The sequence below is a fragment of the Streptomyces sp. NPDC002926 genome, assembly GCF_053591755.1.
The window spans coordinates 425,852-537,833 of sequence record NZ_JBSFUK010000002.1; the positions used below are offsets into that span (position 1 = coordinate 425,852).

A 111,982-nucleotide genomic window follows, 5' to 3' on the forward strand; every position below is an offset into this window, starting at 1 on the left:
AGCACGGAGAAGGACCCGGCCGACTGCAGTACCTGATGCACTTCGGCCTGGCCCACCAGAGCTGTGGTGAGCCCGGCGTCCCTGACCAGGCCGAGGGCCGGAGCGATCGAAGGGCGGCGCAGGTCGCAGTCGATCAGGCATACCCTTGCCCCCTCTTCGGCCAGTGTGGCGGCCAGGTTGACCGACACGCTGCTCTTGCCCTCACGGGGCAGCGGGCTGGTCACGGCGATCACCTTCGGCCGCTGGAGCACCTCCGCGAACTGCAGATTGACCCGAAGCTTCCGGAAGCCCTCCGCGCGAGGACCGTGTTTGTCGTCGCGCAGGGAGATCGGCGCCCGTACCGCTCGCGGGTCCTGCACGATGCTGGAGAGCACGGGAGGTCCCCCAGCCGCTGCGAGGCACTCGGCAAGGGCTTTGGGATCACGCATCGAGGTGTCCACCGTCTCCAGTGCGACACCCAGCCCCACCCCGAGAACCAGGCCCAGCGCCAGACCGAGCGCGACATTGAGAGTGGTGTTCGGGGACGAGGGCGCGGACGGCACGGTGGCAGGCTGGGTGACGGTGAGTCGTACCGGGGACGGGGACTTGCTCTTCTCCGGACGTTCCAGCGCCCTGATCACCTGCGCGAAGCGAGCGGCTACCGCGTTGCTCATCCGGGCGGCTCGTAGCGCCTGGGTGTCGGTGACGGTCAGACGGACCAGCACCGTGTTGAGGGGTGCCTCGGCCGTGATCCGCTCAGCCAGCTGGGTCGGCGTGATATCGAGCCGCAGGGACTTCACAACCGGCCCGGTCACCTCCGGGCTGCCCGCCACGTCGGCGTAGGACTGGACTCTGGCCTGGGTGAATGAGTTCCCCTGGATGAGCTGGGACGTGTCGGCACCGCTCTGGAGGGAAGCGAACAGCGTGGTCGTTGCGCGGTACTCAGGAGTGGCGACGGAACTTGTCAGGATGCCTGTCCCCGTCCCCAGCAGAGCCACAACGGCGATGACACGCCAACGGCGGGAAAGGACTCGTAGGTAGTCGCGCAAATCCAAGGCCATCCCCGATCGGAGCGAGTGAATGAACAGTTACGCTAGGACCCCGCCGAGGGAATTGCGGCACATGGCATGCACGCCCGCCTTTTCTTACCCCCAACGGAGTGCAGTGGCGCCCTTCAGAGGCGCTCAACGGTCTCCGAACGGCAGCGATTGCAGGCGTCGAACACGTAGTCGGCCGTGCGTTCCACCATTGCGTAATCGAAGACGTCATGGTCGGTGGCGATGACCACGGCATCGGCTGCCGCGACTTGTTCCTCCGTGAGTTCGACGCACAGGATGTCCTGGGGCAGCCGAAGTGAGTCCACATGCGGTTCCACCGCGAGGACATGAGCGCCCAGTTGCCGGAGTCCGAGAGCGACGGCCACGGAAGGGGACTCCCGGATGTCACCGGTATTCCGCTTGTAGGCGAGCCCGAGGACCAGGACCTGGCTGCCATTGACGGGCTTGCGGCGGCCGTTGAGTCCTCTGGCAACGCGCAGCACCACATGGTCGGGCATATGGCTGTTGATGTCGTTGGCCAGTGTCACGAAGCGGAAGTCGTGCCGAAGCGTCTGCTTGACCTGCCACGACAGATAGGAGGGATCAATGGGCAGGCAGTGTCCTCCGACACCGGGCCCGGGCAGAAAGCGCATGAAGCCGAAGGGCTTGGTCGCCGCCGCGTCGATTACTTCCCAGATGTCGATGCCCAGTGGTTTGCAGAACATCGCAAGCTCGTTGACGAGGGCGATGTTGACATGGCGGAACGTGTTCTCCAGGAGCTTGGTCAGTTCGGCCGTGCGTGGCGAACTCACCGGGACAGTACGCTCCACGATGTCGTCGTAGAACTGCTCGACATGCCGCAGGGAGACGTCGTTCAAACCGGAGATCACTTTCGGGGTGTTCTCCAGCCGCCAGGTCGGATTTCCCGGGTCAATTCGTTCCGGGCTGTATCCCAGGAAGAAGTCCTCGCCCGCCCGGAGCCCGCTGCCCGCCTCCAGGATCGGGGATACCACGTGCTCGGTCGTGCATGGATACGTGGTGGACTCGAGGATCACCGTGGCGTTCGGCCTCAGGTGCTGGGCGACTGCCTGTGCGGCGTTCTCCACGAAACTCAGGTCGGGGACGCCGTCCTTCAGGGGAGTGGGCACCGTGATGACGCAGACATCGAAGTCCACCGCATCGGCGTAATCGGTGCTCAGGGAATAGCGGCCCGAGTTCAGGGCTGCCAGTAGGCGAAGGGACGTCACGTCCTCGGCGAACGACTCGCCGGCGGCGAGTCGCTTGACGCGCATCTCGTCCACATCGAGACCCACGACATTGTGCCCGGCTTCCGCCACACGAATGGCGAGGGGAAGGCCGACGTACCCCTGGCCGACCACTACTACCTTCTTTGTTGCCACCGACACGGTGGGACTCCTCTCTGCTTGCCAAGCAGAATGTTTCGGAGGAATATGCCTGACACTCGCTCGACGCGGCTTCCCGTCCATCTCTTGAGTGACACTCGTCGGGCGAATGGAGTCATGTCGGCCGTCTAGGGGGCACGAATGGGCTAATTGCGGGATTCCATTCATTCTATTTGCGTTATCCCCGGTTATCGTGGCCATGCGTCGCCGGTGCACATGCCTCCGGCAATGCCCCACCCGCAAACATGGAGTGACGGCGTGATGGAACATCCGAAGTACCTGGTCACCGGAGGAGCCGGCTTCATCGGCTCCCATCTCGTCGATGCACTGCTGGCACGTGGTGAGCCGGTCGTCGTACTCGATGACCTCAGCACAGGACGCCCGGAGAACCTTGCGCGGGCGCGCGGGCAGGATAACTTCCAATTCGTCCAGGGCTCCGTACTGGATGCGTCGCTCGTCGACGATTTGGTGCGGGACTGTGATTGCGTGGTGCACCTGGCGGCGGCCGTAGGTGTGAAACTCATCGTCGAACAGCCGCTGAATTCCTTCACCATCAACACCAAAGGCACCGAGACGGTCATCGGGTCCGCTCACCGCTATGACCGGAGAGTAATCCTTGCCAGTACATCGGAGATCTACGGCAAGAACTCCTCCGGACCGCTGAGCGAGACCTCCGACCGCATCCTGGGCAGTCCTTCTGTTCCACGGTGGTCCTACTCCACCGCCAAGGCGGTGGACGAGATCCTCGCCGAGCTGTACCGCCGGGAGTACGGACTGCGTTCCACCATCGTGCGGTTCTTCAACACCGTCGGTCCTCGGCAGAGCCCCGCCTACGGCATGGTCATCCCGAGGTTCGCCCGTCAGGCAGTCCGCGGAGAACCCCTCACCGTCTACGGCACCGGGCAGCAGAGCCGCTGCTTCCTCCATGTCGCGGATGTGGTCGAAGCGCTTCTGTCGCTGATCGACCTGCCGGATTCCGTGGGTGAGACCTTCAACATCGGTAGCGACGAGGAGACCAGCATCCTCGATCTGGCGGAGCGGATCATCGCCCGCGCCAAGAGCAGTTCGTCCGTGCGGCGTCTCTCGTACAGCGAGGCCTACGGACCGGAGTTCGAGGACATGGAGCGTCGCGTCCCCGACACCACGAAGCTGCGGGCCTTCACCCGCTGGCAGCCGCAACGGAACCTCGACGACGTGCTCGCGGACGCCGTCGAGGATGCCCGAAGCGAGGTGAAGCGGCAGGTGCTCGGGCTTGTCGCCGACGGTCAGTCCAAGGGGGACACGGGCAATTCCACCGGTCAGGCCGTGCTGGCGGGTCCATGTCCGGTCTGAGCCCGTGGCTGGTGTCGGCGATCGCGGGGCTGGGAGCTCTCTTCATCGCGGCCCTGCTGACCGAGCCACTGCGGCGCCTGGCCCTGCGACGCGGATACACCGACCAGCCGGACGCACGCAGAGTCCATGTCCGGCCCACGCCCTATCTCGGCGGCATCGCGGTCGCGTTCGCCACCGTGGGCGCCGCGGGTGCGGCGACACTCGCCGTGAATGAGCATGACGCCACGGTCGGCGTCGTGCTCACCTGCGCTGCGCTCATCGCCGTTCTGGGCCTCACCGACGACCTGCGTCAGCTCAGCATCCGTTCTCGTGTCTGTGTCGAGGCGGCGGCAGCCCTGGTGGTGGTGGTGTGGTGCGGCCACCCGGTGCTCTTCGGTACATGGCTCGACGTGGTGATCTCGGTCGCCTGGATCCTCTTCACCACCAACGCGTTCAACCTGCTCGACAACATGGACGGGGTGGTGTCCACGGTGACCGTGGTCACCGCGGGATTCCTCTGCTGCGCCGCTCTCTCCGGCGGCCTGGTGGGCACCGCCTCGGTCATGGCCGCCCTGGCAGGGGCCTGCGCGGGATTCCTCTTCCACAACTGGCACCCGGCGCGGATCTTCCTCGGTGACGCCGGCTCGCTTTTCGTGGGTTTTCTGGTGTCGTCCGCCACGGTGACCCTGCACCGGGACAACTCCGCTCTTTCCGGATACACCAGTCTGTTCCTCATCACCTTGGTCGTCACCGCGGACACCGGCCTGGTCATGGTCGCGCGGCGCAGGGAAGGCAGGCCCGTGCTGCAGGGCGGCCGGGATCACATCGCACACCGGCTCCGGCGCCTCGGTCTGACTGTTCGTCAAGTCGCCGTTGTCATCGGGAGTTTCGCGGCCATGACGTGCCTGACAGCAGTACTCGTCATGTTCAAGGTCCTCCCGCAGAACGCCGTGCTGTTCACGGTGGTCACGGTGACCCTCGTGGCCTGGGGCCTGCTTCTGAGAGTCCCTGTTTACGCGGTAAGAGGGGAAGGACAGAGCTGAGGGGAGCCACGGCGCGTCGCCGTGGCTCCCCTCAGCTCTGTCGTCAGCCCACTTCCACCGTGAGCGGCTTGGCCGGTGGCAGCGCCGCGTACTCGGGCAGGGTACGGAACCAGCGCACGGTCTCGGCCAGTCCGCGGGGCAGCGGCACTTGGGCGACATCGGGGAAGAGCCCGCGCAGCAGACCATCGGCCGCCTGGGAATGGCGGACGTCTCCCACCCTCGCCGCCTCGTGCCGGATGTCGGCAGGCGACCCGACGATTTCCGCGAGCTGCTGGGCGAGATCGATGAGGGGCACCCGCGTACCGAAGGCCAGGTTCACAGGATCGGGGTACGCGACCTTGCGCAGTACGGCGTCGGCCAGCACCCGGACGACGGTTCCGACATAGGTGAAGTCCCGCGTCTGCAGTCCGTCGCCGAAGACCCTCATGGGAGTGCCGCGCAGCAAGGCGTCGATGAAAGCCGGGATCACGGCGGCATAGGCATGGCCGGCCGACTGCAGCGGCCCGTAGACGTTGAAGAACCGGAACGCCAGGGCCCGGAGGTCGAATGAGGCGCCGTAGGCGAGGACATAGGCCTCGGTGGCGAGCTTGCTCGCGGCGTAGGGGCTCATCGGCCGGGTAGGCAGCGCCTCGTGTTTCGGAAGCACGGGAACGGAACCGTAGACCGAGGAGGACGAGGCGGCGACCACCGGGATGCGTGCGCGTCGGCAGGCCTCGAGGACGTACACCGTCCCGGTCGCGTTGACGTGATGACTGGCGACCGGGTCCGCCAGGGAGCGCGGCACGGACGGACGGGCCGCGAGGTGGACGACGGCGTCCATGTCGGCTACGACGCTCTCGAGGATGTCAGGGTCGAGGATGCTGCCCTCGATCAGTTCCGCGTCGACTCCCGCCAGGTTGGCCGCGGAACCTGTGCTCAGGTCGTCCAGAGCGATGACCTTGCCCGCATCCGGACGCGACGCGAGCTCTCGGCAAAGGTTGGCGCCGATGAAGCCTGCGCCTCCGGTAACTAGGACGTTCAACAGTGCTCACCTTTCGAACGGGGTGCGGGCCACCAGCCGCGGGCGACGGCGATGGAGGTGTAGAGAGCCTGCGTGTCGGCCACCAGTCGTTCCTCGCCGAAGCGCTGGGTGGTGAACGTCCGCGCTTGTGTTCCCATCTCGCGGCGCAGTTCGGCGTCGCGCAGAAGGGTCACGGTGTGGCGGGCGAGTTCGCCGGACGACAGTCCTGCCAGGAGCCCCGTCGTTCCGTCCTGTACGACCTCCGCGACGCTGCCGACGTTCGTGGCCACCGCCGGCAGCCCAGCCAGACCGGCCTCGATCAGACTGACCGGCATGCCTTCGTTGTCCGAGGTCAGCAACACCAGGTCGGCCGCCGCGTACACAGTCTCCACGTCTGCGCGCCAGCCGAGCAGATGGAGCGAGTCGCCGAGTTCGGCGACCGCTTCCGGATCCGGCTGGAAGTCGCCCGATCCACACACGACGAAATGCACCCCGGGCACTGCATGGCGGACTTCGCGTGCCACGGCGAGAAATCGGTCGGGTCGCTTGATTCCGGTAATGCGCCCCACATAGGCGACCACGGGACAGTCCTGTGGAAGTCCGAGCAGTCGCCGGGCATCCGCGGGCTCCGGTGCGGTCGCAAGCCTGGTTCCGGGAGGCACGACCGTGAATTGGTTCGCCTTTCCGATGCCGGCGGCGACAAGGTCGTCCCGCACCCGGCTGCCCACGGCGACCAACTTGTCGGAGAGGGCTGCCAGTCCGCGCTCGGCCTGCACGACGACGCGGGTCTTCGCGGGGGAGAAATAGCCGTGCAGGAGATGGCCGTGAAAGGTGTGCACCCTTGAGGGGACACGCGCCAGTACGGCGGCCGCCCGCCCCAGCGCGCCGGCCTTCGCCGTGTGCGTGTGGACGATGTGTGGCCGGAACCGGCGCATGGCTGCCGCCAGTTCGAGCAGGCAGCGCACATCATCCGTGGGCCGCACCGACCGTCCCAGGCCGTCCAGCCGCTGGACCGGCAGGTCGGGTGCCCGCTGATCCAGATAGTCCGCCTCACCCGCACCCACAAGTCCGGCAATCAGACGGTGGTCGAATCGCTCGCTGTCCAGACCTCGCATGAGGGCCGAGACCTGGACGGCCGGACCACCGATATTCATTCGCGTGATGACTCTCATCACGCGCAGGCGTGGGATGCCGAAACCCGTGCTTTGGTACGTAGCGGTCGACATGTGCCAGATATTAAGCCGAACACACTCCGGCATCCGGCAAGGGCGCGAAGTATGTGCCCGCTGCTTTGGGCAACCCGTCCGGAAATATTCCCAGCGGTCGCGCGAGGGCCGCCGGAAGCCGGTATTGGGTCGATTCTCGTATCCCCCGTCGCAGCGTCGAAGCTGTTCTCCCCCGGGTTCTGATATACCGCGTCAGTACGTATGTTTTCTTGCCGGGTTGAGCACGGGGCCGGCTTCTGCAGTGAATGCTCCCAGGAGGAAGGAGACCATGAGGTGATCGACTGCTCCAGCGAGGTAGAGCAGGGCAAGCGTTTCGCCTTCGGCCGCAACTGGCAGGAGTTCAGCCAGCTGGTCGACGAGGACCGTATCGCCGGCGCCCGGGAGTCCATCGTGGCGGCCCTGGGGACCCGCGATCTTGCAGGGCGCTCGTTCCTGGACATCGGCTGCGGCAGCGGGCTGTTCTCGCTCGCCGCACTTCAACTCGGCGCGAGGGTGCACTCCTTCGACTACGATCCCGACGCCGTGGCGACCACCGGGCGGCTGCGCGAGCGTTACGCGCCCGACAGTGACTGGCGGGTGGAGCAGGGTTCGGTGCTGGACTCCTCCCTGATTTCCCGCCTCGGACAGTTCGACATCGTCTACTCCTGGGGAGTGCTGCACCACACGGGCGCCCTCTGGGATGCCCTGGACGCCGCCTGCCGACTGGTAGCCCCCGGTGGGCTGCTGTATGTGTCGATCTACAACGACCAGGGTCTGCGCAGCCGCGCGTGGACACACGTCAAGCGCACGTACAACTCCTCCGGCCCGGCGGCGCGGCGCTTGCTGGTGGCCGGCAGCCGGATGTATCTGCGGGCACCTGGACGCGTGGCCGCCCTGCTGAAGCTGGCCGGGTCGGGACGGCGTCCCGCCGGCGGGCAGGCCCGGCGCGCTCGCGGCATGTCGGCCGAATACGACCTCATCGACTGGGTGGGGGGCTATCCCTTCGAAGTCGCCGCTCCGGAAGAGGTGTTCCGTGTGGGCCGGCGCCATGGGATGGAACTGCGTCATCTCAAGACCTGCGGAGGGGGCCTGGGCTGCAACGAGTACGTCTTCGTCTCGTGTGCCGACCAGGACACGGCGCGGACGTCGTCGGCGGTCCGCAGTGCGACGGCGGTGGCCTGACCGTCCTTCCCGACCGCCGGCCTTCGCGGAAGACCGGCGGCCGTCCGTCCCGGCACCGCCGTCGGTGCCGGGACGGCTGTTCCCCCGCTCTCACCTCGCGGATCTGCGCGCCAGCAGTTCGCGGTACAGGCCGATGTGCCGCTCCACCATGGTGTCCGCGCTCAAGTGCTCAAGGGCCCACTGCCGGGCAGCGTTCCCGAGTCGTGCGGCGGCGGCGCCGTCGGTGAGCATCCAGTCCAGACCTTGCGCCAGGGCCTCGGTGTCTGCCGGGGGCACCAGCACACCTCGGTCCCCCAGCAACTCCGGTGTTCCGCCGACGGCGGTGGCAACTACGGGCCGGCCGACCGCCATGGCCTCCATGACCGCGTTGCTCAGGCCCTCCTCCAACGAGGGCAGCACGACGACGTCCGCCCGGGCGAGGAAGGCGGGCACATCCGTGCGATGGCTCAGAAAGCGCACGTCGATGCCCAGCCGGTCGGCCTGCTGTTGCAGAGGGATCCGCTCGGGTCCTTCACCGATCAGCACGAGGGTGCAGAGCTGCCCCCGCTGCCGCAGCCGGCCCACGGCGTCGAGCAGATACTGGTGGCCCTTGTACTTGCGCAGGTTGGCCACGCACAGCACGACCGGCAGGTCCGATGTCACCTCAGCCGGGGCGACCGTCCGAAAATCCCGCTCTTCCATCCCGTTGTGAATGACGCCGATCCTGTCCTGTGACAGGCCCTCCTGCCGCCGGGCGTCCTCGGCCACGGCGTGTGCATTGGCCACGACGAAGTCGGTCATCCCGGTGGCGACCCGCTCCACGGCCAGCATTCCACGGCGTCCCTCCTTGAACGTGCCCAGACTGCGCCGCCCCGCCACGCACACCGGGACCCGTGCGATGCGAGCTGCGGGAGCCGCCGCGATGTAGCAGTGGAACAAGTAGGCGTGCAGGACCTGCGGCCGCGTGCGCCGCAGATGTGCCACGAGCCTGGCGTACGCCTTCACGTCCGCCACGGTCCCTTCCACGGCGCCCCGGAGATCGACCCATGGCCGGGCGATTCCGCGGCATCCCAGGCCGAGCACCTTCACCCCGGAACCGGACAGCTCTGCCATGCGCGGGCCACGTTCGGACAGCAGCAGCAGTGAGGTCTCGATGCCTCGGTCGGCCAGACCCCGCGCCAGCATCACGATCTGTTTCTCCGCACCACCCAGCCCCAATTGCCCGATCATCAGACAGACTCGGGAAAGCTTGGTATCGGCGGCGGCATCGCCGGCGTCCGGTACGGCTCTGGCGTCGCGGCATCCAGTCACCGATATCAGCTCCATCCAGCCGGCGGTTCAGGCACGACACGGCGTGCTTTCTTTCTTGTCCAGGCTCTCAGCACTCTTTGCGTCGCTGTCAACCGCGACGCGCGTCGGACGGGTGATGGCACGGCAACCGGGCCGGGGTGGCTATCCGGGCGGCACGGAGGCCACAGCCGGCTTGCCCGGCACGCACCGGCGCACGGCGGCGAGGAGCACGAGCAGATCCGCGGCCGCGGGGAGCAGACTCCTGGCGCGGATGCCCGTCACCCTGGTGAACAGCCGCGTCTGAAGAGCGCCCAGCAGTACGTATGCCAGCGAGGAGGCCACGGCACAGCCGGCCGCGCCCCACACGGGAATCAGCATCAGGTTCAGTGCGATGTTGACCGACAGGGCGATCACGGACGGGACGACAACCAGCTTCGCGCGGCGCAACCGCAGCAAGTAGGTGCTCGGCAGCCGGCTCGCCCCCAGAGCCATGACGCCGGGAGCCAGCAGCATCACGAGCGGCACCGCATCCGTGTACGCCGCGCCGTACACGGCGAGAACCAGCACCGGCGCGGCGAGCGTCAGCACCAGCGCCGCGGCCAGCCCCAGCAGGACCGCGTACCGGGTGATCCGCACCGTGATGTCGGCCGACTCGGTGTCGCTGGAGTTGAACTGGCGTTTCAGCATCACCTGGGACACGACATCCGCCAGCATGCGGCTGTACCCGGCGAGGCCGACCGCCAGCGAATAGATGCCCACCTCGCGTGCGCCCGCGAAGGCGCCGAGCAAGTAGATGTCCGCGTTCATCAGAAGGAACACCGAGGCAGGTCCCAGGTGGTACCGGGCACCGGTGGCCACCGTCGTACGCGCCAGTTCCACATCCCGGCGGCGTCCCGCGATCGCGCCCGCCGCGCTGAACACCACCAGCGGGACACTCCCGGCGGCGATCCAGACGGCCAGCGCCGCCACGACGCTGAACCGCTCAACGGCCACCAGGGCGACGACAGCGGCGCATTGGACGACCGCGGCGGTCAGCATCGACCAGTTCGCCACCTGCACCCGCCCCCGCAGCAGGGCCACGTTGCCCGCGTAGTTCGACGCGATGCCGAGCGGAACGCTCAGGCAGGCCACGATGACCAGGTAGAGCCCCGGCAGGTGCAGGGTTTCGGGGCCGATCACGGCCACCACGGCCACCCCCGCAAGCCCGCTGAGCGTCCCGAGCGCGAGCCCGAGCGGCACACAGTTACCGGCGAGCGCATCCCGCCGCCCGGCGTCCGTCCACAGCGCGCTCTGCGCCTGCTCGCCCGACAGATGCCCCAGCATGGTGGCGGTGGTGGCCACGGTGACCGCCATGTAGTAGATCCCGCGGCCCTCCGGCTGCAGCGACCGGGCGATGACAGCACTGGTGAGCACGGACATCACCAGGCACGCGGCCCGGCTGCCCAGTATGCCGAGCACCTGCCGCGCGGTGTCAGCCACAGTGCCCCTGGGCGGGTTGGGAAACAGCGCACGCGGTGTCCCAGGACTGTTCGGCGCATGTGCGTTGCCACAGCTCGAACTGCAGCAGGGACCACAGCAGATTGGAACGGTCGCGTCCCTCGGAATGGTCCTGCAGCAGTCCTCGGACGACATCGGGCCGGAACAGGCCGCGGGCGCGAGCGGTGTGGTCGGTCAGCAGATCGTGGGCCAGCGGCCGCAGTTCGCAGCGAAGCCAGTCCGCCAGCGGCACCCCGAAGCCGGCCTTGGGCCGGTGGAGGAGCTCGGACGGCAGCCACGGCACCATGGCCTTCTTCAGCAGCGCCTTGGTCACCTGGCCGTCGACCTTCCACCCGCCCGGCAGGCCCGCGGCCCACTCCATCAGATGATGGTCCAGGAACGGGGAACGGGCCTCCAGCGAGTGAGCCATGGTGGTGATGTCCACCTTCACGAGCAAGTCCCCCGGCAAGTACGTGTTGACGTCGACGTCCATCAACCGGTTGACGTCCTCGTCGGCAGCAGAAGTGTCGAACACGTGCCTGATCAGGTCGTTGCTGTCGATACCGGCGACCTGCTCGTGCTGCGCATCGGTATACAGGGCGTTCTTGCCCTCGCCGGAGAAGTGGGACATGAGGCTGGCGTAGCGGTGCTGAGGCGTCTCACCCAGCAGCCGGATCCCTCGGCCGACTCTGCGCAGCCGGGGGGTGGTGTCCGCCTGCGCCAGCGCGGAACCGATACGGTCCAGCACGCCGCGCAGCCGCTTCGGGGGCTGCATCCGCCCCACTCTCTTCATGAACGCGTAGCGCCGGTAGCCCCCGAAGCATTCGTCCCCTCCGTCGCCGTTGAGCACGACCGTCACATGCCGACGGCTCAGCTCGGCCACGAAGAAGGAGGGAATGGCGGACGAGTCGGCGAACGGCTCGTCGAAATGCCGGGCCACGGTGGGCAGCACTTCCAGCGCGGACGACCCGACGACCACGAACTCGTGGTGGTCGGTTCCATAGCGCCGAGCCACGGATGCCGCGTAGGACCGCTCGTCGTACCGCTGATCGTCGAATCCGATGCAGAAGGTCTTCACCGGCCGGTCACTGAGCCGGGCCATCGCGGCCACGACCGCGGAGGAGTCGATGCCGCCGGACAGAAACGCCCCCAGTGGACGCTCACTGACCATGCGGACCCGTGTGGCATCCAGCAGCAACTGCCGCGCTCGCTCGGCCGCCTCCCGCTCGCTGCCCATCGGTCGCGGCGTGAAGTCCAGCTTCCAGTAGCGCCGCAGGCGGGCCTCGCCGTCCTGCCACACCAGCAGGTGACCCGGTGGCAGCTTGCGGATGCCGCGGTAGATCGACCACGGAGCCGGTACGTACTGGTAGGTCAGATAGTGATGCAGGGCCACCGGGTCCAGCTCCCGGGACACCGACGGATCGGCCACCAGAGCCTTGAGCTCCGATGCGAACGCCAGTGAGGCCCCGGCCTGCCGGTAGTACAGCGGCTTCTTGCCCACCCGGTCCCGTGCAAGGAGCAGCCGTCGTCGTGCCGCGTCCCAGATGGCGAAGGCGAACATGCCGCGCAGGTGCTCGACCAGGTCCTCGCCGTGGTCCTCGTAGAGGTGGACCAGTACTTCGGTGTCGCTGCCGGTGGTGAAGCGGTGCCCGCGCGCGACCAACCGGTCCCGCAGCTCAACGAAGTTGTAGATCTCGCCGTTGAAGACCGCCGCGACGGTGCCGTCCTCGTTGTAGACCGGCTGGTCGCCGCCGGCCACATCGATGATGGCGAGCCGGCGCATTCCCAGCGCGGCGTGGGCGTCGACGTGGTATCCCTCTCCGTCGGGTCCCCGATGGGCGATGAGGCGGCACATCTCCTTTACGTGGCCGGGGTCGGGCGGGCTGGTCGACACGATTCCGGCTACTCCGCACATAAGAACTCCCAGTGTGATGCACCGTCAGATGACCGGTCCGCCAACATCGCCACCCTCTTCTTGCCGGTGCACTGCTTCGCGGGCTGACCGCCAAAGTCTGATGCATACCACATAGATATGGACATTTCGCCTAGCCTCGCTCACTCGTGGAACGCCCCTCCCTTCGGGAATCAGCACCGTGTGCTCTGATCCGGTGACCCGTTCCCTTTGTCGCCGCCGGCAGCGTGGCCCCGCCCGGACGGCGGGCTGTCGTCATGCCGGTGACACGGCTCGTGTCCGTATGTCCGCGAGTTCGCTGCCATGGCTCCCGCACCCCGAACTCCCTGGGGTGGCGCAGTGCCGCTGGAACACGCGGGATACCGAAGAACGGCACAAGCGGAATCAACCACGCGGCAAAGCCGGTGATTTCTCGAAGCTCGGGCCGCACTCCCGCGGCCGAATTCACGGAGCAATTTCGTGAGGGCGACACGGGACGTCAGCGGGGACCTCGGAACTTCTCGCTGTAATCTCATGGCCTGTGGCCGACTCGCCCTGCCGGGGATTTACCGCTCGGGTCGTGCACGCACGCAATGGGGTGGGACAGAGTCCCCAGGTGCCGGTATGCGCCACGCGGGCAGATCGAAAGAGGCCGCTTGACCATGCGCGCATCGACTGTGCTCAGGACACGTGCAGTTGCTCCTTCCTCGACCCCCGACGGTCCGCGCAGTCCGCTCTGGGGCGCCCTCGCGGTATTCGCACCGGCGGCGATTCTCCACGTCGGTGTTGTGCTGGTCGTTCACGCGCAGACCAACGGTGACGCGCTCTTTCCCGATGCGCGGGGCTACGAGTCGGCCAGCGACGCGATTGCCGCGGCCTGGCGCAATGGCAGCCCCTTGGAGACGCGCGGTCTGTCAGGGCTGGTCGGTTCCACGGTGTGGGGCTACCCGGCGGTCATGGCCGTGTGCAGGCTCATGACCGGTGGCGGGTGGCTTGCTGCCAAGACGGTTCTGGCTCTTCTCGCGGCCACCGGCGCGGTCGCCGCCTACGGGCTGGCCCTCAGCTCCCGGCGGGGCCGTAAGCGCGCCGCCGCCGTCGGACTGATGGTGGGCGCGAGTCCGTCACTCCTGCTGTGGGACGCCTGGGGCCTGAAGGACGGGCTGATCACCAGCATCGTCCTGTGGTCCCTGCTCGTACAGACCCGGGCGCGCTTCTCGTTCGCCTGCGTCAGCACGATGCTGGGCATCTACGCATGTCTCTACCTGAGACCCGCGGCAGCGCTGTTTCTCGCGGTCGCCCTGGTTGCCCGGGTGAGATTCCGTCGCGAGTACCTGGCCGGTTCCCTGATTGTCGCAGGGGCTGCCGCCCTCTTCATTCTTCCTCGACTGATGACGCTCATCGGTCTCCTGGACAGTCTGGAGATCCACGACGGGACCCGTCTCGCCTTCGCCGGGGGATACGGCTCCCAGAACCTGCTGAGTCATCCGCAGTACCTGGTGACCCTGCTGCTCGGGCCGTTCCCCTGGGAATTCGGGCCGGAGACCGCGGTCCCGGAACGCTGGCTCTATCTCGGCACCATCATCTGGATCGGCTCCCTTTTCCTTGCCCCCGCCGCGTTGCGCAGGGCATGGGCGGACACCACGGGGGTCGGCCGTACCGCTGTCCTGGGGGCGTCCGCATACGTCGTCGCCTATCTCGCCACTTTCGGCGGAGCTTTTTACCGGCAGCGTTCCCTGCTCGAATGCACGCTGCTCATTCTGGTCGTGCTCTACCTCCCCCTCTCTCCGGCCAGGGCCATGATGCGGGTCCATGTGTGGCTTGCCGTCATCGCCGCCGTGGCCGTTGTGCACAGCCCACACCTCACGCCCACGATGTGGAGCAAGTGGCTGGCTGTTTGCGTCATGGGTCTGGTTGTTGCTCTGGCATTGATGTACGGCCTCCGGCAGGGTGCGGCACGTCGATTTCGTGAACGCCGTACGTAGACACGCTCCCGAAAGGATCGCTCGGTGCTGGATTCCTGTCCGAATCCCCGCCCTCTCCGCGGTTCGCCATCCGCGAGTGCGCTCGCTCAACCGCCGGGGGGTGAGGCGGTGATCCACCGCTCACCCGTGCGTGAGCCGTTCCGTGTGCTCGTCGTCTGCACCGGGAATCTGCACCGCTCGCCACTGGCAGAACGTCTGCTGGCCTTCCGACTGGCGCCGGCCCGTGGCAAGTTCCAGGTGTCGAGCGCGGGAACCGCCGCGGTGAACGGCACACCGATGGACCCGGCCGCGGCCTCCCTGCTCACTGAGATGGGCGCCGATCCGACCGGAGCCGCCGCCCGACGGCTCACGGCGGGCGTCGTGGGTGACGCGGGGCTGGTTCTGGGCGCCGCGACGGAGCACCGTGAGGCAGCGGTACGACTCCGCCCGGTGCACGGCCTCGGACGCGCCTTTACGCTGCGGGAGTTCGCCCGGCTGCTTCACGAGGATGACGCGGCCGGTCTGACCGACCCTGCCGAGCGGGCCGCGGCCCTGACCAGAGGGGCCGCGGTCCGGCGGGGAGCGAGCGGCGGCCGATCGTGGGACGACGACCTGGTCGACCCGTACGGTGCTCCCGAACCAGAGGCAAGAGCCTGCGCCGCTCGTATCAAAGAAGCCGTGGAACGGATCGCGGCAGTGGTGCTGGGCTGACCGGCAGGGTCCCCGCTCAGTCTCCTTGGCAGCCCGAGGACGGGCGCACCGTGGCCCGCAGCGGGCGCGGCAGGCGTTGGTGCAGCACGGTGGGCGCCCGGTCGGCGGGGGGCTCCAGCAGGTGCAGCACCACCGTGCGGCTGCTGCCCGCGGGTAGCTCGACGTCGAACGTGTACACCGGATGTCCGCGCTCGACGCCCGGCGACATAAAAGCCGTCTGCCCGTCAATGGTCGCCCTCTTCAGACTCGCCCCGGCGGTCGCGTAGTAGGAGACCAGCAGGCGATTGTCACCCGCATGCGTCGCGTAGGAGGGCTTGTCCATACGGGTGGTGACGTATGTGGGAAGTCCGGAGGGCGGTGCGTGGTTGGCGAGGACCGCTTTGACGGTGACCTCGCGGCCCTCGGCGGTACAGCGGCCGGGGTACCACTCCAGAGTGCGGTCGAGGTAGTAGTCCAGCTTGGTGCCCGCGCCGTTGTTGACCACCAGCCCGGCGTAGGGCTCCGGGCTCTGCGGCAAGGAGCCGCCGACCGGACGGGATTCGAGCTCCCGCTGCTCATTCGGGTGGGCGCTCCAGACGGTCATCTGCCCGTTGCCCAGCACGTCGTAGAGGCCGAGGAGCAGCGCGGGCCGCAGTTGGGGATCGTCGGCGGCGGTCAGCAGGCGCCCGGCGGCGGCGCGGGCCACGTCCAGCAGGAAAGCCTTGCGCTTGAGCGGGTCCGCGTACGACATGTAGTTGGTGCGCTCACTGATGTCCACCACGTTGTCCGCGGAGACGACTGTGCCGTCGGTCGTGCGCGCCTGCCCGGAAGCTGCGAGCAGCCGGGCCAGCGCGCCCGGATCCAGTGCGAGTACGCCATCGACACGCTCACCGCTCTTGTCGAGCCAGGCGGCCGACCAGATGCGCGCGGCGTACGGGAAGTGCGGGCTCAGATTGGAGTTGGGCCACGTGTTCACCGCGTCGTTGCGTCCGTACATGGTGGTGAACTCGGCACCGAGGTCCACCTTGGGGCGAGCGCTCACCATCGCGCCGTCGTGCCCGAACTCCGTCAGCGTGAGCTTGCCCCTGTCGGCGGTCATCGTGGCGTAGGCACCGGGCATTCCACCGGTGCCACGTGCTTCCGCGGGGTTCTGGAACACCACGAAGTAACGCCGCGGACCGTCCGCACCCAGCATCTGCGGCAGGAGTCGGGCGCCGGTGGCGGCGTCCTCCACGGCGGGCCCGATCCGGTCCAGCCGGCTGAGGAGTTGGTCTCGGACCCGGTCCACGGCGGGCAGCCAGGTGCGGCTGGGCAGGCCGCGCGTCTCCGTACGAGCCGCGGCCGTCTGCCGTGAGGCCTGTTCGAGAGCCGGGGCGGCTTTGCTCAGTTCGGCGAGGTTCAGGTGGCCGCCACCGGCGCCCGCGATGTTGGCGAGGTTGCCGGCGGCGCTCACCAGGGCAGGCAGTACCTGGCCGGTCAGCCGGTCGACGGCCTTGGCCGTGCCGCGGACGGTCTCGAGAGGGCCTCCGGCGAGGGGCACATGCGCGGCCACGGACCAGGCGGGTCCGCCGGTGAGCCGGTGCGCCCGAGCAGCGTGCGCCGCAGCGGAACGGGCCGCCGCGTCGGTGCGTGCCCTGCGGTCCGTGGCGCCCCCCGCCGCCGAGGCCGGCGAGGCGGGAGCCGTCACGGTGTTCCGCAGTGTCTCCAGGTCGTTCCGGGCCGCGAGCAGCTCGCTACGGGCGTACAGGCCCGTGACGAGCACCCAGCATGAACCGGCGAGGAGGAAACCTGCCGCCACCCACATCACCGGCCTGGTGCGACGGTGGCTCCGTCGCACCAGGCCGGTGAAGCGGGACAGAACGGAGCTGTCCGAGAGTGTGTGGATGATCCACGGCATCGTTGGTCTCTCAGCCGCGCTCAGCGTCAGTACGCCGACGCCTGGCGATCACCAGCGACCCTCCACCGAGAAGCACCAGGCCACCTGCCGCGCTGAGCAGCGCCAGCGTTGCATCCGAGGAACCGGTGTCCGCGAGGCCCGAGGATTCGTTGTCGTGACCGGAGGAACCGTTGCCATATCCGGAGTCGGAGGAGTGTCCATCCTCGTTCCCGTGTCCGGGTCGTCCGTTCCCGTTCCCGTCGCCGTCGCCGTCGCCGTCGCCGTGGCCGTTCCCGTTCCCGTGGCCGTTCCCGTCGCCGTGACCGTCGCCGTCGCCGTCGCCGTCGCCGGGTCGGCCTCCGTCACCGTCACCGTCACCGTCGCCGGGTCGTCCGGGACCGTCGCTGGGCGATTGGGTCGCGTTACCGTCACCGGGGTCACAGGAAACGGTCACCTGAGCGGACAGCGTAAGTCCGGATGTCTGGCCGACGAGTTGGTACTGGTAGCTGCCCGCTCGGACGCCTGCGGGGATGGTGATCCGTCCCGTCACAGTCCCGTTGGCGTCGGCGGTGAAGGTGCCGAGCACCACGATGCCCCCGCTTCCCTCACTTTCGCAGTCTCCCCCGTCGTGGTGGCCCTTGGGTGTGGCGGTCGCGGTCGTGGTCGCGGACGCCGACGCGGACGCCGACGCGGACTCAGTGGGCTTTGGATACTTGGGCATTGACCTCAGCGCGGTGGTGGCCGCGGCTCCACCGGCGGCGGCAGCACCGGTGTTGGGGACAAGGCGGACGACAACCTGCTCGCCCGGCTGGAAGCCGGTCCCCGTGTGGTTGATCGCATCACCGGAGGACACGGTGTTGTCGTCGATAACAAGACCGGGAGCTGGTGGGTACTGTGCGAACGCCGGTTCGGCGGCCACCAGTGGAGCAGCGGCAATCAGGCATGCGGTGGCGACGGCCATGGCGACACGCCGTCCAGAACGTCTGGGCATCGGTTCGGGCTCCTTCGGAAGGCGCTTGATGAGTGATCGTTCGTTGTTGTCGGGACGGGAGATTCGAGCGATCGGTGCCGGAGAGGCCGTGGGGGGTGTTTCAGGCCGTGGCTCCGTGGCCGGCTATGCGGCCACAGCGTGGGGTGTGGCGGCCCGACGACCGCGCCGTACTCGTCGCGATCTTGTTGGTAGCGGCCGCCTCCGAAAGTGCCTGGCGGCAACTCCCGCCGGTCTTCGGCGCTTTTTGGCGGCCCCGGTGCGAAATCGAATCGGTCCGTGTTCGCGCACTCCAAGGGCGCACAATGGCGTGGGTGAACAGTTCCGCCTTCTTCACCACCTCTTCCAACATCGCGCTGATCACTCCTTGCCTCAATCGGCACTGCCACCGGTCTCTGCCACCACCGAATGCACGACTCGGACGACTTCCGGGCCAGGACTCATCGGCCGGCAAGGCCATTGACCGAAATCAAGCAACAGGATCCATAGACGTGGGTGGCTCCGGCAAAACAGGCTCACCATGTGCTCCACAGGACGGCGCAGTGGTTGCACTCATGTGGCCCTCAGCGTTCGCGGCCGCGGCCTGATTCTGGTGCGGCATTGTCGCGAAGCGAGAGACCTTGGGCGGGCGGCAGAATTACCTGCTCCGCGGCGCACTCGAATTCCTGTCCACGGGTCGCGGGTGCCCGTGTGCGGGTTCCAGCGGTGGACGGCCACCTCGACGACGCGCTCGGCAGGCCGTCGACCGCCCCGCTGCGGCTGCTGACCACCGCTCAACATGCCCGCACTGCTTTCCTCGTGGGTACGCCGACCCGCGGGCGGTCGTATCGGCCGCCGGAAGCGGCACTCCTCCCGGCCGCCGGAAGCGGCTCCCTTCCCGGCAGCCGGAGGACGGGCAACACACCGACGCCATGAGCCAGGCGCCCGGCTTGTCCGGGACACCTGGCTCGGGCCACTGCTCCGGCGCGGCTCCCTGATGCCGCCGGGATCAGCCCTCGGCGATCTCGCGGACCTCGGAGGTGACCGTCCAGTGCTCCGGGTGGATCCGCAGGAACCGCTTGGTCCACTCGATGGCCTCGGCCTTGTCCTTGGCCTGCAGGATGGCGTATCCGCCGATGACTTCCTTGCTCTCGGTGAAGGGCCCGTCGGTGTAGCGGAACGTGCCGCCGGACCAGGTGACCCTGGTGCCCTCGGAGGTCGGGGTGAGCCCGGCCGTGTCCAGCATGACCCCAGCCTTGGTGATCTCCTCGAACAGCGCGCCCATGCGCTCCGCGAACTCGGGGCCGGGGTCGTCGGCGGGGGCATTCTGCTCGTCGATACGGATCATCGTCAGGAAACGCGGCATGGTGACTCCTCGGTCGGGAGGACGGGGGCTTTCCCTGCCTCTCGCCCCTGTGTCGAACGGGAATCGGCGGGATCGACAGCTCTCCGGGAAATCTTCTGAGAATTCTCCGTCACGGCCACCGCAGCGGTCCGGTTCGCGGGCCTCGTACCGCCTGAAGCCGCGGTGGAGCCCACCTCGGGGCCGGGGCCGGTGCCTGACCCGGGCGTCCCTGTCGCGCTCAGGAGCGGGTTTCGGGCCCGCGCGCTCAGTAGCCGTTGCTGTTCTGCGGGGTCTTGTTCACAGGCGCGCTGCTTCCACCCACGGTGATCTTCGTCTTCATGCCCAGGTCCTTGTGCCCGTCCACGGGGCAGTAGATCTCGTAGGTGCCGGACTTCAAGGTCACCTTGACCGTCCCGGAGGCTCCGGGGGCGAGGGTCTTGGTGCGGTGCTCCCCGGCGGGGCCTTCGATTTCCAGGGCGTGGTCGTGGTGGCCGTTGTTCGTCGCGACGAAGGTGTAGGAGCCCGGCTTGAACGTCTTCTGCGACAGTGCGATGTGGAAGTCGGTGAGGTCGGCGTTCACCTGCGTCACTCCCGGTTCGACGCTCTTCTTCGGGGGCGTGGAAGTCGTCGAGCCGCCTCCGTTCCCACCTCCGCAGCCCGCGAGCACGCCCGCCAGCGCTCCGGCTGCCAGCCCCAGCACCACGCGGTTTCGGGTGAGTGTCCTTGTCATGGCTCAGCCCTCGGTAGAAGCTCCGTTGTGCAGTGCTTACGGATGAACCGCGCCGAGGGATTGGCCGGTTTGGCTGTGGGCGCCGTCGGCGAGCGGCGGGTGGAAAATAGGAGAGTGACTTCCCGTGGAGACGGAGCAATCCCTTCGGGGAGGCCGACCGTATTCACTGATATGCAGAGAATGGGCCTCCCTCTCGGACGCGCATCGGACGAGGCACTGCTGTCCGGACTGGCTACAGGCGATCCGGAGATCGCCGTTGCGTTCGTGCGCCGCTTTCAGCGTGTGGTTTTCGGCGTCGCCATCGCGGTTATCGGCGATTCCCAGCTCGCTGAGGACATCGCGCAGCAGACTTTCGAGCGGGCGTGGCGGCACGCCCAGATCTACGATTCCCGCCGCGGGTCCGTGAAGACCTGGCTGACGACCATCGCGCACAACCTGGCGATCGACGCGGTGCGGGCGCGCAGAAGCCGTCCTGTCGCGCCGGAAGACCTGGACGCGCTTCTCGACATCGTGACCGACACCCCCGAGCAGCATGCGATCGCCGATGAGACGTCGGTCCGGATACGGACCGCGGTGGCGGATCTGCCACGGGACCAGGCCCGCGCCCTGGTGATGGCGGGAATCTATGGGATGACCGGCCAGCAGATTGCCGAATTCGAGCGGATTCCGCTGGGCACGGCGAAGAGCCGGATCAGGTCTGCGATGGGCAAGCTGCGGGCGGCCCTGGAGGCCGAGGAGCGTCAGCCATGAGCTACCTGACCTGCGATCGGCTGAAGGAGCTCGCCGCCGAGCTGGCGCTGGGCGTTCTCCCGGCCCAGGACCGCGCCCAGGCGGTCGCCCACCTGGACCGTTGTCCCGGCTGCCGGGAACACGTCGAGCAGCTGACCCTGGTGGGAGACGGCCTGCTCGGTCTCCTTCCGGGCTCCGAGCCGCCGGTCGGCTTCGAGACCCGCGTCGCGAGCCGGCTGAGCCCGTCCTGGCCGGCTCCGCGTCGGCGCCTGCGATTGCGTCCGCGCATCGCGGCGGCCGCCGGCGCCCTGGCGATCGCCTTCGGCTCCGGTTTCGGCGGCTGGGCCGTCGGTACGGCCGTCGACCACGCTCCCGCCATCTCCGCGAAAGCGGCCCAGGAGAACCACGCTCTCCTGCGGGCGCCCCTTGTCGCCGGCGGCCACCACGAAGTGGGCCGGATATTCGCCTATCCGGGTTCGCCGGGCTGGGTGTACATGTCCGTCGACCTCGAGGGGTCCGATCGAACGGTCCACTGCCGGCTCGTACGCTCCGACGGCACCATGGTTCCCATCGGCTCGTTCTCCCTCAAGGGCGGCTACGGCTACTGGGGCGCCCCGGTCGCCGTGGACCCCGCGACGGCGTCCGGCGCCCGGCTGCTGGCCTCCGACGGTTCCGTCCTCGCCACCGCACACTTCCCGCCGCAGAACCGCTAGGTCACGGGGAACGACGCCACTCGGGCCCGGTCCCGGCCGTTCCTGCGCCGGAGCCGAGACGGGCTCAGCCGTTCCGAAGCGGTCCAGCACCTGATGGGAAAGCTCCACCTCACGCGCGGTGTACGCACCGACGGCTGCCGAGTGTGTGAGCAACTCGGCCATACCGTAGGGCGCTTCGCCACGAGGCCCACGACTGCCACCCGGAGCCCGGCACCCCACGCGCGGGGCCGCGCACCGAGGTGAACCGCGTCATCGATTACCCGGAGCAGCCCCACCACGGCCGCAGTTGACGCCACCGTCCGCGCTTGCCATGCGTGGGAGCTGAACAGCGTTACCAGGGAGCCTGTCTGACGGTCAGTCAGCGTTGTTCGTGGCGCCCTCGGGGGCCGCTTTACCGGCGTGCCCTTCCGGCGTGAACGAGGGCCGAATGTTTGAAGAATCCACTTATGCGTGTCCTTTTTGGGCTATGCATGACAGGGACATGACGTCACGCTTGAGCCGCCTCGTGAGAGCCCACGGGGTGCACGGCCCCCCACCCACGGAGGTCACGCATGCGTCGTCGTTTCGTCTTACCCGTCGGTGCCGCCGTTCTGACGGTGCCCATCGCCCTGATCCCGGCCGCGTCCGCCTCGGCAGCCCCCGCGGACAAGCCCCAGGTCCTCAGCTCCTGGACCCAGACGAGCGCCTCGAGCTACAACGCCTGGAACGCCGCCCGCCGGAACCAGGGCGCCTGGGCCGCATACGGCTTCGACTGGTCGACGGACTACTGCAGCTCCTCACCCGACAACCCGTTCGGCTTCCCCTTCCAAACGGCCTGCGCCCGCCACGACTTCGGCTACCGCAACTACAAGGCGGCCGGCACCTTCTCCGCCAACAAGGCCCGTGTCGACTCCGCGTTCTACGAGGACCTCAAGCGCGTCTGCGCCAACTACTCGGGCGCCACCCGCTCGGCGTGCAACAGCACTGCCTGGACGTACTACCACGCGGTCGACATCTTCGGTTATTCGGCGGCCGAGGCAGGCGCCGACAAGCTGGAGCAGGCCGCCTGATGGGCCCCTTCTCCCGAGCCTGACAACTGATGCCGCGTCACCGGGTCCGGGCGCCGGTGCGCCCGGACCCGGTGTGCCGGTGGCCGGACCCGGCTCGCACCGATCAGCCGGTGACCACCGTCGCCACCCCGACCGTGCTCACCGCACGGACGCCCCATGAGCGGGATCCGTCGACAGGGGCGAGAGTGGCAATGGCGTACTCCCGCGGATCGGAGGCTTCCATGAGCGGCCGGGACACGCAGAGCCCGCACTGTCTGGTGACAGGCGCCACGGGGTACATCGGAGGCCGGCTGGTGCCCGAACTGCTGGACGCCGGATACCGCGTACGGTGCATGGCCCGGTCTCCCGACAAGCTGCGCGACCACCCCTGGGCAGGACGGGCCGAGGTGGTACGCGGGGATGTGAGCGATCCGGATTCGGTCGGTGACGCTCTGCGCGGTATCGATGTCGCCTACTACCTCGTGCACGCCCTGCGGGCCGGGGACGACTTCGAGGAAGCCGACCGGAAGGCCGCCCGGCTGTTCGCCGAGCGGGCCCGGGCCGCGGGCGTACGCCGCATCGTCTACCTGGGCGGGCTGACCCCCGCCGATGTGCCGGAACGCGACCTGTCACCCCATCTGCGGTCCCGCGCCGAGGTCGGTGAGACCTTCCTCCGCGCGGCTGTGCCGACGACCGTGCTCCGCGCCGCGGTCATCATCGGATCGGGTTCGGCGTCCTTCGAGATGCTGCGCTACCTCACCGAACGGCTACCTGCCATGGTCACCCCGAGATGGGTCGGTACCCGCATCCAGCCGATCGCCGTCCGGGACGTGCTGCGCTATCTGGTGGGCAGTGCGGCGATGCCCGACGAGGTGAACCGCGCGTTCGACATCGGCGGGCCCGACGTCGTGACCTACGAGCAGATGATGCGGCGGTACGCGGTGGTTGCCCGCCTGCCCCACCGTCTCATCCTGCGCGTACCGATGCTCACACCCCGTCTCTCCGGCCTGTGGATCGGCCTGATCACTCCCGTTCCCGCCTCCCTCGCCCGGCCGCTGGCCGAGTCGCTGCGCCACGAGGTCGTCTGCCGCGAGCACGAGATCGCCGAGTACGTACCGGACCCGCCCGGTGCACCGATCGGCTTCGACCAGGCCCTGACCCTGGCCCTTCAGCGCGTACGCGACGCTCAGGTCACCACCCGCTGGTCCTCCGCCTCGCTGCCCGGCGCCCCGAGCGATCCCCTGCCCTCGGACCCGGACTGGGCCGGGGGCAGCCTCTACACCGACCGGCGCGTACTCGCCGTCGACGCCTCACCGAAGGCACTGTGGCAGGTCATCGAGGGGATCGGCGGTGACAACGGCTGGTACTCCTTCCCGCTCGCCTGGGCGGTACGGGGCTGGCTCGACCGGCTGGTCGGAGGCGCCGGACTCCGCCGCGGCCGCCGGGACGCCGCGCGGCTGCGGGTGGGCGACTCGCTGGACTTCTGGCGCGTGGAGGAGATCGAACAGGGCCGGCTGCTGCGGCTGCGTGCCGAGATGCGCCTGCCGGGGCTCGCCTGGCTGGAGATGCGCTCCGACCGGGACGAGCGGGGCCGGACCCGCTATCGGCAGCGGGCGCTGTTCCACCCGCACGGTCTGCTCGGGCATGTCTACTGGTGGAGCGTGTCGCCGTTCCATGCGGTCGTGTTCGGCGGCATGGCCCGCAACATCGTGAAGGCCGCACTCCGGGCGGACGCCGCCCATGACGGCCAGGGCGCGAATCCGGGCTGACGCCGTCCGTCAAGACCCGGAGGGATTCGGCAGCTTGGCGGAGACGGGGTGCACGGCGGACGGGGGCAGGTCATCCGGCCGGGGTCCCGCCGGGCTCTCCGGCGCCACCTCCCTCCGCACCGGCCTCGTCCGACCGGGCGGCCCCCTCAGTGCCCCGGCTGACGACGGGCAGCGCCCGCACCAGGTCGGGGGGAAGAGCGAGGCCCTTCTCGGTGGACGGGTCGACCGCCAGCCACAGGTCGTCCGCCGGCCAATTCGCGGCCAGCTCGACGACGGGGATGCGGAGCGCGGTACCGGGGTCCACCCCGGCCGCGAGCAGCGCGTCCTCGGTCGTGAAGACCGGGATGTATCGAGTGCCGTCCTGTTCGATCACCGGCAGGGCGATGGAACCCTCGGGACGCTCGTCCTCGCCCTCGGCAGGCGGTGCCTGTGGCAGCAGGGCCACGCTGTTCGCCAGATCGACCAGGGCGGCACGGGTGTCCGCGGCCTCCGCCGCGGACTGGGCTCCGTCGGTGGACGGTGCCTCGGTCGGGGGCGCGTGTTCGTCGGGGCTCGAGGTGCCCATGACGTGTCCTCTCGTCGGCGTTGCTACTGGCCACCCGCTCGAACGGGTGGGCACGCGTTGCCGCAGTCGCCGCCGGATGCCGCCCAGCGGCACGGGGCCGGGGCAAGCGTGGCAATCCCATCAAGGCTATGCCGCCCGGCGTTCTGTGCCACCTTCTCGATCACGGCATGGGTGGTGATCGAGGCCGGTCCTCTTGTACGCCCCTCGCGGGCGGACGGACCGGCGAGTCGTGCGGTACGGCGCGTCGGAGCCGGGTCCGGCCCGTCGTAGGGCGACGATCGTCGAGATGTCATCCGTACAGCAGGAGGGATTCGTCGTGGCCACCACGCGCAACGCTCACACCGAGTGGGAAGGCGACCTGCTCAAGGGCTTGGGAGAGGTCACACTCGACTCCTCGGGAGTCGGCCACTTCCCGGTGACCTGGGCTTCTCGCGCCGAGGAACCCCAAGGGAAGACCAGCCCCGAGGAACTGATCGCCGCCGCCCACTCCAGCTGCTTCTCCATGGCTCTGTCGAACACCCTCACCAAGGCCGGAACACCACCGACGCAGCTCACGACCAAGGCCGCGGTCACCTTCGAGCCGGGCACCGGCATCACCGGAATCCACCTCACGGTGCAGGGCCAGGTGCCGGGTGTCGACGAGGCCGCCTTCAAGGCGGCGGCCGAGGACGCGAAGGTCAACTGCCCGGTGAGCAAAGCCCTCACGGGCACGACGATCACGCTTACCGCCGACCTGTCCTGACACCGCGGGCGCGTGGCGCCGTCGGCCGCCGGTCCGGGCGGCGGCGACATCGCCGAGGGCATTGAACGCGCCCGTGTCGGTCAGCCGCGGTCGCCGTGGCTGCTGCACGGTGCGGTACAGGTTGCCCGGGCCGCACGAAACGTCGAAGTGACCGTCCCTGACTCCGGCGCGGGGATCAGCCGACGCACACCACGACCAGGCACAGCTGCGTCGGCGACGTCGGATCCCCCGCCGACGTTGTCGGCAGAACGTTCACATTCGATGTGCTCGCACTGGGGCGTTCGGTGGAAGCGGCAGCGGGCGGGGTGGTCGCGGCGGGTGGGGCCGGGGCGTCGGCGCTGCCGACGTGCGTCCCCGTGGCCGGCTCGGGTGCGGTGTGCAGCCTTGTGCTCGGGGCGGCGGTGGGCCGGGACGTGGCAGCGGTCTTCGGCTGTCCGCCCGTCGTCGCGGTGGGAGGCAGGGCGACGGTGGCGCTCCGCTGTCGGCCGGTTGCCGGTGGGCGGGTGCTGGAATGCCGGGGAGCCACGGTGTCGGGCTGCTCCGATACCGAGTCGGTCGCCGAGTCCGTGGCCCGCGTCCCGGGCATGGCCGTGGTCACCGGCTCCGGGGGTGAGGCTGCCTGGCTGGTGGAAGACTTGGTGGTCGGCAGCGCGGCAACCGTCAGACCGCCGCCGACAAGGGCAACGGCCGTCGCGGCCACGGCCCGACGGCGGTTCTTCTTCCAACGTGCCAGCTGGCGGCGCCGAGCGGCCCGGCCCGTGCCCGCCGCATCCGTCGTCGCGCTCTCGGATGCTGAGCTGCCGACCGGTGCGGCATCGGAGTGATGGGTGCCGGCGTAGGACCCAGGAGCGGGGACCTCCTCGCGCCATGCCTGTCTCGCCGGTGGGGTGGAGGCGACCGTGCTGTGTAGGCGATGGGCCGGCGGCGGGGCTATGTCGGGAGCGTATGCGCCGCACCCTGGACACACGAGCGCCCCATTGAGATTCCGGCGGCACGAGGAGCAGTAGTCCATCTGCGATCTTTCTGTGCTGACTGCGCCGCCAGGGACGCCGGCGACCTGCTTCGAGTTCGCACGCGGGATCGAGTGGGCTGTAACGCTACTGGCACCGGCCGAAGGTGATGCGCAGCCCTTGTGACGCTGCTGCAAAGATCTGTCGGCGGCGGCACCGCGCACTCACGGACATGTCGCCATGAATGCGGGGATGCGAGCCCGGACTCCGCGGCGCGCCCTTCGTGCGGTGCTCCGGCGGGATCACCGCAAGGCTCGTGCGCCGCGTGCCCTAGCCCCGCGGGCGCGAAGGGCGCACAGCGTCCGGTGTGCAGCCCGCGCAGTCCATGGGCCTCTAGGCGCTCTTCGGTTTCCTGCCGGTGGCCTTCTTGGCGGGCGCCTTCTTGGACGCGGTCTTCTTGGCGGCCGCCGTGCTCTTCTTGGCCGCTGTCTTCTTCGCGGCGCCCTTCTTGGGCATGTCGTGGACGGTGGCGTGTTCGCCGCTCTCGCCGCGGGATTCCTTTGCTGCCGCGACGGAGGCGTTCAGGGCGGACATCAGGTCGACGACCTGACCCGCGGGCTCCTGCCCGCTCTCCGCCTGGGGCGGGGTCCTGCCCGCGGCCTTGGCGACGATGACTTCTTCGAGGGCTTCGCGGTAGTGGTCCGTGTAGCCGGAGATGTCGTCGGCAGCCATGGATTCCATGAGCTGGATCGCGGCGTCGATCTCGGAGTCGTCCAGGTCGACCGGCTTGGGTGTGAGCTCGGCCGGGTCGCGGATCTCGTCGGGCCACCTCATGGAGTGCAGGACGATCGCGTTCTCCTTGATGCGCAGGAGTCCGAGGCGCTCCCGGTTGTGCCATGCGAACTTGGCGACGGCGACCTTCGCGCTGCGCTCCAGGGCCTTGCGCAGCAGCACGTAGGGCTTGGCGGCGACGGCCCCGTCGGCAGCGAGGTAGTAGGAGTCGCCGATGCGCACCGGGTCGATGCTGTCGGCGGGCACGAACGCGACGATCTCGATGGCCTTCGCGGTGGGCAGCGGGATGCTGTCGAGGTCTTCATCGGTGACCTGGACGATGGTGTCCTTGGAGACCTCGTAGCCCTTGCCGATCTCGTCGCTCCGCAGTTGCTTGCCGTCGATCTCGCACACCTTGCGGGTGCGGATCCGGCCCTCGTCCTCCAGGTGGTACTGGTGAAAGCTGATCGAGCGGTTCTCGGTGGCCGGCAGCACCTTGACAGGGATTGTGACCAGGCCGAACGAGATCGCACCACTCCACACGGGCCTCGGCATGAGGCACCTCCTCCACCGCCGGAGTGCCAGCCTAGAACGCCCCAAAAGCTTCAGCATGTCCAAGGGGGCCGCCCGTCCCGGCTGCGCGCCAAATCGAACACATGATTGAATTATGGGCATGGCCCACACCTCTTTCCCGTCCGACCTGGTGCAGGCACAGCGCGACTGGAACCGCACCTACGCGGAGCTTGCCGAAGGCCAGGGCCCCTATACGGAGCTGCGCCGCCGACTGCTGCGGTTGTCCTCCGCGCTCTTCTGGCACCCGTTCTGGGACACCGAGCGGGGCGGACCGCCGGCGGCCCGGGTGGAGCTGCGCCGCCAGGTGCGCTCACAGGAGGAGGGGGAGAGTCATGGTCGATCACCTCGCCGAGCGGTAGCCGGGCACTCCCGCGGTGCGTCAGCGACGGGATAGCCGAGTACGGGAGGGGCGCGGGGAGGAGCCCACCATCCGCGGGACAGGTCGGAGCGCCGGCCTGTCGAGCACCTCCCGGTGGGGTGCCGGCTCCGCCCGAATGGAACAGGCGGGAGTGTCATCACCCGGACCGGCCGAGGCCGGCGCTCCCGCCACCTCGGCTGGACGTCGTGTGTGCCCCGGGCAGGTCAGGCTGCCCGGGGCGCACGGTTCATGAGGGGGTGGGTCGTCCGGTGCCGGCGGGCGGACGGCCCTGGGCGGCTGGGTCAGTGGTGGTGGCCGCGGCCCCAGGACTCGGTGTCGATGACGCGGCCGCGGGCGTCGCGCAGGGTCGCGGTGTCGGAGCGGTTGCCCCACACGTAGTCGCGGCGGCCCTGGTAGAGGTCGGTGCGGGTGTCGCGGCCGAAGCCGGTGTGGATGCGGACGGTGGCGCGGCCGGCGAGGCGGACGTCGTCGAAGCGGTAGCGGTTGCCGTCCGAGTCGCGCAGGGTCCAGCCGTCCAGGTCCACGCCGCGGCGGCTGTTGTTGGTGATCTCGACCCACTCGGCGTTGAGGGAGCGGTTGGTGCCGTTGTCGTGTCCGGGGCTGTCGGCCTGTACGTCGCTGATCTCGACCCGGGACTGCTGCTGGTGGTGGTCGCGGTCGTGGGCCGCGGCGGGCAGGGCGACGGCGGAGAGGACGGCGCCGGCCGCGAGGGCGGTGGCGGCGATACGGCGGGCGGTGCGGGAAGCGGACATGGGTGACGTCTCCTCAAGAACGGTGCGCCACCTGCCGATAAGAGCTGGTGGTGCGGTGGGTTCCCGGTCCGTGCTGGGCCGAGGACCCACACTCTGGGGCGCTGCCGGGGCCGGCGGCAGCCCAATCGGTGTGCGTTACCGTTTACGGACATTTCCGTAACAGGCGTCTGTATCGGTCACGCATGTGCGGCGAGCGTGGCCCTGACATTCACTGACTGCTACACCGATCCGTTCAATGATCAACAGCAAGCCCTTGCGTGCTCCGGCGCACCACCGGTCGCGCCGCCCGGCGCATCATCCGGACGGCGGACAGGGTTTCGGTAACGGCCTTTCTGCACGTTTCTTCGCACACACGGTGCAGTGCCGTACAGGTGGGCGAGCGAAGAAGGGGCCCCGCCCGGAGCGGGGACGCACGGCGGGACCCGCACCGGCCCGCCGCCCGCCGCCGCGGCCGTCAACCTCCGCACACAACAGGCGGACGCCGCGTTCACCCGTCCAGGTGGTACGCCCCGCGGAACTCCGCGCGATCGATGACGGCGCCCCGGGCACGGAACCCGACACCCGGGGCCGAGAGGTCGACCGTGCCTTCGGTGGGCACCCGGTGCGCCCGACCTCTTGCATGTTCTATGCCATGCCCCATAAGTTACCGACCGGTAGTCCAGGTCTGAACGCTCGGCTCGCCGACATGAGGAGGCACACCGGCATGGTCGACGGCTCAATCGCCGCCGGCGCGGCCATACGCCCGGCAGCCTCCGAGGCGGCGGGCGCATGAGCCCGCGGAAGAGCGACAGTCGTGAGCGGATGGTTGTCAGTGCCGCCGAGCTGCTGCGCCACAACGGGGCCGGTGCCACAAGCATCGACCGCGTGCTCGCGCACAGCGGTGCCCCCCGTGGCTCGGTCTACCACCACTTTCCTGGCGGGCGGTCGCAGCTGATCGACGAGGCGGTGGCGCTCGCCGGTGACTTCATCGCCGGTCTGATCGAGACCGCCGCTCAGGCCGATGACCCCCTGAAGGCGACCGACGCCTTCTTCGCGCTGTGGCGCGACTTGCTCGTCGACAGCGACTTCCGGGCCGGCTGCCCCATCGTGGCGGTGGCCGTGGAGACCAACGACGACGCCCCGCAGCTCGCCCGCTCCGCAGCCGCCGTCTTCGCCCGCTGGAAGGGGGCACTGGCTGCCCTGTTCATCCGGCACGGCCTGCCGGAGGAGCGGAGCATGAGGCTGGCCGCCTTCATCATCGCCGCGGTCGAAGGCGCGGTGATCATGTGCCGGGCCGAGCGGAGCGCCGCTCCGCTGGAAGCGGCCGCCGGCGAAATCCACGACCTGCTGGTCCACGCCCTGCGCGACCGGCCCGATACCGGTCACGAGCCACGGCCTTGACCTGTCACCACCCCGAACCCCGCCCAGCTTGAGGGAGTCACCGTGCCGATACTCGACCGCCAGGACAATGTCTTCATCCTCGACCTCGGGGACGACGAGAACCGCTTCCACCCCGACTGGATCGCCTCCGTCAACGCAGCCCTGGACGAGGTGGAGAAGGCGGAGGGGCCCCGCGCCCTGGTGACCGCCGCGACGGGGAAGTTCTTCTCCAACGGCCTTGACCTCGACTGGCTGTTCGCCCACGCCGACCAGCACCAGGACTACGTCATCTCCGTCCACGAGCTCCTGGCACGGATGCTGTCCCTGCCGGTGGTCACCGTGGCCGCCCTGCAGGGCCACACCTTCGCCGCGGGCGCCATGCTCTCCCTGGCCCACGACTTCCGGGTGATGCGCGCCGACCGCGGCTACTGGTGCCTGCCCGAAGCAGACATCAACATCCCCTTCACCCCGGGCATGTCCGCCCTGATCCAGGGCCGGCTGACCCCGCAGACAGCACACGAGGCCATGACCACCGCCCGCCGCTTCGGCGGCAACGACGCCCTGGCCGCCGCCGTCGTCGACCGTGCGGTGGAGGAGGACGCCGTGCGCCGGACCGCGGTGGAGATCGCCCGCGCCCAGGTGGGCAAGGCCGGCCCCACCCTCGGCACCATCAAGGCCCGCATGTACGCGCCCGCTCTGGACGTCCTGCGCGACAGGACCAACCCCCTCGGCTGACGCCGATGGTGTGCCCGGCCGACGGGCCTGTGCCGTGGACCTGCTCCATCGCGGCCGGCCGAGCCCCGCCCGCTCCGGTGCTCGGCAGGTGTCGCGTACCGGAGCGGGCCCCAACCAGTAGGCGCAGGGCTGCCGACGAGGAGGAAGTGACCGGCGAGGGCTGGGCCGACGCCCATCCGATCGGCGGTCACGTCACCGGCGACTTCGCGCACCCGAGTTGCCCGGCCCGCACCCGTTCCGTCGGAACAGGGGATCGACTTCGTCCGGCAGACGGGCGATGCCGACCCCAAGGACGGGCCCGTGTTCGTGCGGCACGACGCGGGTGACCGGGAGCGTTTCGACTTCGGCTCCGGTGAGTTCGTCCATGCGCATGCCGATGGACGCGCAATTCGGATTTCCAATGAGCGGCACTGCCGCCCACTTCTTCCTGAGTTGCGACCTGCCTTGGCCAAGTCCCACATGCCTGACTCGGCGCGCAATAGGCTGCCAAGAACACGACACGCTGATCCTCGCCCGCTAAAAGCGAACGATCGGTTAGCGTGTCCTGCATGCACAGGAGATTGGCTGACGGCCTCGCGGAGAAGAACCGAGACTGTTGCTGGTTCGAGACGCTTCGTTGTCCGAACTGCCGTGCGCGGCTTCACGGAAAGAGCACGCTGACCTGCGAAAGGTGCAGACGGAGCTATCCGGTGCGTGACGGGATCCCGCGGTTCGTTCCCGAGGACAATTACGGGAATTCGTTCGGGTATCAATGGAATTTGCATCGGCTTACCCAGCTCGACTCGTATGTGGGGCTCCCCGTATCCAGGGACCGCCTGCTCCGTGAGAGCGGCTGGACCGCCGATGAGCTTCGGGGCCGCGAGGTTCTCGAGTGCGGAAGCGGCGCCGGACGCTTCACCGAGGTCCTCTGCCAGACCGGCGCTGCCGTAACCTCCTTCGACATCTCCAGCGCGGTGGACGCCAACGCCGCATCCAACGGCCGATTCGCCAACCTGAGGCTCCTTCAGGCCAGCATTTACGACCTGCCCCTGGTGGATGAGTCGTTCGACCACCTTGTCTGCCTCGGGGTCATCCAGCACACGCCTGACGTGGAGCGGACCTTCAAGACGATCTTTCGCTACCTGCGGCCCGGTGGGAAATTCTGCATCGACGTGTACGCGGCGATCGTCGCCTATCCGCATCTCCGGCAACTCCTGCGGCCCGTCACCAAGCGCATTCCTCCCAACAAGCTCTATAGCGTTGTCCAATCCATCACGCCGCGATTGCTGCCGGTTTCCATGCTCCTCGGCTCAGTCCCACGGGTGGGCAACTATCTGACCCGGCTGGTCCCGGTCGCCAATCACCGCCACATCGGGCTGACCGACAAGGAAACCTTGCGGACCTGGTCGGTACTGGACACCTTCGACTGGCTCTCGCCTCAATTCGAGCGACCCCAGCCGCGGCACCGGCTCGAGCGCTGGTGCAGGGACCTCGGCCTGAGCGAATTCACGGTCGAGCGCATTCGCGGGCTGTATGTCGTCCGCGGAACCAAATAGCACGCCGGGCAGGGCATCGGCCCACCTGGGATTTACCGGTCTCCGCAATGACCGGCGGCTGCCCGCGGGACTACCGGCCGACCGGTAGCGGCGGGTCCGGTCGGTACCGGACGGTCGCACTCGACCAGCGGCTCCTGCCGTGCGGGGGTGTCCGAAGCGACAGAAGATGGTTGCGTCTCACGTCTCCATGCCTGTCCGCGAAAGGCGGGTGCCATGACCGACCCCTTCGGCGAAGCGTCAGGAGGCGCCCTCGGCGCCCTCGCCAAGGCTGCCTGGCAGGTCCTTCTCACCGCCGGAATTGCCGCGATCGCTCTGGGCGTCTGCGTACTCGTCTGGCCGGGCGCGACGCTGACGGTGGTCGGCGTCCTGTTCGGTATCTACCTGCTGGCCAACGGCGTCTTCCAGTTGGCGGGCGCCTTCGGCTCGCACGTGCCCGGCGGCATGAGAGTGCTGCATTTCGTCACCGGAGCGCTGAGCGTGCTGCTCGGGCTGATCTGCTTCCGCGGAGCGACGCAGTCGTTGTTTCTGCTGGCCCTGTGGATCGGATTCGGCTGGCTGCTGCGCGGGATCATGCTGGTGGCCGTGGCGGCTTCCACCGAAGGGCTGCCCGCCAGAGGATGGCAGCTGTTCTTCGGCGCCATCACCATCTTGGCGGGCATCGTGCTGATCGTCTCCCCGTTCGGCTCGCTCGCCGCTCTCACCCTGGTCGCCGGCCTGTGGCTGATCATCCTCGGCGTGGTCGAGGTGGTCCACGCCTTCCGCGTGAGATCCCTGGCGGACCAGACCGCCTGACGTGTGCGGCGTCAGCAGAGCCGGTACCGATCGGGTGCATGACCTTGCATCCGCTGCGTATCAGCTGCGCGAACCGGCTCGCGCCCGTCCGGTGCCTGAGTCGGAAGGCTGCGGCACGCCGCGCACTACTCGAAGGCGGGGCACCTACGCCCACGCGCACCGCTACCTGCCGTCGGCTGAGTTCGTCCGAGCGGTTCTCGACGCAGTTCGCTGACAGAGGTCAGCGGGGGCGGGCCTCGGCGCAGCGCACGCAGGTGCTCGCCGCCGGGCGCACCTCCAGGCGTTCCGCCGGGATCCACTCGCCGCACCCCTCGCACCGCCCGTATGCGCCTCGCTCCAGCCGTTCCAGCGCTCGATCCAGATCTGCCAGGTGGCCGCGTGCCTGTGCCAGCAATGAGGCGACATGGGCCCGCTCGAAGGCGGTGCTCGACCCCTCCGGGTCGTGCTCGTCGTCGACCGCCACCAGGGCATTCGCCTCGACGATCCCGTCGAAGTCGCGGCTCAACGCCGCGATCTGCGCGTTCGTGCCGGCACGTTCGGCCGCCAGCCGCTCGCGGACGGACTCCCGATCGAGCGGGTGGAACACGGCGTCAGAGGACGAATCGCTCACCAACACGACAACCTCAGCACTCGGGTTCGCATTCCGCGCAACCCGCGCCCTGGGTACGGAAAACGCTGTCCACGGGCCTCGGCATCATCCGCACCGCTGAGCGGGACCGCCCCCGGGGCCTGGCCCGGCTGCTGATGCCACTGGCGATCACCATGGCGTGGACCTGGTTTCCGGAACGCCGCCGAGATCTCCCCGGAGGAGAAAGCCCGCCGCGGCGGCACCGCCTGCCGGCGCATCCTGGACGCTTTCCAGGTCTGCCGGTTCTAGGTCTGCCGGGCGGTCTCGGACCGGGTGCGTTCGTATTCGGCCCGGTCCAGGATCTTCCAGGCTGCCTGGCCGATGGCGAGGACGCCGCGGGCCGGCAAGGGCACGTCACCGATCCGCGGATTGTCCTGCAGCTGGACGGGGAGTCCGAGATCGACGCCGTCGAGCGTGGCTCGTGAGTCGTTGACGAAGTACATCTGCTGGGGCATGAGCGTTCCGGTGTGGCCGCTCGGCATCACGCCGTACAGCTGCAGATGCCCCATCCCCAGCGCGCGGGCCAATCGCTCCCGAGTCCGAACCAGAGAACGAGGGCGCCAGGTGGCGAGCGGCAGCGCCGCGCTGATGCTGTTGAGGATGGTGAGGAGCCGGGTCGAGGAGGCGGTGAGGGTCCAGTCCAGAGGCGGAGAATCCATCGTGACCCGCAGGGAGGCCGGGCCCGTCCAGGTGAGCCTGATGTGGGTGTATCCCGTGCGGTCGCAGGCCGCGCCGTAGTACCTGGGGCACGCTGTGTCGAGCCGCGCACCGTCGACGTGGATCGACCAGCTGCCGCTCGGGTCGCGATGCCACAGAGTGCGGTAGGGGCCGAAGGAGTTCTCCGGGAAGACGCGCAGCGCGAGTACGTGTCCGGAGTCGAAGGGGAGCCCGAACACACCCCAACCCTTGACGTATTCATGATGGGGCCAAGGTGACCGACCCCGTATCGCCGGGACGTCCGACAACTTGGCAGACAGGTCGAGCATCTCCATCACTCCCGCGGTGCCGGCCACCCCTTCACCCTCATGGTTGAAGCCTAGATCGGATACGAGCAGAACGGCATGTGGTCGTGATCAGACCACCCGGAGGCGGCCGGCGATGTGCCTGCCCGGCCCGGGGCCGGGCCTGATCAGGGAGCCGCACGCCGGCCCGCAGCTCAGGCAGCGTCGGGCAGGCAACGGGGACAGGGTGACCGCTCCATCGGGCAACGATCGGGCAGTTGTGGTCCTTCACCCGGACGCAGGCGCAGCGGCCGGGACGTGCCCTTGGCGCACAGCTGACCCACAGGTCCCGGGCTCGCACAATTTCCGTCCTGTCGTGGGTCGTTCGCCGGTCGGCAGGAGTCTTTGCTGTGCCTTGAGGGAATCTTGTGGCGATTGAGGCAAGGGGTTTCCCGAGTGCAGTGCCGGCGTCGGTTACGGTGCGATCCGCTCCCGGCGCCGGGGGCCGAGCACGCGGTCGTCGCTGTGCCGGATGTGCGCCGAATCAAGGGCTATGACGGGGTCCGGTTCATCTTTGCTCAGCACGTCCCGGTGCTCGTATGTCATGAATGGGGTGGGATGTCCAGACATCGGATGTCTAAGAGGCGCCGTTATATCGCCTGGGCGGTAGCGGGCGCCGCCGTGGTCGCCGGGGGCGGGATCGCGGCGCAGACCTCCATGGCGGCCACGGCGTGGCCCGCCCAGAAGACGTTCACCGGCAACGCCTTCGACACCTGCACCGCGCCTTCGCTGTCCGCGATGAAGGCCTGGAACACCGGTTTCTACGGCGCGGCCGCCGTCTACGTCGGCGGCAAGAACCGCGGCTGCGGCCAGCCCAACCTCACGGCCTCCTGGGTGAAGTCGGTCAGCAACATGGGCTGGAGGCTCGTCCCGCTGTACGTGGGCGCCCAGCCGCCGTGCCAGACGAGCTCCAACCCCGAGAAGCTGACCACCTCCACCGCCGCCTCGCTCGGCGCCGCCGACGCCGCTGACGCGGTGGCCAAGGCTTCGGCCCTGGGCATGAAGGCGGGCAGCCCGATCTACCTGGACATGGAGTCGTACGACATCACCAACAAGTCCTGCAACGACGCGGTGCTGACCTACGTACGCGCCTTCGACAAGACGCTGCACGCCAAGACGTACCGGGCCGGGTACTACGGCTTCCGGAGCTCCAGCGCGACGGCGATCGCCGACGCGACCGACCGTACGGACCTGCCCGGCAACCTCTGGTACGCGCTGTGGGACAAGCAGAACACCACGACCGCCGACTGGCCCTTCGCCGCCGATCGCTGGACCAACCACAGCCGCGCCCACCAGTACATGGTCAACAGCAAGGAGACGCGGGGCGGCTACACGATCACGGTGGACCGCGACGCGTGGGACGCGCCGGTCGCCATCACCGGCTGAGACGCCTGGCTCCCGCTCATCGCCGAGGTCGACGAGACACCCGACTGGCGAGCCCCGGCTCGTTGCGGTCCAGGGTGTGCTCGTCGGCCAGGCAGGACTGAGCGGAAGCAAGGTGAGTTCGCTTCCGGTGCCGGCTCGCTCGGAGTCTCGGCGGTGATCGGTCATCTCGGAACTGTCGCCGATGGCCGGCGGCCGGTCGCGCGGCTTTGAGCGGGCGTCCGCCGCAGCGGATGCCCTCCGGCTTCGGATGCGGGCGCGTTCTCGGTGTTGGGCGGCCAGGACGTCGAGGTGGCGGGCGTTGGTGTTACGCCACCGTTGAGCCTCTGTCCGGTGATCGACTTGTCACGGACTCTCGGTGAAGCGGACGGACCAGGCGTAGCCGCTCAGGCTGTCGTGCGGGACCCGCACGACTTCTGTGACCTGGCAACCGTCGTGGGCGTACTTGCGGGCGAACCGGTCAAGGCGCTGTGCGTCGGTGAGATCTTCCATGGACAGAGGTGCTCCGACGACGAGGTCTTGGTGAAGGACTGTGTCCCGCGCGGTGCCGTCAGAGCACGCCGAGCAAAGATGCGTTTTGGGTAGGGCCATACGTCCAGTGTCCTCCTAACCTGGATGCCCCGACGTTCACCGAGCAAATGGCCGCGCTGCAGAGTCCCTGTCGTCGACCAGATCGAGAGCCGGGCCCCGGTCGGCCGGCGCGAACCTTGGTGCCGACGGCGTCCTCGAGTGAGAGCACCAGGCCGTGCTCCGACTGCACCGGCGCGTCTCGTGGCCCAGCAGGCGCTTTGCCGTTCCCGGGGCCGACAGCGCGCGGTGGGTCCCGGCCGGCTGATGCGGCCGGGACCCGGTGCGGTCAGCTGCGGACGAGTTCGGCCGGTGGAGCGTCGGTGGCCTCCGGTGCGTGAGTGACGAGCCGCGCACCCTCGATGTCCACATCGGGCAGCACCCGGTCGATCCACCGGGGCAGCCACCAGGCGCTGCGGCCGAGCAGGGCGAGCAGGGCGGGTATGACGGCCATCCGGACGACGAAGGCGTCCAGGGCCACTCCGACCGCCAGGGCGAAGCCCATCATCTTGATCATGGGGTCGGTCGACGGGACGAACCCCGCGAACACGCTGATCATGATGATCGCGGCGGCGGTCACGACCCGGGCACCATGGCCGACCCCGGCGACGACTGCCTCGGTGGGCGAGGCCCCGTGGACGAACTCCTCGCGGACCCGGGTCGCGAGGAAGACCTGGTAGTCCATGGCGAGACCGAAGAGGACCCCGACCAGGAAGACCGGCATCACGCTGACGATGGGTCCGGTCGTCTGAACCCCTAGCGCGGTGCTCAGCCAGCCCCACTGGAAGACCGCGACGACGGCTCCGAAGGTGGCCCCGAGGGTGAGCAGAAAGCCCAGGGCCGCTTTGAGGGGGACCAGGATCGAGCGGAAGGCGAGAACGAGCAGGAGAAACGCGAGGCCGACGATCAGCGCGAGATAGGGGACGAGCGCCCTGCCGAGCTTGGTCGACATGTCGAGGTTGATGGCCGTACGGCCGGTGACGGAGACCGTGGCTCCCGCGGGGGGCGAGAGGTCGCGGATGGCGGAGACGAGCCTGCCGGTGGCCGTGCTGTCCGGGGCGCTGCTGGGGATCACGGTCAGCAGGGCTGTGTCCGCGGCCTTGTTGAGGACGGCGGGAGTCACTGCGGCGACGCCGTTCAGCGGGGTGAGTCGTTCGGCGGTCCGCCGGGCCGGGCCCTCGGCGCTCCCGTTCCCCTTGGTGTCGACGACGATGAGCAGCGGCCCGTTGTGACCGGGGCCGAATCCCTTGGTGACGAGGTCGTAGGCCTTGCGCTGGGTGGTGGCGGGGGCGGCGCTGCCGTCGTCGGGCATGCCGAGACGCAGGTCAAGGGCGGGGACGGCGAGTGCGGCCAGCGCAACGGTGGCTGTCAGCAGGACGGTGAGAGGTCGGCGGGTTACCAGACGGGCCCAGCGGCGGCCGGCAGAGACGTCGAGGCTGTCGGCACGCCGTCGGGGTCGGAGCCGCTGCCCGGCGAAGCCGAGAAACGCGGGCAGCAGGGTGAGGGCGATCAGAACGGCGAGAGCGACGGTGGCCGCGGCGGCGAACCCCATCTGGGTGAGGATCGGCAGGCCGGCGACGGAGAGTCCGGCGAGTGCGATCACCACGGTCAGCCCGGCGAAGACGACCGCCGATCCGGCGGTGCCGACCGCCAGCCCTGCCGCCTCCTGGGCAGGGCGGCCGGCCGCGAGTTCCTCGCGGTGGCGGGAGACGATCAGCAACGCGTAGTCGATGGCGACGGCCAGGCCCAGCATCGTGGCCAGTACCGAGGTGTTGGAGCTCAGGTCGACGAAACCGGTGGTGGCCGTAATGGCGGACACGCCGATTCCGACGCCTATCAGGGCGGTCACCAGCGGAAGTCCGGCCGCGAGGACCGAACCGAAGGTGATGACGAGTACGAGGGCGGCCACCGCGAGGCCGATGATCTCGCCGGAGCCGGACGCGGCCGGCTCCTGGAGGGCGTCGCCGCCGCTCTCCACGATGAGGCCTGCGGAGCGGCCTATCGAGGCGGCGGATTCCAGGGTCGCTCGGGCGCCCTTGGGGATGTCTCCCATCGGCACCTTGTAGGTGACCTGTGCCAGCGCGTAGCGGCCGTCCGGGGATACGGCCATCGCGTCGAAGGGGTCGAGGACGTCGGCGACCTCGGCGTCGCGGCGCAGCCGGTCGAGCGACTGGCGTACGGCGGCGGTGGCGCCGGGTTCGGCCAGCTTGTGGCCATCGGGTGCGGCGAACACGACCACGGCGGTGGCGCCGCCCGCGTGGGTGTCCGGGAAGCGCTGCTTCATCAGGTCCATGGCCTTCTGGGCCTGGGTGCCCGGGATGGTGAACGAGTTGGAGGTCGGCCCGGACAGGGCCGCGCCGCCTACGCCGACGGCGATCAGCAGTGCGACCCAGAGGGCGGTGATCGTCCACCGTCGGCGGAAGCAGAACCGGCCGAGCCGGTAGAGGAATGCGGCCATGGTGGGTGGCTCCTGTCAGAGAGGGTTCAACAAGGCGAACGTTATAATAACGAACGTGATGTTAATTGCGGGGGGTAGATCCAGGCCCCGCGACCCTTTGGAGGAGCTCATGACGCTCGCCCCACCGTCCGTCGAAACGGCTCCCGCCACGCGTCCGCACCCCCGCCGCTGGGCGGGGCTGGCGGTGCTCTCCGCGAGCCTGCTGCTGGTGCTCATGGACATGACGATTCTCAATATCGCGCTGCCCGCGATCTCCGCGGACCTGCGGCCCGACTCGGTCCAGCTGTTGTGGATGGTCGACGTCTACGCCTTGGTGCTGGCCGGACTGCTCGTCACCGTCAGCGCCATCGGCGACCGCTGGGGCCGTAAAAAGACCCTGCTCAGCGGCTTCGCGGTGTTCGGTCTCGCCTCCACGTCCGCGATCTGGGCGGACAGCGCCGGCGAGGTGATCACGGTGCGGGCCCTGCTCGGCGTCGGCGGCGCGATGATCATGCCGGCCACACTGTCGATGATCCGAGCCCTCTTCACCGACCCGAGGGAGCGAGCCACCGCACTCGGTATCTGGGCCGCGATGGCCGCGCTCGGCGGAGCGCTCGGGCCGATCCTCGGCGGCTTCCTGCTGGCGCACTTCAGCTGGCACGCCGCGTTCCTGGTCAACGTGCCCGTGATGGCCGTCGCGATCACCGCCGGGCTGCTGTTGCTGCCGGAGTCGCGCAACCCCCGTCCCGGTCGCTGGGACCTGCTTGCCGCGCTGCTCTCCATGGTCGGCATGGTCGCGTTCGTCCACAGCGTCAAACACTTCGCCAAGGAGGGCCTCACCGACGCCGGCGCGCTCGCGACCTTCGCGCTGGCCGTCCTCGCGTTGGGCTGGTTCGTACGGCGCTGCCTCAACCGGCAGGACCCGCTGCTGGAGATTCGGCTGTTCCGCAGCCGGCCCTTCACTGCCGGCGCCATCGTGGCTGTCACCACCGCGATGGCGATGGCCGGGATGATGCTCCTGATCGCGCAGTGGATGCAGCTGGTCGAAGGCTTCTCGCCGCTCCAGGCCGGCTTGCGGCTGCTGCCCGCCGCGCTCGGCGCCGGCGTGATCTCGCCTCTTGCTCCACAGCTGGCCGCGCGTTGGGGGGCCCGCCCGGTGCTGGCCGGCGGCCTGGCTGTCTCCGGCGGGGGGTTCCTGCTGATCGCGCTCGCCCCGACGACCTACCTGTGGGTGGCGCTGTCCCTGCTGCTGATCGGAACGGGCATGGGATCGCTGGCGATCGCCTCCGCGGTCATCATGGCCGGCGCGCCGCCGGAGAAGTCCGGAAGTGCCGCCGCGATCGAGGAGACCGGCTATGAGCTGGGCAGCGTGCTGGGGGTGGCCGTGCTCGGGAGCATCGCAGCCGCCACCTACCGGGGCGGCCTGTCGCTCACCGACCTGGCCGCCGACGGGGTCACCGGCGCGGCGGCGCAGACGGTGCGCGAGTCACTCGCCGGGGCGCTCGCCTTCGCCCAGCACGCCGGTCCGGCCGCCGGGGCGCTCGCCCACCGCGCTCAGCAGTCCTTCACCGACTCGCTCGACGTGGTCGGCCTCAGCGGCGCGGGCCTGATGCTCCTTGCCGCACTCGCCGTATGGGCGCTCACCCCGAAACACCTCGACGTCTGCGAAGGTCACCAATGACCGCAGCCGTGGTCAGCGCGGCACAGCCGGTACCCCCACCTGATCCGCGATCAGGTGGGCCGCCGCGCGGGTGCGCTCGTGATCCCCCGTAGCGAGCAGGTCCAGAGCCAGCCCGGCCAGCGCCGCAGCCGCAACAGAGGCGCGTACGCGGGCCGTGCCCGGGTCCTCGCCGCGCTCCGTCAGAGCTTCCGCCAGCGCTTCCACCCACGCGGTGACCAGGCCCGAGCGGACCGCGGCCGGGATCGGCTGGCTCGCTGCGGGCAGCGCGGTGACTTCCAGCACCAGCCGCACCTGGGCGAGGTTCTGGGGCTCCTCCAGCCATGTCCAGTACTCGCGCACCGCCTGCGCCGGATCGCCGGTGAACCAGGCCGTGGTCAGCCGGTGCTGCTCGGCCTCGATGTGCTGGACCACCTCGCTGATCAGCTGCTCCCGGGAGCCGAAGTGGTAGGTGAGGGTGTAGGTGCTGACGCCGAGCGCGGTGGCCAGCGGACGGAGCGACAGATCGCCTACGCCTGTGCGGACGAGCTGCTGCACGATTTCCGCCAGCAGCTCGGGCTTACGGTCAGGATTCGGCTTACGGCCCATGAGCCGTCACTTTACTGAGTCGGCAAGGATGCTTCGCCGTCGATCCGTTGCCGGAGCCCTCTGTCGTCGCAGGGCAGCCCGACCCCGCGCAGATCCCGCAAGGGTCCGAGCGCGACTCGCCCTCCAATTTTTACATAACGAATGTTATTCTTAAGCCCATGGCCGACACTCACGTGCACGTTCCGACTGCCCCTGCCCGTAGGGGAACCCAAGCCCTGCTCGACGCCATCGCCGCTGTGGCGCGGTTACCGCTCGCCCGGGCGACGGCCTTGCCGCCCGAGGCGTACTGGTCGCCGGAGCTCTACGAACTGGAAGTCGAACGCATCTTCCGCAGGGAGTGGATGTGCGTCGCCCGCGAAGAGCAGGTCCCCGAGGCCGGTGACTGGCTCGCCGTCGATCTGGTCGGTGAAGCCCTGGTCATCACCCGTGACGAGCAGGGGCGGCTGAACGCCCTCTCCAGGGTGTGCAGGCACCGCTCGATGGATCTCCTGAACGACGCCGAATCCCGGTGCGGGACCACCAAACGCCTCATGTGCCCCTATCACCTGTGGACTTACCGGCTCGACGGGGAACTGGCGGGCGCACCTCTGATGCACGAGGCAGAGGGCTTCGACAAGAAAGACGTGTCACTGCCGCGGTTCCGGATCGAGACCTGGCACGGCTTCGTCTTCGTCAACCTCGACCCCCGGGCGGAGCCCCTGGCGCCGCGGATGGGCGCGGTGCAAGCCGCCCTCGCGCCGCTCGACCTCGGCACCTGGCGGCTGGCCGCTTCTCTCCCCTGGGGGCAGCAGCCCGTGAACTGGAAGATCGCCGTGGAGAACGGCTCGGAGGCGTACCACCACATGGGCACGCACCGGGACACCCTCCAGCCGCTGTGGCCCACGTCGACGATCGTTCCTGACGGGGCGCACGAGGACGACTGGTTCAGCTACCCGATGGTGATCAGCAAGGAAGCCGCGGCGGGGGTCGGCCCCGACGGGCAGCCCATCATGCCGACCCTCTTCCCGGTTCCCGAAGGGGCGACCAGGCTGCAGCGCTCGTCCAGTCTCGTCACCGGCGTCTTCCCGATGTTCTTCTTCTCCGCCTCGCCCGACATGGCCACATGGTTCGACTGGCGCCCCACCGGGCCGGAGAGCCACGAACTCGATGTGCACATTCTGGTGCCGCCGGAGGCGTTCGAACTGGCCGACTTCCAGGACAGGGTCGAGCTCCTCACCGGGGTACTCAATGCCGTACAGGCCGAGGACGCCCACGCCAACAAGGGCGTCATGCGGGGTCTGCGCTCCGCGCAAGCCACCCCCGGACGGCTGTCCCACCTCGAACGCCCGCTGTGGCAGTTCCACCGATACGTTGCCGACCGGCTCGGACTGCTCGAATCGCCTTGAACTCCGTACTCGGGCAGGGCGGCGAGCTTGCGCCCTCCCGGTGCTCCGTCCGAGGGCTGGGAGGGTGCGAACGGCCATTCGCCGGCGGTGAGCCGGCCTGCACAACAAAGAAGCTCCGGGCCGCCGGCCCGGGGCTTGTGCCCGGAGCGGGTGACGGGAATCGAACCGCGCTCCGAGCTCGGGAATCACCCGGGCGCCGCATGGATGCGCGGGTTGTGTGATCAAGCTGCCGCTGTCCGGACCGACGCAGGCCGACCTCTTCGTACCCCACCAATGGCAATGAGGTTCGGGGACCGGTCGGCGCCCTGTGAGCTGCGGCGATGGGCCCGTGAAAGTCCGTGGATTTCGGACCGGCTCCCCCGAGGCCGTCGAATGACTCGCCTTCGCTCGCAAGCCCGGTGAGCGCTTGCACTCATTGCGAGAGCAAGGATCGCAGATCCATTCCCTGCCTGTTTTCGAGGGATGGCGCGCGCACGTTTACTCCGACCGATGGGCGGACACGCTCATGAGCAGCCGCTACGCTCAGCCTGGCCAGTTATCCCGGACAGGGGTGGATCGCTGCTGAGGGGGGCAAATGCCGGAGTACGACGGCGCCAATTCGCTTCTGATTGTCACGCTGGACAGTTGCAGGTACGACAGTGCATTGCATGCCGACACCCCATTTCTTGATGCCCTGACCGTCCTCGAACCGGCGCTCGCGCATGCAACCTTCACCCTGCCCGCACATACGGCTATGTTCTCGGGCTACTTTCCGCTGGCGGACCGTATACGCGGTCTTGAGTCACCCATCGCGTTACGGCAATTACCAACGGCTCGGAGACCTGGTCTGTTGAAGAGCCGCGGACGTGGCTTCTCGGCGGGCGTGAACATGATCGACGGCCTCCGCCGCCGTGGCTATCGTACGGTTGGCGCGGGCGGCGTGCGCTGGTTCACAGGCCCTCAATTACGTGAGGGATTTGATGAGTTCCTCTACTGGGGGCCCACCTATTGTCCGGATGATGTCGACCTGCCGGCCTGGGAAGCGCCGCATTTTGCACTCTCTCATCCGCAGGAAATCGCGGCGGTCCTGCCCGGACAGCCGGAGCCATGGCTGCTCTTTGTCAATGCGGCGGAGACGCACGCCCCATACTCGGCTCCTGATTCGATTCTGCAGCAGCAGCGCCTCTACGCGCATGCCAGAAACGCCAAGGAACCGATTCGGCAGGACACCCGGTTCGAGCGGCTCATGGCCCAACTGGCGGAGTGTCAGGAAGACGCTGTAGCCCTCGTGGATGCCAAGCTGCGCGTTCTGTTCGGGCTGCTTCCGGGGCCGTTCGACTTCATAGTCACCGCCGACCACGGAGAGTCCTTCGGGGAGCAGGGGCTCTGGGGGCACGTGCACTCTGCTCCCGAAGTGTTCAGTGTTCCTTTGTGGCAGGGTCGATACAGTGGGACGAAATGAGCGAAATTGCCATCTCCTCGCTCCTTGCTGTCGTCACCGGCATTGCATCGTCGTACCTGTTCTGGATCTGGCTCACCAAGGGCCTGGCGCCGAAGGTTGTCTGGTCCTCGGCCATAAGCAAAGCGCGGCTTCCTGGAGGACCGGTTAAATACCGCGTGAAGATCATGAATACGGGTCGTCGCGCTGCCGTGGATTTCAGTGCGGTGTGCATGTTGAAATTGCCCGATGCGGGTTCCAACGGGAACACCAAACTGGCCACCCTCAGAACGCTGGATGTGCCACTGCCGAGACTGGCTCCCGGAAGATCTCGCGTGATCACCATCAAAACGGATGGTATCGATCCGCTCCAGGTGCGCGGCCTGCCTGACGCTGTCCGCGAGTGTCTGAACCAGGATCCGCCGATCCCTCTCGAGCAACTGCTGGCCCGATTTCCGGGTGCCCATCTCGTGCTGCACCTTTCGGCGTACGACGAGAAATCCGGTACCAGGTGCCACTTCACCTCGCAGGACTACACGACGCGATCCATCACGGACCGGCCGTTTTCGAGTGACAGTGTCGACATACAAAGCCGGGGGCTGACCTAGTGGACCGGAGCGATCTCGAGATGATCGGGCAGTGCCTGAAAGGCCTGGCCGCGGCTTTGGGGTCAGGCAGCGGCATCACTCACGTCATGGTGCCGGTCGAATCTCCGCCCATCCGTTCCGGGGACGACATCCTCGCGCCGGACGTCGTGGCCGAGGTGGCGGCCGGCGAGGACGGTGACATCGTCGTGGTGGCGTCAAAGGTCGTCTCCCTGGAGCAGCGGCGGGTTGTGCGGTTGGCTGCGGCGCCCGATCTCGGGACCGCAGCACGGCGCGAAGAACTCCGTGCGACCTTGTGCACGCAGTTTCCTGACGCCGGCGTGCGGGACGTCGTCATGCTGGATCGCGGAGCGGCGGATTCCGAGTACATCCTCGGGCCGGCCGATCCCAACCGTGCCGCAAGCGAGCTCGCCGCGAGGCTGTCCGAGAGGGTCGGCATCCGTGTCGATGTGGTGATCAGTGACAGCGCGGCAGGTGTCTCCAAGGGGGAGGCCCTCATAGGCTGCCCGACATTTCTTGCCACACCCATCGGAGCCACGGCCGGTCTTTCCCTGTTGCATGCTCAACGCTGTGCGTCCGGGGCGGAGATCGTTCGCAACGCTCGCCCCCGACACCCTTTCACGATCGTCCGACCCGAGTCGCTGAGAAGCCGTCGCAGAGCGCGCATCGGTGAATTCCGGTACGGGGGATTCCTCGATGCCGCGCGGGAGAGCCGGTTACTTCTCGACGGATGATGAACGGTGGCAGGCCGGACTGAAAGGGCTTCTGCAGGTCAGGAGTTGCGGTGCCTGCTCAGACTGCGTGTGGGTGGCGGCGAGAGGAGCTCGCTGCTCGAGCAGGGTCTCCTGGCGGGAGGCGTGGACCAATGGGCCGATAGCACCGACCTCCTCAACCGCCCCAGCGCCGTTCGCGTGGCAACGCATGCGCTCGGATGGATGTCTTAGGTCCCGACCACAGTCGGCGGTCCCTGAGATGAGACGCGCCAGAGTGGGGCTGCGTATTGCTCTGGACGGCTGTTGATCAGGAGAGCTCTCAGGTCCTGGCGCTGTTTGCCGTTGAGGCCGAGGGCCTCGGTGACGCGGCGGAACGTTGTGTGGGTGATGCCGCGGGTGCGTGCTTCGGCCTCAAACCGGTCGAGTTGGCTCAGCGCGGCGTCAGGGTCGAGCTTCTGTTCTTGCTGGGTTCCGAGCCGAGTGGCTTTGTTGCGCTCGTAGTCGATCTCCGAGTAGCCGCAGATTTCGCGACTGTGCTGCTCGGCCTCGTCGAGGGTTTCGGTCTCGAGGATGGCGCGGGCGAGTTGGTTGCGGTTGAGGGCGTTGTCCAGGTCGGCTTCGTGGACGGTGGGGCCCTCGTCGGTGAGCGGGACCGGCAGGCCGGTGTCCCTGACTTCGCACAGGCCGCGGACTCCTCGGGCGGTGGCCGCGAGCATGGCTGTGGCTTCGGACGGGTGCCATTCCAGAACAGAACTGACCGGCTCGACGTGCTCGGCCTTGAGTGTGAGGACGGATGGGCCCATACGGTCGCGCAGGTCGTCCGCCGATAGCTCTCCGTCCAGGCCGGGACCGGCGACCAGGAGCCTTACGGGGGCGTTGACTTGGCAGCATGCTGCGAGCGTGAGGGCGTCGGCGAGCGGGCTGCGAAGGGTTGGTTCGTCCCCCTTGGCGAGGATGTCGCCTCCGACGTCCAGGAGGTCGATTGACTCGGGGGCCAGGTGGTCGGTGAGTTCTTCGAGCTGGCGGATGATGCCCTCGGCGCCGTGGTGCGGGTCGATCAGCGCGAAAGTATGGGGGAGCTCGGCAGCGAGCCGGGGGAGTGTGGACCCTGCGGGGGCTACCGGCTTCGCGTCGGCGGGGACAGCCTGAACGCTTCTGGTGAGTGGGCGGAGACCGGCGAAGTTGGCCGGCCCCCGTGGGCCCGGTACAGGGTCGATCAAGAGGCGGTCCCACGCATACGTGAGGATCACCGCCGGACTCCGGCCGCCGTAGAGGACGGCATCGAGCATTGCGGCGGCGACTGCGTCGCCTCCTCCTCCTGCTGCCACGATGAGGCGCGTCACCTTCCCACCGTACGGGCTGCAGGGCCGGCCCATCTCGCCCACATTCGATTCTGGGTGCGTCAGGACCACGCGAGGGACCCCCTGACCAGGGGCGGCATAACATGGCAAAAACGGATGAAAAGGTCACCTTCATGCCCCGAGCGATCTGGCGCGACGCCATCAGCTCCGGCTTGGTCACCATCCCCGTGCCAGGTCGTCGCAGCCGCCGAATCCCACGACATCACCCTGCACCGCGTCCACGCGAAGTACGGGGCTGAGCGACGAAAGGAAGACCGGGATGACCACCTCGTACGAAACCATCAGGACCAGGCTGGACGGCAACGTCCTGTCCGCCACGTTCAACGCGCCGCCGATGAACCTCATCGGTCCCGAGGTCGTGCGGGACATGGTCGCACTGCTCGAGGAACTGTCCCACCCGACCGCCCCACGCGTGGTGATCTTCGACAGTGCGGACGCCGACTTCTTCTTCCCGCACGTCGACATGACGAAAGTCCCCGAGTACACCGCTGAGGCCGCGAAGGCCGGAGGCCCCGGCGATGCCTCCCTGGGAATGCTGTTTCGCAAGCTGAGCCGGCTCCCGGCCGTCACCATCGCCAAGCTGCGTGGCCGCGCCCGGGGAGCGGGCAGTGAGTTTCTCCTTGCCTGCGACATGCGCTTCGCCTCCCGGGAGAACGCCATCCTGGGTCAGCCCGAAGTGGGAATCGGAGCTCCCCCCGGCGCGGGCGCGATCCAGCATCTCACCCGTCTGCTGGGCCGCGGCCGAGCACTCGAAGCCGTACTGACGTCGTCGGACTTCGACGCCGACCTCGCCGAACGCTACGGATGGGTCAACCGTGCCGTCCCTGACGCCGAACTGGACGAGTTCGTAGCAGGCATCGCCGCGCGCATGAGCGGCTTCCCCCGCGATGCGCTGATCGCAGCCAAGTCGGCCATCAACGCCATCAGCCTGCCGACTCCTGCCGAAGTACGCGCGGACGCCGCACTGTTCCAGCAACTCGTCCGGGGCGAGGGAGTACAGCAACGCACGGCTGAGCTGTTCAAGCAGGGCTTCCAGACCCGTGGTGCCACCGAACTGGGCCTCGGAGACGCCTTGGGCGACTTGAAGGCCGTCGACTGATGAAGAAGAACACTGCGTCCATCGACACCGGGCGCCACCGCGCCATGCCGCCACTTCGTCCCGAAGCAACGTGGCCGGGCGCTCGACCTGGGGCTGGTATGCGTCTCACCTGCTGCGACGGCCCGCATATGAGCGGTTGTCCGCCGCTGTACGGCGGCGTTGTCACGCAGCTGGACACTCAGCTGCCGCTCTTGGGATTCGGCACGGCTCGAGAGTCGGGCCAGGCAGTGTCCGGGACCCGAGAAGTACAGGAGAAGCAGCCAGTGAGTCGGTGCTCAGGCTCGGAGCTCGGAACGCAGAGCGCTGGTAGGCATGCCACCAGCCGCCGATTGGCCCTCGCCCCGGAACGGCGCGCCAGGGAGACTGCAGAGCTGATGCCGTACTTGAAGGAGTTGTGATGCAGGTAGCAGTGGTCACCTTCGACGGGTTCAACGAGCTCGACAGCTTCATCGCTTCCGCGCTGATCAACCGATGCTGTAAGGACGGCTTGGAAGCCTTCATTACGACGCCGACGCCGGTGGTCACGTCGATGAACGGCGTCGAGGTGACAGGGCAGCGCCCCATGGAGTTCGTCGCCGAAGCCGAGGTCGTGCTGATCGGTAGTGGCGTGAAGGCGCGAGAAGTGGTCGCCGACGACCGGCTGATTTCCAGACTGCGGCTCGACCCTTCGCGACAGCTGATCGGTGCCCAGTGCTCCGGTGCGCTGGTGCTCGCCCGGCTGGGATTGCTGGATGGCGTGCCGGCTTGCACGGATATGAAGTCCCGGCCCTTTGTGGAAGCCTGCGACGTCACCGTGCTGGACGCACCGTTCCACGCCGAGGGGAACATCGCTACGGCGGGCGGTTGCCTGGCGTCCCAGTACCTTGCCACGTGGGTGATCACCCGAATGCTCGGGGAGGATGCCGCGCGCGACGTCATCGGCTACGTGGCTCCGGTCGGCGAGAACCAGGAGACTGTCGAGCGCGCCATGCGTGCCGTCCACGCGGGCGAGGTTGCACTGCACTGACGCCCCCGTGATCAGCCTTTTGGGGCCGCGGCCCGGCCAATATTCCCGGCAGGGACCTTCGCCGTGTCCATAGAATCCCGCCTCGATGAAGAGACGCGTGCAGTTCACCGAGCAGGTCGTGCGGTTCCGTGACTACATGCCGACCGCGGATCGGGAGAAGTTCCTGCGTCTTGTCGACAGAATCGCAGCTGAGCCTGAAGGCGCCGACAGTCACCTTGCCTTCACGAACGACGCTGTGACGCGCGCAGCCTGGGAAGATCGCGTAATGGTCCACTACGTCGTGACGAGCTTCTTCGTGGTCGTCATCGAGACCGACATCTACGACGCGTCGCGTGGCTTCAACGAGGTGTAGTCGGCCACGAGAGAGCCCGGACCATCGGTCGGGGCCTCTCGTCGGCGCGGGTACTGCGCGGGCGATCCACCGGCCTCAGCACATCACCAGTGGGCACGTTCATCTGTACGTTGGCGGTCTCAGATCCAAGATCTGAAGGTGAGAAGTGAATCCACCCTGAGTGACCAGGTGTTGCAGTCGTCCGGTACTCGTTCATCGGCGGGGTAAAGCAGATGCGATGAGCATCCGACGCTGTCAGGCTGCGCGCCATGGACCGCGAAATGATCTCTCGGCTGTCACGCTCTGATCACCCCATCAACAGCCCTCTTGACGATGCGTCGGTGCGCCGACTGCTCCATCGAACCGTGGACCGGGGCGATGAACGCGTACTCGACCTCGGCTGCGGTGAGGCGGCTTGGCTCCTGCGGACCCTGGCCGCTCATCCGGATGTGACCGCCGAGGGCGTCGACAACTCGTCCCAGCTCCTGGCCAAGGCTCGGAAGGAGGCGGCCGATCTGGGAGTCGAAGACCGACTCGTACTTCACCAGCAGGACGCCACGGAGTTCGCGTCTCCCCACCCCTTCGACGCAGTGCTCAGCGTCGGTGCCACCCATGCCTTCGGCGGTCTCCTGTCCACCCTCGATGCTGCCCACAGGCACCTCGTCCCCGGCGGCCGCGTCCTGGTCGGCGATGCCTATTGGGAGTGCGAGCCCACCACCGAAGCCCGCGAGATGCTGGGCGAGTACGAGGACCTGGCGACCACCATGGACCGCGTCGTCGCCCACGGCTGGACCCCTGTCTTCGGGCACATCAGCACACGCCAGGAACTCGACGACTTCGAATGGTGCTGGACAGGATCCCTGGCGACGTGGGCGCTTGACCACCCCGAGGACCCCGACAGCGCCGAGGTTCTCGCCGTTGCCTCCGCCCACCGCTCGGAATGGCTGCACAGCTATCGCGACAGCTTCGGCTTCGTCACCCTCGTACTTCGCCGAACCTCCGAGTGACCACTGCGGGTGGCGGGCCAGGGCCCGTGCCCCGCTCCTGCAGAGCATTGCCCCGGATGAGGGGATGGCACCGTGGGCTGCTCTCGGCCCCGTCGTTGGTTTGCCGACCGATCGGGCACAGGTCTGGCACGGCCGTTTGCGTCCGCGGAAACTGTGATGCGGTTGGGAGGTCACCCCTGGCACATCGGGCGACATGGATGAGGCGACCGGCCCGCGCAACCCGGCTGGCATCCGCGTGGGAGACGTGTACGAGGTCCAGGAGGTAGGGCTTCCCGGCGGCCCCCGAAGTGTCTGGGGGCGCAGATCTCACCGAGACCTGCAATCCGGCTGCCGTGGGATGAGTAGCGGTTGATCGCCCACCAGTACGATCCCTTGTCCATCAGCTTTGGGGGAGGACGTATGACCGCCGACGTATCCGTGCAGTTCACGTACACGGTGACACTGCGGGAGATAGCCGACGGGTTGAGACTTCAGATGCGGCACAGTCCGGTTGGCCGGTGGGGTTGTCGCGTCCTGTGGGCAGTGGGCATCTTCCTCGGTCTGGTGGTCGCGATCAACGTTGCGGCCAAGGGCATCGATTCCCCTGCTCTGGGGGTATTGCGGTTCACTGTGACCGTCATCGTCATCATGATCGCGTCCCGCTGGCTGATGGCTCTGGGCTTGCTCGGATACGCCAGGCACCTGGGCGAACATCGCGTCACGGTCGATCAATCAGGGATCGGCACTGTGTCCGAGCGTCATACGAACCACACAGGTTGGGAGTTCTACGGGCGCTGCGTCGAGGGGCGCCGGGTCTTCGTGCTACTCACCCCGGATGTATGGGGCGCCGGAGTGCTGATACTGCCCAAGCGTGGCTTGAGCACGCCGCAGGACACGGAACGCATGCGGGAGTTGATCGCCGCCGCGCTGATCGACCAGCACTCAGTCCGGGCCGCGAGGAAGAAGGGCTCTGACCAGCGGGAAGAGGGCCCAAGTGGCGCGGAAGTGGTGCGCGACGCCTGAATCGGTCTAGACAACACAAAGGCCCGGGTTGGGGATCATGTCCCTGACCTGGGCCTCATCTATTGGAGCGGGTGACGGGAATCGAACCCGCGCTCTGAGCTTGGGAAGCTCATGTTCTACCATTAAACTACACCCGCGCGACGGACCGTCGACCGGCACCGCATCGTCGCACACTGTACCCCATTGCTGGCCCCCGGTGTATTTCGCCGCGGGGCCTTCGTGCTGTCCAGGGAGCGGATGCGGTCGATGACGCCGCCCCGGATCCGGTTGATGTCACTGACCCGGATGCGGCTGCGGCGCACGGGAGTTGAGGCGTACCGTTGCGTGCGGAGTGCCGTCGGAGCGCCGGATGCGGGTGCGTCCCGTTCATCCCCTAATGTGGTCGTTCGTCCGCATTTTGTTGGGGAAGGGACCCGATGGACTTGATGGAGCGCACCGTCGTCCGCTGTGCCGAGGGGCACGTCTTCAGTACCGCTTCGTTCCCGATGCAGCAGCTCGGCGCCGATCGGATCGGGCCCGGGCGGCTCATCCGGTGTCCGCGTTGTGCGCGGCTTCGCAGCGTCGTCCCTGTGGAGTCGGAGCGGTCGGCCAACCGGTAGCCGGCAGCCGCGGGGAAGCGGCGGTCGGAGTGGGCGCGGGCTGTCCCGATTGGGGTGGGCCCGCGCACTCTGCGTATCCTCGGGGCGTGCTTCTCTCTGACAAGGACATCCGGGCCGAGATCGACGCCGGACGGGTGCGCATCGACCCGTACGACGAATCCATGGTGCAGCCCTCGAGCATCGATGTGCGGCTCGACCGCTACTTCCGGGTGTTCGAGAACCACCGCTATCCGCATATTGATCCAGCTGTCGAGCAGACGGATCTGACCAGGAAGGTCGAGCCGGAGGGGGACGAGGCATTCATCCTCCACCCCGGTGAGTTCGTCCTTGCCTCGACCTACGAGGTCATCTCGCTGCCGGACGACCTCGCCTCGCGGCTGGAGGGGAAGTCCAGTCTCGGCCGGCTGGGGCTGGTCACGCACTCGACCGCCGGGTTCATCGACCCCGGATTCTCCGGGCACGTCACGCTCGAGCTGTCGAATCTCGCGACGCTGCCCATCAAGCTCTGGCCCGGCATGAAGATCGGTCAGCTCTGCATGTTCCGGCTGAGTTCGCCGGCCGAATTCCCGTACGGGAGCGAGCGGTACGGGTCCCGCTACCAGGGGCAGCGGGGGCCCACGGCGTCCCGGTCGTACATGAACTTCCACCGGACACAGGTGTGAGCGATGAGTGATGTACGGGAGAACCTGTCGTACGAGAAGTTCGGCGGCGCGATCCGCGAACTGGCGCAGACCGTCGCCGACGACGGGTACGAGCCCGACATCGTGCTCAGCATCGCCAGGGGCGGCGTGTTCGTCGCCGGGGGACTGGCGTACGCGCTCGACTGCAAGAACATCCACCTGGTGAACGTCGAGTTCTATACGGGGGTGGGGACCACTCTCGCGATGCCGGTCATGCTCGCGCCCATCCCGAACGCCATTGATTTCTCGGACAAGAAGATCCTTATCGCCGACGACGTCGCCGACACCGGCAAGACGCTGAAGCTCGTGCGCGACTTCTGCGTCGACCATGTTGCCGAGGTGCGCAGCGCCGTCATCTACGAGAAGTCGCATTCGCTGGTGAAGTGCGAGTACGTCTGGAAGCGCACCGACGAGTGGATCAACTTCCCCTGGAGTGTCTTGCCTGTAGTACGTAAGTCTGGCGAGCCGATCACTCCGTCGAGAGAAGCCCTCTGACCTGGTCGTTCGTGCCGCTGTTGGTGTCAGGCACTGATGTCAGCGAGAGCCGCTGTGCTTGCCCCCAGCCACGTGTTGTAGTTCGCCGCCCAGGCGAGTCACGCCCGACAGGGCCCTTGGAGAAGGGGCCCGCCGACTGGCTATGTCTAGACCGCGAGCAGCGCGGCAAGAATCAAAGCCGCCATCGCAGAGAACACCCGCGGCTTTCTCCAGCCCGGTCCCGAAGCCTGGCGGGTCAGCTCCCAGGAGCCCACCAGACCGCCACCTAGACCCAGCGCGTCCCGCAGCAGGAAAACGGTGGTCTGCACAGGGAGCCTCCAGGTGCCTTCGAACGGAGGGGAAGGCTATCCCTGGTGTGACATGCGTGCCGCACCCTGCTGAAGTATGGGCGAGTCGAAGGCGTGGAGCAGTCCGACGCCGGCCGGGCGTGCGGACCGCTGTTCCTCACCGACCGCAAGGCGCCCGCCGGGATAGCGCCCCCGGACCGGCCTCCGGGCAGTGACGGGTACCGCGACAGCCAGCGGGGACCTGGACCGCTACGGGATGAGAGTGACCATGGTGGTCCGCCATCCGGCACGGACGCCGGGCAGGGAGGACGGTGGTCGACAGCGGGAGCAGCGTGCACGCCCCTCTCACTCGCACTCGACCTTGAGGGTTTGGGCGACTGAGTCAGGATCGTCCTTGTCGATCGCATGCTGGACCCACGCGAGTAGGGGGCCTCGATCAGTGAGGAGGATGCACAGTTCCTTATGGTCCTCGTGTCCATTGTGGTGACCTTTGGCCACGACCTCGTCCAAGATTCGGTTGATCTCTCGAGTGCAGCCTGCGAGAGCCTCATCATGGAAGCTGGTCAGCTCTCGGGGGGTGAGGAATGCGTCTCTTCTGCCCCGGCTATTCCTGTCGATGACAAAGCAGTCGTAGTTCTCGCTCTTGAAGCACACGACTGTGCCGTTCTTTGTCGACGTCCACTCGCGCTTCGTTGGCCTGGCCATCCGTCAATTCCTTCAAGTAGTTGTTATCGTGAACCACATGCTCCGCGTGCTTGGATATTGCGGCTGCCCCTAAGAACCCCGTGAATCTTGCAGACGGACTTCGCCTTATGCGAGAGGCCGAAAGCAGGGCTGTGGCCGACAGCAGGAGGAGCTGTCCCCTCTGCCTCACTCGTATTCGATCTTGAGGGCTCGGGCGACTGAGTCAGGATCGTCCTTGTCAATCGTCGGCTGGGCCCACGCGAGTAGGGGTCCTTGATCAGTGAGGAGGATGCGCAGTTCCTTATGGTCCTCGTGTCCATTGTGGTGACCTTTGGCCACGACCTCGTCCAAGATTCGGTTGATCTCTCGAGTGCAGCCTGCGAGAGCCTCATCATGGAAGCTGGTCAGCTCTCGGGGGGTGAGGAATGCGTCTCTTCTGCCCCGGCTATTCCTGTCGACAACAACGCAGTCATAGTTCTCACTCTTGAAGCAGACGATAACGCCGTCCTTCGTCATGTAATATTCACGCTTTGTTGGCCTGGCCATCTGTCAACTCCTCCAACTGCTGGTGTCGTGAACCCCATGCTCCGTGTGCTTCGACATTGCTGCTGCCCCTCGTCAGCCGCAATTCGAGATCGGCCATCCGACGGATTCTGCAACCGATCTGACCTGCAGCGGCCATCTGGTCGGTGGAGTCTCAATGACGGAGTCAAGGCGCCGCGGCGGCTGCCGGTGTGGCTGTCGTGAAGCGGCGGTTGTCTCGGAGCAGGGCACCATAGGACGGCGACGCGTCGGCGGGGAAGGCTACGACGGCCGGGACGCGCTTGCAGCCCTCGGGTCGTGCCGATCGGCCACCGCTTTATGAGTGCGATCAGCCGTCCCCAACGATGGTTCCGTGTGGGGCCCATGGCGCTGCCCTCGACCGCTGAGAACTGCCGAAGTCTGCCGTCGTTTGATGTCAGCCATGGATGTCAGGCGGCCCCGAGCAACTCACTCACGGACGGCGGTAGGCAGACCGGTCAACGCCAGGAGCGGGCTCAGTGGTCAGCGTCACGTAGCGGGGGTGGAGGGGGTCGCCAACTTCCATGAGAGTGAACAGATCGACGTCGTGCCGGGCGAAGCGGTGAAGGTACTGCAGGAATAACTCCAGCTCCTCGCTGGACAGCGACTCGTCGTGTCTCTCGTTGCGCGCGGGCTCACGATACGACGGGCCGGCGGATTACTGGCCTCCTCGATGCGAACTACGGCCGGGGCGGTCGCTGAGCTCTGCCGGGCTGACGGCTCAGCTCCGCAGGTGTGCTGTCAGTCGGCTGCGGCCACTGTGGTTGCTGTACTCCGCTGCTGTACAGCACGGCCCTTTTTGAAACACCGCCTTAGCTTGTTCCTTATCGCCGGGCTTGATCGCGTTCGATCAGCGTCTCCGGGCGTTTGACGGTCTTGCCCACGTCGTAGCGGGTGGCGGGGTGGCGGTTCTTTGAGCCGGGTGGCCGTCCAGGTCCGGGCCGGGTGGGTTTCGGAACCCTGGCCGGGTTTGCGAGGTGGGGCCGGATGTTCCGGAATGCTCGACGAACACGCGTCGGGGTCCTGGCGGTGCCGGCGTGGGTGGTCTTCTCCCAGGGCTTGCGCTGGTCGGCGGTGGCTGGGGCGGCGAGGCGGAGCTGAGTGTGGGCGACGATCACGAGCCAGGTCCAGCGGTCGGCTGCCTGTGGGTTGCGCAGGCGCGGGCGGGTCCAGCCGAGGTCCTGTTTGAAGTAGCGGAAGGTGTGCTCCAGGTCGAAGCGGCGCAGGTAGCAGGACCAGGCCTGGTCCACGTCGGTGGTGGTGGCGCCGGTTTTCGAGGACCACAGCCACAGGGGCGGTGCGTCGCGATCGCCGGGCAGGCGCTGGACCTTGAGCCGGATCAGGGTGCCCTCGACCAGGGGGAGTTCGCCGTCGTGGTCGACCCACGAGGAGCGGTGGGTCAGCCGGGGGTGGACCCGGTCCCAGGCCTGGGTGTGGGCCTTGCCGTAGCGGTCGGTGTCGTTGACCGTCACCAGCGCGGGCTCAGGCCAGGTCTCCGGCTTGGCCAGCCGGAGTTCCAGGCCGTGCTTCCGCGGGCGTCCCAGGGGTTGGTAGGTGAAGGACAACGGCCGTGGCGGAACCCTCAACACCCGGTCGGAGCGCAGGCGGCCGACCAGTTCGACGGGCAGATCCCGCAGCACCCACGCCAGGCGAGTCACGTCGTAGCCGGCGTCCATCACGACCAGCATCTTCTGGTCGCCGGTCCGCCACTGGTCGGCGCGGACCAGGCGCTCGACCACGGCGCGCAGCTGGGTGGCGGTGACAGCGGTGGCGTCGTCCTCGGGGCCCAGGCGGACCGCGTCCAGGACCGCAGTCCACGACGATGAGCCTGGGGACAGGGCGGCTACCACGGAGTACGGCCAGCCCGGGATGATCTGAGCGGCCGCCCGAGACCGGCCGTGAACGTGGCAGAACAGCCGCTCCGGCGAGCACGCCGCATCCGATCGGAGCCACGGCGAGACGTCCACGGACAGCACGATCCGCCCCTCGAGGCGCGGCAGCGGCACCGAGACCAGCAGGTCACGCAGACGCTCGACATCGAGTCGACCGTGGTTGAGCGCCGCATACAGGGAGCCGTAGCCGCGGCGGTGCTCAGCGGTCAGCGACAACTCCACCGGCGTCTTCACCGGCCCGTCCGCGCACAGAAGCGCGTCGGTGAGTTCGAAGAACGCGTCCGCCCGCGCCGACAAGCACCCGTAGAAGTCGGTCCGGAAGTGTGACAGTTCCTCGAATGCGTCCCGCTCGCCGACCCGTTCCAGCACACTTATCACCGCGGCCTTCTTCGTGAACTTACTGATCTCCTCGCAGAGTTCAGGATCACGAGAAGGCCGCCCCCACGTCCGGCGATCACCCGAACGAGTGCCCTGGCGGACGCTGATGATCAAGCCGGAGGTTAAGGAACAAGCTTAGGAGCGAGGTGGGGCGAGTTGGTGCCTGACCTGCGGCATGTCGACTTCGACAGGTGCGGCCTGAGCACCCTGTCGGCGACCGCAGTTCCCCGTGGCTCCCCGCCCGATCTGGCGCGGTTGTGGCACGGGGAGCCGGATCGACCGGGAGTACGCGCAGCCGCTGGACGTCGAGGCGCTCGCCCGCGGGCGTGAACATGTCGCAAGAGGCCCACCGGATCTCTCCGACGGGCCTCTCAACGCTGTGCACTCAGCAGGACTTGAACCTGTGATCCGGTCGCAGTAGTGGTGCTACTGCTTCCATCCCTTGTTCAATTGCCCAGGTTTGACACTGAGGTGCTTGAATAATATACCCAGTGGTCCTTGCTGTCCTGATAGTCAAAGAAGATGTTGACCCTTTCGGCTCCACCCGGCTTCGGCGCGGGAACGGTGAAGTTGAAGTCTCTGCTGCTCCCTGGCCCCCGACCGCAAGCTGTGCGCGTCTGACGGTCAATTGCGTCGACCTGGTTCGCGTAGAACACGAAGAACGTCACCTGCGCGCAGTGGATGTTGTTGGACTTGACCGTGCCTTGGATCTGGACGGATTGGTTGGTGAAGTTGATCCCACCGTGGGTGTAGCCCACATCCGTACCCCCCTCTCCGGGCTGGTTCCCCAACTCGAAGGTCGCCTGCCAGACGCCGGCCGAAGCCGGGCCGGTCGACACAGCAGTGAAGAGCCCTGCAGAGGCAGCGACGACCGCCGCTGCCCTCATGATCCGCCTCATCGAGTCCCCCTCAGTCAAACAAATCGAACAAACTGTCGCATGATCATAGCGCGGGGCGGCGGCAGACGCGGCGGTCGGCCGAGCCGCGCGAGGCGTGCGACTCGGCCGCTGTGCCTCGCTGCTGTACGGGCAACGCAAGAGGCCTTCCGGATCTCTCAGAAGGGCCTCTCAACGGTGTGCACTCGGCAGGGTTCGAACCTGTGATGAGGATCTCTGAAAATGGGTCTGGGCGGAATTTCGGGACGGTCACGATCGCGTAGTCCTTGGCCAGTGCGTTTGGCAGCGGGAATGCCCTGGTCATGTGGGATCTGCTCGCGTTGAAGGACGTGCTGTTCCCGGATGCCGTGGGGATGGTGCTGGACCGGTTGGCCGAGGTGGACGGGGTGGTTGTGGCCGAAGCCCACAGCGCTGTAACGGAGTTGAGGTGCCCAGACTGCGCGACTGCCTCGCGCCGGGTGCACAGCCGCTACGGGCGGCGGCTCGCCGAGTATCCAGTCGGCGGGCGGCGCGTGGTAGAGAGGCTGGAAGTCCGGTGGTCACCATGATCATTAGCCTCAAAATTGGAGAACAACCGTAGCCGTACTCCTATCCTGGAGTTCTTGCTAGTGCTCAGGCGACATGCCGCTCGGGACACCTACCTGGACAGCGAGGTTCCCGGGCCTCATGCGAAGAGAGGCGAGGCTGTACGGATGTCGAACCCCGAGTGCACGGGACAGATACTCATCGTGGCCCTGCCTGCGAAACTGATCGGTGACTGCTCACACCCGTGGAAGTCCGGCCCGCTTCCCCTGAGCCATGGCGGTTTGCGTGCTGAAGTCGGCATGCGGAAGTTCTACTTCCTACCTGCTGTAGCCGAAGTGCTGTATGGAACACCAACTGAGCCACGACGCTGGCACATTCAGGTAAACATGAACCACGACGGAATGACGCTTGTGGCCGTTGAGGTGCAGCGGATCGATTCGGCAACCGAGCGACAAAACGGGCTGGTTGTACTGCACTTAAGGGTCGAACAGTCGGCCGTTCTTGATGTCGCGCGGTACTTCGCAGGACGCCCCACCGCTCCGGCATATGCCTTGCCTGGGGAAGATCTGCTCCGGGATGTAGCCAGCATCGAATGGCAGGGCCGCACCGCTTACCCATTTGCTCACCTACAGTCCCAGGACGCGCCGTACACCTTAGCTCTCGTCACACCTTGGCGAATGCCGCTTCCCAAGGTCTATCCGGAGTTGGCCAATCTGAACTGGAGCACTGTAGACGAATGGCTGTTCACGTTGGCGTCACGTACCTCTCTAGATGACTACCCTCCGCATCCCGAAAGCCGCGAAGAACTGGTGGGTAATGCCTTGTGTATCTCCGCCTCCTGGAAGGCGCTGGTGCTCAGCAGGGGGGCGGCGTTCGTCGGGCTCCGCCCAGACGACCCCTTCCACCTGGTCGCTGAACTCTACGTCAGGACCGTCTACCTGGACTCGCTGCTGTTCGGCATCATCCAGCGTGACCGCTTAGTCGAGTTGGCACACGACGCCGCCAGCGCGCTGGGATCTGCAAATGTGGGCATGAATCTGGCTTCGCTGGAGTTACGGCTGGCCACGTTTCGAAGCTCGTACTGGAAACAGGTCCTGACCACGGACCATCGTGCCAACGATCTTTTCTCTGCCTTCCAGCGGCAGCATCGGATGCTCGAACGCTATGACCGGGTCGTCACCGAGATCAACGAACTCAACCGTCTCGTCCAGACCCAGGAGAGTCGCCAGATCGGGGCAGCCCTTGGCATCCTCACCATCCTGGGTCTCCCCCTCGGTACAGCACTCGGGATCCTGCAAGTCCTTGGACTCAGGTCAGTTATAAGCCTTGCGACGGCTTTCGGCAGTGCACTTTTTACAGCTGGCGCAATGCTCCTTACGCCCTATGGGCGCACGGTACTGCGTTCCTTCCGGACAATCGTGCCTAGCGGGAGACGCCGCGTTTGAGTATCGGTACCCAGCCTTGCTTTCATGACACGTAGGCCGTCCGCGAGGTGTGGTGTCAGCAGTTACCAGTCCCGGTACCTGCCTCACTGGCGACCACGTCGAAGGTTGATGGCACTCTCCGGTTTTAGACCCGGTCGGAATTTCTTCACAGTCACGATCGCAGCAGGACGCGGGTGCGGAGGAGCCGGAAGGAGCCTCGGCCGTACATCTGCCGCTTGATCGTCTTAAACGGTTGATGTGCCCTTCGACCCGTACGCGGCGACCGAAGCCGCAGAACGGGGGAACGTGGAGTAGGAGGGAGCCAAGGTTTCCGGCAAACGGGGCTGGCTCCGCGCACTGGCTTGCCTACACGGTTCAGGGGCTTTTGGTAATCGCGATCATGGCTGCGTCATCGCCCAGATTTCCGCCGGCATAGCGGAGCAAGTCGTGGTGGAGGTGCCGTACGAGGGAATCTGGGTCGGTCGCGTTGCAGGAGGCGACGCGGTCGACCAGAGGGTAGAAGGTGCCGCTGTGGTCCCGGGTTTCGATGACACCGTCGGTGTAGAGCAACAGCAGCTCGCCGGGCTCGAACGTGAACGTCTCCACCTTGTAGTCGCTCGCCGACGGGGCGGTGAGGCCCAAGGGGAGTGCGGGCTCGTCAGCTTCCAGAGACCGGACCTTGCCGTCCCGTAGCAGGAGAGGCGGGGGATGCCCGCAGTTCACCACGCTGATGAAGGGGCCGTCGTCGTTGATGTCCAGTACCAGCGCGGTCGCGAACGACTCCTCGGCGTCCGGATTACCGTCGGCGAGGTGAGTCTTGGTCCAGTACGCGGCGTTTCCCAGGTGTGCTGCGATGCCGGGCAGAGAAAGCTTCCGATAGGCGGAGCCCCGGAAGGCCCCGAGGATCGACGCGGCTTCATCGATGGCAGGCAGGCCCCTGCCGCGGACGTCGCCAATGACCAGGCGGGTCGCGCCGGGGGTGGGCACCGCCGCGTACAGGTCGCCGCCGATCTGGGCCTCGGCCTCGGCTGCGATGTACATGGATGCGATCCGCAACCGCCCGATCCGGCTGGGCAGCGGCCGCACCAGAACCCGCTGTGCCATGGCGGCCACGGCACGTACCTCTTCCAGCTTCCGCTCACGCCGATCGCGCACGTAGCAGAAGGTCATCACCAATACGGAGATCACGAACAGAGCGGCGATCTGAGCCAGGTGGTTCGCTGTCATCAGACCGCCATGCAGCTGACCTATGAGGGCCTGGGCCCCCACAGCGAGAGCTCCGATGGCACCGGTGACACTTGGCCCGGCGAAAGAAGCGGTGATCGCGGGCGCCGCGACCAGGAACGGGCCAAGGTGGACGGTCGTCGGGATGTTGATGTCGATCACCGTGACCGCCGCGATGATCGCGAGCGGAATGGCGATCAGCCCGGAGCTCGGCTGCCAGGATCTGCCGAGGGGGGAAAGAACATGCCGGACGCGCATATCTCCTGCTTACACCCGTGCCGCTCGCCGTGCCCCCCGGCGGCGATCGCTCGGTGAGGCTCATTGGTAGATGCCCTACTCACGGCGCGACCAGCTAGGTGTCGGTCGCCTGGACGGGCCGACCGAAACACGCTCTGAACCCAGGTCGGGCAGCGAGCGCAGCAGCCTTGACACGTGAGGGCGGTGTAGCGGGTTTGGCCGGTGTCCTGCCCGGTTTGGGGTCGTGCATGATCAGGGGGCCGTACGCTTGCCGGCTACTCGGGCAGGTTTCACCCCTGCCCGCAATGTGTCCGAGTGGCCCCCTGGTCCTGCTCGACGCGGGTCCCGGATCGGGGAGTGTGGGTAAAGCCGTGGAGCCGTCCGTCCCCACCCCCGGCCTGGTTCTTTTCGCCCCCTTGTGGGCGCGGGCGGGCGACGACGTGCGGCCCCGGTGGCGTAGACATGGAGGGGCAAGCGCGTCGGCGTCCGGCCGGCGCCGCCGCACTCCGTGCGGCACCTCTGACCTCGTGTCAGACAGCATCGCTGTTCAGGAGGCCGGGAAAGCAGACGCCCCAAGCGTCAACTGTGGTGTTCTCCGAGCTTTCCGCCGCTTCCGAATGTGCCGGTGCCCTGGCGTCTTTGAAGCCTTCTGGGGCCACTCAGGCTCATGGCGAGCGTGGGATGGAGCCGGGCTCGTGGTGGCTGGGCTGCGGTGGCGGCTGGGGTGCAGTGATCCGGGTCGCTGCCCGAACCCCGGTCGGGCAGCGAGCGAAGCGAGCACTTGATGATGTAGGGAAAGTTTGTCCGCGCTGCCTCTGATTGCTCGCGCTGCTGGTCAGTCGGTGGGTGCGACGAAGCAGAGAGCGGATGTCTGTTGGCCTTCGCCGTAGGTGTGAATGGTGCTTCCGATGATCTGGCAGCCGAGCCGCTCGTAGAGGCGGATCGCCGCAGCGTCCTTGGTCATGACATCGCCGACGAGAGCGAGGTTGCGGCTTCGGGCGTACGAGGCGGCTTCCCTGGCGAGACCTTCACCGACAGCCTTCCCTCGCGCCTGTGGCAATACGAAGAGCCTTGCAAGGACGCCGACTTGATCCTCTGATACCTGCGCTTGCTTCAGGTAGAGCGAGACGGCTTCTTCGCCCTGCGGCTGGCTGACCGCGACATGGCCTACGACCTGTCCCGCCATCTCGGCTACCCACGCTTCGAGCAGCCCCGGCGGACTCAGCCATCCCTGGGGGTCCTCCACACCCTCTACGGGGTAACCGTCGGCGGCATGGACTGTTACGAGCCCGGCGGCAGCGGCTGGGAGATCCTCGTCAGTGCGAGTCCGGATGATCACGTTCGGCTCGGTTGTTGCGTCAGCATTCACGGTGAACTCCTAGCTCTGACTTCTCATTCGACCGGGACGTTGTAACTGAGTCCGTTCATGTCGGCACGCATCACGAACCTGGTCACCTCGTAGGGTTCGCCGTCCTGGTCGATGCTGGTGTGCATCACCTCGATGACGGGCACGCCGGGAGACAGGTTTAGGTATCCGACTTCGTCCGGTGTGGGCATGCGTGCCGTGATCTCATCGCTGATACGGGCCATCGCGTGGCCCTTGTCTTCGAAGACTCCGTGAATTCCGTACTGGTGAGGGACCTCCGCTTGAAGGAGGCCCGTTCCCTGCGCGATGCGCCATGGGATCCACGTCGTCACGCGATAGACGGGGTCTGTATCCGCGTAGAACACATTCTCTCGACGCACTACGGACTTGGTCTTGTCGGAGACCTTGAGCTGGTCCGCTAGGGCGTTGTCCGGCCTGATGCGCTCGATGCCAAGGACTTCGAACCTTCCGACCTTGCCCTGCTTCGCGCATTCCACAAGGAACGGCGACAGTCCTGATTCGCGGTACTTCGGTGAGTATCTATCGCTGCCCAGGCGAATGAGGGGCTGCTTCACGCGAACGAACACGCCCCGACCATGCTCAGCGACCACCAGCCCTTCTTGGGCGAGGATCTTCAGGGCTTCGTCGACTGTGTTGCGGACGGCCCCGAACCGCTCCGCAAGCTTGCGCTGGGACGGGAGCTTCGCTCCGGGCGCATGCTGCCCGCTTTCGATCTCTTTGCGGAGTTGATCCGCGATCCGTCGACTCAGCGGCCTTCGATCTTCGGCCTGGTCAGTCATCACTACCTCTCCTACTGGCTGGCGCCAGTTTACGGCCTGGCTTGAGCCAGTTCCAAGCGGGGGGTTGACGCAACTGGCTTGAGCCAGTTCTACTGGTGCAAGCCAGTTCAACTGGCGTGCGCCACTTGCCAGTTGGATCAACCCTCCGAGCAAGGAGTAAGACTCATGCGGAAGATCCCCGTGAAAACCGAGGCCATGACGGTGATGCTCATCCAGGTCCCGGAGAAGAAGGTCAGGAACCGGGAGACCGGTGAGGTCGCGATCGACAAGCAGTCCGGCAAGGTTCTGTACAACGTGAACGTGGCCGTGATCGTGGACGGTCGCCCCGACGCTGAGACCGTCGTGGTCGCCGAGGACGGCATTCAGCCGGACCTGTTCCCTGGTTCCCCGGTGGCTCTGCCCGGTCTGGTGGCCACCCCGTGGGAGAACGAATACGGGCACGGCATCAGCTACCGCGCCACTGCCGTGATGGCCGCAGAGGTTCCGGCCGCCTCCAACGGCAAGGCCTGATCGCCATGAGTGGAGGAACGCTCTTAGCGCTGGCGGTGATAGGTACCGCCCTGCTCCTGGTGGCCCGCGTCAAGGCCCCGGCCGTGTACTGGACCCTGGTCGGTCTCCCGGCCGCCCTGTACCGGGTCTTCTCCTCCTACCGCCGCACGATGGAAGCTTGTGAGCTGACCGTCACCCCTCCCTGGTGGCGGGTCTTCGCCCACAAGCTGTCCGCCGGCGACACCGTGTCCCGCCCCGGCATCCCGAAGGTGCGCGGGATACGCCCCACCACCACCGGACTCCGCCTGCGCCTGCGGCTCGCCGCGGGGCTTGCGCCGGAAGACGTGGTCAAGTCGGCCGAACGGCTGCGGCACGCCTGGGGCATCTACTCCGTCCACGTCGCCGAACTCAAACCGGGCGTGGTCGACCTGCGGCTGACCGGCTTCGACATCCTCGACCATGTGCGGATGCCCCGCCGCCTGCCCACCGGGCCGCTGTCGGTCACCGTGGCGCTGCGGGAAGACGGTCTGCCGTTCGTCCGTGACTACCGGGATATCCCGCACGGCCTCACCCTGGGCGCGAACAAGTCGGGCAAGTCGATGTACCAACGCTGCCTGATCAAGGGCCTCGCGCCGCTGGATGTCGCCATCGTGGGCATCGACTGCAAACGCGGCGTGGAACAGAGTCCGTTCGCCCCGCGCCTGACCGCACTCGCCATCACCCCTGATCAGGCCGACGGGCTGCTGGATGCCCTGGTGGCAGAGATGGAGGACCGGTTCGATCTGCTGTGCCTGCACCAGGGCATCGGCCCCGGCACCCAGTTGGAAGACATCACCTCGGACATCTGGGGCCTGCCCAAGCACCTGCGCCCGGTCCCGATCGTGGTCCTGATCGACGAGATCGCCGAACTGTTCCTCATCACCTCCAAGACGGACACAGCGCGCCGGGATCGCATGGTCACGCAGCTGGTGCGCCTTGCGCAGCTGGCCCGTGCGGTGGGGATCTATCTGGAGGTGTGCGGGCAGCGCTTCGGCTCCGAACTCGGCAAGGGTGCAACGGCCCTGCGTGCCCAGCTCACCGGCCGTGTGGTGCACCGCTGCAACGACAAGCAGACCGCCGACATGGGCCTGGGCGACATCAACGAACTCGCCGTCGTGGCCGCTACCGCCATCGCTGCCGAACGGGCCGGTACTGCCATCGCGGGTGATTCCTCGGGTGGCTGGTCCCGCATCCGCACTCCGAGGACGACGCTGGGTGAAGTCGCTGCGGTGTGCCGCGAGTTCGCGCACCTCACCCCGAACGTTCCGGCACTGGAGCCGTTCCGTCCCGAGCTCAGCATCCCCGCCGCGTGCCCGGCGCCGGCTGCCGCAACGGTGACGGTCCCCGAGTCCTGGTAGCACCCCCCTTCCCCCGGTCGGCGTGACCGCCTTCGCGCCATGTCCCTACCCCTCCCATGCCTGAAAGGAGAAGCCCCGTGCCCGCAGCCAAGCGTCCCGCCCGCCGAACGGCCAAGCCCAAGCCGACACCGTGTCCGGACTGCACCACCGGCCAGGTCTCCGAGTCCTTCAAGGTCGGCGCCCGCAGCAAGCGCGAGAGCAGCGACCGGCAGGAAGCCCTGTGTCTGACCTGCTTCGGCACCGGCCAGGCCCCGACCGACTGATCCCCGCCAGGTGCCGGGCGGCAGGACCTGTGAGCCCCGCCCGGCCCCGGCCCCCAACCCCTTGTGAAGGAGGTGAAGACCCGTGACCCGCTCGACCCGTTCCGTGCGGCCCGATGCCGTACTCGTTCAGGCCGTGATCGCCGGTGCGCTGTCCTTCGCCCACCTGCACGACATCGCCGCCGCTGCCGGACAGGACGGCTGGAAGGCCTGGGCCTACCCCATCAGCGTCGACCTGCTGCTGGTCGCTGCCTGGCGCCGTCTGCGCATCCTCCGCAGTACCGGAGGGCCGATCCGTGCCGCGTGGACCTGGTTCGCCGTCGCTCTCGTGGCCTCTCTCGGCGCGAACGTGGCGACCGCGGGACTGCTCGACCTGACCGACGTGCCCGCCTGGCTCCGGATCCTGGTGGCCGGCTGGCCCGCACTCGCGTTCCTCGGCGGCACCCTCCTCGTCCACACCCCGACGCACTCGCATTCTGAGATGCCGAAGACGGCTCCGGCTGCCGAACCAGTCCCGGACATCGCCGTGAGCCGCGAAGCACCCGCTGAGGTGCCGGTACCGGTCCCCGAGGCTGCTCCGGTTCCGGCTCTGCCGCCCGCCATCCCTGTGCCTGCCGCGCTGCTGGCGCATGCCCGCAAGGTCGCCGACGCGCACCGCACCACCACCGGCAGCCCGATCGACACCGCAACGCTGCGCACCCGCCTCGGCGTCGCCCCGCAGCTCGCGGACGCCATCGCCCACCAGATCACTGAAGGGACTGAACCCTCGTGACCGTCGAACTGCCCCTGGTCCTCGTGGTCGCCATCTTCGGCTACTTCGGAATCAAGATGCTGCGCCCACCGACGTGGCTGATCGTCGTGCTCCTCCTCGGCGGCTTCCTCCTCGCCGACACCTTCCTCGCCCCGGCCATCGAGTCCGGCACCAAGACCGGTGTCGACATCGTCAACGGCACCACCAAGTGACCTGATCCGAAAGGAAGATCCGTCATGTTCAAGCCCAAGTACCCGGCTCCGGACGTCTACACCCCGCCCACTCACGCCACGGCCCCGGCCGCCCGACAGGAGTCCGCTCCGGTCCCCCGGCCGGCCGCCGCCCCGGCGACTCACACCAGCGCGGTCCTGGACCTGGTCAAGAGCAAGCCGCTCGCCGTCGTGGCCGGTGTGCTGGTCGGCGGCGCGGTGCTCACCTCGATGTTCCTCGCCATCGCCATCACCGCGGGATCGCTCGCGCTGCTGGCCGTGGTGATCCGCTCGCTCATGAACAACCAGCGCTGACCGGCCCTCCGGGCGGCCTCGATACCGCCAAGCATCCGCCGCCCGGACGGCCCAAGCCCCTACCCGATCTCTCAACCGGAAGGAATCTCCATCATGCCTGACCGTCCCGCGCTCGCTTCCCGTATCTGCCCCGACTGCGACGGCTTCCCCATCGTCGCCATCACCACCGGCACCCGTCACGCCGACGGCTCCCGCCACGTCATCCCCGTCGTCTGCCCGGCCTGCCACGGCACCGGCCACGCCCCCCTCTGGCTCGTCACCACCAGCCGCCCCACCGTGAACCCCCACCGGCTGGCCGTGACCTTCTCCGGGCGGGAGGCAGGCCGGTGACGCGCCGATCCGCTACCTCACGGCCGACCTCCATCCATCTGTTCTGCGGTGCCGGTGGGGACTCCGACGGGTTCCGCCGCGCCGGCTTCGACGTGGTCCTCGGCGCCAACCACTGGGACCGCGCCGTCGAGACGCACGCGGCGAACTTCCCCGAGGCCGAACACCTCTGCGTGGACCTGGACCACTACGACATGCGGCGTCTGCCCAAAGCCCGTGTCCTGGTCGGTTCCCCGATCTGCACCGAGGGCAGCCCCGCCGACGGCATCAGCCGCCCCAAGCCCCCGCCCACCCCCGGCCAACTCGATCTGCTGGAAGAAGGACCGATCCAGGACGCCGCGTGGGAGCGCACCAGGGCCACCGCCTACGACATCCTGCGCGCCGCCGAGGTCCACAACTTCGACGCCGTCGTGTGTGAGAACGTCCCCCGCTTCGCTACCGCCTGGCCGCTGTTCTCCTGGTGGCTGCACGCCTGGGAGATCCTCGGCTTCCGCCACCAGATCGTGTCGGTCACCGCGGCCCACATCGGCGCGGACGACAATCCGCACGCCCCGCAGTGGCGGGACCGTATCTTCATCGTCTTCACCCGACGGGAGCTGCGGGCGCCGAACCTTGATGTCCGCCCGCCCGCCTGGTGCTCGGTCTGCGAACAGGACGTGGCGGCCGTGCAGTCCTGGCGCAACGGGCGGAAGATCGGCAAGTACCGGCAGCAGTACGACTTCGGCTACCCCAACCCCGGCTGCCGCCATCGGATCGTCGAACCGTACGTGCGCCCCGCAGCGGGTGCGATCAACTGGTCAGACCCCGGGATCCGGATCGGCGACCGGCCCACCAAGGGCATGAAGCCCCTCGCCGCCTCCACCCTGCGCAAGATCCGCCTCGGACTGGCAAAGCACCGCGTGCCGTCCGTGGTCACCGTCAACCACAGCGACCAGGGCGACGGCCGCGCCTTCCCCGCTCTCGCCGCACCCTTACCCACCCGCACCGTACGGATCGGCGACGGCATCGCCATCCCGCCCCTGCTCGTCCCCGTCGGCGGCAGCTGGAACACCGACGCCGCCGCCGTCACCGTGCCCATGCGCACCCGCACCACCCGCGAGAGCGAAGCCCTGCTGCTGCCCGCCCCGTTCATCACCGAGCACCGCGGCGGCGGCTCCACCACCCGCGGAGTCGGCGACCCGCTGGCCGCGATCACCGCCGGGGGCAACCACCACGGCCTGGTCATTCCCTACCGCAGGGGCGGACCGACCACGACCGGAACACCGCTGCACACCATCGCCACCCGCGAGTCGGCCGGCGTGGTCCTCGGCGCCGACCACGCCCCCGCCCAAATTGACGTGGAGGACTGCTACTTCCGCATGCTGTCCGCCCGCGAGCACCTTCGCGCCCAGCGCTTCACCGACGACTACACCGTCATGGGCCACGGGGGAGAGCAGACCAAGCAGGCCGGAAACGCCGTGCCCGCCAACGTCGCCCAGTGGATCGCCTCCGCCCTCCTGGAGGTGCTCTGATGCCCAGCCTCGACACCGCGCCTGTCCTGGCGCTGACGCTGTGGCAGCCCTGGGCGAGTGCGATCGCCTACGGCACCAAGCGGATCGAGAACCGCACCTGGCCGACTGATCACCGGGGCCTGGTCCTCATCCACGCCGGACGCACCGTCGACCCGAACGCCAAAGACATGCCGCTGGGCCGCCCGTTCCTGCGCCGCCCGTTCCCCCGGGGCGCGGTCGTCGCCGTCGCCCGCCTGGACGACTGCCACGAGGACGACGGCTGGTGCACCCTGTGGTCAGCTCGCGGTCGGTGGCACTGGCGACTGACCGATGTGACCCCGCTCGCCCGGCCGTTGCCCTGGCCCGGCGCCCGTGGTCTGTGGACCCCGTCGCCCGGCCTGCTGGCCTCCCCGCTCCTCGTCGATGCGCTGGGGGCTGCCCGTGCCTGACACGCTCGATCCGACCACCCTGGGCGACCTGCTCAGGGTGGCTTCGGCCCCCGACTTTGACCGCTGGCAAGACCAGATCCGCAAGACCGGCGGCTGCGCCCAACCCGTCCACCTCACCGGCTGGACCCTCACCCGCGACAAGAGCACCGGGCAGGTCCTGCACACCTACTCCACGCAGGATGAGCCCGGCGGCCGGCTGCGCATCGCCTGCGGCAACCGCCGCGCCTCCCGCTGCCAGCCCTGCGCCTACCTCTACGCGGGAGATGCGTACCGCCTCGTACGGGCGGGTCTGTCCGGCGACGACGCCATGAACATCCCGACCGCGGTACGCGAGCGCCCTCGGGTCTTCACGACGCTGACCGCTCCGTCCTTCGGCCGCGTGCACAACATCCCCGACACCGGCCGCTGCCGCTGCGGCACCCGCCACACCAACGAGGATCCCGCCCTCGGCACGGCGCTCGACCCGACCACGTACGACTACGCGGGCGCGGTCCTGTTCAACAACCACGCAGGCGAGTTGTGGCACCGGTTCATCAACCGGCTCCGCCGCGAACTCGCCGCCGCCGCAGGACTCACACAGACGGCGTTCAAGGAGACGGCACGGCTGTCGTTCAACAAGGTCGCGGAATTCCAAAAGCGCGGTGCGATCCACTTCCACGCCGTCATCCGCATCGACGGACCGAGCGGACCCGACAGCACGCCCCCGCGATGGGCCACGCTCGACCTGCTCACCAACGCGATCCGCGCAGCCAGGAAGCATCCGTACACCACAGTGACGGTGCCCGCTGCCGACGCGCAGCCCGCCCGCACCCTGTCCTGGGGCAAGAAGCTCGACGTCCAGCCCATCCAGGCCTTCAACGACGGTGACGACATCAGCGAACAGAAGGTCGCCGCCTACGTAGCCAAGTACGCCACCAAAGCAGCCGAGACCACCGGCGCACTCGACCGCCGCATCGGCGAACTCGCCGAACTCGACCAACACCACGTACCCGACCACGCCCGCCGGCTCATCCGCGCCTGCTGGAACCTCGACCCCCTCTACCCGGACCGGAAGCTGTGGGCCTGGGCTCACATGCTCGGCTTCCGCGGCCACTTCCTCACCAAGAGTCGCCACTACTCCTCCACCTTCGCCGAACGCCGACAGGTCCGTGCCGACTACCGCGCCACCGAACAACGCCAAGCCCTCGGCCTCCCCGAGCCCGACACCACGCTCGTCCTCGCCGACTGGCGCTACGCCGGCCACGGACACACCCCCGGCGAATCCGCCCTCGCCGCATCCATCGCCGAAGACATCCGCATCAACCGAGAAACCGCCCGCGAAGCACTGGCCGACATGGAGTGGAGGGGAGTGCGTTGAAGCGAGCTGGTGAGCAGAAGTCCCCCAAGCCCGTGATGACCAGAGACGAGTGGATCGCGAAGCATCTTCGCCGCGCCCCGGCGCGGGACGAAGAGTGGGTGCGCCGTCTCCTCGTTCTCCACGGTCGGGTTTAGCCGTGGCTCCCAAGGTCGCTGTCTACACACGGATCTCAAGGGATGACGAGGGTGATGGTCTGGGCGTTGCCCGCCAGCGTGAGGACTGTGAGCGCTTGGCGGAGCTGCGCGGCTGGGACATCGCCAAGGTGTACGAGGACAACGACGTATCGGCGTTCAAACGGAACGTGAGGCGACCGGAGTTCGAGTTGGTGCTCAGTGACCTTGAGGATGGGCTGATTGACGGAGTCGTCGCGTACGACCTGGACCGGCTTGCCCGTCAGCCGAGGGACCTTGAGCGTCTGATCGACCTCTATGGCGAGCGCAAGCGACGTGTGTTCGCCACGGTTACCAACGACGTAAACCTGTCCACGGCCGACGGGCGCACGATGGCACGAGTGATGGTGGCCTTCGCCAACAAGTCGTCTCATGACGCCTCGCGCCGGATTCAACGCAAGCACCTCGAATTGGCACGACAAGGCAAGTCGAGTGGTGGTCCAGCGCCGTACGGCTGGCTGAAGGGCGGAAAGCAGGTCGACCCCGAAGCCGCCCAGCACATTCGTGCGGCACAGAAACAGCTCCTGGCAGGCGTACGCATAGGAACCATTCGCTCGGACTGGCAGCGACGAGGGGTGGCGCATCCGCGCAATGGGACGACTCGACTCCCTCATCACCTCGTCGAGCACATGCTGACGAATCCGCGACTCTGCGGCTACCGCACCTACCGTGGAGAGATCCTTCTCGAAGATGACGGCCGGCCCGTCACCGGGGAATGGGAGACCATCAACACCGTCGAAGAGTGGGAAGCGGTGTGCGCCGTCGTCGCTGAGCGCAAGCGGAAAGACCCTGGTCGGTCGCTCGCCCGCAAGTATCTCCTGTCTGGCATTGCCCGCTGCGGGCTGTGTCACGCCAAGATCCGAGGGCAGGCCAACAAGCGGTGGAAGCCTGGTTCCAAGGCAAAGAGGTACAGCTACCAATGCTCGGTGGTGAACGGTGGGTGCGGGCAGGTCGCCCGTGCTGGCGAACCTGTCGACGAGCTGATCATCAGCCTGGTTCTCGCCGAGCAACGAAACACGGCGGCTGACAGCCGTGCTCAGTCGGCTGGCCAGTGGCAAGGGACCTCAGAGCTGGCCGCGGTAGAGGGTGACATTGCAGAGCTGACACAGGCGGCGAAGACGAAGAAGATCACGGTCTCGACGCTCCTTCAGCTCCTGCCTGATCTGGAGCGGCTCAGGGATGAGCTGAAGCTGGAGCGAGCACGCTTCAACAAGGAGCGGCACCAGGCCGGCTCACTCAGCGCGGATGTGGGGGAGGACTTTCACGCTCTCCCGATCGAGCGACAGCAAGTGTTGATCATGCACAGCTTGTCCGCTGTGCTCATCCATCCGGCAGGTCGGGGACAGAGGAAGTTCGACCCGAGTCTTATCGAGCCCGTATGGCGCTGACCAGGCGCGATGGATCGTCCTTGACGACAGTCATTAGGTCAACAAAGCCTGGAGTGTCCTGCCTCCCGTACGTAAGTCGGGCGAGCCCATCACGCCCTCCAAAGAGGCTCTGTAGACCCGGGCGCCCACGCGTCCCTCCGGGTAGCTGTCGGGAGTCGTCAGCACCCGTCACGCACAGTGCGGCGGCCCGCCCTGTTGGTCGGACTCCTGTGCGATCATTGCGGCATATTTGTCATGTGCCGCACCAGACCCACGCGCGGCCATGTCCTGACCGTCCCGGGGGGAACGGAATGTCACGCCATCCGCGTGCGACGAGCGCCAGACCTGCGCCGCGCACCGCACTCCTGCTCACGCTGCCCGTCTTGCTGTCCGTCCTGCTGTCCACGCTTCTTCCGGCGGGAGCAGCGTGGGCGCGGGACATCACGCCCACCGCCGCGGACGCCGCCGGAGCCGGCTGTGCCGCGCTGCCGCTCACCTCTTTCGGGGACCCGGCCGGCGCGGCCGGCAAGGCGACGGTCGTCGGCCACGGCGGCAGCGTCTGCTTCGGTTTCACCGCTGAGAAGGCCGGACTGCACCGCGTCGTGCTCGGCAAGGTCCACGCCGAGACCTACTCCCAGGTCTTCGACGGCGCCACCCAACTGAACTGCGACCACACCGACCGGAGCGACGCGGGCTGGTGCGATCTGCCCCGCGCCGGCGCCTACACCCTGAAGGTGGTCAATCAGGGGTGGCAGAACCTGATCGACACTCCTGTCGCCGTCGTGCCGCTGAACACCGCCGACCACTGTGCCCCGGAGGCCGGGACGGCATGGGACAACCCCGTCGTGAAGGGCTCCGCCCCCGGCCCGGTGGCGATCATGTGCCAGCCCTTCACCGGGAAGGCCGGTGAGCGCATCACGGTCGACCTCCGCACCGACAAGCCCTCCGGCGACAGCCAGTACTGGATCACCGACGCGTCCGGTGCCCGGATCTGCCCGCGCTCGAACAACGACAGCAGCGAAGGCTGCGTCCTGCCCGGCGACGGCCCCTACCGGGTCCTCGCCCGCATCGGCGACGTGGAGGGCGGCTTCCCCGCCGCGTACACCCTGAAGATCCGCCGCCTCTCCGACCCGGCCGGCTGCGTGCACGTCCCGCTCAACGCGTACGGCGCGGCGCCCACCACCGTGGATCCGGCCTCCGGCTGCAAGGTCTTCACCGCGCCCGCCGCCGGACGCTACGACGTGTACGGGGTCCACGACGGGAGCCGCTCCCGGCTGAAGGCGTACGACCGCACGGGCAGGACCGTCTGCGCCTCGGACGGCGTGTGCACCCTGCCCGCCGCGGGTGACTACACCGTGCTCACCGACGACGCCACCCTGATCCTCGACCGGTCCGCCACCACCGGGTGCCAGGCCGTCGAACTCGGCACCCACCAGGGCACTCTGACCAACAGCGGCGAGGTGGACTGTCTGGCCCTGCCGCTGCCCAAGGGTTCCGGTATGGCCGCGCTGAAGAGCGTGAGCGGCCAGATCCCGCGGATCGACGTCACCGTCGCCGACGCCACCGGCGCCGAGCAGTGCGACGCGACCACCCTCAACTGGGGCACCTGCGGGCTGAACGGCACCGCTCCGTTCCGTGTCCTGGTATCCGCCGCCGACCAGAAGACGCCGACCGGCTCCTACCGCCTCGCCCTGTACCGCACGGGCGCGCAGAACGACTGCCCGGTGCTCCCGGCGGGCGACTTCACCAGCGACAGCGCCCACGCACGCTTCAGCACCGGCGACGGGGTGTTCTCGCACTGCCTGACCATTCCCGCCGGTGACCACAGCGCGGTGGAGAGCCTCCAGCTCCAGGCCGCCCCGGGTACGACGGCCAGGACGTACCTCTCGGTCGTGGACAAGAACAGCGGGCAGGTCTGCCGGGGCCCCGCTCTGCAGGGCATCCGGCTCACCTGCAACCTCGTGCCGGGCGTCGCGCACACCGTCCTGGTCAATGGAAGCGACACAACCGGCACCTACACCCTGACCCGCCGGGACGTCACCTCCACCGCGAAGGGCTGCACCGCCAATCCCGCGACCCCGGTCGGCGGACCGTCCACGGGCGGCACCTTCGCCGGGGCGAACACACTGCTCTGCCGCCAGGTCACCACTGCCGACGCCAAGGACACCCTGCACCTCGACGTCCGCGACGCGCTCGGCACCGCGAGCCTCCTGGCTTACGGCGAGGACGGCAAGGTCGCCTGCAGCACCTACCCCGACAAGGCCTGCGCGGTCACCGGCTCCACCCACTACCAGGTCCTTGTCACCGTGCCGACGAGCCAGAAGGACGACGACTCCTACCACCTCGACGCCCTGCGCATCGCCACCGCCGCCGGGCCGGCCCGGGAGTGCACGGCCGTCCCCGACGTCAGCTATGGGTACGGTCCGATCACCGGCACCCTGGACGAGCAGCACACCGCCGTCTGCGCGGTACTGCCGACCGCTGTCGGCGACCGCTTCGACATGGCGATCGGTGACACCACGGGGACCACCGGCACCGCCGTGCCCGCGCTGTACGACAAGAGCCTCGACAACGGCTGCACGCTGACGGTGCCCACCGGCTACGGATGCTCGGTCGACGAACCGGACACCAGGGGTGCCTCCCCCAGCATCATGGTTCTGAGCCTGCCCAAGAAGGCCTCACACACCTCCTACCGGGCGGAACTCATCTGCTCATCCGTCATCTGCGGCACGCAGCGGGTCAGCGTCGATGGGGTGACCCCGACCACCGCCGAGAGCGGCACGAAGGCCACCGTGCGTGTGACGGGTACCGCCCTGCACAAGGACGACAAGGTGGTGCTCGGCCGGGCCGGCGGCAAGGTGGAATCGACCACCGTGTCGGTGTCGGCCAACCGCAGGACCCTTACGGCCGTGCTGGACCTGACCGGGGCCGTCCCGGGCGACTGGAACCTCGGCGTCATCACCCACAATGCGGGGGAGTACGCACTCGGCACCTTCACCGTCACCCCGCCCACGCTGACCAACACCGCGGCTCCCGCCATCGGGGGCACGGCCCAGGTCGGCGCCACCGTCACCGCGAACCCGGGCAGTTGGACGCCCACTCCGGCGTCGTACGGCTACCAGTGGCAGGCTGACGGCGAGGCGATCTCCGGGGCGACGGCGTCCACGTACACCGTGCCCGCCTCGCTGCTCGGCAAGAAGCTGACCGTCGCCGTCACCGCCCGCCTCCTCGGTGGAGGGACCGCCGTCACCTCGGCGGCCGTCACGGTCGCCAAGGGCGCCGCCCCCATGGCGACCACGGCTCCGAAGATCAGCGGCGCGGCGACGGTCGGCGCCAGGCTCGGCCTCACGCAGGGCACCTGGACTCCGGCCGCCACGTCGTACGGCTACCAGTGGAAGGCCGACGGCAAGGCGATCCCCGGGGCGACGGCGTCCACGTACACCGTGCCCGCCTCGCTGCTCGGCAAGAAGCTGACCGTCGCCGTCACCGCCCACCGCGCGGGCCATGCCGACGGCACGGCCACGACCGCCGCGGCCACGGTCGCCAAGGGCAGCGCCCCGAAGGCCACCAAGGCGCCCACGATCTCGGGCACCGCCAAGGTCGGCCGCATGCTCAAGGCCGCCCCGGGCACCTGGACGCCCACCCCGTCCTCGTACACCTACCAGTGGTACGCGGACGGCAGGGCGATCAAGGGCGCCACCGGGTCCTCGCTGAAACCGGCCGCCGCCGAGCGCGGTAAGAAGATCACGGTGAAGGTGACCGCCCGCCGCACCGGGCACAGCGACGGCACCGCCACCAGCAGGCCGACGGCGACAGTCGCTCGCTGAGCACGCCTCAGGGGGTGGGCGCCGCCGGTCATCCGGCGGGGCCCACCCCTTTCGCGTGCCGCGGCTTCGCCAACGGTGACGAACAGCCCCTACGAACAGCCCCTCAGACGAACAGCCCCTCAGCACGGACATGGAGGAGGCCCCCGGATCGTTCCGGGGGCCTCCTCGCGTCCTGGGTGCTGGGCAGTCCTAGATCGTGCCCAGCTTGATGATCGACAGCAGCGCGATCAGCTGGATCGCCGACGCGCCCAGCGCCTTCGGCCACGGCAGATCGTGTGACTTGCTCACCATCGACGTGAACAGCGCTCCCGCAGCCAGCCACGTCGCCCAGCCCAGCCCCTGGACCAGGGAGTTCTCGCCGCCCAGGAAGAGGGCGAAGATCAGGCGCGGGGCGTCCGTGATCGACATGATCAGCATGGAGAGGCCGACCGTCGGCTGCCAGGCGCCGTCGCCGCCGAGCTGACGGGCCAGGGTGTGGGTCACCGCGCCCAGGATCAGGCCGCCGATGACGAACGCGACCGCCGTCGTCAGTACGTACGGGATGGCCGAGGAGATCGTCGCGTTGATCGTCTCCTCGCGGGCCTTGTCGAAGCCGAAGATCGCGAGCATTCCGTAGAGAAACGTCACGATCAGCGCGGGGCCCCACACCGGGTAGTCGCGCATCTGCCAGAACGTCGGTCCCGGGCGCAGCACGATGCCGCTCAGCAGCTGCTTCCAGTGCAGACGCGGGCCGGCCGGGGCGGCAGCGGCCGCGCCCGCGCGGTAGGTCGCGCCGTCGCCGTACGGGTCCTCGTTGACGCTGAACGCCTGGGTGTGGCCAGGGTTGTTGGCGTACGGGTCACCGTGCGGGGGCTGCTGGTACGGGTCGCCGAAGTACTCCGGTTCGCCGTACGGGCCCTGAGGCCGCTGCTGAGGGTGACCGCCGCCGGCCCGGGGCCACTGCGGGGGTTGCTGCTGCTGCGCATACGGCGGCGCCGCACGGCCGCCTCCGCCCCGGTAGGGCGGCGGCGGTGCCTGCTGCGGTTGCTGCTGCGAGGTGCGGTTGTCCCGGCCGCGTCCGATCCTGAATCCAGCCACGTATTCGAACGTACCTGGTCCCGGAGAGTGAGGTACTCCACCCAGGGGAACAAGCGGCCCTTTGCTGCGGAGCTGTGACATCCCCTAGGGGAAAGTCCGGGGGTCGGCCGGAGTGCCCTCAGCTGGGCATTCGAAGGGCATTCGATGGGGCGATGGGCGTACGGCGGGCGTACGCACGGCGGGCACTGGGCCGGCAGTGCGACAGGCGGGTTGCAGGTGGTCAGGGCAGGAAGAGCGACGTACTGAAGGTCAGCAGCGCGCGCGTCCGCTCCGCCGCCGGAAACAGGGCCACGACGTCCGCGTGCTCACCGCGGTGCGTACGTGTCACCACGTCAGGCCGCTTGTCGCCGTCGAAGTCCGCATACACGAGGACGTCGGTCGCGGGGCTCGACTCGCCGGACGCAAGCGCGGGGCCGGGCGGGAGCCGTACCGGCTCGCTGCGGTAGCTGCCGCCCGCGCGACCGGGGCCGTCGGGGCTGCCGAGCAGCAGCTTGCCCTTGGCCGCCGCGCCCGGCCCCGGGACGCGGGCCGAGACCACCAGGTCGTCGTAGCCGTCGTCGTTGGTGTCCGCCTCGGGTGCCGGAGCCGAGAGCGCAGGGCCGCCGCCCGGGACAGGCGCAGTGGCGGCGCGCGGGGCGCCGGCGCGGGTGAAGGGGCCGCGCAGGAAGCTGACGCGGCCCGCCGAGGCGGTGACCGCCAGGTCGGTGCTGCCGTCGCCGTCGAAGTCGCCGCAGACGGGGTGGTCGGGCCAGTCGTTTCCGTATCTCGCCCTGTCGGGGATGCGGAGGACGGCAGCCTTGCCGCCGAGGCCGGTGGGGGATCCGAAGAGGAGCTGGAGCGGTACGGGCGGTCGGCCGATGCCGTTGTACGGCGGGTCCGTGGCGACGATCAGGTCCGCGAAGCCGTCCTTGTCGAGGTCGCAGGAGGCCTCGGCGTCGAAGGCGGCCGGGAGGGTGCCGTCGACGGGTGCGGCGTTGGCGCGCGGGGTGAGGATCTGGCGGCGGGCGGGGTCCAGGCGGCGCACGGCGGCGGTGCCGTAGACGACACCGATGCCCGCGTCGTCGCCGTGGCTGTCGTCGGGGGCCTTCACCAGGTCGTTCAGCACGAGATCGCGATGGCCGTCGCCGTTGAAGTCCTCGGGGACGCTGCTGCCGGAGCCGCGGGGGACGGGGAGGCGCGGGGTGGCTCCCCGGCCGGCGAGCGGGGCGGTGTCGCCGTTCTTGGCGGCGGCGGGCCGGTCGGGCTCGGGGCTGCTCGTGCAGCCCGTCAGCAGCAGTGCGCAGAAGCAGGCGGCGCTCATTGCCGCTGCTGCCGCCGTTTGTATCCGCACGACCCACCCCGTCCGTCTCTTCTGTGCTCAGTCGCCCCACGATGCTCGTTCGGCTGTCGCGGCAGGGCAATGGATCCGTCGTGATCGCAGGCCGATGGTTATACGGTGCGTAGTGGGGCGGGTGTGGAATGCAGTCCCTTGTGGAAATTGAGTGGGTTCACCGGAGCGTGCTCTGCCTGAATGCCAGGGTTGTTACATTCCCGGTGGATGGTGCAAACATCCCATCCGTAATGTCATGGACGTCGTCGTGGCAAAGAGCGACAGACACGATAAACCAGACAGCGGATCACCCTGGGAGAGCACCACACGCCGGACGACATTCAGATCCGCCGATCCCCGCCGGGGGAGTCCGTACAGACGGGAGCGGCCGGATCTGCCGAGGCAGATCCGGCCGCTCCCGTGTTGCGTACGGACTACTTCACCGGCCCTACTTCACGGGCTCGGGCTCCGGCGCGTCCTTGGACTCCTCGGAGGCGGCCGGGTCGGCCGGAGGCGTGCGCACCGAGTCGAGCAGCAGCTGCGCCACGTCCACGACCTGGAGCGATTCCTTCGCCTTGCCTTCGTTCTTCTTGCCGTTCACCGAGTCCGTGAGCATGACCAGGCAGAACGGGCAGGCGGTGGAGACGATGTCCGGGTTCAGCGAAAGGGCCTCATCGACACGCTCGGTGTTGATGCGCTTGCCGATCCGCTCCTCCATCCACATCCGGGCACCACCGGCGCCGCAGCAGAAGCCGCGCTCCTTGTGGCGGTGCATCTCCTGCTGGCGCAGGCCGGGGACGGCGGACATGATCTCGCGCGGCGGCGTGTAGACCTTGTTGTGACGGCCCAGGTAGCAGGGGTCGTGGTAGGTGATCAGACCCTCGACCGGCGTCACCGGAATCAGCTTGCCCTCGTCGATGAGGTGCTGGAGCAGCTGCGTGTGGTGGATGACCTCGAACTCGCCGCCCAGCTGCGGGTACTCGTTCGCGATCGTGTTGAAGCAGTGCGGGCAGGTGGCGACGATCTTCTTCGACGACTTGGGCTTCTTCGTCGAGGGGTCCTCGTCGTCCTCGCCGTACGCCATGTTCAGCATGGCCACGTTCTCCTGGCCGAGCTGCTGGAACAGCGGCTCGTTGCCCAGGCGCCGGGCCGAGTCACCCGTGCACTTCTCGTCGCCGCCCATGATCGCGAACTTCACGCCCGCGATGTGCAGGAGCTCGGCGAAGGCCTTGGTGGTCTTCTTCGCCCGGTCCTCCAGGGCGCCCGCGCAGCCGACCCAGTACAGATAGTCGACTTCGGACAGGTCCTCGACGTCCTTGCCGACGATCGGGACCTCGAAGTCGACCTCCTTGGTCCACTCGACGCGCTGCTTCTTGGCAAGACCCCAGGGGTTGCCCTTTTTCTCCAGGTTCTTGAGCATCGTGCCCGCCTCGGACGGGAACGCGGACTCGATCATCACCTGGTAGCGGCGCATGTCGACGATGTGGTCGATGTGCTCGATGTCGACCGGGCACTGCTCCACGCACGCACCGCAGGTGGTGCAGGACCAGAGCACGTCCGGGTCGATGACGCCGTTCTCCTCGAGCGTCCCGATCAGCGGACGCTCGGCCTCGGCGAGGGCCGCCGCCGGCACATCCTTGAGTGCCTCGGCCGAAGCCTTCTCCTCGCCCTCCATCGTCTTGCCGCCGCCGGCCAGCAGATACGGGGCCTTGGCGTGCGCGTGGTCGCGCAGCGACATGATCAGGAGCTTCGGCGAGAGGGGCTTTCCGGTGTTCCAGGCGGGGCACTGCGACTGGCAGCGGCCGCACTCGGTACACGTGGAGAAGTCGAGGATGCCCTTCCAGGAGAACTGCTCCACCTGGGATACGCCGAAGACGTCGTCCTCGCCCGGGTCCTCGAAGTCGATCTCCTTGCCGCCGCTCGTCATCGGCAGGAGCGCGCCGAGCGCGGTCGAGCCGTCGGCGTTCCGCTTGAACCAGATGTTCGGGAAGCCGAGGAAGCGGTGCCAGGCGACACCCATGTTGGTGTTGAGCGAGACCGTGATCATCCAGATCAGCGAGGTGCCGATCTTGATCATCGCGGTGAAGTAGATGAGGTTCTGGAGCGTCCCGAGGCTGAGCCCCTTGAAGACGAGGACCAGCGGATACGAGACGAAGTAAGCGGCCTCGTAGCCCTCGACATGGTGGATCGCGCCCTCGAGCCCGCGCAGGGCGAGGATCGCGAGACCGATGGTGAGGATGACGTACTCGACGAAGTACGCCTGCCAGGCCTTGGAGCCGGCGAAGCGCGACTTGCGGCCCGCCCGGGAGGGCAGGTTCAGCAGCCGGATCGCCATCAGCACGACGATGCCGACGACGGTCATCAGGCCGATGAACTCGATGTACATCTCGAACGGCAGGAAGCCGCCGATGACCGGCAGCGTCCAGTCCGCCTGGAAGAGCTGTCCGTATGCCTGCGCCAGCGTCGGCGGCAGGGTGAGGAAGCCGATCGCGACAAACCAGTGGGCGAAGCCCACGATCCCCCACCGGTTCATCCGGGTGTGGCCGAGGAACTCCTTGACCAGGGTGATCGTGCGCTGCTTGGGATTGTCGGTACGGCTGCCCGCGGGCACGGCCTGGCCGAGCCTGACGAACCGGTAGATCTGCGCGACGGCTCGGGCGATGAGCGCAACGCCGACCACGGTCAGGACCAGCGACACGATGATCGCGGCGAGTTGCATTTGGGGGCTCCTCGGGCCTGCGAGGGTGGGATTCGGCGACTTCTACTAAGCGGTAACTTATTCAGTCCGTTGCTGAGAGTACCCACTTATTGCGCCGCACTGTAGCCGCGCACGCGGTGATCTGTGTCGCTCAGGCAAGCCTGACCGGGCGGGCCCGGCGAGGACGGACCGGAGCGGGCCCGGTGAAGGCGGCCGGAAGGGTCCGGACCAGGATCAGCAGGTCCAGTCCCAGCCAATACTCCTCCATGTAGTGCAGATCGAGCACGGCCATCTCCTCCCAGGGGAGTTCGGAGCGTCCGCTGGTCTGCCAGAGGCCGGTGATGCCGGGGCGTACGCCGAGACGGGCGCGGCCGGCTGCCGTGGCGGGCCCGGAGTTCCCCGGCGGCAGCGGCCGGGGGCCGACCAGCGACATCTCGCCGCGCGCCACATTGATCAGCTGGGGCAGCTTGTCGAGGAAATGGTCGCGCAGTGCCCGTCCGACGGGTGTGCTGCAGCGGGTGCCGGCCCGTCGGGTGCGGAACGTCAGCATTGCAAAGGTGCGGCCGCCGAGACCGGCCCGGTCCTGGCGGGTCAGTACGGGCCCCGGAGAGGTGAGCGCGACCGCCGCGGTGACGGCGAGCAGTGCCGGGGACAGGAGCATCAGCAGGATCAGACTGCCCGTCAGATCGACGGCTCGCTTGGCAGGCATGGGTACACGCCTTTCATCACGATTGGAAGTTATTAACCGATTTTTCGGCTTTGACTCTCGCAGATGAACGCTTTGCGCAACCGTGCGCCACGCGCGTGGGCCCCTTGGCTGCGGGGCAGGCGCAGGAGTCGGCAAGGGTGCACGTAAGTGCCGGATAAAACTTGAGTGGGGCCGACTCATGTCTGTTGACTCGTAGGACCCGGTCATGCATCCTTGAGCCAGATCCACTCAAGTCAGCTGGAGGAATTGAAATGGCACGTGCGGTCGGCATCGACCTGGGCACGACTAACTCCGTCGTCAGCGTTCTGGAGGGCGGAGAGCCCACCGTCATCACCAACGCCGAGGGTGCCAGGACCACGCCGTCCGTCGTCGCCTTCGCGAAGAACGGTGAGGTGCTGGTCGGCGAGGTTGCGAAGCGTCAGGCAGTCACGAACGTCGACAGGACCATCCGGTCGGTCAAGCGCCACATGGGCACCGACTGGAAGATCGAGCTCGACGGGAAGCACTTCAACCCGCAGCAGATGAGTGCCTTCATCCTGCAGAAGCTGAAGCGCGACGCGGAGTCCTACCTCGGCGAGAAGGTCACCGACGCGGTCATCACCGTACCGGCGTACTTCAACGACTCCGAGCGTCAGGCGACCAAGGAGGCCGGTGAGATCGCGGGCCTGAACGTCCTGCGTATCGTCAACGAGCCGACCGCGGCCGCGCTGGCCTACGGCCTCGACAAGGACGACCAGACCATCCTGGTCTTCGACCTCGGTGGCGGCACCTTCGACGTCTCGCTGCTGGAGATCGGCGACGGAGTCGTCGAGGTGAAGGCGACCAACGGTGACAACCACCTCGGTGGTGACGACTGGGACCAGCGCGTCGTCGACTACCTGGTGAAGCAGTTCGCCAACGGTCACGGCGTCGACCTGGGCAAGGACAAGATGGCTCTCCAGCGTCTCCGCGAGGCCGCGGAGAAGGCGAAGATCGAGCTGTCGTCCTCGACCGAGACGAACATCAACCTCCCGTACATCACGGCCTCCGCCGAGGGCCCGCTGCACCTGGACGAGAAGCTCACCAGGGCTCAGTTCCAGCAGCTCACCGCGGACCTGCTCGAGCGCTGCAAGACCCCGTTCCACAACGTCATCAAGGACGCCGGCATCCAGCTGTCCGAGATCGACCACGTGGTCCTGGTCGGCGGCTCGACCCGGATGCCCGCCGTCGCCGAGCTCGTCAAGGAGCTCACCGGCGGCCAGGACGCCAACAAGGGTGTGAACCCGGACGAGGTCGTCGCCATCGGCGCCGCGCTCCAGGCCGGTGTCCTCAAGGGTGAGGTCAAGGATGTCCTGCTCCTCGACGTGACCCCGCTGTCCCTCGGTATCGAGACCAAGGGCGGCATCATGACCAAGCTCATCGAGCGCAACACCACGATCCCGACCAAGCGGTCCGAGATCTTCACGACGGCCGAGGACAACCAGCCGTCCGTGCAGATCCAGGTCTACCAGGGCGAGCGCGAGATCGCGGCGTACAACAAGAAGCTCGGGATGTTCGAGCTGACCGGTCTGCCGCCGGCCCCGCGCGGGGTCCCGCAGATCGAGGTCGCCTTCGACATCGACGCCAACGGCATCATGCACGTGACCGCGAAGGACCTGGGCACGGGCAAGGAGCAGAAGATGACCGTCACCGGCGGCTCCTCGCTGCCGAAGGACGAGGTCGACCGGATGCGCCAGGAGGCCGAGCAGTACGCGGACGAGGACCACCGTCGCCGCGAGGCCGCCGAGAGCCGTAACCAGGGCGAGCAGCTCGTCTACCAGACCGAGAAGTTCCTCAAGGACAACGAGGACAAGGTTCCCGGCGATGTGAAGACCGAGGTCGAGACCGCGCTCACCGAGCTGAAGGAGAAGCTCAAGGGCGAGGACACGGCCGAGATCCGTACGGCAACCGAAAAGGTCGCCGCGGTCAGCCAGAAGCTCGGCCAGGCGATGTACGCCAACGCCGCGCCCGAGGGCGGCGCTCCCGGCGCCGACGCGCCCGCCGGTGAGCAGGCCAAGGCCGAGGACGATGTCGTGGACGCCGAGATCGTGGACGACGAGAAGGACGCCAAGGGTGGTGCGGCGTGACCGAGGAGACTCCGGGCTTCGACGAGAAGCCTGACGTCCCCTCCGGCGCCACACCTGACGACGCCGCCGAATCCGCCGAGTCCTCCGAGAAGGAGGGCCCGGCGGCCCCGGCAGGGGACGCAGCAATGATCGTCGGCCTGACGGCACAGCTGGACCAGGTCCGCACGGCGCTCAACGAGCGCACGGCAGACCTCCAGCGGCTCCAGGCCGAGTACCAGAACTACCGCCGTCGCGTGGAGCGCGACAGGATCACGGTCAAGGAGATCGCCACGGCGTCCCTTCTGACCGAGCTCCTGCCCGTACTCGACGACATCGGTCGCGCCCGTGATCACGGGGAGCTGGTGGGCGGGTTCAAGTCGGTTGCCGAGTCTCTCGAGACGGCCGCCGCCAAGATGGGCCTGCAGCAGTTCGGCAAGGAGGGCGAGCCCTTCGACCCGACGATCCACGAAGCCCTGATGCACTCGTACGCACCGGATGTCGCGGAGACCACGTGCGTCGCGGTCCTGCAGCCGGGGTATCGCATCGGCGAGCGGACCATCCGCCCCGCGCGGGTCGCGGTGGCCGAGCCCCAGCCGGGCGCGGCCCCGAAGGACGAGACGGCGACCGACGAGGAGAGCGGTGGCCCGGAAGAGGGCTGACGCAATGATCATCCGAGAGGAGGGACGTCGATGAGCACGAAGGACTTCGTCGAGAAGGACTACTACAAGGTTCTCGGCGTCCCGAAGGATGCCACCGAGGCCGAGATCAAGAAGGCGTACCGGAAGCTCGCGCGCGAGTTCCACCCGGACGCCAACAAGGGCGACGCCAAGGCCGAGGGTCGCTTCAAGGAGATCTCCGAGGCCAACGACATCCTCGGCGATCCCAAGCGGCGCAAGGAGTACGACGAGGCGCGCGCCCTCTTCGGCAACGGTGGCTTCCGGCCGGGTCCCGGCGGCCCCGGCGGCACTTTCAACTTCGACCTGGGCGACCTCTTCGGAGGCGCCCAGGGCGGGACGCAGAGTGGCGCCGGAGGCTTCGGCGGCGGTCTCGGCGATGTGTTCGGCGGCCTGTTCAACCGTGGCGCCGCCGGCACGGGTACGCGTACCCAGCCGCGCCGTGGCCAGGACATCGAGTCCGAGGTGACGCTCAGCTTCACCGAGGCGGTGGACGGGGCCACGGTCCCGCTGCGGATGTCCAGTTCGGCGGCGTGCAAGGCGTGTTCGGGCACCGGCGACAGAAACGGTACGCCTCGGGTGTGCCCGACCTGTGTCGGCACCGGCCAGGTCTCGCGCGGCGGCAGCGGCTCCTTCTCGCTCACCGACCCGTGCGTGGACTGCAAGGGCCGCGGTCTGATCGCACAGGACCCCTGCGACGTCTGCAAGGGCAGCGGGCGCGCCCGCTCCTCGCGCACCATGCAGGTCCGTATCCCCGCGGGCGTCTCCGACGGCCAGCGGATCCGGCTGCGCGGCAAGGGCGCACCGGGCGAACGAGGCGGCCCGGCCGGCGACCTGTATGTCGTCGTACATGTCGGTGCCCACTCCGTCTTCGGCCGAAAGGGCGACAACCTCACGGTCACGGTGCCCGTCAGCTACGTGGAGGCGGCGCTCGGCGGCGAGGTGAAGGTGCCGACCCTCGGCGGTCCCCCGGTCACGCTGAAACTGCCCGCCGGGACGCCCAACGGCCGTACGATGCGTGCCCGCGGCAAGGGTGCGGTCCGCAAGGACGGCACCCGCGGCGACCTGCTGGTCACCGTCGAGGTCGCGGTCCCCCAGGAGCTGAGCGACAAGGCGAGGGAAGCGCTGGAGGCCTACCGCGAAGCCACCGCGGAGGAGGACCCGCGGGCCGAGCTGTTCCAGGCCGCGAAGGGAGCATGAGGCAATGGACGGACGTCGCCGACAGTATTCAGCTGTCAGCAGGGCTTACGAACTGACCGACGAGTCGCCGGTGTACGTGATCTCGGTGGCGGCGCAGCTCTCGGGTCTGCATCCGCAGACCCTGCGGCAGTACGACCGGTTGGGTCTGGTCTCGCCGGACCGTACGGCAGGCCGGGGCCGGCGCTACTCCGCCCGCGACATCGAACTGCTGCGCACCGTCCAGCAGTTGTCGCAGAACGAGGGCATCAACCTGGCCGGGATCAAGCGCATCATCGAACTGGAGAACCAGGTGGCGGCCCTCCAGCAGCGGGTGGTCGAGCTGTCGGCGGCCGTGGACGGCGCGGCGGCGGCGATGCAGCAGCGCGAGGCGCAGGTGCATGCCTCCTACCGGCGCGATCTGGTGCCGTACCAGGATGTGCAGCAGGCGAGCGCGCTGGTGGTCTGGCGGCCCAAGCGTCCCGAGTAGCGCCGGAGTCGTGTCCCGAGCAGAACCGCAGTTGTGCGGCTGAGGGGCCGGAGAGCGAGTCGCTCTCCGGCCCCTCAGCCGTGTGAAACATGTGACGGGACGCCAGCTTCTTACGTTCCCTTCTCGCTGCGGCGTTCCCAATGCAAACGGTCCCGCCGGCCGCCCCGCTGTCCCGGGCCTCAGCCCTCGTGCTCCAGAATCCCCGACTGCGCGATGAGATAGCCGAGTTGGGTCCGGCTGCCGCTGCCCAGCGCGGAGCCCAGCTTGGCGATATGGGCACGGCAGGTACGGACGTTCATGCCGAGCCGCCGGGCGATGGCCTCGTCCACATGGCCCTCGACCAGCAGCTTGGCGATCGAGCGCTGGACGCCTGTGATGCCGTCCAGCGGTGGGCCGTAGGAGACCTGCTCCTCCCACGGGATGCCGTGCAGCCAGAACTGCTCGAAGACGCCGACGAGATACTCGACGATTCCCTTGTGCCGTAGCTCAAGTGCCGAGAGTCTGTCGCTACTTGCCGGTATGAACGCCACTTTCCGGTCGACAATGATCAGCCGGTCGATGATCTCCTCGAGCGTGCGCACCTCCACGCCGGACGGGCCGACCTGCTCCATGTAGGAGAGTGTGGCCGGGTGGTGGCGGGCCGTGTGCTGGTAGAGCGTCCGCATCCGTACGCCGCGGTCGATCAGCGGCTCCACGCGGCGCAGAGCCTTCTCCAGGATGTGCGGCTGCCGCCCGCTGCCGGGCTGCACCGTGAGGAGCTCCTCCGAACACTCTGCGGTGACCTGGTCAAGGGTTGTGTTGATGCGGTTGAGACCCTCGAGGACGGTGATCCCTTGTGGGACGGTGGAGTTCTGAGCACTGAACGCCATGAATGGCTCAAGTGCGTCGGTCAGAGCGACAGTTCGACGTCGGCGCTCTTGGATCTCCCGCTCGATGGGGTGTATCAGCTGTGTCAGCGCAGTGGTCGGTGGAACCGGACGGAGCCACTGAGCGTCGTCGGGATCCGGATGCAGCAGGGCGAGATCGAAGAGGCAGGGTGTGGGTTCCGCCTCTGACCGGGCTATTCGCCCGGTCCGCAGAGCGGTGATGTAGAGAACCTTCCCCGCTTCGCACAGCTCGCCGTCTGCGTGAGGGTGTCCCGTTTCGCCCTCCTTCGATGACATATGCACCCCCTCAGGCTCCTGCATTACAGGAACATGATGCCTGCCGTCGCTGGTGCAAGCGTTCGGAGTGAGACATCGTCTTATGCGCGGGGGAGGAGGAATGATCAAAAGAGGTGGAGATCACCCATGTCTAGGACGCTTCGTGCTCTTTGTGCTCTTGCCATAGCGGCGGCCGCGCTCGGTGCGGTGGCTTCCGGCGAGCCCTCCTGGGGTAGCTCTCCCGCCGGCGCGGTGACGGCAGCCCCTGGCGAACCTTCGTGGGGCTTCGCTCCCGCGGACGCTGTGGCAGCAACGCCCGGTGAGCCCTCCTGGGGTGTCGTCGCGGCAGACGCGGTGCGTACTCCTGGTGAGCCTTCCTGGGGTGTGGCGCCGGCAGATGCCGCGGTTACTCCTGGTGAGCCTTCCTGGGGTGTCGCTCCGGCCCGCACGGACGCATGACCGTTCCACCGGACGACCGGGTCTTCCGGCGTGAAATGGCTACGGCCTACCGATCGGGGTGGCATTTCATCGACCTCGTCACGGCAATCCCCCACCGTGGCGACTCGTTGATGGTCACCCTCTTCGGAGAGCCGATAGTCGTGGCGCGCGAGGAGGACGAGGACGTCCGCGCGTATCGGTGCCTTCGCAGGCCCCGTGGAGCTCCACAGCCCGTCCGCTGTGCCATCCGGTACGGCATGATTTTCGTCAATCTCGATCAGCGGGATCACCAGCTGGTCGAGCCCGACACCACCACCGCCACCCCCCGCAGTGCCTGAGCGGTTCCCCCGTCGTTGTAAATCGCTCAGGTGCTTCCCCCACACAGCGGCGCCATCGTGGACCTGAAACACGATGGCGCCGCTGTGCATTTCCCGCACGGAGCTGTGTCCCGCGCGGAGGCGGGACGGCCGGCTTCGGCCGCGTCCGTCAGCCGCGTCCCATCGCCCGGTCCAGGGCGATTTCGATGAGCACCCGGTCCGGGTTGGGCGCCGGGATGCGCTCGTAGCGCTCCGCGTAGCGCCGTACCGCGTCCTCGATGAGCTCCGGCTCCGTGCGTACGGTCGCCAGCCCCTCCAGCGTCGCCCAGCGCCCCCGGTGGACCTGGCAGACGGCCACGCGCGCCCCGCCCTGGCGGTCCGCGGCCAGGATGTTGGCCACCTTCGTGCTGCTCTTGTTGGTGATGATGCGGGCGAGCCCGGCCCCGGGGTCGTATGTCACGCCCACCGGCACGACGTGCGGGCTGCCGTCCGGACGCTGTGTGGTGAGCGTGCACAGATGGTATTCACGCCAGAACGCGAGGTATTCGGGACCTGGGTTGCGTACGTCGATGGCCATGCTCTGCAGGGTAATTGTGACGGCAACCGGTCGCGTCGGCATCGCCTGCTCCCTGCTTGAGTGAAGTAGACTCAACTTTGTGCAGGATGAATGAGTCAGTGTTGACGGAAGAGCCCTTGAGCGAGGAGGAGAGACCGCAGTGGACGCCGAGCTGACCAACAAGAGCCGGGATGCGATCAACGCCGCCACCACCCGGGCCGTGTCCGAGGGGCACCCCGATCTGACCCCCACGCATCTGCTGCTCGCGCTGCTCGCGGGCCAGGACAACGAGAACATCACCGATCTGCTGGCCGCGGCCGAGGCCGACCAGGCAGCCGTGCGGTCCGGGGCGGAGCGGCTGCTGGCCGCGCAGCCCAGCGTGACCGGGTCCACCGTCGCGCCGCCGCAGCCCAACAGGGAGCTGCTCGCCGTCATCGCCGACGCCGCACAGCGGGCCAAGGAGCTCGGGGACGACTACATCTCCACCGAGCACCTCCTCATCGGTATCGCCGCCAAGGGCGGCCAGACCGGGGAGGTGCTGGACCAGCAGGGGGCCACGGCGAAGAAGCTGCTGGCCGCGTTCGAGACGGCGAGGGGAGGGCGCAGGGTGACCACAGCCGACCCCGAGGGGCAGTACAAGGCGCTGGAGAAGTTCGGTACGGACTTCACCGCCGCGGCCCGTGAGGGCAAGCTCGACCCGGTCATCGGCCGGGACCAGGAGATCCGCCGCGTGGTGCAGGTGCTCTCGCGGCGTACGAAGAACAACCCCGTCCTCATCGGTGAGCCCGGCGTCGGCAAGACCGCCGTCGTCGAAGGTCTCGCGCAGCGGATCGTGAAGGGCGATGTGCCCGAGTCGCTCAGGAACAAGCGGCTGGTCTCGCTCGACCTCAGCGCGATGGTTGCCGGCGCGAAGTACCGCGGTGAGTTCGAGGAGCGGCTGAAGACCGTCCTCTCCGAGATCAAGCAGAGCGACGGCCAGATCATCACCTTCATCGACGAACTGCACACCGTCGTGGGCGCCGGCGCGGGCGGCGACTCCTCCATGGACGCGGGCAACATGCTCAAACCGATGCTGGCGCGCGGAGAGTTGCGCATGGTCGGCGCGACGACGCTCGACGAGTACCGGGAGCGGATCGAGAAGGACCCCGCGCTGGAGCGGCGTTTCCAGCAGGTGCTGGTCGCCGAGCCGTCCGTGGAGGACACGATCGCGATCCTGCGAGGGCTCAAGGGCCGGTACGAGGCGCACCACAAGGTGCAGATCGCGGACTCGGCACTGGTTGCCGCCGCGACGCTCTCGGACCGGTACATCACCTCGCGTTTCCTGCCGGACAAGGCCATCGACCTGGTCGACGAAGCCGCCTCCCGGCTCCGTATGGAGATCGACTCCTCGCCCGTCGAGATCGATGAACTCCAGCGCTCGGTCGACCGGTTGAAGATGGAGGAGCTCGCTCTCAAGAACGAGACCGACCCGGGCTCCAGGCAGCGCCTGGAGAAGCTGCGCCGCGACCTCGCCGACAAGGAGGAGGAACTGCGCGGCCTCACCGCGCGCTGGGAGAAGGAGAAGGAGGGCCTCAACCGCGTCGGTGGGCTGAAGGAGAGGCTCGACGACCTGCGCGGTCAGGCCGAGCGGGCCCAGCGTGACGGCGACTTCGACACCGCGTCCAAGCTGCTGTACGGGGAAATCCCGGGCGTGGAACGAGAGTTGGAGGAGGCGGCGGAGGCCGAGCAGGAAGCGGCCAAGGACACCATGGTCAAGGAGGAGGTCGGCCCGGACGACATCGCGGATGTGGTCGGCTCCTGGACCGGGATCCCGGCCGGGCGGCTGCTCGAGGGCGAGACGCAGAAGCTGCTGCGCATGGAGCAGGAGCTGGGCAGGCGGCTGATCGGTCAGACCGAGGCGGTGCGGGCGGTCTCCGACGCGGTCCGGCGTACCCGGGCCGGGATCGCCGACCCGGACCGGCCGACCGGCTCGTTCCTCTTCCTCGGCCCCACCGGCGTCGGCAAGACCGAGCTGGCGAAGGCCCTCGCGGACTTCCTGTTCGACGACGAGCGGGCGATGGTCCGCATCGACATGAGCGAGTACGGGGAGAAGCACTCCGTGGCCCGGCTGGTCGGTGCGCCTCCGGGGTACGTCGGCTACGAGGAGGGCGGCCAGCTCACCGAGGCCGTGCGGCGGCGTCCGTACTCCGTCGTGCTGCTCGACGAGGTGGAGAAGGCGCATCCCGAGGTGTTCGACATCCTGCTCCAGGTCCTCGACGACGGCCGGCTGACGGACGGACAGGGCCGCACGGTGGATTTCCGCAACACGATCCTGGTCCTGACGTCGAACCTCGGCAGCCAGTACCTGGTCGAGCCGCTCACCTCGGAGGAGGAGAAGCGGGAGCAGGTCCTGGAGGTGGTCCGGGTCTCCTTCAAGCCGGAGTTCCTGAACCGGCTGGACGACCTGGTGGTCTTCTCGGCGCTGTCCCGCGATGAGCTCGCGCACATCGCGAAGCTCCAGATCGACCGCCTCGCGCAGCGCCTCGCCGAGCGCAGGCTCACGCTGGAGGTCACCCCGGCGGCGCTCGACTGGCTGGCGGACGAGGGCAACGACCCGGCGTATGGGGCGCGCCCGCTGCGACGTCTGGTGCAGACGGCGATCGGTGACCGCCTCGCGAAGGAGATCCTCGCGGGCGAGGTCACGGACGGCGACACGGTCCGGGTGGACCGCTTCGAGAACGGGCTGATCGTGGGAAAGGCGGGAGCGGCCTGATCGCGGGCAGCGTAGGAGCGGCCTGATCGTGGGCGGGGCGGGAGCGGCCTGATCGCGTGCAGTATGGGGCTGACGCGGTGCGGGGTTCGTCTCCCCGCCTCGCTCTTCCCCCATGGGGTACAGCCGCCCCCGGCCCCGCCGTGGGGCCCGGGGGTCTGCGACCCCACGCCACCACGTATCCCCTCATCGGGGGCACGGGAAGGCGCAGGCAGGGGAAAGGCCCGGCCGGAAATGTCAGCCCGCAGCGGATCGGGCGAGTCGGGGGTTGCCATGCCCCGCCAGGCATGGGAGAGGATGGCGGGAACCGTACGAAGGGAAATACACGGTGACCATCGATCCGTCCTCGATTCCTAATTTCGGGGGCCAGCCCCAGCCGCAGGCCGCAGGACCGGCGGGCCCCGTCGTTCCCGATCAGGACCTGGTCAAGCAGCTCCTCGATCAGATGGAGCTCAAGTACGTCGTCGACGACGAGGGCGACCTCGCCGCGCCGTGGGAGGAATTCCGCACGTACTTCATGTTCCGTGGCGAGGAGGACCAGCAGGTCTTCTCGGTGCGGACCTTCTACGACCGTCCGCACGCCCTTGAGGACAAGCCCAAGCTCCTCGATGCGATCGACGACTGGAACCGTCGCACCCTGTGGCCGAAGGTCTACACGCACATCCACGACGAGGAGGAGGACGCCCCCAGCACGGTCCGCCTCATCGGCGAGACGCAGATGCTGATCGGCATGGGCGTCAGCCTGGAGCACTTCGTGTCGTCGACGGTCAGCTGGGTCCGGGCCTCGATCGAGTTCGACAAGTGGCTCGTGGAGCAGCTCGGCCTGGAGCCGGCGGACGAGAAGGCAGCCGACGAGAAGCCCGCCGACGAGAAGCCCGCCGACGAGGCCTGAGCGGCCCCGGCACACCGGCTACGGCGCCAACGGGGACAGTGTCACCAGATACGTCCCGTAGGCGAACGACAGCCCGGCCAGCGCGACGGTCACCACGACCGCCGCCCTCGGCCGGGCTTTTGTCATGGCGCGGGCCACCGGCAGCAGCAGCGGAAAGGCCGGCAGCAGAAAACGCGGCTTGGACTCGAAGAAGCCGGAGCCGCCGACCGTGATCAGCACCAGCACGAGGGCGTAGACGAATACGGCCAACGGCGGCCGCTCCAGCGCGAAGAGCACGAACAGCAGCACCGCCGCCGCGACGACCAGCAGCGACAGCACGGGAGGGAACATCGCCGGGCGCAGCACGATGTCGCGCACCACCTTCAGCGCTCCGATCCCGAAGTCGAAGCGGGAGTTCCAGCCGCGCTGCACGGCGAAGTACCCGCGCAGCGGGTCGCCCGTACGGAAACCGACGAAGAGCACATAGCCGCACCAGCCGAGCGGCGCCACGGCCGCGCCCGTCCAGATCCGCCACCCCGGGCGCCCGCCCCGCCGGTACGCCTTGGACACCTCGTACACCGCCACCGCGAGCACCGCCGCGGCCACCGCGATCCCGTTGGGCCTGGAGAGCCCGGCGAGTGTCGCCAGCGTGCCCGCCCACACCCAGCGGCGGGTGAGCAGCGCGTACAGCGACCAGGCGGCGAAGGCGGTGAGCACCGGCTCCGTGTACGCCATGGAGAGCACGATCGAGTGCGGAAGCAGGCCCCAGAGCAGGACCGCCGTGGTCGCGACGCGCCGTCCGTGCAGCCGCTCGACGACCGCGTAGATGCCCAGGGCGGCCGCCGCGGCAGCGGACCAGGAGAGCAGCAGCCCGGCGGTGCCGCTGGTCACGGGCAGCACGGTCGTCACCGCGCGCAGCAGCCCCGGGTAGAGCGGGAAGAACGCCAGATCGCTCTGGACCGAGCCGTCCGGCCAGCTCAGGATGCGGCCGTAGCCGTGCTCGGCGATCAGCATGTACCAGTCGGAGTCCCAGGTACGAGCCAGCAGCATCCGGGGCGAGCGCCCGATGTGCCAGGCCCAGCCGGCCATCACCAGCAGCCCGGCCAGCCGCGCCACCGCGAACAGCCCCAGCGCGGGGACTGCCCTCAGCAGCGCGGCGCGCCGGCGGGAAACGGGCCTGGCACCCGCCGCCGCTGTGCTGTCGAGAGTCTCGGCGGACAGGGTGCACCTCCGGGCGCGCACAGGGGGTCGGTCAAACCGACCTTGTGCCGCCCGGGGCGCGCGCGCGAGTGCTGCGCAGCAGACGGAGCCGGTTCCTACCCGGTCGGCTGAAGGTGCGCGTGTCACCCGTGACAGCGGGCCGCTCAGCCGCTAGCGAGCCCCTTGAGGCGGGTCACCGCCTCCTGGAGCACCGACTCCCGCTTGCAGAACGCGAATCGGACGGTCGGCGCGCCCTGGTCGCGGTGGTCGTGGAAGACGGCGTTCGGGATGGCGACGACCCCGCACCGCTCCGGCAGCGACCTGCAGAAGGCGAAGCCGTCGTCCTCGCCCAGGGACCGGATGCCGGTAGTGACGAAGTACGTGCCCGCCGGGCGGTAGACCTCGAAACCGGCATCCACCAGACCCGCGCTCAGCAGATCCCGCTTGGCCCGCAGGCCGTCCCGCAGCTCCTCGGAGTACGCGTCCGGCAGCCGCAGCGCCTCGGCCACCGCGTACTGGAACGGCCCCGCCGACACGTACGTCGGGAACTGCTTCGCCGAGCGGACCGCGGTGACCAGCTCGGGAGGCGCCGTGTGCCAGGTCGATCCTTGTTCATACACATCGGAGTTTCGCTGGTCAGACGCTCCGGTGAAGGCTTGAACATGCTCACCGATAGGCCGGTGCTGCGCGTCGTGCCTATCGTGAGGGCCGAATCTCCTAGGTTGATGGACTCGGGAAAGCGGGATCGCATGAACACGGCGGGGACGGCTGACACGCGCGGCGTAGTGGGCTCGGCAGGGTGGAGCCCTGCGGCTCGGGTGCACGGAATGGGCACGTCGATCTTCACGGAGATGACGGAGCTGGCGCGGAGCACCGGGGCCGTGAACCTTGGGCAAGGGGTGCCTGAGCTGGACAGCCCGCCCGCACTGCTCAAGGACGTGGCGGATGCCGTGCTCGCGGGCAGCAACCAGTACCCGCCGGCTCATGGGTTCCCAGCACTCCGAGAGGCTGTCGCCGCTCACCAGCTGCGCCGGTACGGCCTCGAATACCAGCCTCAGGGCGAGGTGCTGGTCACCACGGGCGCGACGGAAGCCCTCGCCGCGGCCCTCCTGGCGCTCTGCGACCCGGGTGACGAGGTCATTGCCTTCGACCCCTGCTACGACGCGTACGCGGCGGATACCCGGCTCGCCGGGGCCCGCCTGGTCGCCGTCCCTCTGGTCCTCGACGGCGACGGTTTCGCCCTCGACGCTGACGCGTTGCGTGCGGCCGTATCCCCGCGTACCCGGGTACTGATCCTGAACACGCCGCACAACCCCACGGGCATGGTCTTCAAGGCCGCGGAGTTGGAAGCCATCGCAGATGTGTGCCGTGAGCACTCGCTGACGGTCATCACGGATGAGGTCTACGAACACCTCGTCTACAACGATGGCGCGCGCCATCTGCCCATCGCTGCTCTGCCGGAGATGCAGGAACGGACGGTGGTCATCTCCTCGGCGGGCAAGACCTTCAACACAACGGGCTGGAAGGTTGGTTGGGTCTGTGGACCCGCTCCGCTCGTCGCCGCGGTGGGCGCGGCGAAGCAGTTCCTGACGTACGCCTCGGGGACTCCGTACCAGGAAGCGCTGGCGCACGCGCTCGACTCGGTGGAGGAGTGGGCGGCGGGTCTTCGGGACACTCTGCGCCGGAACCGGGACCTGTTGAGCGCCGGCCTGGCAGAAGCTGGACTGCGGCCCTTCCGTGCGGATGCCGGCTACTTCGTGCAGGCGGATGTGCGGCCGTGGGGCTACTCGGACGGCGTCCGGTTCTGCCGGGACCTGCCGGAGCGCGCTGGTGTGGTGGCCATCCCCACATCGGCGTTCTACCTCAACGTGAACGCTCCGGCCTGGCTGGTCCGCTTCTCGTTCTGCAAGCGCGAGGAGTCGATCCGTAAAGCAGTTGTACAGCTGGCCGGCACGCGCTGACCGTGGCCGGTGCTTGGATTCGTGGTCAGAACTTCCCGGCATCCGAGCGTGATGGCCGCCGACTGTTGAAGCGTTCCCGACTCATCGTCGTCGGGCAGGTTGGTGTGCGGCGGTCAAGGGCTGCAGCACCGTCGCCACCGATGCGCATCACTGGTGCGGGGCCGTCCCAGTGGTCGGCTGCGAGGTGGATCAGGCGTCTTCGGGATCCAGCTCGAACGTGAAATAGATGCTCAGGCAGTAGGGCTGGTCCTCGTCGTGGAAGAAGTCCCACGACACGTCCGACAGTCGGATTCTGTGTTCCCGCACCCACTCATGGGCTTTCCTGAAGGCTTCCGCGGCAGTTGTGGCGGGGAACAGCTTCCTGGCGATGGGGTGCACCCCAGTCTCAGCGTCCGAATCGTCGAATCCCTCCGGAACGTCCAGGCAGAAGTTGGGATCCAGCACCATGGAGTGCGCCCTCTCCAGTCGGTCTACTAGTACGAGTCGACAGAGGCTGATCCTCTGAGCCCGACGCTCGGTAGGACCGCCGCACACCCGGACAGGTTGCTTCTGTCGACCACGCGGCGGTGCCGCAGCCGGTGGAACGGCCCCGTGATGATCCCAACGACACGGCCCAGCGGTCCGAGCGGTGGCCGCCGTTGGTCAACCCGTCAGGCGTCGAAGCGGTGGCGGGAGGCCTCGATGTGACCGAGGTACCGGTGGGTCCAGTCGCACAGTCCGTCGATCGTCACCCGCAGGGCCTGGCCCGGCTCGGTGAGGGTGTACTCGACCCGCGGCGGCACGACGGGGTGCACCGTCCGCTCGACCAGGCCGTTGCGCTCCAGCATGCGCAGGTTCTGGGTGAGCATCTTGTGGCTGACGCCCCCGATCTCGTTCCGCAGCTCGCCGAAGCGCAGGGTGCGTTCACCGAGAGACTCGATGATCAGGAGCGCCCACTTGTTGGCGACGTCCGAGAAGATCTCCCGCGCCAGAGAGTCCGCCCGCCTCAGGTCCGCTTCGTCGGGCGAGCCCGTGAACTGCTTGGTCACCATATGGTTCCCCAGTCACTGAAAAGTGCGTTCTTCCATGTCAGCGGCCACTCTCCTACGGTTTCTGAGTAACCACAAGAGAGCACCTGCGTCGTGGCTGGGTGGAAGCGAGCCCGCGCGCTCTCATGACAAGGAGGCACGCAGCATGACCATCACCCTGGTGAACCCCAACGGATTGCCGGAGATCGACGCCTACCGGCAGGTGTCGATCGCGACCGGGTCGAAGCTGGTCTTCATCGCCGGGCAGGTCGCCTGGGGCGTCGACGGTGTCACGGTCGGAGAAGGCGACCTCGCCGCCCAGGTCGAGCAGTGCTACCTCAACATCGCCACCGCCCTGGCGGGGATCGGCGGCTCCTTCGACGACGTGGCGAAACTGACCGTCTACGTCGTCGACTGGACCCCCGGCAAGATGCCCCTGCTCCTGGACGGGATCACCCGGGCGACCGCGAAGCTCGGCGTCACGCCGGTACCGCCGGCCACGCTGCTCGGCGTCGCGGCACTGGATGTACCCGAGCACCTGGTCGAGATCGAAGCCACCGCCGTCATCAACTGAACAGGCGCTCGTCGCCCGGCCGGGAGACTCCCACCATGGACACCACACCCGAGCAAATGAGCTCCCGGACAGTGGCCGGATGGACCATCGCGGTCGCGGGCCCCGGAGCACTCGCAGGCTTCGCCTGGGGAGGGCCGTTCCTCGCCGTCACCTGCGCCCTTTCCCTGGGAGGCGGCGCAGTCCTGGCCATGGTCCTGTCCCGCCGTCAAATGATCGCAACCATTCGGGAAGGACGGGGAAAGGCCGCCGCGCTCGGGTACGCCGATGGAATCGCGGACATGATGGTGCTGGAGATATCCGCGTACAGGGCTTCCGTCTTTCCGCTGTCCGGCGCCGGCGCGGTAGACACCGCCGAGCGCAGGGCGCGCCGCAAAGCCGCCTACCAACTCACGGCCGCCGATGGGCTGCCCCACCACATTCGTGAGGCAGCGGCCGCCGCTCTCGAAGCGATCGACGACGCGCGTGACCGCGAAACACAGACCGCCATGGAGGACCTCATGAAGACCGTCCAAGAGCAGCGCCGCGGCATGTGACGCAGCCGGAGCGGGCGCCCGTACGCACTGCACAATCGCTCATGTGCCCTGGGACGTCGATCTCCGGGACCCGGCGGGTACTGGTGGCCGCGGCCGTCGCGCAGCGCCCGTAACGCCGCCTCCCTGATCTCCTTCCGGCCGTCCGTGTCGGGGAAGCCCTGGCCGAGGCTGATCGAACCCGGTCCGTACGGCCGGCGCCGGCATCTCCGCGTAGTTCGTCGTGCCGAAGCTCTGGAGTTGCTCAAGTCTGCTTTGGGTTCTCACAGCCGGGGGCATCCCCGTCTCACACAAGAAGCGGTCACGCAAAGACGCGGGGGGCTCGCTTCGGGGGATGGAAGGACGGTGAGAGCAGTGGCAGCTTTCTTCGGGATTCTGATGGTCGTCTTCGTGTTCGCCGTGGTCGTCGCCGGCAGGGCGAAGGCGAAGAAAGCCAACCGGGGCAGGACGGGCAAGGGCCGTCGGCGCAGCGGGGCCGGGGGCAGCGGTGGCAGCTGGTGGGCGGGTGGCGCTGACGGGGGCTCTTCGTCCTGCGGCGGCTCTTCGTCCTGTGGCGGTTCCTCGTCGTGCGGCGGTTCCTCGTCCTGCGGCGGTGGCGGATGCGGTGGCGGAGGCAGCTGACACGGGGCAGCCGGTCCGCGACCACTGAAGGCACCCGGCGGGTGAACTCCCGTCGGGTGCCTTCTTGTTGACTGCTCAGTCGGCCGCCGCGCGGGTCGTTTTGCGGATCGCCGCGTCGGCCATGTCGACCTTTTTTGTTGAACAGTTGAACTGTAGGGCCCCCGAGGGGATGGAAACCCAACCAAGTTGGGTAAAAGCGCTGTGGGTGCCGCGCAGTTCATGATTCCCTCGCTGTTGGAACCTATTGGAACCATCCAGCCCTCGGACCTCATGTGGACCCGAGCAGGCGTTCCCCCACTTTCTGACCTTCCCCCCTCCGGGGCGCCCCCGGTCCACGTGTCCACCTGTCGAAGCGTGTTTGCGGAGCCGACCCATGCTCACGACCCTCAAGACCGCCTATTCCGATACCAGTGCCGACGACCTCGCCTGGGCGTTGGGACGCGAGCCGCTCCCTGCCCTGGCCGTCCTCGACCTCGAACTCTCAGGAGCGAAACTGCAGTTGAGACTGCTGGGCGCCTCCCATCAAGTGCTGCTCGAGGAGGAGCGGGGCAGCTGCTCCGAGACCGTCGCCTGTATGCGCGGCAGCAGCACTCCGCTGCCGCTCGGGGTGGCCAAACGGCTCGGCGACTGGGAGTACGAGTTCGCGGCCCACGTCGAAACGCTCACGGAGGGGTCGTTCGCGGGTCGTGCGCAGGAGCTGCTCGCGCTGGTCGCCGACCACCCGAACGGACTGGCCGGCACCTTTCCCGGGTCGCCGCACGCGTTCACCGCGATGCTGGCGCAGCGGATCGAGGGCCAGGTGCGGTGGCGCACCTGGCACGCCTATCCGCAGGAGGGTCGTCTCGTTGTCACCCGTACGCGCGTTGGCGTCCGTATGCCGGCCGCGCTGTAGTTACACTCTTGTGGGTGACACAGCGCACGTGCGCCGCGACGTAGCGTTACGAACATGATCGACCAGCAGCCGACCTCAGTGCCCCAGAGCGTGCTGCGGCTGCCCGTCCGCCCGGACGCCGGACGGTATCTGGTGCTGGTCGCGGTCTTCGTCTGCGCCGCCTGCGGACTGGTCTACGAGCTCGAACTGGTCGCCCTCGCCTCGTACTTGATCGGCGATTCCGTCACCCAGGCGTCCGTCGTCCTTTCGGTGATGGTCTTCGCGATGGGTGTCGGCTCGCTGCTCGCCAAGCGACTGCGCTGCCGGGCCGCGGTCGGCTTCGGTCTGCTGGAGGCCGCGCTGGCCATGATCGGCGGCTGTTCGGCCATGGTGCTGTACGCCTTCTTCGCCTGGATCGGCGAGTCCCGGTTCGTGCTGGTCCTGTTCTCCCTGGCCATCGGTGTGCTGATCGGCGCCGAGATCCCGCTGCTGATGTCCCTGATCCAGCGCATCTCCAGGCGCGACGCGGAGGGCACGGTGGCCGATCTGTTCGCCGCCGACTATGTGGGCGCCCTCGTCGGCGGGCTCGCCTTCCCGTTTCTGCTGCTGCCCTGGCTTGGGCAGCTCATGGGCGCGCTGTTGACGGGAGCCGTCAACGCGGTGGCAGGCGGACTGCTCGTGCTGTGGCTCTTCCGCCGCGATCTGACGGCCCGTTCCCGATGGTGGCTGCTGGTCGCCAATGTGACGGTGCTGGCGGTGCTTGCGACCGCGGCGGTCCTGGTCGACGACTTCGAGCGCGCCGCGCGCAGCGCGGTCTACGGGCATCAGGTGCGGGTCGCCGTCCACACCGACGTACAGGAAGTCGTGCTCACCGGCGGCCGGTCGGGGCCGCCGGACCTCTTCCTGGACGGCCGGCTGCGGGTAAGCGGGCGCGACGAGTACCGGTACCACGAGGCGCTGGTCCACCCGGCGATGCGCGGGCCGCACGCGCGCGTACTGATCCTGGGCGGCGGCGACGGGCTGGCGGCGCGTGAGGCGCTGCGCTATCCGGATGTCCGGTCGGTGACCGTCGTCGAACTGGATGCCGGCGTCGTCCGGCTGGCGCGCACGGACCCGGCGCTCTCCACGCTGAACGCCCACGCCTATCAGGATCCGCGGGTGCGGGTCGTCACCGCGGACGCCTTCTCCTGGCTGCGCGCACCCCGGGGGACGTACGACGTGGTGATCTCGGACCTCCCCGACCCGGGCATCACTCCCAGCACCAAGCTGTACTCCCAGGAGTTCTACGGGCTCGCCGCACGGGTCCTCGCGGACGGTGGGCGGCTGGTCGTCCATGCGGGGCCGCCGGCCTCCCGTCCGCACACCTTCTGGACGATCGACGCGACGCTGCGCGCGGCCGGGTTCGGCACCCGGCCGTACAGCGCGGGCGGCCGGTTCTCGGGCTTCGCCGCGGGCCCGGACCGGGCGACGGGCACTGCCGCCGCGCCGCACGACTGGGGGTTCCTGCTCGCCGCCGCGGGCCGGGTCCCGCGGCTCGGACTCGACACCGGAGTACCGCGGCTGCGGGCGCTCGGCCCGTCCGCGCTCGCGGCGGGGGTGCGTGCCGCCGAGCGGACCAGGCTGCCTGCCCTACCGCCGTCGACGTTGGTGCACCCGCGGTACACAGACTGAGTACGGACTGCGCGGTACACGGACCGAAACGCTGACGTGGCGCTCCCGCCTGGGTAGGCTCGGCTTCCATGGAGCATGAGGTGTTCGTTCCGCTTCCGGCAGAGACCCTCCGACAGGCGCTGCGGGACCCCGCGCGGGTCGCCCGCTGCGTCCCCGGGCTCCAGCAGGCCGCGGCCGACTCGGCAGGCCCGCTCTCCGGGCGGCTGAAGATCCGGATCGGCGGGCACACGATCACTTACCGCGGCACCCTGCGCATCGTCGAGCAGGGCGACACCTTCGCGGTCGAGGGCGAGGGCGTGGAGGCACGCGGCACCGGTTCGGCCAAGGTGACCCTGACGATCCGCACCGAACCCACCGACGGCGGTACGAGGCTCAGCTTCACCGGTACGTCCAGCGCAGAGGGACGGCTGGCGGAGCTGGCCGACTCGGCGACGGCATCGGCCGCGCACCGGCTGCTGGACCGGTTCGCCGACCGGATCGCACTGACGGCGGAGCCGACACCGGAAGAGCTGGAACAGCCGGTCGACGGCGGCGAAGCCCCCGCGGAGACCGAAGCCCCCGCGGACGCCAGGAAGCCGTCCGTGTTCGACGCACCGGTGCCGCCGCCGTCGCTCGACCCGGTAGCCGAGGAGCAGTTCGGCGCAACGGACGCGCCTGACGTGCCCGATGTGCCAGAGGTCTCCGATGTGCCGGAGGCACCTGACGTATCGGAGGTGGCGGGCGTATCGGAGGTGCCGGGCGCATCCGGAGCACCGGAGCGGCAGGAGGTCTCCGCCGTCCCCGACGAACCGCCCGCCGAAGCCGCGCACGCCCGCCGCACCATGATCGGGCGCAGCGCCGAAGAGGTCGACCACGCCCCGCCGCGCGGCCGCTACGCACCTACGCCGGCGCCCGACGCGGGCACCGCCGGTGCCACCCTTCGCTGGCTCGCTCCCGCCGCGGCCCTCGCGCTCGCCTCCGCGGTCGTTGTCGGACGAGTGCTGCGGCGCCGCAAGTAGCCGTCGGTCGCCAGTACTGTCGTCGTGTGAGTAGCAGCGAAGAGAACATCCGGCTGGCCGCCGGAGACGTCGAGTTGACCGTGCATCCGCAGAACGGCTGCCGCGTCGCGAGCCTGCGCATCGGCGGCACCGAGGTGCTGCGCCAGGGTGAGCGGTACGGCTCGTTCCCGATGGTCCCCTGGTGCGGCCGTGTCGGGAACGGCCGGTTCAGCAATGGAGACGTACGCCATCAACTGCCGCTCAACTCACCGCCGCACGCCATCCACGGCACGGGCCGCGACACCGCCTGGCACACCGCCCGCGCGGACAAGAGCACGGCTGCCTTCACCTACGACCTCGCCGACCCCTGGCCGTACACCGGACGCGTCACTCAGGCCTTCGAGCTGGCCGGGGACTCGCTGACACTCACCATGGGCGTCGAGACGTACGGGACGTCCTTCCCGGCCCAGGCCGGCTGGCACCCGTGGTTCCTGCGCAACCTCGGCACCGGTGAGGACGCGCGGATCGACTTCACGCCCGGGTGGCAGGAGGAGCGTGGCTCCGACCATCTGCCGACCGGTCGGCGCATCGCGCCGCTGCCCGGCCCGTGGGACGACTGCTTCGGGATGCCCGACGGTGTCTCGGTCACGCTCACCTGGCCGGAGCAGCTGGAGCTCACGGTCACCAGTCGCGCCGAGTGGGTCGTCGTCTACGACGAGCAGGACGAGGCCATCTGTGTGGAACCGCAGTCGGGCCCGCCGAACGGTCTCAACACCCACCCGCAGCTGGTCACCCCGATCGAACCGCTGGAGATCGCGACCACCTGGACCTGGCACCGCCTTTAAGCTCATGGGCATGACTGACGTACGTGCTGAGCTGCTCCAGCAGATCAAGGACAAGGCCGTGGTGCACGGCAAAGTGACCCTCTCCTCGGGTCTTGAGGCCGACTGGTACATCGACCTGCGCCGCATCACGCTGGACGGCGAGGCCGCGCCGCTGGTCGGCCAGGTGATGCTCGATGCCACCGCCGAGCTGGACTACGACTGCGTGGGCGGTCTGACGCTCGGCGCCGACCCGGTGGCGACGTCGATGCTGCATGCATCGGCGGCGCGCGGGCAGCGGCTCGACGCATTTGTCGTACGCAAGACGGGCAAGGCGCACGGTATGCAGCGCCGGATCGAGGGCACTGACGTCAAGGGCCGTCGCTGCCTGGTCGTCGAGGATGTCTCGACCACCGGCGGTTCCCCGCTGACCGCCGTCGAGGCGGTACGGGAGGCCGGCGGCGAGGTCGTCGCGGTCGCCGTCATCGTGGAGCGCGGCGCGGCTCCGGCCATCGCCGCGGCAGGCCTTCCCTATGTCAATGCGTACTCGCTCGACGAACTCGGTCTCGCCTGACCTCCTTCGCCGACTCGTGACCTAGGTCCCGAGAAAGGCTCTGACCTGCGATGACGTCGAGGCGCGTGCTGTTTCACGTGAAACGGGGCGCGCCTCGCGCAGGTCGGTGACCCACGCAGGGTGGAGCTGCGCCCAGAGTCTGGAAAGATGGGCGCCGACGATGACGTCGCCCCCAGGTCAGGGCCAAGCACCACATACCCGCACATCACAAGGAGCGGACATATGCCCATCGCGACTCCCGAGGTCTACAACGAGATGCTCGACCGGGCGAAGGCAGGCAAGTTCGCCTACCCGGCCATCAACGTGACCTCGTCCCAGACCCTGCACGCTGCACTGCGCGGCTTCGCGGAGGCCGAGAGCGACGGCATCGTCCAGATCTCCACCGGTGGGGCCGAGTTCCTGGGCGGCCAGTACAAGAAGGACATGGTCACCGGCGCGGTCGCGCTGGCCGAGTTCGCGCACATCGTCGCCGAGAAGTACGACATCAACGTCGCTCTGCACACCGACCACTGCCCGAAGGACAAGCTGGACGGCTATGTCCGTCCGCTGCTGGCGATCTCCGCCGAGCGCGTCAAGGCCGGCGGCAACCCGCTGTTCCAGTCCCACATGTGGGACGGCTCGGCCGAGACCCTCGCCGACAACCTGGCCATCGCCCAGGAACTGCTCGTACAGGCTGCCGCCGCCAAGATCATCCTCGAGGTCGAGATCACCCCGACCGGCGGTGAGGAGGACGGCGTCACCCACGAGATCAACGACGAGCTGTACACCACGGTCGAGGACGCGCTGCGCACCGCGGAGGCGCTCGGTCTGGCCGAGAAGGGCCGCTACCTGCTTGCCGCCTCGTTCGGCAACGTCCACGGCGTCTACAAGCCGGGCAACGTCGTCCTGCGCCCCGAGCTGCTGAAGGACCTGCAGCAGGGTGTCAGCGAGAAGTACGGCCTGAAGCCCGGAAGCCAGCCGTTCGACTTCGTCTTCCACGGCGGCTCCGGCTCGACGGCCGAGGAGATCGCCACCGCGCTGGAGAACGGCGTCGTGAAGATGAACCTCGACACCGACACCCAGTACGCCTTCACCCGCCCCGTCGCGGACCACATGTTCAAGAACTACGACGGTGTGCTGAAGGTCGACGGCGAGGTCGGCTCCAAGAAGACCTACGACCCGCGCACCTGGGGCAAGGCGGCCGAGGCCGGTATGGCCAAGCGTGTCGGCGAGGCCTGTGCCGCCCTGCGCTCCGCGGGCAGCAAGCTCAAGTAAACGGCTCGGGCGAGCGGCCACGGCCGACAGCCCGAAAAGCGCCATCCGTACGCCGGGCCCGGCACCCCTTCCCGGGGTGCCGGGCCTGCGGCATGTCCGGGGAGGACTCACCGTGAGCTATGACTTCGACACCCCCGTCGACCGGCACGGCACCTGGTCCGTGCAGTGGGACGGCGTCGCGGACCGGTTCGGCAGGGACGGGCTGTTGCCCTTCACCATCTCCGACATGGACTTCGCGTCCCCGCCCGAGGTGCTCGACGCGCTGAAGCGGCGTATCGAGCACGGGATCTTCGGCTACACCGACTGGCGTCACGAGGATTTCCTGTCCGCGATACGTGACTGGTTCGCCGGCCGCTACGGCACCGACATCGACACCGACCGGATCGTGTACGGGCCCTCCGTGCTCAACCAGCTCTCGCAACTGCTGCGGATGTGGACCGGACCGGGCGACGGCGTGGTCGTCCACACCCCGACCTACGACGGTTTCCTGAAGGCGATATCGGGCCTCGGGCGGGAGCTGCGCGGTGCGCCGCTCGGCGACCCGGTGGCCCTGGAGCGGCAGCTCGCGCGCCCGGACAGCAAGGTGCTGGTGCTCTGCTCGCCCCACAACCCGACCGGCACGGTGTGGACGGAGGCCGAGCTGAAGGAGTTCGCGCGGCTCGCGGAGGCGTACGACGTCGCGGTCATCAGCGACGAGATCCATGCCGACTTCGTACACACCGACTTTGTGCCCGAAGGGCGGCGGCATCTGCCGTGGACGCGGTTCGGGACGGGCCGCTGGGCGCTGATCACCTCAGCCACCAAGGCCTTCAACTTCCCGGCGCTCAGTGGTTCGTACGGGATCATCGGCGACCCGGACGACCATGCGGCGTTCCTGCGCCGGATGCAGACGGGTGAGGGGCTCGCCTCGCCCGCCGTACTGTCGCTGACCGCGCACATCGCCGCGTACCGGAACGGCGGGCCGTGGCTGGACCGGCTCAACGCCTATGTGGCGGGGAATCTCCGCCTCGTCGCCGAGCGGCTCGACTCCGCGTTTCCGGAACTTCGCTGGCAGCCGCCGCAGGCGGGCTATCTGGCCTGGATCGATCTGCGGCCGCTCGGGGTCGACGACGCGGCGCTGCAGCGGGAGCTGATCGAGCGCGAGAGGGTCGCGATCATGCCGGGCACGACGTACGGCTCCGACGGTTTCCTGCGGTTCAACGTCGGCTGTCCCCGTGCCAAGGCGGAGCAGGGCGTGGACGCTCTGATCCGTGCCCTCCACCGGCTGGCCTGAGGCGCCGGGCCCGGGGATGATCCGGGTATGGACAACAGGCCGGGGGAGTCAAGTCCGGGAGAGAAGAACTCGGGGCAGAAGGGCCCGGCGGGGATGGGCCCGGGGAAGCAGAGCCCGGAAGGGACGGGCCCGGGGATGAAGGCTCCGGGCCTGATCAGGCTGTCCACGGCCACCGGCCGCTGGGTGGTTCTGACGACGGTGCTGGGCTCCAGCATGGCCCTGCTGGACTCAACCGTCGTCAATGTCGCACTGCCTCGCATCGGGGAGGACCTCAACGCCGACATGGCGGTCCTCCAGTGGACGATCAACGCCTACATGCTCACGCTGGCCGGGCTGATCCTGCTCGGCGGTGCGCTCGGCGACCGCTTCGGGCGGCGGAAGATCTTCGTGTTCGGCGTGGTCTGGTTCGCGGCCGGCTCGCTGCTCTGCGGCCTCGCGCCCAATGACCTTGTGCTGGTGGGTGCCCGCGCTCTGCAGGGCGTCGGCGCGGCGCTGCTCACGCCGGGGTCGCTGTCCCTGATCCAGGCGAGCTTCCACCCGGACGACCGGGCCCGCGCGGTGGGGCTGTGGTCGGGGTTCGGTGGCGTCGGCGCGGCGGTCGGGCCGTTTCTCGGCGGCTGGCTGGTCGACGGGCCCGGCTGGCGCTGGGTGTTCCTGATCAATGTGCCGCTGGCCGCGCTGTGTGTGCCGGTCGCGCTGAAGCACGTACCGGAATCGCGCGACCCGCAGGCCCACGGCCGCTTCGATGTGCTGGGCGCGGTGATCGGAGCCGCGGCACTGGCGCTGGTGACGTACGCGCTCATCGCGCCGGCGGTGTGGGTGGGCCTCGCGGGCATTCTGGTCGGGGTGGCCTTCGTACTCGTCGAGCGGCGGCGGCCCGCTCCGATGCTGCCACTGTCGATCTTCGCGAACCGGCAGTTCACCGCGGTCAATATCGTCACGCTCTGCGTGTACGCAGCCTTCAGCGGGTTCTTCTTCCTCACCGCCCTGCAACTCCAGGTGGTGGCCGGCTATTCGGCACTCGGCGCCGGTCTGGCACTGCTGCCCACCACGGTGCTGATGCTGCTGCTTTCGGCGAAATCAGGGGAGCTGGCGGAGCGGATCGGCCCGCGCATCCCGCTCACCGTCGGCCCGCTGCTCTGCGCGACGGGCATGATGCTGATGCTGCGCGTCGGCGAGAACGCTTCGTTCGTACGTGATGTGCTGCCCGCGATGGTGGTGATGGGCATGGGCATGGTGACCCTGGTCGCGCCGCTGACCGCGACCGTCCTGGCCTCCGTCGAGACCGCGCGGGCGGGGCTCGCGAGCGGCATCAACAACGCGGCGGCCCGCGCGGCCGGTCTGCTCGCGGTGGCCGCGCTGCCGCTGCTGGCCGGGATGGGTCCGGAGGCGTACCGCTCGGCGGCGGAGTTCGGTGCGACGTTCCGGCGGGCGATGCCGATGTGTGCCGGGGTACTGGTCGTGGGCTCGCTGATCGCCTGGTGGACAGTACGGAAGCCGCTGGCCGAGGCGGCGCCTGCCCGCCCCGAGTGCAGGATGAACTGCGGGGTGTCGGCGCCGCCGCTGGAGGCGGCTGCCGTGGTCAGTACTGAGCCGGGTCGATCTGGTTGAGGATCACGATGAGCTCAGGGTCGGTCTGGTAGTGGAAGACCAGGGTCTGCTTCCTCCCGTACGCATTGATCCTGGTGAGGAACTCGCTCGCGCTGATCGCCCCGCGCTGCCCGGCGGCCACGAATGGCGTGGTGACGGTGATGTGCGCGTTCTCGTTCAGCGGGAACGGGCGTGCCGTCCCGCCGGAGGTGGTCCAGGTCGCCCTGTCCCTGCCGTGGCAGGTGAAATGCCCCTCGCGGATGACGAGCCTGCCGGTCCGACCCGTCCCGGACCCGCTGTGGACCTGGACGTACGGGCCGTGGTGGCCCCCACAGAGGTCGCCGTCGTACGGGAAACCGTCCGTGCCGCCCGCCGGGGCCTGCTGGGACGGGGGCGGGGGCGCGGTGGGCGGGCCGGGTTCGCCGCCCCCGCCGCCGCCGTTCCCGCTCGTACCGCCGCCGTCGCCCGAGCCTCCGCCGCCGGAACCGCCCGAGCCGCCCGTCGCGGGACCGCCCGTGCCCGCACCGGTGGTCGTGGTCGGGCCCGGTGCCGTTGAGCCCGCTGGAGCGCTTCCGGAGGGACTGGAGGACACCGAGGGCGAGGACGTGGCGGGCGCCGAGGACCGTGCGGACGTGGTGGACGGAGACAGCGAGGGTGGGGCCGACGGCGAGCGCCAGGCCTCGTCGCGTCCGTCTTTGCCGCCCGGTTCGCCGCACCCCGTCGCCAGGCCCAGGACGACGACCGCTCCCAGCGCCATGGCCTTGCGCCCGCCCGTGGCCTTGCGCCCGCCCGTGCCCCTGCCCCTGCCCATGACAACGATGTTCGCCGCCGTCGCACACCACCCGCACCGCTTCCACGGATTCCCCACCGACCTGTGACACTGGAGCCCATGTCCATCCATGAAAACCTCCTCGGGGGACCTGCCCCGACCCACCTGCCCGACGACCCCGGGCCGCGCGAGCTCCTCGCGACCGGGGCGGCTCCCGCCGATGTCGCAGCCAAGTACCCGACCTCGTCGCTGGCCTGGGCTCAGCTCGCCGACGACGCGTTCGAGAACGGCCGCGTCGTCGAGTCGTACGCCTACGCGCGCACCGGCTACCACCGCGGCCTCGACTCGCTGCGGCGCAGCGGCTGGAAGGGCCACGGCCCGGTGCCGTGGGAGCACGAGCCGAACCGCGGCTTCCTGCGCGCGCTGCACGCGCTCGCGCGCGCCGCGCGGTCGATCGGCGAGCAGGAGGAGTACGAGCGCTGCACGACGTTCCTGCGCGACTCCTCGCAGACCGCGGCCGACACACTGGGCTGATCAAAACGAACCGAAGGCCCGTATTCCCCATCTGTACAGGGGGTGCGGGCCTTCGGCCGCTCCGTTCGCGCACCCCGGAGATTCGCACACGCCGGCGATTCACAGTGGGGGGCGTTCTGGTGGGCAGCCGCAGTCGTAGCAGGAGTAGCAGTAGCAGTAGTACCGGCAGCGGCCGCCGAAAACCGGCGGCCCGCCGCCCCCTCGCCCGCTTACTCCTGCTCTGCGCGGCCCTCGTCGTCCTCTCCCTCGGCGGCGGCGCCGCCCTCGCGCACTGGCGCGGAACCGCGGAGCCCGTAGCCGGGGCGGACGACACCGTCCGCCCGCTCATACCGCCGTCCGAGCCCCCGGTAGCCGCCGAGCCCGAGCCGCGTGCCACCCCGTCGACGCCCTCGCGGAACCGCCCGCCGGCCGCCGAGCCTCCGACGCGGAAGGAAAAGCCGCCCGCCAGGGTCCCCGCCTCGGGCAAGGGCACCTTCACCACCGCGCGGGCCTCCGGCAGCGCGGCCGGCTCGGGCCCGCTGCGCCGCTACCGCGTACAGGTCGAGGACGGCGTCGACATCTCCGCGAAGGACGCCGCCGCCGAGATCCAGCGGATCCTCGCCCATCCGCGCGGCTGGGCAGCGCACGGCAAGGGCTCCTTCCAGCTGGTCGCATCGGATGCCGACTTCGTGATCCGGATCGCCACCCCGGCCACCGCGGACCGGCTCTGCCTCGCGCAGGGCTTCGACACCCACGGCGAGCTGAACTGCGAGACCGCCGAGGGTGTCGTGGTGAATCTGCGCCGCTGGATGCTGGGCTCCCCGACGTTCGCCGGGCCCGCCGCCGAGTACCGGCATCTGATCATCAACCACGAGATCGGGCACGAGATCGGCATCCGCAAGCACCTGGGCTGCGCGGGCCCCGGCAAGCCCGCGCCGGTGATGATGCAGCAGATCAAGGGGCTGGACGGCTGCCGCTCCAATGCCTGGCCGTACGACGAGAACGGGACGTACATCACAGGCCCGGCGCTCTGACCGGCGAAATGACCCCCGGCTTATGATGCCGGTGGGGACCGGGGCTCCCGAGCCAACAGGAAGGGGCGGACCGCTACCCGGACACGTCGAGGAGACAGCGATGTCACATGACGCGACCCCGAACCTGGATTTCGCGGGTACCACTCCGTACGAGGACTATGTCCAGGCGGACGTTCTCACCCACCTGCAGCACCCGCTCTCGGACGACCCGGGAGAGATGGTCTTCCTGGTCACCACCCAGGTGATGGAGCTGTGGTTCACCGTCATCGTCCACGAGTGGGAGACGGCGGCCGGCGCGCTGCGGGAGGACAATCTGCCCGTCGCTCTCGCCGCGCTGAAGCGCAGCACGTACGAGCTGGAGTCGCTCAACGCCTCCTGGGAGCCGCTCGCGCATCTCACCCCCGCTCAGTTCAACTCGTACCGCAGCGCTCTGGGCGAAGGCTCCGGCTTCCAGTCGGCGATGTACCGGAGGCTCGAGTTCCTCCTCGGCGAGAAGTCGGCGTCGATGCTGGTGCCGCACCGGGGCGCGCCGCGGGTGTACGCGGAGCTGGAGAAGGCGTTGCAGGAGCCGAGCCTGTACGACGAGGTGCTGCGCCTGCTCGCGCGGCGCGGGATGGCGGTTCCGTCCGCCGTCCTCGACCGGGACCTCTCGCAGAAGTACGAGCCGTCGGCGGAGATCGAGGAGGTCTGGGCCGCCGTGTACGGTGCCGCGGACCAGGACACCGAGCTGGTGCGGCTCGGCGAGGCGCTGACCGATGTCGGCGAGCTGGTGTGGCGCTGGCGCAACGACCATCTGGTGGCGACACGGCGGGCCATGGGCTCGAAGTCGGGCACGGGCGGTTCGGCGGGCGTGGCCTGGCTGGAGAAGCGCGCCCGCAAGAACGTCTTCCCCGAGCTGTGGACGGCGCGCAGCCATGTCTGAGTCACTGGCCGGGAAGGCCGCGGCGCTGGACGCCGCAGATGAACTGGCCGGTGTGCGCAAGCTGTTCGCGCTCGACGAGGCCGTGTATCTGGACGGCAACTCGCTGGGCGCGCTGCCGGCCCATGTCCCGGCGAGGGTCGCCGATGTGGTGACCCGGCAGTGGGGCGAGCTGCGGATCCGCTCGTGGGACGAGAGCGGCTGGTGGACGGCGCCGGAGCGGATCGGCGACCGGATCGCGCCGCTGGTGGGTGCGGGGCCGGGGCAGATCGTGGTCGGCGACTCCACGAGTGTCAACGTCTTCAAGGCGGTCGTGGGCGCGGTCCGGCTCGCCGAGCGCTCCGGGGACCTCTCGCGTACGGACATCGTGGTCGACGCGACGACGTTCCCGACGGACGGCTATATCGCCGAGTCGGCGGCCCGGATGACGGGCAAGCGGCTGGTCCCGGTCGCGCCTGCCGACCTCCCCGCGGCGCTCGGCCCGAACACGGCGGTGGCGCTGGTCAACCATGTCGACTACCGCACCGGCCGCCTCCACGACCTGCCGTCCCTGACGGCGGCGATCCACGAGGTGGGCGCGCTGGCGGTCTGGGACCTCTGCCACAGCGCGGGCGCGCTGCCGGTCGGTCTGGACGCGCACGGCGTGGACCTGGCGGTCGGCTGCACATACAAGTACCTGAACGGCGGCCCGGGTTCACCGGCGTATCTGTACGTCGCCGAACGCCACCAGGCAGCCTTCGACTCCCCGCTGCCCGGATGGAACTCGCACACGGACCCGTTCGCGATGACGCCCGCCTACGAGGCGGCACCGGGCGCGGTACGGGGCCGGGTCGGGACGCCCGACATCCTGTCCATGCTGGCGCTGGAGGCGGCGCTGGAGGTGTGGGACGGCGTCTCGGTCGACTCCGTACGGGCGAAGAGTCTGGCGCTGACGGACTTCTTCCTGGAGTGCGTCGAGGCGTACGTCCCGGCGGGTCGCGTCACCTCCCTGACCCCGCTGGAGCACGCGTCGCGCGGCAGCCAGATCGCGCTGCGGTGCGAGGAGGCGCCCGCGGTGATGGAGAAGCTGATCGCACGCGGCGTGGTCGGCGACCTGCGCCGCCCGGATGTGC

At 68.4% G+C, this 111,982-nt stretch carries 103 protein-coding genes, 1 tRNA gene and 3 pseudogenes (2 of these 107 cut by a window edge); 65 read left to right on the forward strand and 42 right to left on the reverse strand.

The annotated features are described in order from the left end of the window. Together ACWDZ6_RS05250 and ACWDZ6_RS05255 are read right to left on the reverse strand one after the other, a co-directional pair. On the reverse strand, positions 1-1,040 hold the 5' portion of the coding sequence (locus tag ACWDZ6_RS05250; RefSeq protein WP_451501737.1) for a polysaccharide biosynthesis tyrosine autokinase. Its footprint begins 565 nt before the window's first position; 1,040 of the gene's 1,605 nt are visible here — the first part of the coding sequence; it begins with the start codon at positions 1,038-1,040; its stop codon lies beyond the left edge, outside the window. A 113-nt stretch (positions 1,041-1,153) separates the two neighbouring features. Then, positions 1,154-2,422, reverse strand: a complete 1,269-nt coding sequence (locus ACWDZ6_RS05255; RefSeq protein ID WP_451501738.1) for a nucleotide sugar dehydrogenase — start codon at positions 2,420-2,422, stop codon at positions 1,154-1,156. A gap of 258 nt (positions 2,423-2,680) precedes the next feature. Here ACWDZ6_RS05255 and ACWDZ6_RS05260 point away from each other — a divergent pair, with 258 nt between their 5' ends. Both ACWDZ6_RS05260 and ACWDZ6_RS05265 read left to right on the forward strand, forming a co-directional pair. After that, positions 2,681-3,751 (forward strand): NAD-dependent epimerase/dehydratase family protein, encoded by a 1,071-nt coding sequence (locus tag ACWDZ6_RS05260; protein ID WP_451501739.1) that lies wholly within the window; start codon positions 2,681-2,683, stop codon positions 3,749-3,751. Beyond that, complete coding sequence (locus tag ACWDZ6_RS05265; RefSeq protein WP_451501740.1) at positions 3,739-4,773, forward strand: MraY family glycosyltransferase; 1,035 nt, start codon at positions 3,739-3,741, stop codon at positions 4,771-4,773. Before ACWDZ6_RS05260 ends, ACWDZ6_RS05265 begins: the two co-directional genes overlap by 13 nt. A gap of 43 nt (positions 4,774-4,816) precedes the next feature. Here ACWDZ6_RS05265 and ACWDZ6_RS05270 read toward each other — a convergent pair whose 3' ends face one another. Together ACWDZ6_RS05270 and ACWDZ6_RS05275 are read right to left on the reverse strand one after the other, a co-directional pair. Continuing rightward, a complete protein-coding gene (locus ACWDZ6_RS05270) occupies positions 4,817-5,794 on the reverse strand; it encodes an NAD-dependent epimerase/dehydratase family protein (protein WP_366734222.1) in 978 nt (325 codons plus the stop codon). Then, entirely contained in the window at positions 5,791-6,999 is a 1,209-nt protein-coding gene (locus ACWDZ6_RS05275) for a glycosyltransferase (protein ID WP_451501741.1), read from the reverse strand. Before ACWDZ6_RS05275 ends, ACWDZ6_RS05270 begins: the two co-directional genes overlap by 4 nt. 273 nt (positions 7,000-7,272) lie before the next feature. On the opposite strand from ACWDZ6_RS05275, the gene ACWDZ6_RS05280 reads away from it, so the two are divergent. Then, entirely contained in the window at positions 7,273-8,160 is an 888-nt protein-coding gene (locus ACWDZ6_RS05280; RefSeq protein ID WP_451501742.1) for a class I SAM-dependent methyltransferase, read from the forward strand. 90 nt (positions 8,161-8,250) lie between these two features. Here the strand turns inward: ACWDZ6_RS05280 and ACWDZ6_RS05285 are convergent, their stop codons facing one another. The 3 genes from ACWDZ6_RS05285 to asnB form a co-directional block, all read right to left on the reverse strand. Next, positions 8,251-9,450: a glycosyltransferase gene (locus ACWDZ6_RS05285; RefSeq protein WP_451501743.1), complete on the reverse strand. Its 1,200-nt coding sequence runs from the start codon at positions 9,448-9,450 to the stop codon at positions 8,251-8,253. A 141-nt stretch (positions 9,451-9,591) separates the two neighbouring features. Beyond that, entirely contained in the window at positions 9,592-10,908 is a 1,317-nt protein-coding gene (locus ACWDZ6_RS05290) for a lipopolysaccharide biosynthesis protein (RefSeq protein WP_451501744.1), read from the reverse strand. After that, the gene (asnB, locus tag ACWDZ6_RS05295; RefSeq protein ID WP_451501745.1) at positions 10,901-12,820 is read right to left on the reverse strand and encodes an asparagine synthase (glutamine-hydrolyzing); all 1,920 of its coding nucleotides are present in this window, start codon (positions 12,818-12,820) and stop codon (positions 10,901-10,903) included. Before asnB ends, ACWDZ6_RS05290 begins: the two co-directional genes overlap by 8 nt. A gap of 638 nt (positions 12,821-13,458) precedes the next feature. On the opposite strand from asnB, the gene ACWDZ6_RS05300 reads away from it, so the two are divergent. Together ACWDZ6_RS05300 and ACWDZ6_RS05305 are read left to right on the forward strand one after the other, a co-directional pair. Further along, positions 13,459-14,778 carry a hypothetical protein gene (locus ACWDZ6_RS05300; RefSeq protein WP_451501746.1) on the forward strand — a complete coding sequence of 440 codons (1,320 nt, stop codon included), beginning with the start codon at positions 13,459-13,461 and terminating at the stop codon, positions 14,776-14,778. Between the two features lie 126 nt (positions 14,779-14,904). Continuing rightward, a complete protein-coding gene (locus tag ACWDZ6_RS05305; protein WP_451501747.1) occupies positions 14,905-15,468 on the forward strand; it encodes an arsenate reductase/protein-tyrosine-phosphatase family protein in 564 nt (187 codons plus the stop codon). 16 nt (positions 15,469-15,484) lie between these two features. On the opposite strand, the gene ACWDZ6_RS05310 is transcribed toward ACWDZ6_RS05305, so the two are convergent. From ACWDZ6_RS05310 to ACWDZ6_RS05325, 4 genes are all read right to left on the reverse strand, one after another. Next, on the reverse strand, positions 15,485-17,344 hold the full coding sequence (locus ACWDZ6_RS05310) for a DUF4012 domain-containing protein (RefSeq protein WP_451501748.1): 1,860 nt from the start codon (positions 17,342-17,344) through the stop codon (positions 15,485-15,487). 10 nt (positions 17,345-17,354) lie between these two features. Beyond that, positions 17,355-18,314 carry an LPXTG cell wall anchor domain-containing protein gene (locus tag ACWDZ6_RS05315; RefSeq protein WP_451501749.1) on the reverse strand — a complete coding sequence of 320 codons (960 nt, stop codon included), beginning with the start codon at positions 18,312-18,314 and terminating at the stop codon, positions 17,355-17,357. Positions 18,315-19,299: 985 nt separating this feature from the next. Then, positions 19,300-19,656 carry a YciI family protein gene (locus tag ACWDZ6_RS05320; RefSeq protein WP_389184935.1) on the reverse strand — a complete coding sequence of 119 codons (357 nt, stop codon included), beginning with the start codon at positions 19,654-19,656 and terminating at the stop codon, positions 19,300-19,302. A 244-nt stretch (positions 19,657-19,900) separates the two neighbouring features. Further along, positions 19,901-20,365 carry a plastocyanin/azurin family copper-binding protein gene (locus ACWDZ6_RS05325; protein WP_451501750.1) on the reverse strand — a complete coding sequence of 155 codons (465 nt, stop codon included), beginning with the start codon at positions 20,363-20,365 and terminating at the stop codon, positions 19,901-19,903. Between the two features lie 171 nt (positions 20,366-20,536). Here ACWDZ6_RS05325 and ACWDZ6_RS05330 point away from each other — a divergent pair, with 171 nt between their 5' ends. The 4 genes from ACWDZ6_RS05330 (at position 20,537) to ACWDZ6_RS05345 (ending at position 24,604) form a co-directional block, all read left to right on the forward strand. After that, positions 20,537-21,115, forward strand: a complete 579-nt coding sequence (locus ACWDZ6_RS05330) for an RNA polymerase sigma factor (RefSeq protein ID WP_451501916.1) — start codon at positions 20,537-20,539, stop codon at positions 21,113-21,115. Further along, positions 21,112-21,807: a hypothetical protein gene (locus ACWDZ6_RS05335; RefSeq protein ID WP_451501751.1), complete on the forward strand. Its 696-nt coding sequence runs from the start codon at positions 21,112-21,114 to the stop codon at positions 21,805-21,807. Before ACWDZ6_RS05330 ends, ACWDZ6_RS05335 begins: the two co-directional genes overlap by 4 nt. Before the next feature lie 551 nt (positions 21,808-22,358). Then, the gene (locus tag ACWDZ6_RS05340) at positions 22,359-22,856 is read left to right on the forward strand and encodes a phospholipase (protein ID WP_451501752.1); all 498 of its coding nucleotides are present in this window, start codon (positions 22,359-22,361) and stop codon (positions 22,854-22,856) included. Positions 22,857-23,077: 221 nt separating this feature from the next. Further along, on the forward strand, positions 23,078-24,604 hold the full coding sequence (locus ACWDZ6_RS05345; RefSeq protein WP_451501753.1) for an SDR family oxidoreductase: 1,527 nt from the start codon (positions 23,078-23,080) through the stop codon (positions 24,602-24,604). 70 nt (positions 24,605-24,674) lie between these two features. On the opposite strand, the gene ACWDZ6_RS05350 is transcribed toward ACWDZ6_RS05345, so the two are convergent. After that, on the reverse strand, positions 24,675-25,169 hold the full coding sequence (locus ACWDZ6_RS05350; RefSeq protein ID WP_451501754.1) for an SseB family protein: 495 nt from the start codon (positions 25,167-25,169) through the stop codon (positions 24,675-24,677). 316 nt (positions 25,170-25,485) lie between these two features. Between ACWDZ6_RS05350 and ACWDZ6_RS05355 the strand changes: the two genes are divergently transcribed. Continuing rightward, positions 25,486-25,911, forward strand: a complete 426-nt coding sequence (locus ACWDZ6_RS05355; protein ID WP_451501917.1) for an OsmC family peroxiredoxin — start codon at positions 25,486-25,488, stop codon at positions 25,909-25,911. Positions 25,912-26,086: 175 nt separating this feature from the next. On the opposite strand, the gene ACWDZ6_RS05360 is transcribed toward ACWDZ6_RS05355, so the two are convergent. Together ACWDZ6_RS05360 and ku are read right to left on the reverse strand one after the other, a co-directional pair. Continuing rightward, entirely contained in the window at positions 26,087-26,923 is an 837-nt protein-coding gene (locus tag ACWDZ6_RS05360) for an SCO2400 family protein (RefSeq protein WP_451501755.1), read from the reverse strand. A 331-nt stretch (positions 26,924-27,254) separates the two neighbouring features. After that, positions 27,255-28,187 (reverse strand): non-homologous end joining protein Ku, encoded by a 933-nt coding sequence (ku, locus tag ACWDZ6_RS05365; protein ID WP_389184919.1) that lies wholly within the window; start codon positions 28,185-28,187, stop codon positions 27,255-27,257. A gap of 118 nt (positions 28,188-28,305) precedes the next feature. Between ku and ACWDZ6_RS05370 the strand changes: the two genes are divergently transcribed. Further along, the gene (locus ACWDZ6_RS05370; RefSeq protein WP_451501756.1) at positions 28,306-28,599 is read left to right on the forward strand and encodes a hypothetical protein; all 294 of its coding nucleotides are present in this window, start codon (positions 28,306-28,308) and stop codon (positions 28,597-28,599) included. A 266-nt stretch (positions 28,600-28,865) separates the two neighbouring features. Here the strand turns inward: ACWDZ6_RS05370 and ACWDZ6_RS05375 are convergent, their stop codons facing one another. Beyond that, positions 28,866-29,336: a lamin tail domain-containing protein gene (locus ACWDZ6_RS05375; RefSeq protein ID WP_451501757.1), complete on the reverse strand. Its 471-nt coding sequence runs from the start codon at positions 29,334-29,336 to the stop codon at positions 28,866-28,868. A 768-nt stretch (positions 29,337-30,104) separates the two neighbouring features. On the opposite strand from ACWDZ6_RS05375, the gene ACWDZ6_RS05380 reads away from it, so the two are divergent. The 5 genes and pseudogenes from ACWDZ6_RS05380 to ACWDZ6_RS05400 all read left to right on the forward strand — a co-directional run bounded on the left by ACWDZ6_RS05380 (position 30,105) and on the right by ACWDZ6_RS05400 (position 33,757). Continuing rightward, the gene (locus tag ACWDZ6_RS05380; protein WP_451501758.1) at positions 30,105-30,716 is read left to right on the forward strand and encodes a TetR/AcrR family transcriptional regulator; all 612 of its coding nucleotides are present in this window, start codon (positions 30,105-30,107) and stop codon (positions 30,714-30,716) included. A 42-nt stretch (positions 30,717-30,758) separates the two neighbouring features. After that, positions 30,759-31,430, forward strand: coding sequence for an enoyl-CoA hydratase-related protein (locus ACWDZ6_RS05385; protein ID WP_451501759.1), 672 nt, complete (start codon positions 30,759-30,761; stop codon positions 31,428-31,430). Between the two features lie 548 nt (positions 31,431-31,978). Then, positions 31,979-32,119: pseudogene (locus ACWDZ6_RS05390) on the forward strand (Trm112 family protein); the annotation flags it as partial. Next, positions 32,120-32,965, forward strand: coding sequence for a class I SAM-dependent methyltransferase (locus tag ACWDZ6_RS05395; protein WP_451501918.1), 846 nt, complete (start codon positions 32,120-32,122; stop codon positions 32,963-32,965). It begins immediately after the preceding pseudogene. A 213-nt stretch (positions 32,966-33,178) separates the two neighbouring features. Further along, the gene (locus ACWDZ6_RS05400; protein ID WP_389188384.1) at positions 33,179-33,757 is read left to right on the forward strand and encodes an HdeD family acid-resistance protein; all 579 of its coding nucleotides are present in this window, start codon (positions 33,179-33,181) and stop codon (positions 33,755-33,757) included. Positions 33,758-33,977: 220 nt separating this feature from the next. Here the strand turns inward: ACWDZ6_RS05400 and ACWDZ6_RS05405 are convergent, their stop codons facing one another. Continuing rightward, positions 33,978-34,367, reverse strand: a complete 390-nt coding sequence (locus tag ACWDZ6_RS05405; RefSeq protein ID WP_451501760.1) for a TraR/DksA family transcriptional regulator — start codon at positions 34,365-34,367, stop codon at positions 33,978-33,980. Between the two features lie 263 nt (positions 34,368-34,630). Then, on the reverse strand, positions 34,631-35,281 hold the full coding sequence (locus ACWDZ6_RS05410) for a hypothetical protein (protein WP_451501761.1): 651 nt from the start codon (positions 35,279-35,281) through the stop codon (positions 34,631-34,633). A gap of 663 nt (positions 35,282-35,944) precedes the next feature. On the opposite strand from ACWDZ6_RS05410, the gene ACWDZ6_RS05415 reads away from it, so the two are divergent. Further along, complete coding sequence (locus ACWDZ6_RS05415) at positions 35,945-36,772, forward strand: glycoside hydrolase domain-containing protein (RefSeq protein ID WP_451501762.1); 828 nt, start codon at positions 35,945-35,947, stop codon at positions 36,770-36,772. A gap of 342 nt (positions 36,773-37,114) precedes the next feature. Here the strand turns inward: ACWDZ6_RS05415 and ACWDZ6_RS05420 are convergent, their stop codons facing one another. Together ACWDZ6_RS05420 and ACWDZ6_RS05425 are read right to left on the reverse strand one after the other, a co-directional pair. Continuing rightward, positions 37,115-37,261: a hypothetical protein gene (locus tag ACWDZ6_RS05420; protein WP_351461129.1), complete on the reverse strand. Its 147-nt coding sequence runs from the start codon at positions 37,259-37,261 to the stop codon at positions 37,115-37,117. A 364-nt stretch (positions 37,262-37,625) separates the two neighbouring features. Next, on the reverse strand, positions 37,626-39,794 hold the full coding sequence (locus ACWDZ6_RS05425; RefSeq protein ID WP_451501763.1) for an MMPL family transporter: 2,169 nt from the start codon (positions 39,792-39,794) through the stop codon (positions 37,626-37,628). 109 nt (positions 39,795-39,903) lie between these two features. Here ACWDZ6_RS05425 and ACWDZ6_RS05430 point away from each other — a divergent pair, with 109 nt between their 5' ends. Continuing rightward, complete coding sequence (locus ACWDZ6_RS05430) at positions 39,904-41,454, forward strand: MFS transporter (RefSeq protein ID WP_451501764.1); 1,551 nt, start codon at positions 39,904-39,906, stop codon at positions 41,452-41,454. Between the two features lie 12 nt (positions 41,455-41,466). Here the strand turns inward: ACWDZ6_RS05430 and ACWDZ6_RS05435 are convergent, their stop codons facing one another. Next, positions 41,467-42,039 (reverse strand): TetR/AcrR family transcriptional regulator, encoded by a 573-nt coding sequence (locus ACWDZ6_RS05435; protein ID WP_451501765.1) that lies wholly within the window; start codon positions 42,037-42,039, stop codon positions 41,467-41,469. Between the two features lie 158 nt (positions 42,040-42,197). Here ACWDZ6_RS05435 and ACWDZ6_RS05440 point away from each other — a divergent pair, with 158 nt between their 5' ends. From ACWDZ6_RS05440 to ACWDZ6_RS05455, 4 genes are all read left to right on the forward strand, one after another. Then, on the forward strand, positions 42,198-43,424 hold the full coding sequence (locus ACWDZ6_RS05440) for an aromatic ring-hydroxylating oxygenase subunit alpha (protein WP_451501766.1): 1,227 nt from the start codon (positions 42,198-42,200) through the stop codon (positions 43,422-43,424). A gap of 574 nt (positions 43,425-43,998) precedes the next feature. Further along, positions 43,999-44,865 (forward strand): sulfatase-like hydrolase/transferase, encoded by an 867-nt coding sequence (locus ACWDZ6_RS05445; RefSeq protein WP_451501767.1) that lies wholly within the window; start codon positions 43,999-44,001, stop codon positions 44,863-44,865. Then, positions 44,862-45,449 carry a hypothetical protein gene (locus tag ACWDZ6_RS05450; protein WP_326651348.1) on the forward strand — a complete coding sequence of 196 codons (588 nt, stop codon included), beginning with the start codon at positions 44,862-44,864 and terminating at the stop codon, positions 45,447-45,449. The genes ACWDZ6_RS05445 and ACWDZ6_RS05450 overlap by 4 nt, the downstream gene beginning before the upstream one ends. Further along, positions 45,449-46,180, forward strand: coding sequence for a coenzyme F420-0:L-glutamate ligase (locus tag ACWDZ6_RS05455; protein ID WP_451501768.1), 732 nt, complete (start codon positions 45,449-45,451; stop codon positions 46,178-46,180). The genes ACWDZ6_RS05450 and ACWDZ6_RS05455 overlap by 1 nt, the downstream gene beginning before the upstream one ends. A 206-nt stretch (positions 46,181-46,386) precedes the next feature. On the opposite strand, the gene ACWDZ6_RS05460 is transcribed toward ACWDZ6_RS05455, so the two are convergent. Next, positions 46,387-47,535, reverse strand: coding sequence for a DUF1152 domain-containing protein (locus tag ACWDZ6_RS05460; RefSeq protein WP_451501919.1), 1,149 nt, complete (start codon positions 47,533-47,535; stop codon positions 46,387-46,389). 244 nt (positions 47,536-47,779) lie between these two features. On the opposite strand from ACWDZ6_RS05460, the gene ACWDZ6_RS05465 reads away from it, so the two are divergent. The 5 genes from ACWDZ6_RS05465 (at position 47,780) to ACWDZ6_RS05485 (ending at position 51,965) form a co-directional block, all read left to right on the forward strand. Then, positions 47,780-48,619: an enoyl-CoA hydratase/isomerase family protein gene (locus ACWDZ6_RS05465; RefSeq protein WP_451501769.1), complete on the forward strand. Its 840-nt coding sequence runs from the start codon at positions 47,780-47,782 to the stop codon at positions 48,617-48,619. A gap of 397 nt (positions 48,620-49,016) precedes the next feature. After that, positions 49,017-49,625 (forward strand): DJ-1/PfpI family protein, encoded by a 609-nt coding sequence (locus tag ACWDZ6_RS05470; protein WP_451501770.1) that lies wholly within the window; start codon positions 49,017-49,019, stop codon positions 49,623-49,625. A 97-nt stretch (positions 49,626-49,722) separates the two neighbouring features. Next, positions 49,723-49,977: a hypothetical protein gene (locus tag ACWDZ6_RS05475; protein ID WP_451501771.1), complete on the forward strand. Its 255-nt coding sequence runs from the start codon at positions 49,723-49,725 to the stop codon at positions 49,975-49,977. A gap of 248 nt (positions 49,978-50,225) precedes the next feature. Continuing rightward, positions 50,226-50,963, forward strand: coding sequence for an SAM-dependent methyltransferase (locus tag ACWDZ6_RS05480; protein WP_451501772.1), 738 nt, complete (start codon positions 50,226-50,228; stop codon positions 50,961-50,963). A 399-nt stretch (positions 50,964-51,362) separates the two neighbouring features. After that, positions 51,363-51,965, forward strand: coding sequence for a hypothetical protein (locus ACWDZ6_RS05485; RefSeq protein ID WP_451501773.1), 603 nt, complete (start codon positions 51,363-51,365; stop codon positions 51,963-51,965). A 63-nt stretch (positions 51,966-52,028) separates the two neighbouring features. On the opposite strand, the gene ACWDZ6_RS05490 is transcribed toward ACWDZ6_RS05485, so the two are convergent. Continuing rightward, a tRNA-Gly gene (locus ACWDZ6_RS05490) sits at positions 52,029-52,102 on the reverse strand. 279 nt (positions 52,103-52,381) lie between these two features. Between ACWDZ6_RS05490 and ACWDZ6_RS05495 the strand changes: the two genes are divergently transcribed. From ACWDZ6_RS05495 to ACWDZ6_RS05505, 3 genes are all read left to right on the forward strand, one after another. Beyond that, a complete protein-coding gene (locus ACWDZ6_RS05495; protein ID WP_351461081.1) occupies positions 52,382-52,564 on the forward strand; it encodes a hypothetical protein in 183 nt (60 codons plus the stop codon). Positions 52,565-52,650: 86 nt separating this feature from the next. Then, positions 52,651-53,226 carry a dCTP deaminase gene (gene dcd, locus ACWDZ6_RS05500; protein ID WP_326651450.1) on the forward strand — a complete coding sequence of 192 codons (576 nt, stop codon included), beginning with the start codon at positions 52,651-52,653 and terminating at the stop codon, positions 53,224-53,226. Between the two features lie 3 nt (positions 53,227-53,229). After that, on the forward strand, positions 53,230-53,739 hold the full coding sequence (locus ACWDZ6_RS05505; protein WP_451501774.1) for a phosphoribosyltransferase: 510 nt from the start codon (positions 53,230-53,232) through the stop codon (positions 53,737-53,739). 146 nt (positions 53,740-53,885) lie between these two features. Here the strand turns inward: ACWDZ6_RS05505 and ACWDZ6_RS05510 are convergent, their stop codons facing one another. From ACWDZ6_RS05510 to ACWDZ6_RS05530, 5 genes are all read right to left on the reverse strand, one after another. Continuing rightward, positions 53,886-54,047, reverse strand: a complete 162-nt coding sequence (locus tag ACWDZ6_RS05510) for a hypothetical protein (RefSeq protein ID WP_389129102.1) — start codon at positions 54,045-54,047, stop codon at positions 53,886-53,888. Positions 54,048-54,371: 324 nt separating this feature from the next. After that, on the reverse strand, positions 54,372-54,731 hold the full coding sequence (locus ACWDZ6_RS05515) for a hypothetical protein (protein WP_451501775.1): 360 nt from the start codon (positions 54,729-54,731) through the stop codon (positions 54,372-54,374). A 165-nt stretch (positions 54,732-54,896) separates the two neighbouring features. Continuing rightward, positions 54,897-55,256 (reverse strand): hypothetical protein, encoded by a 360-nt coding sequence (locus ACWDZ6_RS05520; protein WP_451501776.1) that lies wholly within the window; start codon positions 55,254-55,256, stop codon positions 54,897-54,899. An 839-nt stretch (positions 55,257-56,095) separates the two neighbouring features. Further along, positions 56,096-57,541 carry an NF041680 family putative transposase gene (locus tag ACWDZ6_RS05525; RefSeq protein WP_451501777.1) on the reverse strand — a complete coding sequence of 482 codons (1,446 nt, stop codon included), beginning with the start codon at positions 57,539-57,541 and terminating at the stop codon, positions 56,096-56,098. Between the two features lie 446 nt (positions 57,542-57,987). Further along, complete coding sequence (locus tag ACWDZ6_RS05530) at positions 57,988-58,428, reverse strand: hypothetical protein (protein WP_451501778.1); 441 nt, start codon at positions 58,426-58,428, stop codon at positions 57,988-57,990. Between the two features lie 701 nt (positions 58,429-59,129). Between ACWDZ6_RS05530 and ACWDZ6_RS05535 the strand changes: the two genes are divergently transcribed. Then, positions 59,130-60,407 (forward strand): hypothetical protein, encoded by a 1,278-nt coding sequence (locus ACWDZ6_RS05535; RefSeq protein WP_451501779.1) that lies wholly within the window; start codon positions 59,130-59,132, stop codon positions 60,405-60,407. Positions 60,408-60,761: 354 nt separating this feature from the next. Here the strand turns inward: ACWDZ6_RS05535 and ACWDZ6_RS05540 are convergent, their stop codons facing one another. From ACWDZ6_RS05540 to ACWDZ6_RS05550, 3 genes are all read right to left on the reverse strand, one after another. Then, complete coding sequence (locus ACWDZ6_RS05540; RefSeq protein ID WP_451501780.1) at positions 60,762-61,868, reverse strand: PP2C family protein-serine/threonine phosphatase; 1,107 nt, start codon at positions 61,866-61,868, stop codon at positions 60,762-60,764. 814 nt (positions 61,869-62,682) lie between these two features. Beyond that, positions 62,683-63,216 (reverse strand): N-acetyltransferase family protein, encoded by a 534-nt coding sequence (locus tag ACWDZ6_RS05545; RefSeq protein WP_451501781.1) that lies wholly within the window; start codon positions 63,214-63,216, stop codon positions 62,683-62,685. 23 nt (positions 63,217-63,239) lie between these two features. Then, positions 63,240-64,013, reverse strand: coding sequence for a GntR family transcriptional regulator (locus ACWDZ6_RS05550; RefSeq protein WP_451501782.1), 774 nt, complete (start codon positions 64,011-64,013; stop codon positions 63,240-63,242). A 165-nt stretch (positions 64,014-64,178) separates the two neighbouring features. On the opposite strand from ACWDZ6_RS05550, the gene ACWDZ6_RS05555 reads away from it, so the two are divergent. From ACWDZ6_RS05555 to ACWDZ6_RS05610, 12 genes are all read left to right on the forward strand, one after another. Continuing rightward, on the forward strand, positions 64,179-64,523 hold the full coding sequence (locus tag ACWDZ6_RS05555) for an SCO3933 family regulatory protein (protein ID WP_451501783.1): 345 nt from the start codon (positions 64,179-64,181) through the stop codon (positions 64,521-64,523). 5 nt (positions 64,524-64,528) lie between these two features. Beyond that, positions 64,529-65,899, forward strand: a complete 1,371-nt coding sequence (locus ACWDZ6_RS05560; RefSeq protein ID WP_451501784.1) for an FtsK/SpoIIIE domain-containing protein — start codon at positions 64,529-64,531, stop codon at positions 65,897-65,899. Positions 65,900-65,976: 77 nt separating this feature from the next. Beyond that, positions 65,977-66,162 carry a hypothetical protein gene (locus ACWDZ6_RS05565; protein ID WP_451501785.1) on the forward strand — a complete coding sequence of 62 codons (186 nt, stop codon included), beginning with the start codon at positions 65,977-65,979 and terminating at the stop codon, positions 66,160-66,162. An 82-nt stretch (positions 66,163-66,244) separates the two neighbouring features. Further along, positions 66,245-66,931 (forward strand): DUF2637 domain-containing protein, encoded by a 687-nt coding sequence (locus tag ACWDZ6_RS05570; protein ID WP_451501786.1) that lies wholly within the window; start codon positions 66,245-66,247, stop codon positions 66,929-66,931. Beyond that, complete coding sequence (locus tag ACWDZ6_RS05575; protein ID WP_451501787.1) at positions 66,928-67,122, forward strand: hypothetical protein; 195 nt, start codon at positions 66,928-66,930, stop codon at positions 67,120-67,122. The genes ACWDZ6_RS05570 and ACWDZ6_RS05575 overlap by 4 nt, the downstream gene beginning before the upstream one ends. A 24-nt stretch (positions 67,123-67,146) precedes the next feature. Continuing rightward, positions 67,147-67,434 carry a hypothetical protein gene (locus tag ACWDZ6_RS05580; RefSeq protein WP_451501788.1) on the forward strand — a complete coding sequence of 96 codons (288 nt, stop codon included), beginning with the start codon at positions 67,147-67,149 and terminating at the stop codon, positions 67,432-67,434. 93 nt (positions 67,435-67,527) lie between these two features. Beyond that, on the forward strand, positions 67,528-67,764 hold the full coding sequence (locus tag ACWDZ6_RS05585) for a hypothetical protein (protein WP_451501789.1): 237 nt from the start codon (positions 67,528-67,530) through the stop codon (positions 67,762-67,764). Beyond that, positions 67,761-69,272: a DNA cytosine methyltransferase gene (locus tag ACWDZ6_RS05590; RefSeq protein ID WP_451501790.1), complete on the forward strand. Its 1,512-nt coding sequence runs from the start codon at positions 67,761-67,763 to the stop codon at positions 69,270-69,272. Before ACWDZ6_RS05585 ends, ACWDZ6_RS05590 begins: the two co-directional genes overlap by 4 nt. Further along, a complete protein-coding gene (locus ACWDZ6_RS05595; protein ID WP_451501791.1) occupies positions 69,272-69,700 on the forward strand; it encodes an ASCH domain-containing protein in 429 nt (142 codons plus the stop codon). Before ACWDZ6_RS05590 ends, ACWDZ6_RS05595 begins: the two co-directional genes overlap by 1 nt. Then, positions 69,693-71,057 carry a replication initiator protein RepSA gene (gene repSA, locus ACWDZ6_RS05600; RefSeq protein WP_451501792.1) on the forward strand — a complete coding sequence of 455 codons (1,365 nt, stop codon included), beginning with the start codon at positions 69,693-69,695 and terminating at the stop codon, positions 71,055-71,057. Before ACWDZ6_RS05595 ends, repSA begins: the two co-directional genes overlap by 8 nt. Positions 71,058-71,193: 136 nt before the next feature. Further along, positions 71,194-72,615, forward strand: a complete 1,422-nt coding sequence (locus ACWDZ6_RS05605; RefSeq protein ID WP_451501793.1) for a recombinase family protein — start codon at positions 71,194-71,196, stop codon at positions 72,613-72,615. 290 nt (positions 72,616-72,905) lie between these two features. Beyond that, on the forward strand, positions 72,906-76,421 hold the full coding sequence (locus tag ACWDZ6_RS05610) for a hypothetical protein (protein WP_451501794.1): 3,516 nt from the start codon (positions 72,906-72,908) through the stop codon (positions 76,419-76,421). 189 nt (positions 76,422-76,610) lie between these two features. On the opposite strand, the gene ACWDZ6_RS05615 is transcribed toward ACWDZ6_RS05610, so the two are convergent. The 4 genes from ACWDZ6_RS05615 to ACWDZ6_RS05630 form a co-directional block, all read right to left on the reverse strand. Continuing rightward, complete coding sequence (locus tag ACWDZ6_RS05615; RefSeq protein WP_451501795.1) at positions 76,611-77,498, reverse strand: Yip1 family protein; 888 nt, start codon at positions 77,496-77,498, stop codon at positions 76,611-76,613. A gap of 220 nt (positions 77,499-77,718) precedes the next feature. Beyond that, the gene (locus ACWDZ6_RS05620; RefSeq protein WP_451501796.1) at positions 77,719-78,798 is read right to left on the reverse strand and encodes an FG-GAP repeat domain-containing protein; all 1,080 of its coding nucleotides are present in this window, start codon (positions 78,796-78,798) and stop codon (positions 77,719-77,721) included. A gap of 457 nt (positions 78,799-79,255) precedes the next feature. Next, the gene (locus tag ACWDZ6_RS05625) at positions 79,256-81,526 is read right to left on the reverse strand and encodes a heterodisulfide reductase-related iron-sulfur binding cluster (RefSeq protein ID WP_451501797.1); all 2,271 of its coding nucleotides are present in this window, start codon (positions 81,524-81,526) and stop codon (positions 79,256-79,258) included. 130 nt (positions 81,527-81,656) lie between these two features. Next, positions 81,657-82,214 (reverse strand): sugar transferase, encoded by a 558-nt coding sequence (locus tag ACWDZ6_RS05630; protein WP_451501798.1) that lies wholly within the window; start codon positions 82,212-82,214, stop codon positions 81,657-81,659. Between the two features lie 251 nt (positions 82,215-82,465). Between ACWDZ6_RS05630 and dnaK the strand changes: the two genes are divergently transcribed. From dnaK to ACWDZ6_RS05650, 4 genes are read left to right on the forward strand one after another with little or no spacing between them, the layout of a single operon-like run. Beyond that, complete coding sequence (dnaK, locus tag ACWDZ6_RS05635; RefSeq protein ID WP_451501799.1) at positions 82,466-84,319, forward strand: molecular chaperone DnaK; 1,854 nt, start codon at positions 82,466-82,468, stop codon at positions 84,317-84,319. After that, positions 84,316-84,957 (forward strand): nucleotide exchange factor GrpE, encoded by a 642-nt coding sequence (gene grpE / locus ACWDZ6_RS05640; RefSeq protein WP_326651460.1) that lies wholly within the window; start codon positions 84,316-84,318, stop codon positions 84,955-84,957. The genes dnaK and grpE overlap by 4 nt, the downstream gene beginning before the upstream one ends. Before the next feature lie 30 nt (positions 84,958-84,987). Next, a complete protein-coding gene (dnaJ, locus tag ACWDZ6_RS05645) occupies positions 84,988-86,172 on the forward strand; it encodes a molecular chaperone DnaJ (RefSeq protein WP_351461945.1) in 1,185 nt (394 codons plus the stop codon). A 4-nt stretch (positions 86,173-86,176) separates the two neighbouring features. Continuing rightward, the gene (locus ACWDZ6_RS05650) at positions 86,177-86,638 is read left to right on the forward strand and encodes a heat shock protein transcriptional repressor HspR (protein WP_326651462.1); all 462 of its coding nucleotides are present in this window, start codon (positions 86,177-86,179) and stop codon (positions 86,636-86,638) included. 179 nt (positions 86,639-86,817) lie between these two features. Here the strand turns inward: ACWDZ6_RS05650 and ACWDZ6_RS05655 are convergent, their stop codons facing one another. Continuing rightward, a complete protein-coding gene (locus tag ACWDZ6_RS05655) occupies positions 86,818-87,801 on the reverse strand; it encodes a helix-turn-helix transcriptional regulator (RefSeq protein WP_326651464.1) in 984 nt (327 codons plus the stop codon). Between the two features lie 434 nt (positions 87,802-88,235). Here ACWDZ6_RS05655 and ACWDZ6_RS05660 point away from each other — a divergent pair, with 434 nt between their 5' ends. Beyond that, on the forward strand, positions 88,236-88,556 hold the full coding sequence (locus ACWDZ6_RS05660; RefSeq protein ID WP_142214562.1) for a Rieske (2Fe-2S) protein: 321 nt from the start codon (positions 88,236-88,238) through the stop codon (positions 88,554-88,556). Positions 88,557-88,704: 148 nt separating this feature from the next. Here ACWDZ6_RS05660 and ACWDZ6_RS05665 read toward each other — a convergent pair whose 3' ends face one another. Next, positions 88,705-89,112 carry a pyridoxamine 5'-phosphate oxidase family protein gene (locus tag ACWDZ6_RS05665; RefSeq protein ID WP_451501800.1) on the reverse strand — a complete coding sequence of 136 codons (408 nt, stop codon included), beginning with the start codon at positions 89,110-89,112 and terminating at the stop codon, positions 88,705-88,707. A gap of 139 nt (positions 89,113-89,251) precedes the next feature. Here ACWDZ6_RS05665 and clpB point away from each other — a divergent pair, with 139 nt between their 5' ends. Both clpB and ACWDZ6_RS05675 read left to right on the forward strand, forming a co-directional pair. Further along, complete coding sequence (gene clpB / locus ACWDZ6_RS05670) at positions 89,252-91,843, forward strand: ATP-dependent chaperone ClpB (RefSeq protein ID WP_451501801.1); 2,592 nt, start codon at positions 89,252-89,254, stop codon at positions 91,841-91,843. Positions 91,844-92,168: 325 nt separating this feature from the next. After that, entirely contained in the window at positions 92,169-92,732 is a 564-nt protein-coding gene (locus ACWDZ6_RS05675; protein WP_451501802.1) for a YbjN domain-containing protein, read from the forward strand. A gap of 18 nt (positions 92,733-92,750) precedes the next feature. On the opposite strand, the gene ACWDZ6_RS05680 is transcribed toward ACWDZ6_RS05675, so the two are convergent. Both ACWDZ6_RS05680 and ACWDZ6_RS05685 read right to left on the reverse strand, forming a co-directional pair. Then, a complete protein-coding gene (locus ACWDZ6_RS05680; protein WP_451501803.1) occupies positions 92,751-93,953 on the reverse strand; it encodes a glycosyltransferase family 39 protein in 1,203 nt (400 codons plus the stop codon). Between the two features lie 122 nt (positions 93,954-94,075). Further along, positions 94,076-94,510 (reverse strand): annotated as a pseudogene (locus ACWDZ6_RS05685) (aminotransferase class I/II-fold pyridoxal phosphate-dependent enzyme); the annotation flags it as partial. Positions 94,511-94,738: 228 nt separating this feature from the next. Between ACWDZ6_RS05685 and ACWDZ6_RS05690 the strand changes: the two are divergent. Beyond that, on the forward strand, positions 94,739-95,872 hold the full coding sequence (locus ACWDZ6_RS05690; RefSeq protein ID WP_451501804.1) for an aminotransferase class I/II-fold pyridoxal phosphate-dependent enzyme: 1,134 nt from the start codon (positions 94,739-94,741) through the stop codon (positions 95,870-95,872). A 189-nt stretch (positions 95,873-96,061) separates the two neighbouring features. On the opposite strand, the gene ACWDZ6_RS05695 is transcribed toward ACWDZ6_RS05690, so the two are convergent. Further along, complete coding sequence (locus ACWDZ6_RS05695; protein WP_451501805.1) at positions 96,062-96,319, reverse strand: hypothetical protein; 258 nt, start codon at positions 96,317-96,319, stop codon at positions 96,062-96,064. 203 nt (positions 96,320-96,522) lie between these two features. Next, complete coding sequence (locus ACWDZ6_RS05700; RefSeq protein ID WP_451501806.1) at positions 96,523-96,903, reverse strand: winged helix-turn-helix transcriptional regulator; 381 nt, start codon at positions 96,901-96,903, stop codon at positions 96,523-96,525. 142 nt (positions 96,904-97,045) lie between these two features. Here ACWDZ6_RS05700 and ACWDZ6_RS05705 point away from each other — a divergent pair, with 142 nt between their 5' ends. Together ACWDZ6_RS05705 and ACWDZ6_RS05710 are read left to right on the forward strand one after the other, a co-directional pair. Continuing rightward, positions 97,046-97,453 carry a RidA family protein gene (locus tag ACWDZ6_RS05705; RefSeq protein WP_451501807.1) on the forward strand — a complete coding sequence of 136 codons (408 nt, stop codon included), beginning with the start codon at positions 97,046-97,048 and terminating at the stop codon, positions 97,451-97,453. Positions 97,454-97,488: 35 nt separating this feature from the next. Beyond that, a complete protein-coding gene (locus tag ACWDZ6_RS05710; protein WP_451501808.1) occupies positions 97,489-97,986 on the forward strand; it encodes a hypothetical protein in 498 nt (165 codons plus the stop codon). 62 nt (positions 97,987-98,048) lie between these two features. On the opposite strand, the pseudogene ACWDZ6_RS05715 reads toward ACWDZ6_RS05710, so the two are convergent. Further along, a pseudogene (locus ACWDZ6_RS05715) lies at positions 98,049-98,262 on the reverse strand (hypothetical protein); the annotation flags it as partial. Positions 98,263-98,977: 715 nt separating this feature from the next. Here ACWDZ6_RS05715 and ACWDZ6_RS05720 point away from each other — a divergent pair. The 8 genes from ACWDZ6_RS05720 (at position 98,978) to ACWDZ6_RS05755 (ending at position 107,656) form a co-directional block, all read left to right on the forward strand. Next, a complete protein-coding gene (locus ACWDZ6_RS05720; protein WP_451501809.1) occupies positions 98,978-99,496 on the forward strand; it encodes a DUF2617 family protein in 519 nt (172 codons plus the stop codon). Between the two features lie 54 nt (positions 99,497-99,550). Next, positions 99,551-101,146, forward strand: a complete 1,596-nt coding sequence (locus ACWDZ6_RS05725) for a polyamine aminopropyltransferase (RefSeq protein ID WP_451501810.1) — start codon at positions 99,551-99,553, stop codon at positions 101,144-101,146. A 68-nt stretch (positions 101,147-101,214) separates the two neighbouring features. Further along, on the forward strand, positions 101,215-102,144 hold the full coding sequence (locus ACWDZ6_RS05730; protein WP_451501811.1) for an SRPBCC domain-containing protein: 930 nt from the start codon (positions 101,215-101,217) through the stop codon (positions 102,142-102,144). A 26-nt stretch (positions 102,145-102,170) separates the two neighbouring features. Further along, positions 102,171-102,968, forward strand: a complete 798-nt coding sequence (locus ACWDZ6_RS05735) for an aldose epimerase family protein (protein WP_451501812.1) — start codon at positions 102,171-102,173, stop codon at positions 102,966-102,968. Between the two features lie 10 nt (positions 102,969-102,978). Further along, the gene (gene pyrE, locus ACWDZ6_RS05740) at positions 102,979-103,518 is read left to right on the forward strand and encodes an orotate phosphoribosyltransferase (RefSeq protein ID WP_366733677.1); all 540 of its coding nucleotides are present in this window, start codon (positions 102,979-102,981) and stop codon (positions 103,516-103,518) included. 222 nt (positions 103,519-103,740) lie between these two features. Beyond that, positions 103,741-104,772 carry a class II fructose-bisphosphate aldolase gene (gene fbaA / locus ACWDZ6_RS05745; RefSeq protein WP_326651479.1) on the forward strand — a complete coding sequence of 344 codons (1,032 nt, stop codon included), beginning with the start codon at positions 103,741-103,743 and terminating at the stop codon, positions 104,770-104,772. 112 nt (positions 104,773-104,884) lie between these two features. Then, positions 104,885-106,045 carry a MalY/PatB family protein gene (locus ACWDZ6_RS05750; RefSeq protein WP_451501813.1) on the forward strand — a complete coding sequence of 387 codons (1,161 nt, stop codon included), beginning with the start codon at positions 104,885-104,887 and terminating at the stop codon, positions 106,043-106,045. A 135-nt stretch (positions 106,046-106,180) separates the two neighbouring features. Next, positions 106,181-107,656, forward strand: coding sequence for a DHA2 family efflux MFS transporter permease subunit (locus ACWDZ6_RS05755; RefSeq protein ID WP_451501814.1), 1,476 nt, complete (start codon positions 106,181-106,183; stop codon positions 107,654-107,656). Here ACWDZ6_RS05755 and ACWDZ6_RS05760 read toward each other — a convergent pair. Next, complete coding sequence (locus ACWDZ6_RS05760) at positions 107,628-108,446, reverse strand: hypothetical protein (protein WP_451501815.1); 819 nt, start codon at positions 108,444-108,446, stop codon at positions 107,628-107,630. The genes ACWDZ6_RS05755 and ACWDZ6_RS05760 overlap by 29 nt on opposite strands. Before the next feature lie 78 nt (positions 108,447-108,524). On the opposite strand from ACWDZ6_RS05760, the gene ACWDZ6_RS05765 reads away from it, so the two are divergent. The 4 genes from ACWDZ6_RS05765 to kynU all read left to right on the forward strand — a co-directional run. Continuing rightward, a complete protein-coding gene (locus ACWDZ6_RS05765; protein ID WP_451501816.1) occupies positions 108,525-108,938 on the forward strand; it encodes a DUF3151 domain-containing protein in 414 nt (137 codons plus the stop codon). A gap of 119 nt (positions 108,939-109,057) precedes the next feature. Continuing rightward, positions 109,058-109,951, forward strand: a complete 894-nt coding sequence (locus ACWDZ6_RS05770; protein ID WP_451501817.1) for a DUF3152 domain-containing protein — start codon at positions 109,058-109,060, stop codon at positions 109,949-109,951. A 100-nt stretch (positions 109,952-110,051) separates the two neighbouring features. Continuing rightward, positions 110,052-110,873, forward strand: coding sequence for a tryptophan 2,3-dioxygenase family protein (locus ACWDZ6_RS05775; protein WP_326651487.1), 822 nt, complete (start codon positions 110,052-110,054; stop codon positions 110,871-110,873). After that, positions 110,866-111,982: the 5' portion of a kynureninase gene (kynU, locus tag ACWDZ6_RS05780; protein WP_451501818.1), read on the forward strand. 86 nt of this gene lie beyond the right edge of the window; the window shows 1,117 of its 1,203 coding nt (coding positions 1-1,117); the start codon lies at positions 110,866-110,868; its stop codon lies off the right edge, out of view. Before ACWDZ6_RS05775 ends, kynU begins: the two co-directional genes overlap by 8 nt.

What these genes read in the sequence shown, in the direction of transcription:
- ACWDZ6_RS05650 (WP_326651462.1), top strand. Translation starts at nt 86,177, where the DNA reads ATGGACGGACGTCGCCGACAGTATTCAGCTGTCAGCAGGGCTTACGAA.
- ACWDZ6_RS05330 (WP_451501916.1), top strand. Translation starts at nt 20,537, where the DNA reads ATGCAGAGAATGGGCCTCCCTCTCGGACGCGCATCGGACGAGGCACTG.
- ACWDZ6_RS05495 (WP_351461081.1), top strand. Translation starts at nt 52,382, where the DNA reads ATGGACTTGATGGAGCGCACCGTCGTCCGCTGTGCCGAGGGGCACGTC.
- ACWDZ6_RS05375 (WP_451501757.1), bottom strand. Translation starts at nt 29,336, where the DNA reads ATGTCCGCTTCCCGCACCGCCCGCCGTATCGCCGCCACCGCCCTCGCG.
- ACWDZ6_RS05610 (WP_451501794.1), top strand. Translation starts at nt 72,906, where the DNA reads ATGTCACGCCATCCGCGTGCGACGAGCGCCAGACCTGCGCCGCGCACC.
- ACWDZ6_RS05755 (WP_451501814.1), top strand. Translation starts at nt 106,181, where the DNA reads ATGAAGGCTCCGGGCCTGATCAGGCTGTCCACGGCCACCGGCCGCTGG.
- ACWDZ6_RS05360 (WP_451501755.1), bottom strand. Translation starts at nt 26,923, where the DNA reads ATGGACTACTGCTCCTCGTGCCGCCGGAATCTCAATGGGGCGCTCGTG.
- ACWDZ6_RS05370 (WP_451501756.1), top strand. Translation starts at nt 28,306, where the DNA reads ATGGCCCACACCTCTTTCCCGTCCGACCTGGTGCAGGCACAGCGCGAC.
- ACWDZ6_RS05460 (WP_451501919.1), bottom strand. Translation starts at nt 47,535, where the DNA reads ATGGGCCGGCCCTGCAGCCCGTACGGTGGGAAGGTGACGCGCCTCATC.
- ACWDZ6_RS05465 (WP_451501769.1), top strand. Translation starts at nt 47,780, where the DNA reads ATGACCACCTCGTACGAAACCATCAGGACCAGGCTGGACGGCAACGTC.
- ACWDZ6_RS05340 (WP_451501752.1), top strand. Translation starts at nt 22,359, where the DNA reads ATGCGTCGTCGTTTCGTCTTACCCGTCGGTGCCGCCGTTCTGACGGTG.
- ACWDZ6_RS05425 (WP_451501763.1), bottom strand. Translation starts at nt 39,794, where the DNA reads ATGGCCGCATTCCTCTACCGGCTCGGCCGGTTCTGCTTCCGCCGACGG.
- ACWDZ6_RS05560 (WP_451501784.1), top strand. Translation starts at nt 64,529, where the DNA reads ATGAGTGGAGGAACGCTCTTAGCGCTGGCGGTGATAGGTACCGCCCTG.
- ACWDZ6_RS05595 (WP_451501791.1), top strand. Translation starts at nt 69,272, where the DNA reads ATGCCCAGCCTCGACACCGCGCCTGTCCTGGCGCTGACGCTGTGGCAG.
- ACWDZ6_RS05555 (WP_451501783.1), top strand. Translation starts at nt 64,179, where the DNA reads ATGCGGAAGATCCCCGTGAAAACCGAGGCCATGACGGTGATGCTCATC.
- ACWDZ6_RS05430 (WP_451501764.1), top strand. Translation starts at nt 39,904, where the DNA reads ATGACGCTCGCCCCACCGTCCGTCGAAACGGCTCCCGCCACGCGTCCG.
- ACWDZ6_RS05415 (WP_451501762.1), top strand. Translation starts at nt 35,945, where the DNA reads ATGTCCAGACATCGGATGTCTAAGAGGCGCCGTTATATCGCCTGGGCG.
- ACWDZ6_RS05710 (WP_451501808.1), top strand. Translation starts at nt 97,489, where the DNA reads ATGGACACCACACCCGAGCAAATGAGCTCCCGGACAGTGGCCGGATGG.
- ACWDZ6_RS05265 (WP_451501740.1), top strand. Translation starts at nt 3,739, where the DNA reads ATGTCCGGTCTGAGCCCGTGGCTGGTGTCGGCGATCGCGGGGCTGGGA.
- ACWDZ6_RS05325 (WP_451501750.1), bottom strand. Translation starts at nt 20,365, where the DNA reads ATGACAAGGACACTCACCCGAAACCGCGTGGTGCTGGGGCTGGCAGCC.
- ACWDZ6_RS05420 (WP_351461129.1), bottom strand. Translation starts at nt 37,261, where the DNA reads ATGGAAGATCTCACCGACGCACAGCGCCTTGACCGGTTCGCCCGCAAG.
- ACWDZ6_RS05695 (WP_451501805.1), bottom strand. Translation starts at nt 96,319, where the DNA reads ATGGTGCTGGATCCCAACTTCTGCCTGGACGTTCCGGAGGGATTCGAC.
- ACWDZ6_RS05690 (WP_451501804.1), top strand. Translation starts at nt 94,739, where the DNA reads ATGGGCACGTCGATCTTCACGGAGATGACGGAGCTGGCGCGGAGCACC.
- dnaJ (WP_351461945.1), top strand. Translation starts at nt 84,988, where the DNA reads ATGAGCACGAAGGACTTCGTCGAGAAGGACTACTACAAGGTTCTCGGC.
- ACWDZ6_RS05315 (WP_451501749.1), bottom strand. Translation starts at nt 18,314, where the DNA reads ATGCCCAGACGTTCTGGACGGCGTGTCGCCATGGCCGTCGCCACCGCA.
- ACWDZ6_RS05660 (WP_142214562.1), top strand. Translation starts at nt 88,236, where the DNA reads ATGACCGTTCCACCGGACGACCGGGTCTTCCGGCGTGAAATGGCTACG.
- ACWDZ6_RS05720 (WP_451501809.1), top strand. Translation starts at nt 98,978, where the DNA reads ATGCTCACGACCCTCAAGACCGCCTATTCCGATACCAGTGCCGACGAC.
- ACWDZ6_RS05655 (WP_326651464.1), bottom strand. Translation starts at nt 87,801, where the DNA reads ATGTCATCGAAGGAGGGCGAAACGGGACACCCTCACGCAGACGGCGAG.
- ACWDZ6_RS05725 (WP_451501810.1), top strand. Translation starts at nt 99,551, where the DNA reads ATGATCGACCAGCAGCCGACCTCAGTGCCCCAGAGCGTGCTGCGGCTG.
- ACWDZ6_RS05730 (WP_451501811.1), top strand. Translation starts at nt 101,215, where the DNA reads ATGGAGCATGAGGTGTTCGTTCCGCTTCCGGCAGAGACCCTCCGACAG.
- ACWDZ6_RS05705 (WP_451501807.1), top strand. Translation starts at nt 97,046, where the DNA reads ATGACCATCACCCTGGTGAACCCCAACGGATTGCCGGAGATCGACGCC.
- ACWDZ6_RS05335 (WP_451501751.1), top strand. Translation starts at nt 21,112, where the DNA reads ATGAGCTACCTGACCTGCGATCGGCTGAAGGAGCTCGCCGCCGAGCTG.
- ACWDZ6_RS05480 (WP_451501772.1), top strand. Translation starts at nt 50,226, where the DNA reads ATGGACCGCGAAATGATCTCTCGGCTGTCACGCTCTGATCACCCCATC.
- ACWDZ6_RS05400 (WP_389188384.1), top strand. Translation starts at nt 33,179, where the DNA reads ATGACCGACCCCTTCGGCGAAGCGTCAGGAGGCGCCCTCGGCGCCCTC.
- ACWDZ6_RS05765 (WP_451501816.1), top strand. Translation starts at nt 108,525, where the DNA reads ATGTCCATCCATGAAAACCTCCTCGGGGGACCTGCCCCGACCCACCTG.
- ACWDZ6_RS05300 (WP_451501746.1), top strand. Translation starts at nt 13,459, where the DNA reads ATGCGCGCATCGACTGTGCTCAGGACACGTGCAGTTGCTCCTTCCTCG.
- ACWDZ6_RS05585 (WP_451501789.1), top strand. Translation starts at nt 67,528, where the DNA reads ATGCCTGACCGTCCCGCGCTCGCTTCCCGTATCTGCCCCGACTGCGAC.
- ACWDZ6_RS05550 (WP_451501782.1), bottom strand. Translation starts at nt 64,013, where the DNA reads ATGACTGACCAGGCCGAAGATCGAAGGCCGCTGAGTCGACGGATCGCG.
- ACWDZ6_RS05440 (WP_451501766.1), top strand. Translation starts at nt 42,198, where the DNA reads ATGGCCGACACTCACGTGCACGTTCCGACTGCCCCTGCCCGTAGGGGA.
- ACWDZ6_RS05470 (WP_451501770.1), top strand. Translation starts at nt 49,017, where the DNA reads ATGCAGGTAGCAGTGGTCACCTTCGACGGGTTCAACGAGCTCGACAGC.
- ACWDZ6_RS05310 (WP_451501748.1), bottom strand. Translation starts at nt 17,344, where the DNA reads ATGCCGTGGATCATCCACACACTCTCGGACAGCTCCGTTCTGTCCCGC.
- ACWDZ6_RS05630 (WP_451501798.1), bottom strand. Translation starts at nt 82,214, where the DNA reads ATGCCTGCCAAGCGAGCCGTCGATCTGACGGGCAGTCTGATCCTGCTG.
- ku (WP_389184919.1), bottom strand. Translation starts at nt 28,187, where the DNA reads ATGCCGAGGCCCGTGTGGAGTGGTGCGATCTCGTTCGGCCTGGTCACA.
- ACWDZ6_RS05485 (WP_451501773.1), top strand. Translation starts at nt 51,363, where the DNA reads ATGACCGCCGACGTATCCGTGCAGTTCACGTACACGGTGACACTGCGG.
- ACWDZ6_RS05505 (WP_451501774.1), top strand. Translation starts at nt 53,230, where the DNA reads ATGAGTGATGTACGGGAGAACCTGTCGTACGAGAAGTTCGGCGGCGCG.
- ACWDZ6_RS05450 (WP_326651348.1), top strand. Translation starts at nt 44,862, where the DNA reads ATGAGCGAAATTGCCATCTCCTCGCTCCTTGCTGTCGTCACCGGCATT.
- ACWDZ6_RS05515 (WP_451501775.1), bottom strand. Translation starts at nt 54,731, where the DNA reads ATGGCCAGGCCAACGAAGCGCGAGTGGACGTCGACAAAGAACGGCACA.
- ACWDZ6_RS05625 (WP_451501797.1), bottom strand. Translation starts at nt 81,526, where the DNA reads ATGCAACTCGCCGCGATCATCGTGTCGCTGGTCCTGACCGTGGTCGGC.
- ACWDZ6_RS05435 (WP_451501765.1), bottom strand. Translation starts at nt 42,039, where the DNA reads ATGGGCCGTAAGCCGAATCCTGACCGTAAGCCCGAGCTGCTGGCGGAA.
- ACWDZ6_RS05775 (WP_326651487.1), top strand. Translation starts at nt 110,052, where the DNA reads ATGTCACATGACGCGACCCCGAACCTGGATTTCGCGGGTACCACTCCG.
- ACWDZ6_RS05350 (WP_451501754.1), bottom strand. Translation starts at nt 25,169, where the DNA reads ATGGGCACCTCGAGCCCCGACGAACACGCGCCCCCGACCGAGGCACCG.
- ACWDZ6_RS05620 (WP_451501796.1), bottom strand. Translation starts at nt 78,798, where the DNA reads ATGAGCGCCGCCTGCTTCTGCGCACTGCTGCTGACGGGCTGCACGAGC.
- asnB (WP_451501745.1), bottom strand. Translation starts at nt 12,820, where the DNA reads ATGTGCGGAGTAGCCGGAATCGTGTCGACCAGCCCGCCCGACCCCGGC.
- ACWDZ6_RS05275 (WP_451501741.1), bottom strand. Translation starts at nt 6,999, where the DNA reads ATGTCGACCGCTACGTACCAAAGCACGGGTTTCGGCATCCCACGCCTG.
- ACWDZ6_RS05345 (WP_451501753.1), top strand. Translation starts at nt 23,078, where the DNA reads ATGAGCGGCCGGGACACGCAGAGCCCGCACTGTCTGGTGACAGGCGCC.
- ACWDZ6_RS05535 (WP_451501779.1), top strand. Translation starts at nt 59,130, where the DNA reads ATGTCGAACCCCGAGTGCACGGGACAGATACTCATCGTGGCCCTGCCT.
- ACWDZ6_RS05380 (WP_451501758.1), top strand. Translation starts at nt 30,105, where the DNA reads ATGAGCCCGCGGAAGAGCGACAGTCGTGAGCGGATGGTTGTCAGTGCC.
- ACWDZ6_RS05320 (WP_389184935.1), bottom strand. Translation starts at nt 19,656, where the DNA reads ATGCCGCGTTTCCTGACGATGATCCGTATCGACGAGCAGAATGCCCCC.
- ACWDZ6_RS05520 (WP_451501776.1), bottom strand. Translation starts at nt 55,256, where the DNA reads ATGGCCAGGCCAACAAAGCGTGAATATTACATGACGAAGGACGGCGTT.
- ACWDZ6_RS05665 (WP_451501800.1), bottom strand. Translation starts at nt 89,112, where the DNA reads ATGGCCATCGACGTACGCAACCCAGGTCCCGAATACCTCGCGTTCTGG.
- ACWDZ6_RS05700 (WP_451501806.1), bottom strand. Translation starts at nt 96,903, where the DNA reads ATGGTGACCAAGCAGTTCACGGGCTCGCCCGACGAAGCGGACCTGAGG.
- ACWDZ6_RS05540 (WP_451501780.1), bottom strand. Translation starts at nt 61,868, where the DNA reads ATGCGCGTCCGGCATGTTCTTTCCCCCCTCGGCAGATCCTGGCAGCCG.
- fbaA (WP_326651479.1), top strand. Translation starts at nt 103,741, where the DNA reads ATGCCCATCGCGACTCCCGAGGTCTACAACGAGATGCTCGACCGGGCG.
- ACWDZ6_RS05760 (WP_451501815.1), bottom strand. Translation starts at nt 108,446, where the DNA reads ATGGGCAGGGGCAGGGGCACGGGCGGGCGCAAGGCCACGGGCGGGCGC.
- ACWDZ6_RS05260 (WP_451501739.1), top strand. Translation starts at nt 2,681, where the DNA reads ATGGAACATCCGAAGTACCTGGTCACCGGAGGAGCCGGCTTCATCGGC.
- ACWDZ6_RS05530 (WP_451501778.1), bottom strand. Translation starts at nt 58,428, where the DNA reads ATGAGGGCAGCGGCGGTCGTCGCTGCCTCTGCAGGGCTCTTCACTGCT.
- pyrE (WP_366733677.1), top strand. Translation starts at nt 102,979, where the DNA reads ATGACTGACGTACGTGCTGAGCTGCTCCAGCAGATCAAGGACAAGGCC.
- dnaK (WP_451501799.1), top strand. Translation starts at nt 82,466, where the DNA reads ATGGCACGTGCGGTCGGCATCGACCTGGGCACGACTAACTCCGTCGTC.
- ACWDZ6_RS05580 (WP_451501788.1), top strand. Translation starts at nt 67,147, where the DNA reads ATGTTCAAGCCCAAGTACCCGGCTCCGGACGTCTACACCCCGCCCACT.
- ACWDZ6_RS05445 (WP_451501767.1), top strand. Translation starts at nt 43,999, where the DNA reads ATGCCGGAGTACGACGGCGCCAATTCGCTTCTGATTGTCACGCTGGAC.